Origin of the sequence: Pseudomonas sp., from assembly GCF_035554175.1 — a bacterium.
Classification (GTDB): domain Bacteria; phylum Pseudomonadota; class Gammaproteobacteria; order Pseudomonadales; family Pseudomonadaceae; genus Aquipseudomonas.
Window position 1 is genome coordinate 57,672 of sequence record NZ_DATMIV010000022.1, and the last position, 113,384, is coordinate 171,055.

A 113,384-nucleotide genomic window follows, 5' to 3' on the forward strand; every position below is an offset into this window, starting at 1 on the left:
GCGAATCGCTTCCAGTTCGAAACCGTTGACGTCGAAGGATTTGCCTACGTGGTTGAAGCTGACAATCGGTGCGTTCATGCGTGTCTCCAGCGGGTCGCGCGAATTTCCAGGCGTTGGCCGATCAGGTTGAGCAGGGCGCCGGTGAGGCCGACCAGCAGCATGCCGGCCATGATCAGATCCATGCGCAGCAACTGTTGTGCGCCGATCATCTGGCTGCCGATGCCGCCATTGGACGGCATGAAGTATTCGGCACCGATGGTGCCCAGCCAGGCGTAAATCAGGCTCAGTCTGAGCCCGGCGAAAATCCCCGGCGCAGCGCCGGGCAGCACCAGTCGGCGCAGTCGTTGGCCGAGGCTCAGGCGTAGCACTTGCGCCGCTTCGCTCAGTTGCGGCGACAGGTTGGCAACGCTGCGCTGGGTGGCGATGAACAGCGGAAAGAAAGCGGCGAGGGCGACGAACACCCACTTGGCCAGTTCGCCGAGGCCAAACCACGCGGTGAGCAGCGGCACCCAGGCGAAAATCGCAATCTGGCGCAGTGCGGACAGTGTCGGGCCGAGCAAGCGTTCGCTGAAGCGCGAAAGTCCGAGCAGCAAGCCCAATGCGAAACCTGATCCGCCGCCGAGCATCAAACCGCCGAGGGTGCGGCTCAGGCTCAGCGCCATGCCGTTAACCAGCGTGCCGTCCAGCATTCCATCCGCTGCCGTGGTCAGCACGGTAACCGGGCTGACCAGGATATTGGCGTCGACCCACTGTTGATCAGTGGCCAGTTGCCAAAGCGCCAACAATCCCAACGGCAGCAGCCATGGCTGCAACCGTTGCCAGCCTTGATAGCGCGGGCCGCGAGTGATTTGCGCGGTGGCCGGGTGCGGCCAGTGCACCAGTTTGCGATCGAGCAGACCGATGCCACGATCCATCGCAACGCCGATCAAACCGATGACCACGATGCACACGAAGACGATATCGAGCATGAACAACTGACGCGCCCAGACCATCAGGTAACCGATGCCTTCGCTGGAGGCGAGCAGCTCGACCGCCAGCAGCGATGTCCAGCCGGCAGCCAATGCCAGACGTACACCGGCCATGAACGCCGGCAGCGCCGCTGGCAGCACCAGGCGCCGAATCAACAGGCGCGGCGGCAGGCGCAACACGGCGGCAGCTTCGCGCAGTTTCGGTTGCGCATCACGCACGCCAACCAGTGTGTGCAGGGTCACCGGCACCACGATGGCTTTGATCAGCACCACCAGTTTCAGCACTTCGCCGATGCCGAAAAACACCATGAACAATGGAATCCACGCCAGCGTCGGCACCTGCGCCAGGGCGGCGAAGGTGGGGAAAATCAAACGCTCCAGACGTCGACTGAAACCCAGCGTCGCCCCAACAATCGCACCCGCCGAAATCCCCGCGAGCAAGCCCCAGAACAGCCGTTGCAGGCTGATCCACAGATGGCTCCATAACTCACCTTGCGCCAGTTCCACCGCGCTGTTCCATACCAGCGCGGGCGTCGGCAGGATCTGCTCGCTCATCCACTGATTGCGCGCGGCCAGCCACCAAAGGGCGAACAGGCTCACAGGCAGCAGCCAAGGCAACAGACGTTGATTCGGGCCGGTCCAGGCGCGGCGGCTATGCAGCGGCGGCGCGGCCAGCGGCAGGCTGAGCAGGGATTGTCGGGCCATGGGTGACCTCCGTTGTCGGGTTGGATCGAGATCGAGTCAAGACCAAAAGATCGCAGCCTTCGGCAGCTCTTACATGGATCGCAATCCCCCTGTAGGAGCTGCTGAAGGCTGCGATTCTTAGCGGTATCAGTGACAAGAAAACAGTTATAAGCGGGAAGTAGAAGTATCAATTTGGAGATAAGAGAGGCCATTTAAGGCCGATGGCCCACACGCATCCAATGCATTCGAAGAATATTTTCGATGCTTCCCGTGCATACACCGCTACAAACCCCGTGTTTTGCCGCTTAGTTCTCAAAGCTATAAAAATGTGCATTTATAGTATTTAAGTGCAGGTTGGCATTCGGCCTACTTTCACCTCCTCAGTGATCAAGGAGCCGCACCCATGAACCTTCCTTTCAAACGTCTCATCAGTCTGTTGGCCGCGCCGGCGCTTGCGGGCTTTCTTGCGCTCAGTGCTCAAGCCGATGAGCTGAAGGAAATCCGCATCGCCGTGCCCGATCTCAGCGCCGGCACGCAGCACAGTGGTGGCGGCATTGTCGACGTATTGCGCGATCAGCAGATCTTCGAAAAGGCTTTTGCCGAGCAAGGCATCAAGATCCAGTGGAGTTTCTTCAAGGGTGCCGGGCCGGTGATCAATGAGGCGTTTGCCAATGGCCAGGTGGATCTGGCCTATCTCGGTGACCTCGCCGCGATCATCGGTAAATCCAACGGGCTGGACACGCGCCTGCTCAGCGCCACCGCGCGCGGGGTCAAGCAATACCTCGGCGTGGTGCCGGGCTCGGGAATCAAGACCCTGCAGGATCTCAAGGGCAAACGCGTGGCGATCTTCCGCGGCACGGCGACGCAGCTGTCGTTCGACGCGGCGTTGGCCAGTCAGGGGCTAAGCGAGAAAGATGTGAAAGTCATCAATCTGGATTTCAACGCCGCGGTCTCGGCACTCGCGGCCAAGCAGATCGATGCGTCCTGGGGCAGCTCCGGCCTGAGTGCCTTGCAAGCCAAAGGCCTGGCGCAACTGCCGCTCAACACCAAGAACCTTGGCGGCGCCGGCAGCGTGCAGGCGGTGTTGCTGGGTAACGGCAAGTTTGTCGATGCGCATCCTGAAGTCATTGCGAAACTGCTCAAAGCGCAGCAACAGGCGGTCGAGTGGCTGACTCAGGACAGTAACAAGCAAGCCTATGTGCAGCTGGTATCAGAGCTGGCCAGTTACCCGCCAGTGATCCTCACTCAGGATCTGCAAGACCAGAATCTGAGCGAGATTTTCCCGTCGACACTCGATCCGGTGTTCCTCAGCGACCTGCAGGACAAGGTCGATCTGGCGGCGCAGCAGAAGCTGATTCGCAAGCCGTTCAAGGTGAGTGACTGGGTGGCGCCTGGGCTTTCTGCAGCCAAGCTCTGAAAGCACAAGATCGCAGCCTTCGGCAGCTCCTACAGGAGAGCGCATTCCCCTGTAGGAGCTGTCGAAGGCTGCGATCTTTCAGACGGCGACGCTGACGTCCTGCCGATCCACCGCCACCAGCGTTTCGATCATCGCCCTGGCCGCCGGTGACAAGCGAAAACCGGTGCGGCTGACGATGCCGCAACGGGCGTTCATGCTCTCGAGGTTTTGTGGCAGGTTGCGCCAGTGCAACAACACCAGCGAACCCTTGGTGACATCCTCGACAAACGCCTCTTCGGTGCCGACACCGACGGCATTGGATTGCAGCACCACTTTGATCAGCGCCGGAAAGTGTTCGGTCTCGATGGTCGGCGAGAAATCGATGCGCCCGCTCAGATTCGCCAGCAGCTTGCGAATGCCCGGCGGGATCAGGGTGGCCGCCAGCGGATAATCGAACATGTCGTTGGTCGACAGACTCTCCTTGGCTAGCAGCGGATGCCCTGGCCGGCAGAAAAATACCCCGCGCTTGGGCGTCAGCTGTTGGGTCTGGAAGTTCGGGTCGGACTCGAAATGGCGGATGTCGGCGATGAAGAATTCGATTTCTTCGCGGCTGAGTGCACGGCTGAGTTTTTCCCAGTTATCCACCTGAAAACAGGTACGCACTTTCGGGTGTGCATTGATGAACTGCGCCACCGCATCCGGCACCAGTTTTACCGCCGGTGCCGGGCCGCAACCGAAGTGCACCTCGCCGGCGTCCAGCTTGGTCATCTGCGTCACTTCAGCGCTGAGTAGCGCCGCGCCTTGCACCAGGGTCAGGGCGTGTTGCAGCACCACCTGCCCCTCGGGCGTCGGGCGCAAGTCCTTGTTGCCGCGATCCACCAGCACGCAGCCGAACTCTTGCTCCAGCCCCTGAATACTGCGGCTGAACGCCGGTTGAGTGATGCCCATGGCGTCAGCCGCACGGACAAAACTGCGGTGTTCATTGAGGGCGATGAAGTAGCGCAACTGGCGAAGATCCATATGCTTTTCCGGCATCCTAAAAATAGCTCGAAGGCATTTGCGACGAGGGTCGCTTGAGGTTTTAAATGCAAGCTCTTATTCCGTCAATGAAGCATGTGAATATCTATTAGATGTAAATGGAATATAGATAGAGCATTGTTTCGCTGCCGTGAAAACCGCAAGCCGTCGATGAGGGTCTTCCCATGAGCAATGCCGCACTTGCTGTAAAACCTGTTTCTAATGCGTTGCAGATTCACCCCGTGGCCGGGCGTATCGGTGCCGAAATCCGCGGCGTGCACCTGTCCGGTGAGCTGGACGCCGCCACCGTTGACGCGATTCAACAGGCGCTGGTCGAATACAAAGTGCTGTTCTTCCGCGAGCAGACTCAGCTCGACGATCAGCGCCAGGAAGCCTTTGCCCATCTGCTCGGCGAACCCGTGGCGCACCCGACCGTGCCATCGCGCGAAGGCACCCGTTATCTGCTCGAGCTGGATGGCGCCGAAGGGCAGCGCGCCAACTCCTGGCACACCGACGTGACCTTCGTCGATGCCTATCCGAAAGCCTCGATTCTGCGCTCGGTGGTCGCGCCGGCATTCGGCGGCGATACCCTCTGGGCCAACACCGCGACGGCCTACAGCGGCTTGCCGATCGAGCTGCGTGAACTGGCCGACAAACTCACCGCCGTGCACAGCAACGAGTACGACTATGCGGGTGCGAAACCGGACGTCTCGGCGGAGAAACTGGAGCGCTATCGCAAAGTCTTCACCTCGACCGTTTACGAAACCGAACATCCGGTGGTGCGTGTGCACCCCATCAGCGGCGAGAAGAGCCTGCTGCTGGGGCATTTCGTCAAACGCATCAAAGGTTATTCGCAGGCGGATTCGGCGCACCTGTTCGGCTTGCTGCAAAGCCATGTGATCCGTCAGGAAAACACCGTGCGCTGGCGCTGGCAGGCCGGTGATGTGGCGATCTGGGACAACCGCTCGACGCAGCACTATGCGATTGATGATTACGGCACCCAGGATCGGGTGGTGCGCAGGGTGACGCTCAAGGGCGAGGTACCGGTGGGGGTGAATGGGCAGCGCAGTCAGACCATCAAGGGTCCGGATATCGTCGGCGTCTGATCGGGGCTCATCGCGAGCAGGCTCGCTCCCACAATGGATCTGTGCCGAACACAACGGATGTGTTCGACGCCAAACCCTGTGAGAGCGTGCCTGCTCGCGAAGGGCTGTCACCACACACCGATCTGAACGACCTTCTCGATTTCAGGCTCACCATAACGAAACCGCTGCCCGCGCAAGTCGATCTCCTGATGGCTGATCGTCGTACGCCGCTTCAGTCCGCGCACCCACTCAAACAGATACCCCGCATGCTCCTCGCGCACCGCTGCGTACGCCGGATCATCACCCAGATCACGCAACTCCTGCGGGTCATTCAGCAGATCAAAAAGCTGCGGTCGAAATCCGTCGTACGCCAGGTATTTCCAGCGCTCGCTGCGCACCATGGTCATGCGGCAACGGTCAATCGGCTGGCCCAGACGCTCGCGTGCCGGCGCCTGAAAGGCGTAGTCGTATTCGCTGATCGCGTAGTGGCGCCAATCAGGATGTTCGCCGTGCAGCAGCGGGATCAAGGAGCGCCCTTCCAGCCGGTGTTCCGCGCCCGGTAACCCCAGCGCGTGGAGAAACGTCGGCAACGCATCGATAGTTTCCGCCAAGCGATCATCGACAGTGCCACGGGTGACATCCGCTAGCGGCCGAGGGTCGCGCACGATCAGCGGCACGCCCACCGCCTGCTCCAGCAAAAATTCCTTCTCGCCCAGCCAATGATCGCCGAGGAAATCGCCGTGATCGCTGGTGAAGACGATCAAGGTGTCATCCCAGCGTCCGTTGCTCTGCAGAAAATCGAACAGCCGCCCCAACTGATCATCCACTTGCTTGATCAGGCCCATGTAGGTGGGGATTACATTTGAACGTACTGAATCGCGGGAGAAGTTGAGGCTTTCCTCATGCTGGCGAAAGGCAGTGTAGACAGGGTGTTTGCTGGCTTCAGAGGGCGTCGCACGGACCGGTTGGAGAATCGATTTCGTACTGTACAAGGTGTGGTATGGAGCCGGTACGATGTAGGGCCAGTGCGGTTTGATGTACGAGAGGTGTAAACACCAGGATTTCTCGCCTTGCTCAGCGATGAACTCGATGGCGCGATTTGTAGTGTAGACAGTCTCGGAGTGTTGCTCGGGAATGCGTGCTGGCAAATTCGCATGACGCATTTTCCAGCCGCTGAGGATTTCGCCGTTTTCGCCTTCGGCGGCGTTGGCCCAGTCGTGCCAGGGATTGCGGCCGTCGAAACCGTGTTCGCGCAGATAGTGGGTGTAGGGCGCGGATTCGCGCTTGTCGTCGAATAAAGGGTCGTCGGGATAGATGCCGTCGTGGCGCAGGTAGGGTTCGAACCCCACTTCGTTGAGCAACTCGGCTTGCGCGCTTTCCGGATTGATCGCCAAGCGCTGCAGGGCATCTATGTTGGCTGTCGCATGGGTCTTGCCGACCAGTGCGGTGCGGATGCCGCGAGGGCGCAGGTAATCGCCGATGGTCAGTTCTTCCAGCGGCAACGGCACAGCGTTCCATGCCACTTGATGGCTGCTGACATAGCGCCCGGTATAGGCCGACATGCGCGACGGGCCGCAGATCGTGCCCTGGGTGTAGGCACGGCTGAAACGCACGCCTTCGGCAGCGAGTCGATCGATATTCGGCGTGTGCAGATGCGGGTGGCCGTAGCAGGACAGGTAATCGCGGCGCAGCTGGTCGCACATGATGTACAGCACATTGCGCACGGGGTTGGGCGGGGTGGGCATGGGGTTCACCGGTCAATGGGACAGGTGAGGGTTTTCGCTGTCGGTGGGGGTGTTCGGCAAGTGCATTCGGGGAATGCAAATTATGCAGGGATTGCATCAGCGCTTCGCTAGCGGGCTCGCTCCCACATCTGAAATGCATTCCCCTGTAGGAGCGAGCCTGCTCGCGAAGGGGCCAGCTCAGACAGCAAAATTCTCCAGCGAACACACCTCATCATCCACCGCATCAATCGCCTTGATCTGCTCGATCATCGCCTCGGCCAACGGTGACAATCGATACCCGGCACGGCTGACGATGCCATAGCGGGTGTACAGCTCCTCCAGATCATCGGACAGGCCTTCGATCTTCAGACACACCAGCTCGCCTTTGGCCAGACGCAGCGCGTCGGAATAGGCGCCGACAATCCCGATCGCTTCCGAGCGCAGCACCACGCTCAACAGACTCGAACTGTTTTCGCATTCCACATTCGGCGTGAAATCCGGACGGCCGCTGAGGTCGACGATGACCTTGCGCAGATTCGGCGGACGAATGCTCACCGCCAGTGGATAACTCAGCAACTGCTCGGCGCTGACTCGTTCAAATGCCGCCAGAGGATGCCCGGCGCGGCAGCAGAAATGCCATTTTCGCGCGCGCAAGCGGTGGGTCTGGTAATCCGGATCGGCCTCGAATTGGCGGGTGTCGGCCACGAAGAATTCGAACTCTTCGCTGAGCAGGCGTTTGCTCAGGCTCTGCCAGTCATCGACCTGAAACTGCACCCGTGCTTTCGGGTAGCGGCCGATGAAGGCGCCGATCGCCCGCGGGATCAATCCGGCTGCCGGCGCCGGGCCACAACCGAAGCGCAATTCCCCCGCTTCGAGTCCATTGAACTGGCTGATCTCGTTGGCCATTTGTTGCGCGCCGCTGACCAGCCGCCGCGCATGTTCGAGCAGCACCTGGCCCTGTTTGGTCGGCGGTAACTCCTTACGCCCACGGTCGACCAACTGGCAGCCGACGCTGTGTTCCAGCGCCTGAATGCTGCGGCTGAACGCTGACTGCGACAGGTTCACCGCTTGCGCGCCGGCGACGAAGCTGCGTTGTTCAGCCAGAGCAATGAAGTGACGAAGTTGGCGCAAGTCGATATGCATTTTTCACATAAAAAATATCCGGGAAATGCATTGGATATGCATTAGGTCGACTCCTTATAAAGGCAATCTCTTATGCAGTAAATATTTGTAAATCCATAAATAAATAACTTAAAAGAATATGCAGCGCTGATGATGTCTGTGTGTTTTTTGACCAGGAGCCGCGCCATGAGTCCGTTGAACCTCGCGTCACCCCCACCCCCACGACGGCTCAAGCGCCTGCCTTTGGCCCTGTTGCTGGCGGGGAGCGCCAGTTGGACTCACGGCTATGCTGCCGAAGGCGAAACTCCGACTCCGGTTCAGGCGGGCAAAGCGGTCGCCAACAGTTCGCAACTGGAAACCGTGACCGTCACCACCCGCCGCCGCGAGGAAAGCTCGCAAGACGTGCCGACGCCGATGAGCGTGGTCAGCGGGCAGAATCTGGAGACGCAACGGGTCTACCGGATTCAGGATCTGCAGCAACTGGTACCAAGCGTCAACGTCGCCTACATGCATGCGCGCCAGTCCAGCGTGTCGATCCGTGGCCTGGGTAACAACCCGGCCAGCGATGGTCTGGAAGGCAGCGTCGGGTTGTACATCGACAACGTCTATCTGGGCCGTCCGGGGATGGCGGTGTTCGATTTGATGGACATCGAACAGCTCGAAGTCCTGCGTGGGCCGCAGGGCACATTGTTCGGCAAGAACACCACCGCAGGGGTAATCAACATCAGCACCCGCGCGCCGACATTCACGCCTGAGCGCAGTATCGAAACCTCGGTCGGCGAGGACGGTTATTTCCAGACCAAGGGCACTATTTCCGGGCCGCTCAATGATCAATTGGCCGGACGCTTTTCTGCTTATCGCACGCGCAGTGATGGCGACATAAAAAACCAATACGACGGCCATGATCTCAACGGTGGCTCCCGCGAGGGCTTCCGTGCGCAGCTGTTGTTCAAGCCGAACGAAGATTTCAATCTGCGCTGGATCGGCGATTACAACGAAGAAGATTCCAGCGCCGGCACCCGCGTTTTGTACAACACCGGGCCGACCATCAACGGCGTCAATCTTTATCAATCGCGAGCCAGTGCGGCCGGGGCGACGCTGGTCAACGGCCGGCATCGCAAGGTCAATCTCGACAACGACCAGCACGTCACCGTGCATCAGGGCGGCACGTCGGTAGAAGCCAACTGGACGCTGCCCAGTGACTTCACCCTGACCTCGGTCAGCTCCTGGCGCTTCTGGAATTTCACCCCGCGCAACGACGACGGCCTCAATGTGCCGGCCAGTTACAACGCCGGCGTGTCGGTGGAAGACAAACAGTACTCACAGGAATTTCGCCTGGCCTCGCCCAAGGGCGAGTTCTTCGATTACGTGGTCGGTGCCTACTACTTCGGCTCGGATCTGGACAACAAATCCTTCGCTTATTACGGCCCGCAGGCCGACATCTGGAATGGCACGCCGGCAGGCGCGCTGGCCAATGTCACCAGCGTCGGCAACGGCCACATCAAGACCGACAGTTTCGCCCTGTTTGCCCAAGGCACCTGGCACCTGAGCGAGCGTCTGGACTTCACCGCCGGGGTGCGTGGCACCTATGAAGAGAAGAACGCCTCGGTCGGCCGCAACGCGCCGGTCGGCGGTGTCGCTGTGGCGGGCGCGGCAGCCAATGCGCGCCGGGGTCGTGCCGGCGCCTACGATTCCGGAGACTTGAATCAGTACAGTTCCAGCCCTTCGGGATTGCTCAACTTGAGCTATCGCATCACCGACGACGTGCTCGGTTACGCCACCGTGTCCCACGGCGAAAAATCCGGTGGGGTCAACCTTGCGGTCGGCTCCGCCCCCACTGCTGGGGCCGACTCGCTGCTGATCGGCACCGAACGCGCGAACAACGCGGAACTCGGTTTCAAAAGCACTCTGTGGGATCACCGCCTACAACTCAACGCCAACGTGTTCTGGACCCAGGTCAATTCTTATCAGACCAACGCCTATGACGCCGCCAATCGCGTGCAATACCTGACCAACGCCGGCTCAGTGCGCTCGCGCGGCATCGAGTTCGAAAGCACCCTGGTGCCGCTGCGCGGCCTGACCCTGAATTTCAACGGCTCGTACAACGACGTCAGCTACCTCTCCTACAAAGATGCGCCGTGCCCGCCGGAAGTCAGCCAGGCTCCGGGCGCTCCAGCCTCCTGCGACCTCAGCGGTCATCAAGTGGTCGGCGCCTCGAAGTGGATCGGCAACGCCAACGGCGAATACAAATGGAATCTGGCTAACGGCTTCGAACCCTACGTCACCGGCAGCTACGCGTTCCGCTCCAAAGCGGTGGGCACGGTGGAGGATTCCGACTACGGGCAGATCCCCAGCTACGCGGTAGTCAATTTCTCCACCGGCCTGCGCGGCGATTTCAATCAGGGCCAGTGGGACGTCTCGCTATGGCTGAAAAACGCCTTCGACAAAACCTATTACACGACCCTGTGGACGGGCGGCAACGGCGGCTATGAAGGCCTGCTCGGCACGCCGCGAACCCTCGGGGTGACTGGTCGCTATGACTTCTGATGCGACCTTCGTTGCGGTTCTGGCGAATGCCGTCAACGAATACTTTTCATGCCGTGAAGGCATGAGATTACGAGCTGATCGCCGCAGGCCTTGGGATACGTGGCTCCAGTGGAAATGATCATTTTTGATATTCCTTATGGATCTATACATAACATTAAAGATTACTTTCAGTGATAAGCATCCAAGCCCAATGATTGCTCCGTCGACTACGCCGTGGGGGATTCAAGAATGGCGGGTCGATCGCTTTGGCTTGCACAACGAAAGAGACCGCAGGGAGTTGAACAATGGGCAATGTCCAGACCGCCGCCAGCGCAGGGGAATTGCTGTGGCGGCAGACGCCGAGTGGCGAACTGGTCGATCTTGGCCGGCCGCACCGTGTGCCGTTGGCGCAGCTGCGTTTGCAGCGTGCGCCCAAGGGCATTCTGAGTCGGCGCGAAACACTACTGCTCGGCGTGCTCGCGCTGCTGGTGCATGGCGCGGTGATCTATTGGCTCAGCCAGAAACCGACGCCAGTGCTGCCGGTGGTGCCACCGGAAATTCCGCCAATGACCATCGAGTTTTCGCGTCCGGCTCCGCCAGCGCCGCCGGTTGTCGTACCGGCGCCGCCGACGCCCGTGGTCGAGCCGCCACCGCCGGTGGAGGACGAGTTGGCAGTCAAACCGCCGCCGCCCAAGCCGATTCCCAAACCCAAACCGGTGGTCAAGGCGCCGCCCAAACCGGTGCCGAAGACGGTAGAGCAACCGCCAGCACCAGCCCCGGTCGCCGCGCCAGCGCCTCCTGCGCCACCGGCACCTGCGCCCGTTACCCCGGCGTCCGCCAACGCGGCGTACCTGAAAAACCCGGCGCCGGAATACCCGTCGCTGGCTCAACGTCGCGGTTGGGAAGGCACGGTGTTGTTACGGGTGCAGGTGTTGGCCAGCGGTAAACCGGGCGAGATCCAGATCGCCAAAAGCAGTGGCCGGCAGCAGCTCGACGACGCCGCGCTGAACGCTGTGAAGCGCTGGAGTTTCGTCCCCGCCAAACAGGGTGATGTCGCCCAGGACGGCTGGGTCAGCGTGCCCATCGATTTCAAGATTCATTAAACCGCAACCAAATTCGCGCGAAATGTTTACACGAGGGAACACATCATGACGTTACTGGCATCTCCACTGGAATCCATCGAAAGCGCGGTGATCTGGCTGCTGGTGGTTTTTTCCGTCGCCACTTGGGGCCTGGCGTTGCTCAAGGCAGTGCAGTTCGGTCGTCTGAAGGCCCAGGATCGGCGCTTTCATAAACGTTTCTGGGCGGCGTCGAGTCTGGACTCCGCTGCCGAGTTGAGCGAAACCCAGCCCGGCGCGGCAGCGCGGGTGGCACAGGCCGGTTATGCGGCGATTCAGGTGGGCGAGGCGCCCCCGACGAATGATCTGAGCCAGGCGATCAACCATCAGGATCGCCTCGAGCGCGCCTTGCGCCAGCAGATCGTCCGTGAACGGCGCTCGCTGGAAACCGGTCTGGCGGTGGTCGCGAGTATCGGCAGCACCTCGCCGTTCATTGGTCTGTTCGGCACGGTGTGGGGAATCATGGAAGCGCTGAAAGGCATCAGCGCGGCGGGCTCGGCGAGCCTGGAAACGGTCGCAGGACCGATCGGTGCAGCGCTGGTTGCCACCGGTGTGGGGATCGCGGTCGCGGTGCCGGCGGTGCTGGTTTACAACTACTTTCTGCGCCGTCTGAAACTGACTGCGGCGGATCTCGACGACTTCGCCCACGACTTTTACAGCCTGGCGCAGAAGAGTGCGTTCCGCATACTGATCCACCCCACCGTGCACAAGGTGGCAACGCCGGGCAACGCGGCAAAAGTGAAGGAGGCGTCCTGAGATGGCCTTCTCCACGCAAGACACGGATGAGGTGCTCAGCGAGATCAACGTGACGCCGCTGGTGGACGTGATGCTGGTGCTGCTGGTGGTGTTCATCGTCACCGCGCCGCTGCTGACCAACGCGATACCGATCAACCTGCCGAAGACCGAAGCGGTGGCCCCGGTCGAGCAGAAAGACCCGTTGGTGGTGAGCATCGACGGTGCGGGAAAACTGTTTATCAACAAGGACGAAATCCAGCCGGATCTGCTGGAGTTCAACCTCAAATCGGCCAAGGCCAAGGACCCGGAAGTGCGCGTGCAATTGCAGGCTGACGACGGGGTGAATTACGGCGAAGTGGCGCGAGCCATGGCTTCGATCGAGAGGGCGGGGATTACCAAATTGTCGGTGATCACTGCGCGGTGACAGATTTGTGCGTTTGCGGGGCCGTCTCCTTGGCAGGGTGCGGCCCTTTTTTTATCCCACGACTTTTGTCCCGCCAAACACCGACCCTATAGGAGCTGCCGAAGGCTGCGATCTTTTGATCTTGTTTTTTAAAAACAAACCCAAAAGATCGCAGCCTTCGGCAGCTCCTACACAGACGCCTTATATTCAATTCGGGTCTTAATAAATAGCTTCTTATTCCTTAACGAATATAACTCCGCTCCCTATACTCGACCCGGAACAGACACGACGCAGGAGAGCTCCCCATGCGCAACGAATCAATCCGCTATCTGATTGTGCCGGGCTGGCAAGGATCGCCAGAAGATCATTGGCAAACCCACTGGCAGAACAGCCTGCCGAACAGCGCTCGAGTTGAACAGGCCGACTGGCTGACCCCGCGCCGTGAAGACTGGGTCGCCGCCCTGGCCGAGGCGATTGCCGCCGACAGCGCGCCGGTGATCCTCATTGCCCACAGCCTCGGCTGCATTACCGTTGCCCACTGGGCGGCCACCGCGCCGCTGCAATACCTGCGTCAAGTGCGCGGCGCGCTGCTGGTGGCGCCGGCCGATGTGGAGCGCCCTGCGTGCGCGCCGGCACTGCGCAATTTCGCACCGATACCCACTGATCTGCTGCCGTTCCCCAGCCAGGTCGTCAGCTCCGACAATGACGCCGCCGTCAGTGCGCCGCGTGCTCTGGAACTGGCGCGCAACTGGGGCGCAGAGGCGGGAATTCTCGCCGGGGCCGGGCACATCAACGTCAAATCCGGGCATCAGCGCTGGGAGCAGGGATTTGCCTATCTCTATCGCCTGCAAAATCGCCTGGAACACCACGCCCGTCGTCGCGCCTGACTTCATTTTCTTCAACGCCCCTGTCGGCTGGCGGTTTGGGGCGGGAGCCTGCCATGAGTTTCGAAACCTTCGGTCAGCCCCTGCTGACCTTTCCCGATGCGGAAAAAAGCCCTCTGAGTATCCGCGCCAAGGCGCTGGTATTTGTCGATCCGCGCTCGCGGCAATTGCGTGAAGAGCTCGAGCAACTGGCGCCGCGATCAATTTCCGTGCTGATCCGTGGCGAAACCGGTACCGGTAAGGAATTACTCGCGCGCCACATTCACCGCGCCAGCGATCGCAGCGGCTTGTTTGTTTCGGTGAACTGCGGCGCGATCAGTCCGACCTACGCCGATGCCGAGTTGTTCGGCTACGCCGCCGGCAGTTACAGCGGCTCGGCCAGCAGCCGTGCCGGCTGGTTCGGTTCGGCGAACGGCGGCACGTTGTATCTGGATGAAATCGGTGACTTGCCGCTGCCGATTCAGATCAAGTTGCTCGCTGCCCTGGAAAACCACGAAGTCACCCGGGTCGGCGCGCATCAACCCAGCCCGGTGGATGTGCGTCTGGTTGCCGCGACCAGCATCGATCTGGCCCAAGCGGTGGACGCCGGAAAATTCCATGAGCGGCTTTATCACTACCTCAGCGAGGGGCATCTGGAGTTGCCGGCCCTGCGCGCACGCACCGGCGACATCCTCTCGCTGGCCGAATACTTCCTCGGCATCTACAGCCAGCGTCTCGACCTGCCCGTGCCGCTGATCAGCGAAGCGGCGCAGCACGTGCTCGAGCAACACAGTTGGCCCGGCAATACCCGCGAGCTGGAAAACGTCATTCACTTTGCGCTGTTGGTCAGCAATGGCGACGAGATTCTGCCGGAGCACCTGAACCTGCCGCCGGTGCTGACGCAGATCGAAAGCCAGATCAAACAGATCCTGACCACCGGCTCCACCGCTGAGCAAGCCGCGCTCAAGCAACTTCTGGCGAACGCCAAACTTCTGTAGGAGCTGCGGCACGCTGCGATCTTTTGATCTTCACCTGTTTCAAAGCCTTGAAAATCAAAAGATCGCAGCCTTCGGCAGCTCCTACAGTTGAGGTGGAGCTGGATGAACAAAATGGAATATGAAGCTGAATAAACGTTATTGTCCGGGAATAAAAAATCCGGGTATTGTCCGCTTCACGCCAGCGATATCACTTCACTGGCACACGTATTAATGCCGTCGTCGATGACGACCGTGATTTTCGATAAGGACACTGCATGAAAAAGGTTCTGTTGTTTACCGCATTGGCGGCTGCCCTGACGGCTTCTTTCGCAAACGCCGGTGAGAAACTGGTGGTTGCCGCGACGCCAGTGCCACACGCTGAGATTCTCGAACTGATCAAACCGACTCTGGCCAAAGAAGGCGTGGACCTGGAAATCAAGGTCTTCACCGACTACGTGCAGCCCAACGTACAGGTCGGCGAGAAGCGTCTGGACGCCAACTACTTCCAGACCCTGCCTTACCTGAACAGCTTCAACCAGGGTAAATACAAGGACGACAAGGCCAAGTACCTGGTGACCGTGCAGGGTGTGCACGTTGAACCGTTCGGTGGCTATTCGAGCAAGTACAAGACCCTGGCTGAACTGCCGGACGGCGCGACCATCGCCATCCCCAACGAAGGCAGCAACAGCGGCCGTGCCCTGATTCTGCTGCAGAAGGCCGGTCTGATCGAACTCAAGGATCCGAAAAACGCACTGGCGACGCCGAAAGACATCGCCAAGAACCCGCACAACTTCAAGTTCAAGGAACTGGAGTCGGCCTTGCTGCCACGGGTGCTGAAGGAAGTTGATCTGGACATGATCAACACCAACTACGCGCTGGAAGCCAAGCTGAACCCGCAGAAAGATGCGCTGGTCATCGAAGGTGCTGACTCGCCTTACGTGAACTTCCTGGTGGCCCGTGAGGACAACAAGAACAGCGACGCGATCCAGAAACTGGCCAAGGCCCTGACCAGCCCGGAAGTCAAAGCGTTCATCGAGAAGAAGTACAGCGGCGCGGTGTTGCCGGCGTTCTGATCTGACGCTTGAGTGAACCCGCTTCAGACGCGAAAACGCCGATGGCCAGTGATGGTCATCGGCGTTTTTGTTTGTGCTGAAAAAGCAAAAAGATCGCAGCCTTCGGCAGCTTCCTACAGCAGACCGCATTCCCCTGTAGGAGCTGCCGAAGGCTGCGATCTTTTGATCTGGCCGTTGCTTCAGGCCACCTGCGCCTTCAACGCCCGTCTCAACGCCACCAGCAATTTCACGATGTCCTGCGGATCCAGCCGCTGCGGCAGTTTTACGTCCATGTTTTTCTTCCTTGTAATGGGTAGGCCGGAGAGTCTGGCCAAAAGCTGTGCGTCCTTGGAGGTCTTTCCTGAAAAAAAGATCCGTCCTACAGCGCAAAGAAAAATAGCCTTCTTATTCCTTCCCGGCAAACCCACAGGATAGTTTTTTGGGTGATATCAATATGCTTTAACGGTATTTAAATTCTGATTTTTATACCTATAAAGTCAGTGCCTGCCGGACAGCCATCCGCTGTCCATGGATTGCATCAACGCCACTTACCGCGTGGCGTCAGGACGTTTCATGACTCTCGACTACGCCTTTATCCTCAGTACCCTGCCGACCTTTCTCAAGGCCGTGGGTGTGACGCTGCAGGTCGGTTTCATCGCAATTGGCACGTCGTTGCTGGTGGCGCTGCTCAACGCGACGATCCTGGTATTGCGCGCACCCTTTCTAGGAAGACTGGTCGGTCTGTATGTGGAACTGGCGCGCAACACGCCGCTGCTGATCCAGCTGTTCTTCGTGTATTTCGCCTTGCCGGCACTGGGCATCAAAGTGTCCGGATTCACCGCCGCGATCATCACCATGACATTCCTCGGCGGTGCCTACCTGACCGAAGTGTTGCGTGCCGGCGTCGAGGCGGTGCCGCAGGCGCAGCTGGAATCCGGCCGCTCCATCGGCCTGTCCCACGGTCAGTTGCTGCGCTACGTGATCCTGCCGCAAGCGGGAATTCTCAGCCTGCCGTCGCTGTTCGCCAATTTCATTTTCCTGCTCAAGGAAACCACTGTGGTCTCGGCCGTGGCGGTGCCGGAAATCCTCTACACCACCAAGAGTTACATTGCGCTGTATTACAAAACCTACGAAATGCTCGCCGTGCTGACGCTGATTTGCGTGCTGTTGTTTTTGCCCCTGTCGCTGCTGCTCAGTCGTCTGGAAAGGAGGCTCCAGCATGGCCAGTTCGGGTCTTGAATTGCTCTGGGTGTCGTTGCCGCAACTGGCCAAAGGTGCCGGGCAAACCTTGTCGATCTCGTTTCTGAGCATCGCCATCAGCACGGTCGGCGGCGTGCTGTATGGCGTGTTGCGCACGCTGAACGTCACGTGGCTGAACGCAATTTTGCGTGTTTATCTGGAGCTGTTCCGGGCAATTCCGGTGCTGGTGTGGTTGTACCTGCTGTTTTTCGGGCTACCGATTTTCTTTGGCTTGAGCCTGCCGAGTTTCTGCTGCGCGGTGCTGGTGCTGTCGTTGTGGGGCGCCAGCGAAGTCGGCGAAGTGGCGCGCGGCGCGCTGCATTCGTTACCCCGTGGGCAGCGTGAAGCGGGGCTGTCGATTGGCCTGAATGCAGCGCAACTTTATGGCTACGTGCTGCTGCCGCAAGCGCTTAAGCGTATGACGCCGCCGACCATCAATGTCTACACGCGGATCATCAAGACCAGCTCGCTGGCGGTGCTGATAGGCGTCGTCGATGTGATCAAGGTCGGCCAGCAGATCATCGAGCGCACCTACGAATCGGTGTTGATCTACGGCGCGCTGTTCCTGTTTTTCTTTTTCATATGCTATCCGCTGTCGGCCGCTTCGCGTGTGCTGGAGCGCCGTTGGACGCAAGCATGAGTGCATTGATCGAGTTTCACGGCTTCAACAAATTCTATGGCGAGCAACAGGTGCTCGACGGCATCGACCTGCAAGTGCAGAGCGGCGAAGTGATCGTCATTCTTGGCCCCAGTGGCTGTGGCAAAAGCACTCTGCTGCGCTGCCTCAATGGTCTGGAAGAGGCTCACAGTGGCAGCCTGAAATTCGCCGGCCGTGAGCTGCTGGACAAGGCCACCGACTGGCGCGAAATCCGTCAGCAGATCGGCATGGTGTTCCAGAGTTATCACCTGTTCCCGCACATGAGTGTGCTCGACAATCTGCTGCTCGGCCCGCTCAAGGTGCAAAAGCGTCAGCGCCGCGAAGCGCAACAGCAGGCCGAGGCTTTGCTGGAGCGCGTAGGTTTGCTGGACAAGCGCGATGCCTTCCCGCGCCAGCTGTCCGGCGGCCAGCAGCAACGCATCGCCATCGTCCGGTCGCTGTGCATGAATCCGCGCGTAATGCTCTTCGATGAAGTCACCGCCGCCCTCGACCCGGAAATGGTCAAGGAAGTGCTGCAGGTCATTCAGGGGCTGGCCCGCGAAGGCATGACTCTGTTGATCGTCACCCACGAAATGGCCTTCGCTCGCGCGGTGGCCGATCGCATCGTGTTCATGGATGCCGGGCGCATCCTTGAACAGTCTCCACCCGAGATTTTCTTTACGAACCCGCAAACCGCACGCGCGCAGCAGTTTCTGGAGAAGTTCTCCTTCGTTGCCACATTGCCAAAAACGAATCCGATAAAGGAACTGGAACCGCTATGAAAACTGCCGCTTTTTTATTGCCTCTGCTCAGCCTCGCCCTGCTCGCCGGTTGCGGTAAGTCCGAAGAACCGCCGAAGCCCAAAGTCGCCAGCGAAAGCGCTGCGCCGGCGGGTTATCTGGACAAGATCAAGGCCCGCGACAAATTGATCGTCGGTGTCTTCACTGACAAGCCGCCCTTCGGTTTTGTCGATGAGGGCGGACGCTACGTCGGCTTCGACACCGACATCGGTCGACGTTTTGCCAAGGATCTGCTCGGCGATGAAAACAAGATCGAGTTCGTTGCGGTCGAACCGGCCAGCCGCATTCCATTCCTGCAAAGCGACAAGGTTGACCTGATCCTCGCCAACATGACCGTCACCCCGGAGCGCAAGCAAGCAGTGGACTTCACCAACCCGAACCTCAAGGTCGCGGTGCAGGCGCTGGTGCCGCAGGCCAGTTCGGTGAAAAAACTCGATGACCTGGCGACCCGCACCACGATTGTCACCACCGGCACGACGGCTGATATCTGGCTGACCAAGAACCATCCGGACTGGAAACTGCTCAAGTTCGAAAAGAACTCCGAGTCGCTGCAAGCCCTGGCCAATGGCCGTGGCGATGCATACGCGCAGGACAATCTGGTGTTGTTCAGCTGGGCCAAGCAGAACCCGGGCTATCGCGTGCTCGAGGAAAAACTGGGCGCCGAGGCGCCGATTGCCCCGGCCGTGAAGAAGGGCAACGTCGAGTTGCGTGACTGGGTCAACAGCGAGCTGGCCAAGCTCGGTGAAGAGAAATATCTGCTCAAGCTCTATGACCAATATGTGCGCAAAGAACTGAGTGATGACACCCGGCCTGAGAGTGTGATTGTTGAAGGGGGCAAGTGGCAGGGCTAGTTCCTTGATTAAGCGGTGACGCTTGAATCGCTTTCGCGAGCAGGCTCGCTCCCACATCGGTCCGCGTACGACTGTGGGAGCGAGCCTGCTCGCGAATTCTTCAGTCACCGCTCAATCCGGCCAATGCCACGCTGGTTCATCCAGCACCCGCTGGCCGACAATCCCGGTCTGCCCCAGTGTTTTCTCCAGCACGATGCAGTTGCACTCGGGATCTTCCTGCAACGCCGAGATCAAGCGCCGCGCGTGTGACACGACCCACACCTGGCACTGCTCGGAGGCGCGAATGATCAGGCGTGCCAGCGCCGGCAGCAGGTCAGGGTGCAGGCTGGTTTCCGGTTCGTTCAGTACCATCAGGGTTGGTGGCCTCGGTGTCAGCAGCGCGGCGACCAGCAGCAGATAACGCAAGGTGCCGTCCGACAGCTCCGCCGCCGACAACGGTCGCAATAACCCTTCCTGATAAAACTCGATGGCAAAGCGTCCACCCGCCAGCGGTGCAATGTTCAGCCGCGCACCGGGGAACGCATCGCTGATCGCCGCACGCAATGCCTCCGGGTCACCGATTTCTATGATCGTCTGCAAGGCTGCCGCCAGATCGCGGCCATCGTGGTGCAGCACCGGCGTGCGCGTGCCCAGTTGCGGCTGGCGCACGGGGGCGTCGGCATCGCTGCGAAAGTGATCGTAGAAGCGCCAGCGACGAATGAACTCGCGCATCTGGATCACTTCAGGCGAGCTGCGCAAGCTGCCGATTTGATCGAACAGGCTGTCGAAATTAGGCGTGTGTTGCGCCAGCACATCCCAGGCGCGGCCTTCGCGGGCGCGGATCATCGGGCCGTTGCGCTCGACCAGCAGGCTTGCCGGGCGAAACACCGGGCCCGCCCAGATACATTCACGTTTGATTTCCGGATCGAGGGAAAAACACGAGCGGCTCGGTTCCGGCAGACCCAGGCCGATGGCGTAACTGAAATCCTCGCCGGCAAATCCCAGGCGCAGCCGCTTCACGCCGTGGCGCACCGTCGGTTCGATCGCCACTTCACCGTTGCGCATGCGTCGGCTGATGGTTTCCGGCCCGGCCCAGAACGTCGAATCCAGCCCGCCTTCACGTGCCAGTGCATTGACCACGCCGCCCTGCGCGGTTTCCGCCAGCAGGCGCAATGCGCGGTAGAGGTTGGACTTGCCACTGCCATTGGGTCCCGTAATGAGGTTCAGGCGCCCTAGCGGAATCACCAGTTTGTTGATCGAGCGGTAATTGGCCACCGCCAGTGTGTTGAGCATGAAATCCTTCTCCGCATACGCCGAATCCGTCACACGATACCCGTGTAGGAGCTGCCGAAGGCTGCGATCTTTTGCTGTTGTTTTCAATAACATCATAAGGAACGCAGCCTTCGGCAGCTCCTGCAGATATAAATCTGGTGTTCGGACGGTCAAGCGTGGAACCCTGTTCTAAGCTCTGAAGTCGTATCGTCTCGACAGCAGCATTAAAGGCCAAGGAGTGTGCATGGCGGGTCCCGGATTGAAAGTGCTGATGGCCGTGAGCGCCATGGCGTTGCTCACCGCTTGCGGCGACAAGAAACCCGCTGAGGAATACTTGCCACGGGTCTTTGTGCAAGAGGTCAAACCCGAGAATTACGCCGCAGCGGTGACCCTCACCGGCGACGTGCAGGCGCGGGTGCAGACGCAACTGTCGTTCCGCGTCGGCGGCAAGATCATCCAGCGTATGGTCGACGTTGGCGACCGGGTCACGGCCAAACAAGTGCTGGCCAGACTCGATCCCAAGGATCTGCAGACCAATGTCGACTCCGCCCAGGCCCAAGTCGTCGCTGAACAGGCCCGTGTAAAGCAGGCAGCGGCGGCGTTCGTGCGCCAGGAGAAACTGCTGCCCAAGGGCTACACCAGCCGCAGCGAATACGATTCGGCGCAAGCGGCGCTGCGCAGCAGCCAGAGCGCTTTGACTGCGGCGCAGGCGCAATTGGCCAACGCCCGAGACCAGCTCGGCTACACCGCACTGATCGCCGATGCAGCGGGCGTCATCACCGAGCGTCAGGCCGAAGTCGGTCAGGTCGTGCAGGCCACGGCACCGATTTTCAGCCTGGCTCGCGATGGCGACCGCGACGCAGTGTTCAATGTCTACGAATCGCTGCTGGCCGAGCGTCCGTCCGATCGCTCGATCGTGGTCAGCCTGCTCGACAACCCCGAGATCAAAACCACCGGCACCGTGCGCGAAATAACCCCCTCGGTATCGGCGCAATCGGGCACCGTGCAGGTCAAGGTCAGCCTCGACAAACTGCCGCCGGGCATGCAGCTCGGGTCGGTGGTCAGTGCCACCGCCAAAGGCACCGGCAAATCGGCTGTGGAACTGCCGTGGTCGGCACTGACGAAAAACATCAGCGACCCGGCGGTGTGGCTGGTCGATGACAAAGGTGAAGCGCAGTTGCACACGGTCACGGTCGGCCGCTACCTGACCGGCAAGGTGATCATCAGCGAAGGCCTCAAGGGTGGTGAAAAAGTCATCGTCGCCGGCGGCCAGTTGCTGCACCCAGGCATGAAAGTCGAGATTGCCGAAAACACCTACAAGGATCTGCAACCGGGAGCGCAACCATGAAGCGTCTCGGACTGTTGTGCATGGCGCTGCTGCTCGGCGCCTGTTCGGAAAAGCAAGCGCCGCCGGAACCGGTGCGCCCGGTATTGTCGGTCACGGTCAAAGCGCTGGACCAGGAAAGCCTCGGGCGCTTTGCCGGGAGCATTCAGGCGCGCTACGAAAGCAACACCGGTTTCCGCGTCGGTGGACGCATCGCCCGGCGTAATGTCGATGTCGGCGCCGAGGTGCAGAAGGGCACTTTGCTCGCCACCCTCGACCCTTCCGACCAGCAGAATCAGCTGCGTTCGGCGCAAGGCGATCTGGCGCGGATCCAGGCACAACTGATCAACGCCCAGGCCAACGCGCGCCGCCAGCAGGCGCTGTTCGACCGTGGCGTCGGCGCGCAGGCGCAACTGGACGTCGCCAACACCGATCTGAAAACCACCCAGGCCTCGCTCGACCAGGCCCGGGCGGCGGTCAGCCAGAGCAAGGATCAACTGAGCTACACCGAGCTGCGTTCCGATCACAAAGCCGTGGTCACTGCGTGGAACGCCGAGGCCGGGCAAGTGGTAACGGCAGGGCAGCAAGTGGTGACGCTGGCGCAACCGGACATCAAGGAAGCGGTGATCGATCTGCCCGACACGCTGGTTGATCAACTGCCCAGCGACGTGGTGTTTTCGGTGGCCGCGCAGCTCGACCCGAGCATCAACACCACAGCGATCATCCGCGAGATCGAACCTCAGGCACAAAGCGCCACGCGCACCCGCCGCGCCCGTCTGACGTTGTCGGACACGCCGGACGGGTTCCGCCTCGGCACCGCGATCAGCGTGACCCTCAGCTCGGCGATCAAACCGCGTATTGAATTGCCGCTGACCGCGTTGCAGGAAGTCGACGGCAAATCGCGGATCTGGGTGATCGATACGCAAAACAAAACCGTCAACCCGCGCGATGTCAGTGTCCTCAGTCGCACCGACAACAGCGTGGTGCTGGCCGGCGGCGTGCAGAATGGCGAGCATGTGGTCAGCGCCGGCGTCAACAGCCTCAAACCCGGACAATCGGTAAAACTTGACGAGGACAGTCAATGAAAGGCTCTTTCAACCTCTCCGAATGGGCCCTCAAGCACCAGTCTTTCGTGTGGTACCTGATGTTCGTCGGGCTGCTGATGGGAGTGTTCTCATACTTCAATCTGGGCCGCGAGGAAGACCCGTCGTTCACCATCAAGACCATGGTGATCCAGACCAAATGGCCGGGAGCGACCCAGGAGGAAACCCTCAAGCAGGTCACTGACCGCATCGAGAAAAAACTCGAAGAACTCGATTCCCTCGATTACGTGAAAAGCTACACGCGCCCGGGCGAATCGACGGTGTACGTGTACCTGCGCGACACCACCAGCGCCAAGGACATTCCGCAAATCTGGTACCAGGTGCGCAAGAAAATCGACGATATTCGCGGCCAGTTCCCCCAGGGCATCCAGGGGCCGGGATTCAACGATGAGTTCGGTGACGTGTACGGCTCGGTCTATGCCTTTACCGCCGACGGCCTGACCATGCGCCAGTTGCGCGATTACGTGGAGCAGGCGCGGGCCGAGATCCGTAATGTGCCGGGGCTGGGCAAGATCGAAATGGTCGGCCAGCAGGACGAAACGATTTACCTGAACTTCTCCACGCGCAAACTCGCAGCGTTAGGTATCGACCAGCGCCAGGTGGTACAGAGCCTGCAATCGCAGAACGCCGTGACCCCGGCCGGGGTGATCGAGGCGGGGCCGGAGCGGATTTCCGTGCGTACTTCGGGCCAGTTCGCTTCGGAAAAAGACCTCGCCGAGGTCAATCTCAAGCTCAACGATCGCTTCTATCGTCTGGCCGACATCGCCGACATCAGCCGTGGCTACGTCGACCCGGCGACTCCGCAATTCCGCTTCGACGGCAAACCGGCGATCGGCCTGGCGATTGCCATGCAGAAGGGCGGCAACGTTCAGGAATTTGGCAAGGCGCTGCACGAGCGCATTGACCAGCTCACCGCTGACTTGCCGGTCGGCGTGGGCGTGCACACGGTGTCGGATCAAGCCGTTGTGGTGGAGGAGGCCGTGGGTGGCTTTACCAGCGCCCTGTTCGAAGCGGTGATCATCGTGCTGGTGGTGAGTTTCATCAGCCTCGGCGTGCGCGCCGGTCTGGTGGTGGCCTGCTCGATTCCGCTGGTACTGGCGATGGTCTTCGTGTTCATGGAATACAGCGGCATCACCATGCAGCGGATTTCCCTCGGCGCGCTGATCATTGCTCTCGGTCTGTTGGTGGACGACGCGATGATCACCGTGGAAATGATGGTCACGCGCCTGGAAATGGGCGAGAGCAAAGAGCAGGCCGCGACATTCGCCTACACCTCCACTGCATTTCCGATGCTCACCGGTACGCTGGTGACCGTCGCCGGTTTCGTGCCCATTGGTCTCAATGCCAGCTCCGCCGGTGAGTACACGTTCACGCTGTTCGCGGTAATTGCCGTGGCGATGATTGTCTCGTGGGTGGTGGCGGTGTTTTTTGCGCCGGTGATCGGCGTGCATATTCTCAGTGACAAGGTGAAGGCGCACGACGCCGAGCCGGGTCGCATCGGCCGGGCCTTCAATGGTGGTCTGTTGTGGGCCATGCGCAACCGCTGGTGGGCGATCGGCATCACCGTGCTGCTGTTCGTCCTGGCGGTGTTCTGCATGCGTTTTGTGCAGAACCAGTTTTTCCCTGCCTCCGATCGCCCGGAAATTCTCGTCGACCTCAACCTGCCGCAAAACGCCTCGATCGATGAAACCCGCAAAGCGGTGGACAAGCTGGAGGAGACGCTCAAAGGCGATCCGGACATCGTGCGCTGGAGCACCTACATCGGTCAGGGCGCGATCCGTTTCTACCTGCCCCTCGACCAGCAATTACAGAACCCGTACTACGCGCAACTGGTGATCGTCAGCAAGGACTTCGAGGCCCGCGAGGCGTTGAGTCAGCGTCTGCGCGAGCGTCTGCACAAAGACTTCGTCGGCATCGGCAGCTACGTTCAGGCACTGGAAATGGGCCCGCCGGTGGGCCGTCCGATTCAGTATCGGGTCAGCGGCAAGGACGTTGACCAGGTACGCAAACACGCTATCGATCTGGCCACCGAACTGGACAAGAACCCGCATATCGGCGAGATCATTTACGACTGGAACGAGCCGGGCAAAGTCCTGCGCATCGACATCGCCCAGGACAAGGCGCGGCAACTCGGGCTGTCGTCCGAAGACGTGGCGAATCTGATGAACAGCATCGTCAGCGGCTCGCCGTTGACTCAGGTCGATGACGATATCTACCTGATCAACGTGGTCGGTCGCGCGGTAGATTCCGAACGAGGCACCCCGGAAACCCTGCAGAACCTGCAGATCGTCACGCCGAGCGGCACTTCGATTCCGCTGCTGGCGTTCGCCACCGTGCGCTATGAGCTGGAACAGCCGCTGGTGTGGCGTCGTGATCGCTTGCCTACCATCACCATCAAGGCCTCGGTGCGCGACGAGATTCAGCCGACCGATCTGGTGAAACTGCTCAAGCCATCGATCGATGCCTTTGCGGCCAAACTGCCGGTCGGCTACAAGGTTGCCACCGGCGGTACGGTCGAGGAAAGCGGCAAGGCCCAAGGGCCGATTGCCAAGGTTCTGCCGCTGATGCTGTTCCTCATGGCGACGTTCCTGATGATCCAGTTGCACAGCGTGCAGAAGATGTTTCTGGTGGCCAGCGTTGCGCCGCTCGGACTGATCGGCGTAGTGCTGGCGCTGGTACCGACCGGCACGCCGATGGGCTTCGTGGCGATTCTGGGGATTCTGGCGCTGATCGGCATCATCATCCGCAACTCGGTGATTCTGGTCACGCAGATCGATGAATTCGAGCGCAAAGGCTATGCGCCGTGGGACGCAGTGGTCGAAGCCACCGAGCACCGGCGCCGGCCAATCCTGCTGACCGCGGCGGCGGCGAGCATGGGCATGATCCCGATCGCCCGCGAGGTGTTCTGGGGGCCGATGGCTTACGCGATGATCGGCGGCATCGTCGTGGCGACGCTGCTGACGCTACTGTTCCTGCCGGCGCTGTATGTGGCTTGGTACAAGATTCGCGAGCCTGAAAAAGAATCTTCCTGAAGCAAAAGCAAAAGATCGCAGCCTTCGGCAGCTCCTACAGGGAAACGCATCCCAACGTGAGCTGCCGAAGGCTCGGGCCGCGATCGGACGAGCTTTTGATCGTCAGGCAACCCTTCGCCACACGCTCGCCAGCCACGGCTGCTGTTCGCGCGGCAACCCGGCGGGTCGGTAATAATGCTCAAGCTCGACAAAACCCGCCGCCGTCAGCAACCGGCGCCAGGCCTCGAGATCGTGATATGAGCCGTAGCGCGGCCCGTTCCAGCCCTCACGGTTGTCCCCACGCGGATTGGAGCAGAACAACACGCCATCTGGCTTCAACGTGCCGTGCAGTTGCTTTAGCACCTGTGGCAATACCTGCAACGGCACATGAAACAGCACGGCATTGGCAAAGATTCCGTCGAAGCGTTCGGCCGGCAGATCAAGCTTGAGGAAATCCTGCTGCCAGACTTCGCAGCCGCTGTCCTCGCGGGCCATGCGCGCAAATTCCTGCGAGCCATCGAGGCCGATCGCAACGTGGCCCATGCGTGTGAAAGTCTGCAGGTCCCGGCCCGGGCCGCAGCCGAAATCCAGAATCGTCAACGGCGGCTGACCCTGTATGTGGCGCAGCAAGGCTTCGATGTTCTGGCTGACATCGTGGTCGCGAGTGCCTTCACGAAAATCCTCGGCCACCGAGTTGTAATGACCCAGGGTCGTGGCAGTGATCTGTTCGAGGTCGGTGGGCGTCTGCTTCATGTTCAATGCTGTGTTGGCGAAGGAAGACCGGACTATAAGCCTTTTCCCCGGCAAAAAAACGCCGCCTCCGCTGGCGCCAGCGGAGGCGGCGTCGGGGCGTGGCGTCAGTTCTGTTTCATCCCCAGGCAATCGATCGAGCGGTCCATCATCGCCTTGGCCATTTCCAGCAAATGCCAGACCGAGAACACCATGGCACGATCCGCTCCCCCGAGCTGGTCGCCGCATTGATGGACGGTCACCGAGGCGCAGCGCAGCAGATCGGCGACATACAACTGGGCATCCTCCAGCGTCACGTCTTCGCTGATGCTGTAGACGCGTTTCTGTCCGGGCAGCGTGACCTGATTGCCGGCCAGATGCGAGTCGACGGCGCGGCACAGTGCGGAGCGATCCTTGAGCAAATCCTCGGTGAACCGCTTGCTGGAAGTAAGGCTGAGTGGCGGATCGGTAAGATTTTTTTCCATGGGTAAACTCCTGACATCAAGTGGGGAGCCAACCATTTCGCGACTAAACGAGCAGGACGGCGGCTGCACTCGGATCAGTCGTCGGCCGCCGGTTGTCGGCGCACCTGTAAGTGCCCTGCGCACAGCAACATCGGACAGCTGAAAGCCTCTGCCGAGGTCAGGCCTGACTGCACGCCCAGCGAATCCGGGCAACTGAATCCGGTCACCACAAACAGTGACGAGCGGAGATTAGCTACCGGATATTTCGGGTACAAGCGGGCAAAATATTCTAGGAATCGTCCTGCAAACCCCCGTGGTTCGGGCTGGCGAAACGATAAATAAGGTGTAGGAAGCGTCTGATTTTCGCTAAGGGCGTTGCCCAAATCGGTGCGATCACCTGCTCGGCAGGTGGTGGCCACCTGCCGCTATCGACCTTAGCGCTTATTCAGCCCGCGCGCCAGTCTGTCCCCACCCAATTGAATCACTGCGACCAACGCCACCAGCAGGACAATTACGGTCAACATGATCTGGCTGTCAAAGCGCTGATAGCCATATCGATAGGCAATGTCGCCCAATCCTCCGGCGCCGATCGCCCCGGCCATGGCCGAAGAATTGATCATCGTCACCAGTGTGATGGTGAAGCCGCCGACAATCCCCGGCAGGGCCTCGGGCAGCAGCACATGCCAGACGATGTGCCAGCGCCGGCAGCCCATGGCCTGTGCGGCTTCGATCAAGCCATGATCGACCTCACGCAGACTGACCTCGGCAATTCGCGCAAAGAACGGTGTGGCCGCAATGGTCAGCGGCACCACCGCTGCCCATACGCCGTAGGTGGTGCCGACGATCAAGCGGGTGAACGGAATCAGCGCGACCATCAGGATCAGGAACGGAATCGAGCGGAACAGATTTACGAACGCGCCGAGCGCACGGTTCAACACCGGCGCTTCATAGATCCCGCCCTTGTCGCTGGTCACCAGAATCACCGCCATGGGAATGCCGGCCAGCAGCGCGATCAGCGATGACACGCCGACCATCAGGAAGGTATCGATAAAACCCTGCAGCAAGCGCTCAAACCACATAACCCAATACCTCCACCCGCTGCGCCCATTGTCCGGCGCGTTCGCGCAATTGTTCGGCGCTGAAAGTCGAGCCGCTGACGGCGAGCAACAATTGTCCCAACGCATGACCCTGAATCCTTTCCACACCGCCCTGGAGCAATTTCACCCGACCTCCGAGCGCCGTGAACAACGCAGCGAGATCCGGCTCATCAGCGGCACTCCCAGTGAACTGCAAGCGCAGGACCACAGCGGCGTCGGCGGATGTGGATTGCGCCAGCAATCGACTCTGCAATTCATCTGGCAATGCGTGTTGCAGCGGTGCGAGCAAAGTCTGGCTGACCTCGTGTTGCGGATTGCCGAACACGTTCCACACTGGGCCTTGCTCGACCACATGGCCATGTTCCAGCACAACCACGCGGTCGCAGATTTCGCGAATTACCGCCATCTCATGGGTAATCAATACGATGGTCAGGCCCAGGCGTTTGTTGATCTCGCGCAGCAGGCCGAGGATCGATTGCGTGGTCTCCGGATCCAGCGCCGACGTCGCCTCATCGCAGAGCAGAATGTCCGGGTCATGCACCAGCGCGCGGGCGATGCCGACCCGCTGTTTCTGCCCGCCGGACAGCTGCGCCGGGTACGCCGTGTGCTTGCTTTGCAGGCCGACCAGTTCGAGCAATTCGCGGACTTTTCTCTCACGCTGCTCCTTCGGTACGCCGGCCACCTTCAGCGGCAGTTCGACGTTCTGCCAGACGGTCTTGGCCGACATCAGATTGAAGTGCTGGAAGATCATGCCGATGCGTCGGCGCAATGCCACCAGACGGTCTTCATCGAACTCGCCAATGTCGACCTGATCGATCAGCACGCGGCCCGATGTCGGTTGCTCAAGACGATTGATCGTGCGGATCAACGACGACTTGCCAGCGCCGCTGCGGCCGATGATGCCGAACACTTCACCGCGCTGAATGGCCAGGTCGATGCCCTGCAAAGCCGCGACCGGGCCATGCCGGCCATTGTAGGTTTTGCCCACGCCGACGAAGCGCACATGAGCGCGGTTGAGTTCGGGATGCAGCTCGGTGCGCTCGGCGCGCGATGGCTCTGGAAGCTCCAGTCGCCGTTGGATCGCGGCAGTCATGTTCAGCTTTCCCATCCGGCCTGATAGAGCTTGCCGTGGGCCTTGTCCAGCGCCGCGCGAACGGCCGGCGAATGCTGGTAGATGTCGACGAATTTGATCAGGCGCGGATCGGTTTTGCTTTTCGGCTGGATGACGAACTGGATCACGTATTCCTTGTGATCAAGACCGTCGAACAGCAGCGCCGAGCCGGCATCGAAGGTTTTCGCCAGACGAATGTAGGCCGGATAGCCCTGAACCAGATCGGCGTCGTCGTAAGCGCGCACCAGTTGTACGGCTTCGACCTGAAGAATCCTGATCTTCTTCGGATTGGCGACGATATCGTCCTCGGTGGCCTTGTAGCCTACGCCCGGTTTCAAGGTGATCAGTCCAGCCTTGGCCAGCAACTGCAGACCGCGTCCGCTGTTGATCGGGTCGTTGGCGATGGCGACGCTGGCGCCTTCGGGCAGCTCATCAAAGCTTTTGTATTTCTTCGAATACAGGCCGACGTTGTTGATGATCCCCGGCGCGAACGGCACCAGATCAAAACCTGAGGCGGCTTTGGCGTTTTCCAGGAACGGGATGTGCTGGAAGTAATTCACATCGATGTCGCCAGCGGCGAGGCTGACGTTGGGCGCGATCCAATCGGTGAATTCCACCAGTTCGACTTTCAGGCCCTGTTTGGAGGCCTCTTCGACGGCGGCTTCCAGCGGAATGGCGAAGGCGGCGGTGGTGCCGATTTTCAGCGGCGCATCGCCAGCAAAAACTGCCGAGCTGAACAGGCCGAAGGCCAGGGCCAGTGCTTTGACCGGGTGGGACAGGAGTTTCTTGGTCATGGTGGGTTTTCCAGTCAGTGCATGAATTTGTGGTGTCGGGGAGGGCCTCTTCGCGAGCAGGCTCGCTCCCACATTTGGAATGCTTACTCCTGTGGGAGCGAGCCTGCTCGCGATGCTCTAGCGGCGAAACGCGGAGCCGGTGTGTTGCTCAGGCAACTGCGCCTCACCGTGAAACAGCTTCTCGCGTAAGGTGCCGCTGTCATACGTGGTCTTGTACGACCCGCGCCGCTGCAACTCGGGAATCACCAGTTCAATGAAATCGACATAGCTTTGCGGGGTGACGATGCGGGTCAGGTTGAAGCCATCGAGCCCGGTTTCGGCGATCCACGATTCCAGCTCATCCGCCACTTGCTCGGGCGAGCCGACCACGGTGATGTAACGCCCGCCGAGGGCGTGCTGGTCGAGTAACTTGCGTCGGGTCCAGTCGTTGTTCTGCAGATTTTTCGTTGCTGATTGAATGGCGTTGCTCTTCACGTACTGGATCGGTTCGTCGATCTCGTACTGTGAAAAGTCGATGCCGGTGGACGCGGAAAAATGCGCCACACCGGCCTCGGCACTGGCGTAGCTGAGGTACTCGGCATGCTTGGCCCACGCCGCTTCTTCGGTAGCGCCGACGATCACATTCAGGCCCATGAACACCTTGATGTCCGCAGGGTTGCGCCCGGCTTCGACCGCGCTGGCGCGGACCTTGTCCACCTGCACTTTGGTCGACGGTTTGTTCTGGCCGCTGATGAACACGCACTCGGCATGGCGCCCGGCGAACAGCAGTCCGCGATCGGAACTGCCGGCCTGGAACAACACTGGCGTACGCTGCGGCGAAGGTTCGCAGAGGTGATAACCCTCGACCTGATAGAACTCGCCTTTGTGCTCGACCTTGTGCACTTTGTCCGGTTGCGCATAGATGCGCCGCTCGCGGTCGTTGAGCACCGCGTCGTTTTCCCAACTGCCTTCCCAGAGTTTGTACAGCACCTGCAGATATTCTTCGGCCTGATCGTAGCGGCGGTCATGTTCGACTTGTTCGCTCAGGCCCATGGCTTTGGCGGCGCTGTCCAGATAACCGGTGACGATGTTCCAGCCCACGCGACCGCGACTCAAATGGTCGAGCGTCGACATGCGCCGGGCGAACAGATACGGCGGTTCGTAAGTGAGATTGGCGGTCAGGCCAAAACCGAGATTTTTCGTCACCGCCGCCATCGCCGAGACCAGCAGCAGGGGATCGTTGACCGGCAACTGGATCGACTCTTTCAGCGTCACGTCGACCGAGTTCTGGTAGACGTCGTACACGCCGACGATATCGGCGATGAACAAGCCGTCGAACAGTCCGCGCTCAAGCAACTGCGCCAGTTCGGTCCAGTACTCGATGGTGTTATAGCGGGTCGAGGTGTCGCGCGGGTGCGTCCACAGGCCATGGTTGATATGGCCGATGCAATTCATGTTGAACGCGTTGAGCAGGATCTTCTTTTTCGCGGCGCTCATCAGATGGTTCCCCGCAACGGCGGTTTTTCATCGTTGAGGTAGTAATTGCCCACCGCGTGATACTTCCAGCGCACCGGGTCATGCAGGGTGTGCACGCGGGCGTTGCGCCAGTGCCGGTCGAGGCCATGCTCGCTGAGCGTGGCCTGGCTGCCGGCCAGTTCAAACAGCGTGCTGCCGGCGGCGAGGGAAATTTCCGTGCTGAGCGCCCGAGCTTCGGCGACGGCAATCGATGCGGCGGCGACGGTTTCGGCAGTGGTTTGGGCCTGCGCGGCATCAAGAAATTCGCCGGCGCGTTCAAGCAAGGCTTCGGTGGCATGCAAGCGAATGCTCAAGTGGCCGAAACTCTTCAGCGTCAGCGGATCTTCAGTCGCTTTATCGTTGCCGGAATCGATCCAGGGGCGGGTCTTGCTGCGCACAAAGTGCAAGGCATCTTCGTAAGCGGCGCGGGCAATACCGGTGTCGATGGCGGCGTGAAGAATCTGCGCCAGCGGGCCGACGGTGGTCGGGCGTTCGAATGCGCTCTGGAACGGCAGCACATCTTCAGCCGCCACATACACATCTTCGAACACCACCGAACCGCTGCCGGTGGTGCGCTGGCCGAAGCCGCTCCAGTCGTCAATCACCGTCAGGCCTTTGCTGTCACGCGGGACGAAGGCCAGTTGCTGTACGCCGTTTTCATCGACCACGGAGGTCGGAATGCGCTGCGCGTAAATTGCTCCGGTCGCGTAAAACTTGCGACCATTGATGCGATAGCCAGCACCGTCACGTTTGAGGCTGGTGACGCGGTCGTGAGCGGTTTTCGTGCCCAGTTCCGCCAGGGCGTTACCGAAGCGCTGGCCGGCGAGGACTTCGGCGTACAGCCGTTGTTTCTGTTCGTTGCTGCCGTTTACGCGCAGCACTTCCAGCGCGTAGAAATGATTCTGCGGAATCTGCCCCAGCGAGCCGTCAGCCTGAGCGATCAGCGCGATGACTTTGGCCAGGGTGACGCTGGATACGCCAGCGCCGCCGTATTCTTTCGGCACGCTGATGCCCCACAGGCCCGAACGGGAAAACACCTCGAGTTCCGCCAATGGCAGGCGGCGCTCGCGGTCGCGCAGGGCGCTGTCGCGCTTGAAATCTTCGGCCAGGTCGCTGGCGACGATCAGGGCTTGCTCATCGCTGGTGATGACCGCGACGTGTTGGGAAAAAGTCATAGGTTTCTCCACGGCTCTTGAGAAAGTGTGCGGTCAGATCCAGGAATGGCGAGCCGGTAAAGTGCCGTTGAGGCGATAGGCGCCGACGGCGTGATACTTCCAGCGCACCGGGTCGTGCAGGGTGTGCACGCGGGCGTTGCGCCAGTGGCGATCAAGATTGAATTCGGCGAGGGTCGCGCGACTGCCGGCCAGTTCGAAAAGCTTTTCGCTGGCGAGCAGTGAGATCTCGGTGGTCAACACTTTCGCCTCGGCCACGGCAATTGATGCGCGGGCGGCAGATTCGGCGGTGAGCGGCGCAGCGTGGACTTGGTCGAGCACTTTGCCGGCCTTGCGCAGCAGTGCTTCGGCGGCGTGCAGTTCGATTTTCAGTTTGCCGATGTCGGCGATCACGTAGAGGTCATCGCTGGCGCGCTCGACCTTGGCGTCGATCCAGGGTCGCGCGCGGGTTTTGACGAATTCGATGGCGTCGTCGATGGCGCCACGGGCGATACCTGCATCAATCGCAGCTTGAATCAGTTGCGACACGGCGCCTTGGGTATTCGGGGTTTCGTTGATCTTCCAGTTGTCGACCACCAACCCCGCTTCGACCCGCACGTTGTTGAGCAAGATCGTGCCGCTGGCGGTGGTGCGCTGGCCGAAGCCCGACCAGTCATCGACGATGCGCAACCCCGGTGTGCCGCGACGCACGAACGCCAGCACTTGTTTGCCTTCATCGTTGAGCGCTTTGACCGCGACCCAGTGCGCAAACAATGCACCGGTCGAGTAGAACTTCTGGCCATTGATCAGGTAATCGTCACCATCGGCGGTGATTCGCGCTTTCAGTTCCAAGGTGTTTTTGGTGCCGCGTTCCGGGCCGGCGTTACCGATGCGCCAGCCTTCCAGAACACTCTGAAACAGCTGTTTTTTCTGCGCTTGGGTAGCGCTGCCGAGTACCAGATTGATGATGCCGAACTGATTCTGCGGAATCTGTCCCAACGCCGGGTCGGCGGCGGAAATGATCGCGAATACCTCGGCCAGGGTCACGAACGAAACCTGCGGGCCACCGTATTCACGCGGGATAGCGATGCTGCCCAGGCCGCTGCGAGTGAACTGTTCGATTTCCGACCATGGCAACTTGCGCTGACGGTCGCGTTTTGCCGCTTGAACACGGGCGACCTGCGCCAGTTCATGGGCGGCCTTGATGGCTTGAGCGTCGTTGCGCAGCACTTGCGCGGGCAACAACAGCGGGGCGATGTCCAGATCGGACTGGACGTTTGCATCGGCCAGACTGGACATCATTGCCACTCCCTGGCTACACGCAATGCCCTGGCGATCTGCACTGGGGTGATCGTGTTCCGGACCATACGTACCTCACATCTCATGAAAACGCCGCGAAAATGCGGCGATTGAAAGAATGTCCGGTGGTCCGGTGCATATACCCTAAGCGCGTATAAAAATTAAATAAACTAACTTTTAGGAATATGCATAGAAGGGACGATGGTCGGGTTGGGAACAACCTTTTTTCGATATCGGTATGACCCCTGTGGCGAGGGAGCCTGATCCCACGCCACAAGAAACCGGATCAAGGCTTGCGGGATTCGGCGGCTTTGAGTTCGGCCTTAAGTGGCACTTTCAGGTAAGGGCTGACGCAACCGATCTTCAGCGTGCGAGGCGGCGCCCAGCGTGAGTTGTTGCCGACCCGATCGAGGATGCAGTACGTCACGTCCAGCCGCAGGTCTTCGCCTGCTTCCACGATTACAGCCGGTGGCACCCAGACCTGAATCGGCAGCCCGACATCGGCGGCCGTGACCGGTGCCAGATCCATGCGCACATCGCCCCAGCGCAGAGTAATGGCGTCGTCTTCTGCCATGTTCAGGTAGGGTTCGATGGTCAACGGTACGCCGCGCTTGATCTGATTCGGGTTTACGCCCTGACGGCGAATAGCCTGCGGGATGGTCACCGGCGCCAGGCGCTGATTTTCGTCATCGCACTGGGGTGTGGGCTGCCCACCGGGGCAATCGAGTTTGACCAGCACACGGGTCGCCGCCGACAGCGCCGGCGCCTGGCCGACCTGCATCACTCGGTAGTGAATGCGTGCAGTGCCGTTGGCAATGAAGCTCTCCGGCACGCGCAGGCTGACCGGCATGCCCACATCCGCAGCGCTGAGCACTTTCGAGGCGACATAGCATTTGTTCCAGAACAACTCGATCAGGTCGCCATCGTCCATGGCGGGATAAGGCGGCACATCGACGAACAAGTGAGCTGCCGTCGCCAGGTTGATGCCGGTTCTTTGTGCGCACGCCAGCGTTGGCGCTGCAAGTTCGGGGGTGTGCGAAGTGCGGGTCATCGGGTTCTCTCCTTGAAGCCTTGCAGCGAAATCCGTTTCTGGAAATAAATAGGCGCGAATCAACTGGCAATAAAGCGACGAACTTCCGCTTGGTGTAATTGCGGGTTGAGTCAACTAAGAAGCGCCGGTTGTCGACTAGATAAAAGTTTGCGGAGAGGGGTGTCAATAGAAGGTGTTAGTTAATCTGTAAATTACAAGTTAATCAGAAAGCTCCTACGTCATCGAGGCAATACGCCTAAGCAGAGGCGCGAAAGCAGCTACAGAAAATCGTCAGTTCTGCGCATTTTTGTGCAGGTGTGTTCGCGGGGGAATGTATAGAAGTATGGCGGTTCAAAGATAGATAAATGCATTGCGCAATGTATATCTGTGCGTCCCGGAATAATTGACCAAGGTTTTAAATGAAGGGGAGAGGCGTAACTTCCATCCATGGAAGTTGACGGATACTGCCTGGAAAGTTCTCAGGCGTGGTTCAGAAACTTGCTGAGAAACTGTTGGGTGCGTTGTTCTTTCGGATTGGCAAACAACGCTTTGGCTTCACCCTGTTCAACGATCACGCCTTTATCGAAAAACACCACGCGGTTGGCCACGTCACGGGCGAAACCCATTTCATGAGTGACGATCACCATGGTGCGTTTTTCTTCGGCAAGGCCACGAATGGTCGCCAACACTTCGCCGACCAGTTCCGGGTCGAGGGCCGAAGTCGGCTCGTCGAACAGGATCACTTCCGGCTCCATCGCCAACGCGCGGGCGATGGCCACGCGCTGTTGCTGACCGCCGGAGAGGCGACGCGGATAAGCGTCCTCCTTGCCGGCCAGCCCCACTTTGGTCAGCAGCTTTTTGCCCAGTGCAATCGCTTGGTCGTGAGGCATCTTCTTGACCACGATCGGGCCTTCGATGACGTTTTCCAGAGCGGTGCGATGGGGGAACAGGTTGAAGTTCTGGAACACGAAGCCGACGTGTTGGCGCAGGTTGCGCACCAGGCTCTGCTGCTGATTCAGCGGACGACTGGTATCGATTTCGATAGTGCCGACCTTGATCCGGCCACTGCTGGGTTCTTCAAGGAAATTCAGGCAGCGCAGGAACGTGGTTTTCCCCGAACCGCTGGGGCCGATGATTGCCACCACCTCGCCTTCCTTCACCTCGAGGTCGATGCCGTTGAGCACCACTTGCCCCTTGAATTGTTTGGTCAGTTTTTCCACGACAATCATCGGGTCAGGACTCCTGGTCATGCCGATTGACCCGCTCTTCCAGCTTGTTCTGCAAGTGCGAAAGCACCGTGGCCAGAATCCAGTAGATCAGCGCGGCGGCAAGATACATGGTGAAGACTTCGAAAGTCCGGGCGGTAATCAGCTGCGCCTGGCGGAACAGCTCGGGCACCTGAATGGTGGCGGCCAGCGCCGTGTCCTTGACCAGCGAAATGAAGCTGTTGCCCAGCGGCGGTAATGCCGTGCGCATCGCTTGCGGCAGGATAGCCCGGCGCAGGGTCTGCGCACGGGTCATGCCAATGCTCGCAGCAGCTTCCCACTGCCCGCGCTCAATCGAACCGATCGCGGCGCGCAGGATTTCACAGGCGTAGGCGGCCATGTTCAGCGAGAAGCCGATCAGCGCTGCTGGCAGCGGATCAAGCTCCATGCCCAGTTGCGGCAAGCCGTAATAAATCACGAACAGTTGCACCAACAACGGCGTGCCGCGGAAGAACGACACATAGATGCGTGCCAGCCAACTGACCGACTTGAATCGCGACAGGCGCATCAGTGCCAGGCCGAAGCCCAGCAGCAGACCGAAGAACATCCCGCCAAGGCTGAGGACTACCGTGTAGTACGCGCCCTTGAGCAGAAAGGGCGCTGAATCCAGCGCGAGTTGGAAAGCCTCTTCCATTATTTAGTGACGTCTGCGTTGAAGTATTTCTTCGACAGCTTCTCAAGGGTGCCATCGGCGCGCAGTTCGTCGAGCGCCTTGTTCACCGCAGCCAGCAACTCAGGCTCGCCTTTGCGCAAGGCGATACCGGATTCCTGACGGGAAAACGCCTCACCGGCAGCGACGGTTTTCGGCGCTTTTTTGGCGTATTCAAGTGCGGCCAGACGATCGATCAGGATGGCATCGGTGCGGCCGTTGTTGAGGTCGGCAAATTTGGTCGGGTCATCGTCGTAGGTGCGCACGTCAGCGCCTGGCACGTTGGCGCGGACCCACTGCTCGTAGTTGGTACCCAAGCCTACACCGACCTTTTTGCCGGACAGGTCCGCGGCGGTCCTGATATTCAGCGAAGATTCCTTGCTCTTGAGCACCAGTGCCTGGATCCCGGAGACGGTGTACGGCTCGGAGAAGTCATACTTCTTCTTGCGTTCGTCGGAGATGGTCACCTGGTTGACCACCAGGTCCAGACGCTTGGATTCCAGCGCGGCGAGGATGCCGTCCCATTTGGTCGGCTGGATCTTGGCCTTGACGCCGAGTTTTTGCGCCAGTGCTTCGGAGAGCTCGACTTCGAAACCGGACAGCTTGCCGTTCTCGTCGACGAAGCTGAACGGTGGATAGGTGCCTTCCAGGCCGACGTTGAGAACGCCTTTGTCCTTGATCTGTTGCAGCTGCTCACCGGCCACTGCCTGACCGATCAGGCCGGCGCTCAGCGCCAGGCCCAGCGAACCGACCAGCAGAGTGCGACGTAGTGCGGAAAAATTCATGACAAGCCCCTGTGTTTTCTTATGGAAGACGCTTAAGGAATGTAGGCAACTTAGTGATTTGGACGACAGCGCTATCCTGCCTCAAAGCAGCTTATGCGTCTCGCCCGAAATTCGCCTGCGGCGAGACTATAAGGTGTCTACCTTAGACTTGAAAATACTCAATATGGAAACTGTTATTCGTTTCAGGAATATGTGTGGCTTCTTCAAAGATCGCAGCCTTCGGCGGCTCCTGCAGGTGATCCCATGCAGGAGCTGCCGAAGGCTGCGATCTCTTGATCCGCTCTTACAAAAAATCCTTGTAGGCAAACAACGCCGGCGCGCCACCGGTATGCAGGAAGATGATCGGGCCGTCATCGAAGCGCTGCCGGCCGATCCCGTCGAGCAGACCGGCCATGGCCTTGCCGGTGTAGACCGGGTCAAGCAACAGACCTTCCTGACTGGCCAACAGTTTCACCGCCGCCAGGGTGCCCGCGTTCGGCTCGCCATAACGCGGGCCGAAATATTCGTCCCATAGCTCGACGGTGAAGCTGGCCGGCACCTCGACGCCAAGCAGCTCTGCCGTGCGTTCGGCCAAACCCTGCACCTTCGGCCGCTGATCTTCCTCACTGCGCGAAACCGTTACGCCGATCACCGGCAGTTGCGACAGCACCGCACTCAGGGCCAGACCCAGGCCGCTGTGAGTGCCGGCACTGCCCGAGGCCAATACCACGGCGGCAAAGTCGAGGCCGCTGTCCTTGATCTGCTGAGCCAATTCCAGCCCGGCGCGCACATAACCCAAGGCTCCGAGCGCGTTGGATCCGCCAATCGGCACCAGATACGGTTTCTTGCCATTGCTGCGCAGGCGCACGGCGAGGGCGGCCAGTTGTTCGTCGGCGTTGTCGAGGTTGTCGACCAGCTCCACTTTGGTGTCGAACAGATCAAGCAGCAGACGGTTACCGTTGCCGGTGTAGTTGCTGTCGTCAGTGCCCAGCGGATTTTCCAGCAGCGCGACACAGCCAAGGCCCAGTCTGGCGGCCAGCGCGGCGGTCTGGCGAACGTGGTTTGATTGCAGCGCACCGGCGGTAATCAGGGTATCGGCACCTTGGGCGAGGGCATCGGCGGCAAGGTATTCGAGTTTGCGCAACTTGTTGCCACCCATGGCCAGCGGCGTCAGGTCATCACGCTTGATGTAAACATCGCGGCCCAGCCAGGTGGACAGGCGTTCGAGTTTTTCCAGCGGCGTGGGATGGCTCAGCAGGTCGAGACGTTGAAAGCGTTCCAGCTGTTGTTTGATCATGAGTCCGCACTGAGGGAAAAGGATGAAGGGACTATAGGCACGCGCTTTGGCGCGGGCAACCGCGAATCGCTTATAGCCGAATGGACTGAGGCCAGCACTATCGGTTCTTAATTCGTCTGCCAGGCCATGCCGTAAAGTAGTCGCCGTTGACGCGGCCAGACCGTCCGGCCGCCCGTGAGGAGTCTTTACCGTGAGCGAGCGTTCCAGCCATTGGCAATTGCAGACCATCGTCAGTCAGCTGCGCAGCGCGCGGGATCAGTGGCGGGCACGCAATGGCCGGGCCTCAGGGGAGCAGGGTGGGCGTGAGTTGCCGTCGCGGGCGGCGATGGCCGAGATTCTCGAAGCGCTGTGCGGCGCACTGTTCCCGATGCGTCTGGGCCCGGTGGATCTGCGCGAGGAAAGTGAAGACTTCTACGTCGGCCATACCCTCGATGTAGCGCTCAATGCGTTACTGGCGCAGACGCGTCTGGAGCTGCGTTACGTCGCTCGCCACAGTGCGCAGGACGACAGCGAAGTCGAAGCTCGCGCTATCCGCATCGTGCAGGATTTCGCCCTGGCGTTGCCGGGTTTGCGCACCTTGCTCGACACCGATGTGCTGGCGGCCTATCACGGCGACCCAGCGGCGCGCAGCGTTGATGAAGTGTTGTTGTGCTACCCGGGAATTCTCGCCGTGATTCACCACCGGCTGGCGCACCATTTGTACCGCGCCGGGTTGCCCTTGCTCGCGCGCATCAGCGCGGAAATTGCCCACTCGGCAACGGGCATCGACATCCACCCGGGGGCGCAGATCGGCCGCAGTTTCTTTATCGATCACGGCACCGGTGTGGTGATTGGCGAGACCGCAATCATCGGCGAGCGTGTGCGGATCTATCAGGCAGTGACCCTGGGCGCCAAACGCTTTCCCGCGGACGAAGACGGCCAGTTGCAGAAGGGCCATCCGCGCCACCCGATCGTTGAGGACGATGTAGTGATTTACGCCGGGGCGACGATTCTCGGGCGGATTACCATCGGCAAGGGGTCGACCATTGGCGGCAACGTGTGGCTGACGCGCAGCGTGCCGGCGGGGAGCAATCTGACCCAGGCCAATCTGCAGCATGATGACGGGACGCAAAAATAGCCTGCAAACATGCGACCTGTAGGAGCTGACGAGTGAAACGAGGCTGCGATCTTTTGATCTTTGCTTTTAAACATCAAGATCAAAAGATCGTCCGAACGCGGCCCGAGCCTTCGGCAGCTCCTGCAGATTCGGTCATCAGGCATTTTGCTGTTGAACGAATCCCCTGAGACCCGCGTCATACACCTCCTTGGGCTCTGTAGGAAACCTACCGCCCAGCCCTGCGATTAGTCCTTGCTACCCTATCCATGTTTAACTTGAACGTTCATTCAAGTTAAACCGGTGGTTCGCTGCCCGCTCACAACAGGAGGCTTGCCTTTGCTGAGTCCGATTCTTTCAGCCATGTTTCAAATCCTCGAGGTGCACGTTTCATGAGTGCATCGTCTACCCCCGCCAGCGGTCTGGTGCGCATGAATCCGCCGGTGTTCTATTTCGCCGCAACGGTCATTCTGCTGTTTGGTCTGGTCGTCATCGCCATACCTGCACAGGCCGGTGCCTGGCTGCTGGAAGCGCAAAACTGGGCGGCCAATACGGTCGGCTGGTATTACATGCTCGCGATGACCCTGTATCTGGTCTTCGTGGTGGTCACCGCGTTATCCGGCTACGGCAAGATAAAACTCGGTGCCGACCACGACGAGCCCGAGTTCAGTTACTTGTCCTGGGCCGGCATGCTGTTCGCCGCAGGGATCAGCATCACGCTGTTCTTCTTCTGCGTATCCGAACCGCTGACCCACATGCTGCAACCGCCGCAAGGCGAGGCCGGTACGGCGGACGCCGCGCGCCAGGCCATGCAGATTCTGTTTTTACACTGGGGTCTGCATGGCTGGGGCGTGTTTGCTTTTGTCGGCATGGCGCTGGCCTATTTCGCCTACCGGCACAATCTGCCGCTGGCCCTGCGTTCGGCGCTGTATCCGCTGATCGGCAAACGCATCAACGGCCCCATCGGTTATGCGGTCGACGGCTTCGGCATCATCGCTACGGTGTTCGGCCTCGGTGCCGACATGGGCTTCGGCGTGCTGCACCTCAATTCCGGTCTGGATTACCTGTTCGGCATCGCTCACACCCAGTGGATTCAGGTCGGCCTGATCACACTGATGATGGGCGCAGCGATCATCGTGGCGGTCTCCGGCGTCGACAAAGGCGTGCGAGTGATGTCGGACATCAACATGCTGCTCGCCTGCGGGCTGCTGCTGTTCGTGTTGTTTGCCGGCCCTACGCAGCACTTGCTCAATACGCTGATCCAGAACGTCGGCGATTATCTCGGCGCCTTGCCGATGAAGAGTTTCGACCTCTACGCCTATGACAAACCGAGCGACTGGCTGGGTGGTTGGACAGTGTTCTACTGGGCCTGGTGGATTGCATGGTCGCCGTTCGTAGGCCTGTTCATCGCACGGATTTCCCGTGGTCGCACCATCCGTGAGTTCGTCTTCGGCGTGCTGCTGATTCCGCTCGGTTTCACCCTGGCGTGGATGTCGATCTTCGGCAACAGCGCCCTTGATCAAGTGCTGAATCACGGCATGAGCGCGCTCGGCATGTCGGCCATCGACAACCCATCGATGAGCATTTATCTGTTGCTGGAAACCTACCCGTGGAGCAAAACCGTTATTGCCGTGACGGTGTTCATCAGCTTCGTGTTCTTCGTCACCTCGGCGGATTCCGGCACCGTGGTGCTCTCGACGCTGTCCGCGAAGGGCGGTAACCCCGATGAAGACGGGCCGAAATGGCTGCGGGTGTTCTGGGGCGCCATGACGGCGCTGATCACCAGTGCGCTGCTGTTTTCCGGCAGCATCGATGCGCTGAAGTCGGCGGTGGTGCTGACCTCATTGCCGTTCTCGTTGATTCTGCTGCTGATGATGTGGGGCCTGCACAAGGCGTTCTATCTGGAATCGCAGAAGCAGATCGCGCAGCTGCATTCGCTGGCGCCGGTGTCCGGTTCGCGGCGCGGCACCGGCGGCTGGCGACAGCGCCTGAGTCAGGCGGTGCACTTCCCTTCTCGCGACGAGGTGTATCGCTTCATGGAGAGCACGGTGCGCCCGGCAATCGAAGAAGTGACCGCCGTGTTTGTGGAAAAAGGTCTGCACGTGGTGACCCAGCCCGATCCGGCGCATGACAACGTCAGCCTGGAAATCGGCCATGGCGAGCAGCACCCGTTCATCTATCAAGTGCAAATGCGCGGCTACTTCACGCCGTCTTTCGCGCGTGGCGGCATGGGTTCCAAGCAACTCAACAATCGCCGTTACTACCGCGCCGAAGTGCACTTGAGCGAGGGCAGTCAGGACTACGATCTGGTCGGCTACACCAAAGAGCAGATCATCAACGACATCCTCGACCAGTACGAACGGCACATGCAATTCCTGCATCTGGTGCGTTGATCCAGCGGCTGAGCGCCGGGACGTTTCACGCCTCGGCGCTCAGTACCATGGACAACACCGTCGTCGCCACGGGCACAACGAATACCGCACTGCCAATGGCTATTTCCGATCCTACGGAATGGCCAGCATGCACTACCCCCACCGCACCATTGATCACCGTCAAAGCCAGCCACAGGGCGGCGAAGTTGTAGGCCATGGTCTGGCGACTGAAGCCGATGTGCTCGCCGATGTAAAGCATCAGCGCGAGCAGCACCAGGCCGAAGAAGATGATGATGGGGGTGTGCATGGCAGGTTTGGCCTGGTGGATGGGTGTTGCCTGATCGGCCGCCTTCGCGAGCGGCTCACTCCTACAGTGGGTCGCGGCTGCCCACAAATCCTGTGGTCAACCCCATTCCCTGTAGGAGTGAGCCTGCTCGCGATAGGGCCCCCGAGTTCTCCTCTAGAGCATAGCCAATCCCGCCGCCGCGATATTCATCAGGTGCTTTCGCGCTCGATCACTCGGCATCGCAGCAGGTTCAGCCGTTGCACTGCGTCGTTTGGCAAGACGCCAAGGCTTTCCAGGACCCGTGTTGCCGCCAGCACGCCAATCTCCAGCGCTGGCGGTTTGATCGTGCTCAGGCTCGGCAGCAGCATCTCGGCAAACGGGTAATCACCGAAACCGAGCACGGCGCAGTCTGCGGGGATTCTGATGCCTGCGCGTTGCCCGGCGAGGAGGCCGCCGGCGGCGAGGTTGTCATTGGCGAAGATGATCGCGTCGGGGCGCGGTGAGGCGGTCATCAGGGCGTCCATCGCTTGCTTGCCGGCCTCGAACGGTGCGCGGTCGGCGTCCGGGGCGAAGACCCATGGCTCACGTCCTGCGCCTCGCAAAGTGGCGGCATAACCATCGCGGCGCTCCAGTGCACTGAAGTCGCCCGGCGCGCTGTTCTGCACGAAAGCGATGCGTTGATAGCCGTTCTCAAGCAAGTGTCTTGCAGCTGTTACGCCCACTTCGAAGTGCGAAAAGCCAATCTGCATCGGCTCGCGCTCCGGCTGGTAATCCCAGGTTTCGATGACCGGAATATCGACCTCGGCGAGCATCTTCTCGGTCCCTGCGCTGTGGAAGTGGCTGGTCAGCACCAATGCCGCCGGCGACCAGCCAAGAAACGCGCGCACGGCATTTTCTTCCTGCCCGATATCGAAATAACTCGACGCCAGCAACAGCTGATAACCGTGACGGTTAAGGGTGTCGCTGAAGCCCTGGATGGTGTTGGCGAAAATCGGCCCGGAGATGTTCGGAATGACCATGCCGACGATTTTCCCGCGCGCCGAGGCCAAGCCGCCAGCGACCAGATTGGGCACATAACCGAGCTCGGCGACCACCGCCGCAATGCGCTCGCGCCGCTCTGGCGACACCTGTTCGGGCTGATTGAAATACCGCGACACGGTAATCGCCGACACCCCGGCTGATCGTGCAACGGCGTTCAACGTTACACGGCCGGCGCCCCGGCGTTTACGCGGTTTTTCGTCGTTCAAGACTCGATCCTTCCTAAAAACCAAATTGCATATAAAAGTAATTTTTCAGTATTGGACGCTCTATGCCATGGTCGCCAGTATTGCCAATGTTAGCGCTAACAAGGCGCGGTGTCTGCTACTCGCTCGAGCGAATGCCCAAGACAGATTCGGGCGCTGTCGTCGCAGAACGGCAGCGGTTCAGGGCTATTTTCGAGCGACCACCTATGCGCAATTTTCCTGGGGCAACACACACACTCACGCAGTCGATTCGTGCGGCGGGCTGGATTTTCACCGGACTGGCGGCGCTGCCGCTGCCCACCGCGTTTGCCGCTGACAGCAGCGATCAGGAACCGACGCTGAAATCCGTCACGGTGACCGCGACTCGCCGGGAAGAGTCGCTGCAGAAAGTACCGGTGGCAGTTTCGGTGCTCGACGGCGAACAGCTTGAACGCGACAACCGCAACGGCGTGGCGAGCATCGTTCAGCAAGTGCCTTCGTTGAACTTCCGCACCGGCGCCTCGAACAAGGACACCTCATTATTCGTGCGCGGCGTCGGCACGATTTCCACCTCGCCCGGCGTCGAGCCGACCGTGGCAACGGTGATCGACGGTGTGGTGTATGCGCGGCCCGGCCAGGCCACGCTGGATCTGCTCGATCTTGAGCGCGTCGAGGTTTTACGCGGCCCGCAGGGCACACTGTTTGGCAAGAATGCCTCGGCCGGCGTGCTGAATATCACCAGCAAGGCGCCAACCACTGAGACCCACGGCTACATCGATCAGGCGTACTACAGCGGCAACGAAAGCCGCACCCGTTTCGGCCTCGGCGGCAGCCTCATTCCGGATACGCTGAAGGGCTCGATCAGCACCTTGTTCGGCACGTACGACGGCAACGTCGACAATCAGCACAACGGCCATGAAGTGAACGGCTATAACCATCGCGGCGTGCGCGGCAAACTCGAATTCACCCCGAACGACGACATCACCTTTACCCTGATCGCCGATTACATGCAGTCCCATGACGACGCGCCCAATGGCGTCGTCAGCCAAGCCCTGACGCCGGCCTTCGCCGGTGCGCTGAACCCGGTGAATGCGACCAGCCACAATCGCGACATCAATACCGACACCCGTTCCCACGTCGAGGACATCAACAAAGGTTTGTCCGGCCAGCTCGACTGGCAATTGGGTGATTACACGCTGACATCGATCACTGCGTGGCGCGGCTGGGACAACACTCAATATCAGGATGGCGATCGCCTCGGCACGGTGACGGCGGCATTTCCCGGCACGGCAGACAGGGGCGATCTGGCCTTCGACCAATATTCCCAGGAGCTGCGTCTGGCCTCGCCGAAAGGTGAATTCCTCGAGTACGTCGGTGGCCTGTTCTACATGCACGGCAAGGACGAGGAGACTTATCAGCGCACGCTGACGACGACCACCCGCACCGAGCGTGGCGTGGCTGATTACCGCACCACCAACGACAGCTCTGCGGTGTTTGGCGAGAGCACGCTGAACTTCACCTCGGACTTTCGCGGCATCGCCGGCCTGCGCTACACCCACGATGAGCTGGATTACGATCATCGTCGCGTCTCCACCTCAGTCACCACCGTCAGCGGCATTCAACCGGCGACTCGCAGCTCAGGCTCTGTCGACGAGGATGGCTGGTCCGGTCGCCTCGGCTTGCAGTACGACCTGAGTGATACGGTCACCACTTACCTGACCTACTCACGCGGTTACAAAGGTCCGGCCTATAACGTGTTCTTCAACATGCAGCCGCGCGACACCGAGGCGCTGAAACCGGAGACTTCCAACACCTGGGAGGCGGGCATCAAAGCCACGACCTGGAATAACCGCCTGACCACCAATCTGGCGGTGTTCCACAGTGAGTACGACAACTATCAGGCGAACTTTTTCGACACGGTCGCCGGGCAAGTGGTGACGCGGCTGATCAACGCCGGCAGCGTCAGCAGCGAAGGCGTCGAACTCGATTACGCCTTGCAAGCCACCCAGCAACTGAAGCTGTCCGGCGCGCTGGCGTACACACGCGCACGTATCGACGAATTCGCCTGCCCGGCGGGCGCGGCGGCGTCGTGCAACGTTGACGGCAAGCCTCTGCCGTTCAGCCCGGACTGGAAAAGCTACGTACGCGCCGACTACACCATTGCCCTGGACAACGGTCTGGATATCGAACTGGGCACCGACTACAGCTGGCAAAGCGAAGTGCAGTACGACATCAGCCAGAACCCCGATACCAGGCAGGGCGCCTACGGGCTGTGGAATGCCAGCGTCGCCCTGGCCGATTACACCGATGGCTGGCGCGTCGCGCTGCTGGGCAAGAACCTCGCCGACAAGTCTTACTCACCGTTGCTGGCCAGCGGCGGCAGCTACATCTACCGCGCGGTGCCACGGGATGACGAGCGCTACTTCGGCGTGCAGCTGCGCAAGGATTTCTGAGATGAGCAGACAGATGAAACTCGGTGCGTTTCTCATGCCCACCGGGCACCACGTTGCGGCATGGCGCCATCCTGATGTGCCGGCTGATGCGGGGCTGGACTTCGCCCATTACAAGCGCCTGGCGCAGATTGCCGAGGCGGCGAAGTTCGATGCGTTGTTTGTCGCCGACAGCGTCGCCGCACCGACTCAGGACGTCGCCAGCCGTATGGCCCGCTCCGATCACTTCGAACCGCTGACGCTGCTTTCGGCCTTAAGCGCGGTCACCGAGCACATCGGCCTGATCGCCACGGCGACCACCAGCTACAACGAGCCGTATCACGTGGCGCGCAAGTTCGCCTCGCTCGATCATTTGTCCGGGGGGCGGGCTGGATGGAATCTGGTGACTTCGGACAATGCCGCCGAGGCACTGAATTTCGGCCGCGACGAGCACATTGGCCATGCCGAACGCTACGGCCGTGCCCGCGAATTTCATCAAGTGGTCACCGGGCTCTGGGACAGTTGGGAGGACGATGCCTTCCACCGTGACAAGGCCAGCGGCGCCTATTACGACCCGCACAAGCTGCACGTGCTCGATCATGTCGGTGAACATTTTCGGGTCAAAGGCCCATTGAACGTGGCGCGCTCGCCGCAGGGGCAACCGGTGATTGTCCAGGCAGGATCCTCCGAGGCGGGTCGCGAACTGGCTGCGCAAACGGCTGAAGTGGTGTTCACCGCGCAGGCTTCACTGGCCGCCGCTCAGGCTTTCTATGCCGACATCAAAGGGCGCTTGCCTCAGCACGGACGCAGTGCCGACGCGCTGAAAATCATGCCCGGTGTGTTCGTCGTGGTCGGTGCCAGCGAGGCACAGGCGCAGGAAAAATTTGAAACGTTTCAGCAATTGGTCGAACCTGAGGTGGGCGTCGCGCTGCTTGGGCGTATGCTGGGCAACTTCGACTTATCGAAGTACCCGCTGGACGAGCCGCTGCCGGAGCTGCCGCTGACTGACAGCGGTCAGCAGAGTCGGCAGAAGTTGCTGACAGAGCTTGCAGCAAGAGAGAACCTGACCCTTGCCGGACTCGGTCGCAGGATCGCCGGCGGGCGCGGGCATTACAGCCTGATCGGTACGCCCGCGCAGATCGCCGATCGCCTGCAGCAATGGTTCGAACACGGCGCGGCAGACGGCTTCAATGTGCTGGTGCCGCACCTGCCGGGCGGGCTCGAGGATTTCGCCAATGGCGTGGTGCCGGAACTGCAGCGGCGTGGCTTGTTCAGAACTGAATATGAAGGCTGTACGTTGCGGCAGAACCTGGGTCTGACTCGACCCGGCAATAGATTTGCGTAACAGCCTTCGCGAGCAGGCTCGCTCCCACACGAGCAATCGACACCCATTTCAAGACAGACAAGAGAGGATTCGATGACCTACACCGCTGCCGAAAACCGCTACGACTCCATTCCTTACCGCCGCGTCGGCCGTAGCGGGCTGGTGCTGCCGGCGTTGTCGCTGGGCCTGTGGCACAACTTTGGCGACAGCACGCCGATCGACACCCAGCGCGCCTTGCTGCGTACTGCGTTCGATCTGGGCATCAACCACTTCGATCTGGCCAACAATTACGGCCCGCCGTACGGCAGCGCCGAAATCAATTTCGGTCGTCTGCTGCGTGAGGACTTCAAGCAGTACCGCGATGAGCTGATCATCTCCAGCAAGGCCGGTTGGGACATGTGGCCCGGCCCGTATGGCCAGGGCGGCGGCTCGCGTAAATACGTGCTCGCCAGCCTCGACCAGAGCCTGCAACGCCTCGGTCTGGACTATGTGGATATCTTCTATTCGCATCGCTTCGACCCGGACACCCCGCTGGAAGAAACCGCCAGCGCCCTCGCCACTGCCGTGCAGCAAGGTAAGGCGTTGTACATCGGTATCTCGTCTTACTCAGGCGTGAAAACCCGCGAAATGGCTGAGCTGCTGAAAGAGTGGAAGGTGCCGCTGTTGATTCATCAACCGGCGTACAACCTGCTCAATCGCTGGGTGGAAAAGGATCTGCTCGACACCACCGACGAGCTGGGTACGGGCGTGATCGCTTTCACGCCCCTGGCGCAGGGTTTGCTCACCGACAAATATCTCAACGGCGTGCCGGCGGACGCGCGAGTCAATCGTCCGGGCGGTGGCTCGTTGCAAGCCTCGCACTTGTCCGAGGCCAACATTGCCCACGTGCGGGCGCTGAACGAAATTGCCCAGCGTCGCGGGCAAAGCCTGGCGCAACTGGCGCTGGCGTGGACGCTGCGCGACCCACGGGTCACCTCGGCGCTGATTGGCGCGAGCCGACCGGAGCAGATTGTCGAGAACGTGGGGGCGTTGAAGAACCTGCATTTCAGCGCTGAAGAGCTGGCGGAGATTGATCGTTTTGCTCAGGAGGGCGGGATCAATTTGTGGGAGAAGCCTTCGACGGCGGAATAAGTTTCAAGCTCAAAAAGCTTTCGCGAGCAGGCTCCCACACAGGGAAATGCGTTCCAATGTGGGAGCGAGCCTGCTCGCGAAGGAGCCGGTTCAGGTAATGAAGATGTCGGTAATTACCGAAAAAACGGCACATCCCCCAACACCGTAGCCCGCTGCATCACCCGCCGCGCCGGGCGGTAATCGTCTACAGCGTAATGCTGGGTCACGCGGTTATCCCAGAAGGCAATGTCGTCCTTCTGCCAGCGCCAGCGAATGGTGAATTCCGGCCGGGTCGCGTGGGCGAACAGAAACTTCAGAACCGCCTCACTCTCTGTTTCCGACAGCTCATTGATTTTCGACGTAAAGCCTTCGTTAACGAACAGCGACCGCCGCCCGCTCACCGGGTGCGTGCGAATTACCGGATGCGACAGCGGTGGATTCTTGCGCCGCGCTTCTTCCCATTGAGCGAGCGCTTGCGGGGTGTTGCCGTAGCGCTCCAGCGGAAACGAACGGGTGAAATCGTGGGTCGCGGTCAGACCCTCGAGCAGGGTTTTCATCGGCGCCGACAACGCTTCATACGCGGCGATGCCGCTGGCCCACAACGTATCGCCACCGAACTCGGGCAGCAACTTGGCGCTGAGCACCGCGCCCATCGCCGGTGTCGGCAGGAAAGTCACGTCGGTGTGCCAGATCGCGTTGTCGCGCACGTCGGTGACGGCGGTGTCGAGGATCAGCACTTCCGGTTGCTCCGGCACGTTCGGGTAGATCGGGTGAATGTGCAGGTCGCCGAAATAGTGCGCGAAGCGGGCCTGTTGCGACGGTTCGATCGGCTGGTTGCGGAAGAACAGCACCTGATACTTGAGCAGCGCCTGCTCGATGGCGTCGCGGTGTTCCAGGCTCAGCGGCTGGCTGATGTCGACGCCGCTGATCTGCGCGCCGAGGGCCGGGCTTAACGGAGTGATGTCGAGGGTGCTCATGGTCTTTCTCTTCAATTGCGGTAATCACCGCCGTGTAGGAGCTGCCGAAGGCTGCGATCTTTTGATCTTGATCTTCAAAAGCAAGATCAAAAGATCGCAGCCTTCGGCAGCTCCTACACAAGGGATACAAAAGTTTCAGTGCGCCTGGCCGTGCCACGGCACCAGTTTGCGTTGCAGGGCGCGCAGGCCCATTTCCATGGCGAAGGCAATCAGGGCGATGACCAGAATCCCCAGCACCACCACATCAGTGACCAGGAACTGCGCCGCCGACTGCACCATAAAGCCCAGGCCACTGGTGGCCGCGATCAGTTCGGCGGCAACCAGCGTCGACCAGCCAACACCCAGGCCAATGCGCACGCCGGTGAGAATGTCCGGCAGGGCGCTGGGCAAAATCACATGGCGAATCAACTGCGCGCGCGTCGCGCCCAGCGACTGCGCCGCGCGCAGTTTTGCCGGGTCAACCGTGCGCACGCCGGTCGCGGTAGCGATGGCAATCGGCGCAAAAATCGCCAGGTAGATCAGCAGCACTTTCGACAACTCGCCGATGCCGCACCAGATCACGATCAATGGCAAATAGGCCAGCGGCGGGATAGGGCGATAGAACTCGATCAGCGGATCGAGCACGCCACGGGCGATGCGGTTGGCGCCGATGGCGATGCCCACCGGCACCGCGGTCAGAATGGCAAAACCCAGGCCCAGGCCGATGCGACTGAGGCTGGCGCCGAGGTGCTGCCACAACGTTGAATCCATGTATCCGGAAGTCGCCAGCAGCCAGCCCTTTTGCAGCACGGCGGAGGGTGGCGGCAGAAACAGCGGCTCGATCAACCCGCTGGCGGTCACCGCCCACCAGATCGCCAGCAGGCCGAACAGGGTCAGCAGGCTGATCCAGCGTGTACTCAGACTGCGACGCACCGGGATGCTCACCGAAGGGGTTTTCACCGCCGCAGCGGAAACGTCGTAACTGCTCATGCGCGCTCCTGCCGTTGCACGGCGCTGCGTTGCGAGAAGACTTTGCTCAGCACATGCTCTCGGGTTTCGATGAAACGCGGATCGGATTTGATTGCCCGGGCGGACTCGCCAGCGGCGTAGCGCTGACCGAAATCCAACTGCAGACGCTCAACGATCTGCCCCGGATTCGGCGCCAGCAGAATCAGGTCGGTGGCGAGGAACACCGCTTCTTCAATGTCGTGGGTAATCAGGAAAACCGGCTTGGCGGTGCGCTGCCAGACTTGCAGCAACAGCTCCTGCATCTGCTCGCGAGTGAATGCGTCGAGTGCGCCGAACGGCTCGTCCATCAGCAGCACGCGCGGGTCGGCGGCAAGGGCGCGGGCCAGACCGACGCGTTGTTTCTGGCCTCCGGACAATTGCCAGATGCGCCGGTCTTCGAACCCGGCGAGATCGACCAGCGCGAGCATGTCCCGGGCGCGCTGTTCGCGTTTGTCCTTGCCGACACCGGCCAGCTCCAGGCCGAAGGCAACGTTGGCCAGCACGTCCTGCCAAGGCAGCAGGGCATCGTCCTGGAACACCACGCCTCGTTCGGCGCTCGGGCCTTTGACCGGCACGCCGTCAAGAGTGATGCGCCCTGCACTCGGTTCGACGAAACCGGCAATCAGGTTCAACAGCGAAGTCTTGCCACTGCCGGACGGGCCGAGGGCGACCAGCAGTTGCTGCGGCCCCAGGGTCAGAGAAATATCCGCCAGCACCGGCTCCGGGCTGCCCGGGTACTGTGCGCTGATGCGCTCCAGCTGTAGCAATGCCATCGCTGTGAACTCCCGATCAGTTGGTGATGAATTTGGCGCTGACGTACGGCGCGTAGTCCGGCAGCACCGCTTCGACCTTGCCTTGCTCCTTGAGGAACACCGCGGTGTCGGTAATGGCTTTGGTGGTCGGCGCGCCGAGGTCACTGACCTGATCCGCCGCCAGCGGGTAGACGTTGCCCTGCAGCAGTAACGGAATGTCGCTGGCCTTGGCACCCGAGAGTTTCACCAGTTTGTCGATGTTGCCCTGGTTGGCCAGCCACGCTTGCGGATCCTTGCGGTAGTCGGCGTAGGCGTCGAGGGTGACTTTGGCGAACGCTCTGACGATTTCCGGGTGCTTCTCGGCGAAGTCTTTGCGCACGATCCACGCATCGAACGTCGGTGCGCCGAACTTGGCCAGTTCGCCGGAGGTCATCAGCACTTTGCCGTTTTCCTTGGCCACGCCCAGTGCCGGATCCCAAACGTACGTAGCGTCGATATCGCCGCGTTTCCACGCCGCGATGATCGCCGGCGGGGCGAGATTGAGCACGGTGACTTTCGAAGGATCGATGTTCCAGTGCTTGAGTGCCGCGAGCAGGCTGTAGTGCCCGGTGGACACGAACGGCACGGCGATCTTCTTGCCGATCAGATCCTGCGGAGTGTTGATGCCGGAACCATCACGCGCGACCAATGCTTCCGCGGCGCCGATCTGCGTGGCAATCAGGAACGTTTCGACCGGGACTTTGCGGGTGATCGCGGCGGTCAACGGGCTCGAGCCGAGATAGCCGATCTGCACGTCACCGGAAGCGATGGCGGCGATGATGTCGGCGCCGTTATCGAATTTGCGCCAACTGATATCGGCCTTGGTGGCTTTCTCGTAGGCACCATCGGCCTGAGCGACTTTCGCCGGGTCGACGGTGGTCTGGTAGGCAACGGTGAGGTCGGCCGCTTGGGCCAGGAAGCTTGCAGCAGCCAGCGAGGCGGCGGCGAGCAGGCGAAGCGGGAAATTCAGTTTCAATTTAGAACTCCAGATCAGGCGACCGAATGTCAGCGTGAAAGGAGACTAAATGATCTAAGAATCGATAAATAAATAACTTTTTCGAATGAGCTTATGAGCGGAAAACGTAGGCGTAGCGGGGCGGTTGGCACCTGTGGCGAGGGAGCTTGCTCCCGCTGGAGGCCGAAGGACTCCCAAATCCATCAACGCATTTCGTCTGATGCTCCGCGTTGAATAATTTACGACTGCTGCGCAGCCGAGCGGGAGCAAGCTCCCTCGCCACAGGGAACGGTGGTTAGTTACTGATGGCGAGGATGCTCGCCTGGTACGCGCCGACAAACACATCGAAATCGCCGACCTCGTTCTGTTCAAGCTCGGTCTGCTGCACCAGTGATGCGCTCGCCAGTTCTTCAAACTTCGCCTGCTCATCGGCCGCCAGCGGCTCGCTGCGGAAGAATTCGGCATGCGCCTGGCTCTGGCGTAACGAGAACCGGGCAAAGCTTTCCTTGTGCTCAGCCATCGCTGCCAGCACCTGTGCCGACGGCGTCAACGACGGGTCGCTGACCTTGGCCAATTGTGCATCCAAAGCCTTGCTGTGAGCGTCGCCGCCAACGCTCTGATCGAGCAGCGCCGCCAGCGGGGCAATCTGTTCCAGCAACTCGGCTGCCCAGGCCTTCATCTCGATCGGCTGGCCGTCACGCTGCAATTGCAGACCAGGACGGCGACCTTCCTTGACCACGCTGAGGAAATTCGAGGTGGCGTTGCCGCACGACGTATTGGTCAGCAGCGGGCTGTCGTTCAGCGCGCAGTACAACAGGAACGCGTCGATGAAGCGCGACTCGGTGAGGTCGATGCCCATCGGCAGGAACGGGTTGATGTCCAGGCAACGCACTTCGACGTACTGGATACCGCGCGCCATCAGTGCCTGAATCGGTCGCTCGCCGGTGTAGGTCACGCGTTTCGGGCGGATGTTGGAGTAGTACTCGTTTTCGATCTGCAGGATGTTGGTGTTGAGCTGCACCCACTCGCCATCCTTGTGCGTACCGACTTCCACGTAAGGCGCGTACGGCGTGGCCACGGCCTTGCGCAGGCTGTCGGTGTAACTGGCCAGATCGTTGTAGCACGGCGTCAGACCGGCCTGGGCGTTGCTCTGATAACCCAGATCGCTCATGCGCAGGCTGGTCGCGTAAGGCAGGTACAGCGTGTCCGGATCGAGCTGTTCGAGCTGATGCGAACGCCCGCGCAAGAAGCCGGCGTCCAGCGCTGGCGACGCACCGAACAGGTACATCAACAGCCAGCTGTAGCGACGGAAGTTACGGATCAGGGCGATGTAGGACACCGACTGAAAATCGCGATCGGTGCCGACGAAACCTTCAGCCTCGCGCAGCAACGGCCAGAGCTGTTCCGGCAGGGAAAAGTTGTAATGAATCCCGGCGATGCACTGCATGGTCTTGCCGTAACGCAGGGCCAGGCCCTTGCGGTAGACGTACTTGAGCTGGCCGATATTGGAGGTGCCGTAATAGGCGATCGGGATGTCTTCCTCGGCCGGCAACGGGCACGGCATCGATGGACTCCACAGGTACTCGTTGCCGAGCTTGCTGTAGGCAAAGCGGTGAATCCTGTCCAGGCTCGCCAGCGTGTCGGCAGGATCCGGCAGGGCAGGCGTGATGAATTCCAGCAGCGACTCGGAGTAGTCGGTGGTGATCTGTTCGTTGGTCAGCGCGGAACCCAGGGCTTCGGGGTGCGGTGTTTGCGCCAGGCGACCTTCACTGGTCACGCGCAGGCATTCACGTTCGATACCGTGCAGACACTGCTTGAGCAGAGAGAGGTTAGCGCGCTCGCCGAGCAGAGCCAGGCGGCGGTTGAGAAGTTCGCTCAATTTGGATTCCTTCACGCGTCAGTCGCCCCAATATGGGGGTGGGCAGGACGGTCTACAAGGGTGAAGTTGAAACTGGCGTTATCGCCTGGTTTTCTAGCCTGTCAGCCGCACACATAACCCGTAGGAGCTGCCGCAGGCTGCGATCTTTTGATCTCGCTGTTGAAAAACAAAATCAAAAGATCGCAGCCTGCGGCAGCTCCTACAGGATTCATTGCGCCGAAATTAACTCAAAATGATGAGCGACATCTACAGGACAGCGAAGGTGCCTTGCGCTTTTGCGACCAGTTTGTCGCCCTGCATCACCTCGGCTTCGACCACCAGCGTGCGCCGGCCCGGGTGGATGACCCGCGCCGTGCACAGCACCTCGCCGTCGGAAACGGCGCGGATGTAGTTGATCTTGCACTCGATAGTTGCGCTCTGCTGATCGAAGCCATGGCTGCTGGAACAGGCCAGGCCCATGGCAATATCGACCAGGCTGAACAGCGCGCCGCCGTGCAATTTGCCGCCGCGGTTGCGCAGCTCCGGTTGCAGCGCCAGGGCGACTTGCGCCACCCCGGTTTCGAGGCTGTGCAGGCGGCAGCCCAACAGCTTGAAAAATGCGCTCTCGACGAGTCCGGCGGGCATCTCCATCAGCGCTTCTTCAACTGCTTGGCGTTGGCGAACAGCGAGGCCATTGCGTTGTTGACCGGCGCGGCGGTGGCGGTCTCCTTGCGCGGCGCGCTGCCCGACGACTGGCGCGGTGCCGAGCCCGGACGCGAACCACGGGCGCCGTCGACCTTCTCGCCCGGGGTGTCGCTCATGCGCATCGACAAACCGACGCGTTTGCGCGGGATGTCGACTTCCATGACCTTCACTTTGACCACGTCACCGGCCTTCACCGCTTCGCGCGGATCCTTGATGAACTTCTCCGACAGCGCCGAGATGTGCACCAGACCGTCCTGGTGCACGCCGATGTCGACGAACGCGCCGAATGCCGTCACGTTGGTCACCACGCCTTCGAGAATCATCCCCGGTTGCAGGTCCTTGAGGTCTTCGACGCCTTCCTGGAACTCGGCGGTCTTGAACTCCGGACGCGGATCGCGACCCGGTTTCTCCAGCTCTTGCAGGATGTCGGTGACGGTCGGCAGACCGAAGGTTTCGTCGGTGAACTTCTTCGGATCCAGACGCTTGAGGAACGCGGCGTCGCCGATCAGCGAGCGGATGTCGCGGTCGGTTTCAGCGGCAATACGCTGCACCAATGGGTAGGCTTCAGGGTGCACCGCCGACGAATCCAGCGGATTGTCGCCATTCATCACGCGCAAGAAACCGGCGGCCTGTTCAAAGGTTTTCTCGCCCAGGCGCGCGACTTTCTTCAACGCTGCACGAGTTTTGAACGCACCGTTTTCGTCGCGGTGCGCAACGATGTTCTGTGCCAGCGTTGCATTGAGGCCGGAGATCCGCGCCAGCAACGCCACCGAAGCGGTATTCACGTCCACGCCCACGGCGTTCACACAGTCCTCGACCACGGCATCCAGACTGCGCGCCAGTTTCAGCTGCGACACGTCGTGCTGGTATTGGCCGACGCCGATGGATTTCGGATCGATTTTCACCAGCTCGGCCAGTGGATCCTGCAGGCGGCGGGCGATGGACACGGCGCCACGGATCGATACGTCGAGGTCGGGGAATTCCTTGGCTGCCAGTTCCGACGCTGAGTAGACCGAGGCGCCGGCCTCGGAGACCATGACCTTGGTCATTTTCATCGCTGGGTATTTTTTGATCAGCTCGATGGCCAGTTTGTCGGTCTCGCGACTGGCTGTGCCGTTGCCGATGGCGATCAGGTCTACCGAATGCTTGGCGCACAGGGCCGCCAGAATTGCGATGGTCTGATCCCATTTGTTGTGCGGCACGTGCGGGTAAACCGTGGCGTGATCGAGCAGCTTGCCAGTCGAATCGACCACCGCAACCTTGCAGCCCGTGCGCAGGCCCGGGTCGAGGCCCAGGGTAGCGCGCGGGCCGGCCGGAGCAGCCAGCAGCAGGTCGTGCAGGTTGTGCGCGAAGACGTTGATCGCTTCGGTTTCCGCGCCGTCGCGCAGCTCGCCCAGCAGGTCGGTTTCCAGGTGGGTGTAAAGCTTGACCTTCCAGGTCCAGCGCACCACTTCACTGAGCCATTTGTCCGCCGGGCGATTCTGGTTCTGGATGCCGAACTGCTGGCCGATCATGCCTTCGCACGGGTGCATGGTGCCGGGCAGCTCATCGCCGACCTTCAGCGCAGAGCTGAGAATGCCTTCGTTGCGGCCCCGGAAAATCGCCAGGGCGCGGTGCGACGGCATGCTTTTCAGCGGCTCGTCGTGTTCAAAGTAATCGCGGAACTTGGCGCCTTCCTCTTCCTTGCCGGCGATGACGCGGGCGCTGAGGATTGCTTCCTGTTTGAGGAAGTTGCGCAGTTTTTCCAGCAGGCTGGCGTCTTCGGCGAAGCGCTCCATGAGGATGTACTTGGCGCCTTCCAGCGCAGCCTTGACATCTGCCACGCCTTTTTCGGCGTTGACGAAGCGCGCGGCCTCGACTTCTGGCGTCAGGTTCGGGTCGTTGAACAAGCCGTCGGCCAAGTCTCCGAGGCCGGCTTCGAGGGCGATCTGGCCTTTGGTGCGGCGCTTCTGCTTGTACGGCAGGTACAAGTCTTCGAGACGGGTCTTGGTGTCGGCGAGCTTGATGTCGCGCTCGAGGGCAGGAGTGAGTTTGCCTTGCTCTTCGATGCTGGCGAGGATGCTGATACGCCGCTCGTCGAGTTCTCGCAGATAGCGCAGGCGCTCTTCCAGATGACGCAACTGGGTGTCATCGAGGCTGCCGGTGACTTCTTTCCGGTAACGGGCGATGAAGGGTACGGTAGAACCCTCATCGAGTAGCGCGACGGCCGCTTCGACCTGTTGTGGGCGTACACCGAGTTCCTCGGCGATGCGGCTGTTGATGCTGTCCATAAAACCACCTGACATATGTGAAAAGCAGGCTCACAGGCACGCGGATAAAGGCCTGGAGGCTGATTGAGCGGCTGGAAAACTGCCGCTGCCTGGATCAAGAGGCAGCCCATTGACCCGTGAAATCCAACGGTTACTGCACAGGGCCGGAAAAAATACCGGCCACTTACGGTAACGATTCAGACGTTGCCTGGCGCAAAACGCCGCGCATTATAACCAGCGTTCTGTCATTCGGGGGCGTTGCAGCCTGTAGGCATAAACCCCGGTTTTCTGGCAGTGAAGGAAAAATCTGCTAACAATGCACACGGTGCGTATAACGGCAGCTACGCCATAATGCGCGCCGAGCTAAAAGGAGCATCCAATGAGCAGCACTGCACAAACGGCTGAAGGCGAAAAAATTCTTATCGTTGATGACGATCCGGGGCTGAGCAGCCTGCTGGAGCGTTTCTTCGTCAGCAAGGGCTACCGCGCCCGTACCGTTCCGAACACCGAGCAGATGGATCGTCTGCTGTCGCGTGAAGTGTTCAATCTGGTCGTCCTCGACCTGATGCTTCCGGGGGAAGACGGCCTGACCGCTTGCCGCCGTCTGCGTGGCGCGAACAATCAGATTCCGATCATCATGCTCACCGCCAAGGGCGACGAGCTGAGCCGTATCAAGGGCCTCGAACTGGGCGCCGACGATTACCTGGCCAAGCCGTTCAACCCGGACGAGCTGATGGCGCGTGTCAAAGCGGTACTGCGCCGTCAGGCTGCACCGGTACCGGGCGCGCCGGGCAGCGAAGACGAAAATGTCACCTTCGGTGATTACGTGTTGTCGCTGGCCACCCGCGAACTCAAGCGTGGCGATGAGGTGCACATGCTCACCACCGGTGAGTTCGCTGTCCTCAAGGCGCTGGTGATGAACGCGCGTCAGCCGCTGACCCGCGACAAGCTGATGAACCTGGCCCGTGGCCGCGAGTGGGATGCGCTGGAGCGTTCCATCGACGTGCAGATCTCGCGTCTGCGCCGGATGATCGAGCCCGATCCGTCGAAACCGCGCTACATCCAGACTGTATGGGGCGTGGGTTATGTGTTCGTACCGGATGGCACCGCCACCAAGTGATCGGTGATTTGTAGGAGCGGGTCTGCAAGGCGTTGGTCGCCTGACCATTGCCACAGACTCGCAATCCGCAATATGCGAGCATTGCTCGCTCCTGCAAGTGTGTAGCGGTTAAAGATGAAAACCCCCGTCTGGTTCCCCCAAAGCTTTTTCTCCCGCACCCTCTGGCTGGTGCTCATCGTCGTGCTGTTTTCCAAGGCGCTGACCCTGGTTTATCTGTTGATGAACGAGGACGTGCTGGTGGATCGCCAATACAGCCACGGCGTCGCCCTGACGCTGCGCGCCTATTGGGCGGCCGATGAGGAAAACCGCGCGAAAATTGCCGATGCCGCGACCCTGATTCGTGTGGTCGGCGCCGGCGTACCGGAAGGCGAACAGCACTGGCCGTACAGCGAAATCTATCAGCGCCAGATGCAGGCGGAGCTGGGTGCCGACACCGAAGTGCGTTTGCGCATGCACTCGCCACCGGCGCTGTGGGTCAGGGCCCCGAGTCTGGGCGATGGCTGGCTGAAAGTACCGTTGTATCCACATCCGCTGCGCGGCCAGAAAATCTGGAACGTGCTCGGCTGGTTCCTCGCCATCGGCCTGTTGTCGACGGCGTCGGCATGGATATTCGTCAGCCAGCTCAACCAGCCGTTGAAGCGTCTGGTCTACGCCGCGCGGCAGCTCGGTCAGGGCCGCAGCGTGCGCCTGCCGATCAGCGACACGCCGAGTGAAATGACCGAGGTTTACCGTGCCTTCAACCAGATGGCCGAAGACGTCGAGCAGGCCGGGCGCGAGCGCGAGCTGATGCTGGCGGGGGTGTCACACGACCTGCGCACGCCGCTGACGCGCTTGCGCCTGTCGCTGGAGTTGATGGGCGATCACACCGACCTCACCGACGACATGGTTCGCGATATCGAAGACATGGACGCAATTCTCGACCAGTTCCTCGCGTTCATTCGCGACGGTCGTGACGAGTCGGTGGAAGAAGTCGACCTTAGTGATCTGGTGCGCGAAGTAGCCGCGCCGTACAACCAGAGCGAAGAGAAAGTCCGCCTGCGCCTGGAACCGATCCAGCCGTTCCCGCTGCGTCGAGTGTCGATGAAGCGCCTGCTCAACAACCTGATCGGTAACGCCTTGAACCACGCCGGCACGGGTGTTGAAGTGGCCGCTTATGTGTCAGGTGATACCAGCGCGCCGTATGTGGTGCTGAGCGTGATGGACCGTGGCGCGGGGATCGATCCTTCCGAGCTCGAGGCGATTTTCAACCCGTTTACCCGAGGCGATCGGGCGCGTGGCGGCAAGGGCACCGGGTTGGGGCTGGCGATCGTCAAGCGGATTGCGGCGATGCATGGCGGTAACGTCGAATTGCGCAATCGCTCTGGTGGAGGGCTTGAGGCGCGGGTGAGGTTGCCGCTTGGATTGATGTTGCCCCGAGATGCGGTTTAGAAGCAGCTACAAGCTACAAGCTGCAAGCTGCAAGCTGCAAGCTACAAGCTACAAGCTACAAGCTACAAGCTACAAGCAAAGCGCTTTCCACTTGCAGCTTGGAGCTTGAAGCTGCTCCTCTAGCCCTTGCCCTTGGTGCGGGTCATATTCGGTCCGCCGTTCTTTTCAAGATGCTCGATGATGATCCCTGCCACGTTCTTCCCGGTGGTTGTCTCGATCCCTTCCAGTCCCGGTGACGAATTCACCTCCATCACCAACGGCCCATGATTGGAGCGCAGGATATCCACACCCGCCACCGCCAGGCCCATGACTTTCGCGGCGCGCAAGGCGGTCATGCGTTCTTCCGGCGTGATCTTGATCAGGCTGGCGCTGCCGCCACGGTGCAGGTTGGAGCGGAACTCACCCGGTTTGGCCTGACGCTTCATCGCCGCGATCACCTTGTCGCCGACCACGAAGCAGCGGATGTCCGCGCCGCCGGCTTCCTTGATGTATTCCTGAACCATGATGTTCTGCTTCAGGCCCATGAACGCTTCGATCACCGACTCTGCCGCCGTGGCAGTTTCGCACAGCACCACGCCGATGCCTTGAGTGCCCTCGAGAACCTTGATCACCAGCGGTGCGCCGTTGACCATGGCGATCAGGTCGGGAATATCGTCCGGCGAGTGGGCAAACCCGGTGACCGGCAAGCCGATTCCGCGCCGCGACAACAACTGCAGCGATCGCAATTTGTCTCGCGAGCGAGCAATGGCCACCGACTCGTTGAGCGGGAACACACCCATCATTTCGAACTGACGCAACACCGCGCAGCCGTAGAACGTCACCGACGCGCCAATGCGCGGAATCACCGCGTCGAAACCTTCCAGCGGTTTACCGCGGTAGTGGATCTGCGGTTTGTGGCTGGCAATGTTCATGTAGGCGCGCAAGGTGTCGATCACCACCATTTCATGCCCGCGCTCGGTTCCGGCTTCGACCAGACGGCGGGTGGAATACAGACGCGGATTACGCGACAGCACAGCGATCTTCATGCAACACCTGTGGAGGAGGTAGATACCGGGAACACCGGCTTGTCTTGTACATATTTGATGCCCGGATTGACCACCAGCTGGCCATCGATCAGGGCTTTGGAACCGAGCAACAGGCGATAACGCATGGACTTGCGGCAGGCTAGGGTGAACTCCACTGGCCAGACCCGATCTCCCAGGGCCAGCGTGGTGCTGATCACGTAGCGCACCTGCGCATGGCCGTTGGAGCTTTTGATGGTTTTGCGCGTGACCAGCGGTGCTTCGCAGCGCCGGTGACGCAACTGCACCACCGTGCCCAGATGCGCGGTGAAGCGCACCCACTTTTCGCCGTCGCGTTCGAACGGTTCGATGTCGGTGGCGTGCAGGCTGGAGGTGCTGGCGCCGGTGTCGATTTTCGCGCGCAGGCCCGCGACTCCCAGACCCGGGAGCGCCACCCACTCGCGCAGACCGACAACGGTCAAATGATCAAATGTCTTCAATGAAAAAAACCAAGAATTAACGTTGCCAGGCCTCGGCTGGCACCTGGGCCAATGCTTTGAATGCAGGTTTGGCAAACCAGTAGCCCTGCATCAGAAAAATTCCACTGTCGGCCAGAAAGTCGCGTTCTCCGGCGCTCTCGATGCCTTCGGCAATGACTGTAACGCCCAACTCCGCACACATTGTGACAATCCCCCGCACGATCACCTGGCGGACACGGTCTTGATCGACATCGCGGATCAGCGCCATATCGAGTTTGATCAGGTCCGGTTGGAAATCAGCCAGCAGATTGAGCCCCGAATAACCGGCACCGAAATCGTCGATGGCGGTCTTGAAGCCGAATTCGCGGTATTCACGCAGAATATTGGTCAAATGGCGATAGTTATCTACGTGCTCGCTTTCCAGGGTTTCAAAAATCAGTCGGTCGATCGGAAAGTCGTGTTTTCGCGCGGCCTCCAGTGTGCTGCGAATGCATAGCTCTGGACGGTAGACGGCGTTGGGCAGAAAGTTGATAGACAAGTGTGTCTGCATATTAAGTCTGGCCGCGCCTTCGATGGCGCGAGTCCGGCAGAGCTGGTCGAAACGGTAGCGGTTGTCTTCTGTTACCTGATTTAACACGGACAGCGCACCCTCACCGGCCACGCCTCGAATCAGCGCTTCGTGGGCAAATACCGACTGGTCGCGCAGGTCGACAATCGGTTGATAGGCGAAAGCAAAGTCGAAATCCAGCGGTTCACTTTGCTGGCAGCCTTTGCAACCGCCATTGGGCGAGGTCAATGAAGTCGGAAACTTTGTCACTCGATCACTCCAGGCCGTTCATGCGGCGAAGATCACAGTCTATCTGGGGGGCCGAGTTCTTGCGCCCGACAGAAACGGTAGTACAGTTCCGACTACTGGCTGAGCGAGGAATTCATATGGCGCAGAAACAGGAGGAGGACGACAAGGTCCGTCTCGATAAATGGCTTTGGGCGGCGCGTTTTTACAAGACCCGTGCCCTGGCCAAAGCGGCGATCGAAAGTGGCAAGGTGCATTGGCGTGGCGAGCGCTGCAAACCGGGCAAGGAACCGCGCATTGGCGACGAGTTCGAAATTCGCACCGGCTTCGAAGTGCGCACTGTGAGGGTCGAGGCCCTGTCGATCGTGCGGCGTGGCGCACCCGAGGCGCAGACCTTGTATGCCGAAACCGAAGCGAGTATCGCCAAGCGTGAAGCGGCTGCGGCGATGCGCAAGGCAGGGTCGCTGGGCGTGAGCACCGATGGCAAGCCGAGCAAGAAGCAGCGGCGGGATCTGTTCAAATTCCGCGGAAACAACGACGAATAAAAAGATCGACCACAACACGGCAGCTCCTACAGTTGGAATGCGATCCTCTGTAGGAGCTGCCGAAGGCTGCGATCTTTTCGAGGCTCCACCATTTACCGGGCGGAAATTACACTCATCCGCGACACCAGCGGCAGCTTGCCCAGCAAACTGAAGATCGGCGCGGTCAGCTTCAACCAGAAGTTTGCCGCATGGCAGGCAAACGGCGTGTAGTAACCCCAACCCAACGCCCACACCGCCAGCAGTACGCCCCCGATGTAATCGTCCTGGCCCCAATGCGCGCCGGCCACCAGGCGCGGCAGCATGAACAGAACGGCCAGGCCCCAGACCGTCAGGAACTGACCGATCGTGCGGCTGAAAACGCCCATGAACAACGCCCAGATCAACAGCACCGACGCGTGATCACCAGGGAAACTCTGGCCGGAGCGGTCCTTCAGCTCCCAGGTTTTTTCCAGATGCGGAAAGTAGTCGCTGATGTGCACAGCGCCTTCGAGCACCATCGATGGGCTGCTGTGCTGCCAGCCCATGTGATCGGAAAATTTGGAAAACAGCGCGCGAATCACCACCATCAACAGCAGGATCGAGAAAAAACCGAAGAACGCGCGGCGCACGTCAATCGCCCGAAACACCCAGTCGCCCTTGATCAGCAGCGTCAGCAGAATCAGTCCGACGACGATGTCGAACGGGCGCAGACTTGCAATTGCCCAGATGTGGAGCCATATCGGGTTGCTGGCCAGTGGTGCATTCAGCGAGCGGAACAGCCACTCGTCGAAAATCACACACAGCATCTGGCCGGTAGGCCATAACCAGAAAGCCAGTAGCGCCAACGGCACTACGTTACACAGAACCAGCCGGCCGAGGTTCCACCTTGATTGGAACAAACCCGGATTGTTCATAAAATGCCTCCCATGGCGAAAAAGCGCCGGCACCAAAAAAAGTGCCAGCAAGCGCAAATTTTCACGTTTTGTAACCATTTTGTCATCACATTCAGATACCCAGACCTATGACCGACCTAGCGGATACCGATTTCACTCAACGCTTCATCTTTGATGACAGCGACACTCGCGGCGAACTGGTAGCGCTGGAGCGCAGCTACGCTGAAGTCCTCGCCAAACACCCGTACCCGGAGCCGGTCGCGCAGTTGCTCGGCGAGTTGATGGCGGCCGCCTCGTTACTGGTCGGCACACTCAAGTTCGATGGCCTGCTGATTTTGCAGGCGCGCTCGGAAGGTCCGATTCCGCTGCTGATGATCGAGTGTTCCAGCGAGCGCGAAATCCGTGGCCTGGCGCGCTATGACGCCGAGCAGATTGCGGCGGACGCCAGCCTCGGCGATCTGATGCCCAACGGTGTTCTGGCCTTGACCGTCGACCCGACTGTGGGTCAGCGCTATCAGGGCATTGTCGATCTCGACGGTGAAACCCTCTCGGATTGCTTCACCAACTACTTCGTCATGTCGCAACAGGTCGGCACCCGTTTCAAGCTGTTCGCCGACGGTCGTCGCGCCCGTGGTCTGCTGCTGCAACAATTGCCCGCCGATCGCCTGAAAGACGAAGAAGAGCGCGCCGCCAGCTGGCAGCACCTCACCGCGTTGGCCAGCACTCTGAGCGCCGATGAACTGCTCAGCCTGGACAACGAAACCGTGCTGCATCGTCTCTACCACGAAGAGCAAGTGCGCCTGTTCGATGTGCAGCATTTGCGTTTCAGTTGCAGCTGCTCGCGGGAACGCTCCGGCAATGCGCTGGTCAGTCTTGGGCTGGAAGATGCGCTGGCGCTGGCAGCCGAGCAGGGCGGCAAAGTCGAGATCGATTGCCAGTTCTGCAATCAGCAGTACCTGTTCGATGCAGCCGATATTGCTCAATTGTTCGCTGGCGCGGGCGTCGATACGCCGTCAGATACCCGTCACTAAAACGGTTCAGCGCAGGTAAATTCACTGCGTAATGACGGAATATCGCCGTTACGACGGGAGGACCCTACTCTTTTTGGGCTTTTCTGGCATAATCCGGCCCACTTTTTTCGCGGTAGTAGTGCACGACTTTCTACTACAAAACGTTTGGAGCACACTCGGCCACTGGCCGACGGGGAACCTCATGACGCAAGCCAATAACGCCGTGTACACCGATCTGAGTGTTGATGATCTGGTAAAAGAAGCCCTGAATCGCGGTGAAGGCGAGCTTGCCGATACCGGCGCTCTGGTTGTTCGCACCGGTCACCGCACCGGCCGTTCGCCAGTCGACCGTTTCATCGTTGAAGAACCTTCCACCCAGGCCGCCATCGCCTGGGGCCCGATCAACCGCAAGTTCCCGGCCGACAAGTTCGATGCCCTGTGGGCTCGCGTCGAGGCCTTCAACAACGCGCAAGAGCACTTCGTTTCCCACGTGCATGTAGGCGCGGCGGAAGATCACTACCTGGCCGTGAAAATGACCACGCAGACTGCCTGGCAGAACCTGTTCGGTCGTTGCCTGTTCATCAACCCGGCCCAGTACAACCCGGCAGGCCGTGAAGAATGGCAAGTGCTCAACGTCGCCAACTTCGAATGCGTGCCTGAGCGTGACGGCACCAATTCGGACGGTTGCGTGATCATCAACTTCGCGCAGAAGAAAGTGCTGATCGCCGGTATGCGTTACGCCGGTGAGATGAAGAAAGCCATGTTCTCCGTGCAGAACTTCCTGCTGCCGGCCGCTGACGTGTTGCCAATGCACTGCGCTGCCAACATCGGCGAAGACGGCGACGTGACGTTGTTCTTTGGTCTGTCGGGCACCGGTAAAACCACCCTGTCGGCCGACGAAAGCCGTTACCTGATCGGTGACGATGAACACGGCTGGGGCGAAGGCGTGGTCTTCAATATCGAAGGTGGTTGCTATGCCAAGTGCATCGATCTCTCCGAGAAGAACGAGCCAGTCATCTGGAAAGCCATCAAGCACGGCGCCGTGCTGGAAAACGTCGTCATCGACGACGCCAAGCATGCTGATTACGCCGATGTCAGCCTGACCCAGAACAGCCGCGCAGCCTACCCGCTGGAGCATGTTGCCAAGCGTTCCGAGAAGAACCTGGGTGGCGAGCCAAACGCGGTGATCTTCCTGACCTGCGACCTGACCGGCGTATTGCCGCCAGTGTCGATCCTCAACGAAGAACAAGCGGCCTACCACTTCCTGTCCGGCTACACCGCGCTGGTGGGCTCGACTGAAATGGGCTCGGGCAGCGGCATCAAGTCGACCTTCTCCACCTGCTTCGGCGCACCGTTCTTCCCGCGTCCGGCTGGTGAGTACGCCGAGCTGCTGATCAAACGTATCCGTGGCTTCGGCTCCAAGGTCTATCTGGTCAACACCGGCTGGACCGGCGGCGGCTACGGCGTCGGCCAACGCTTCAACATCCCGACCACCCGCGCAGTGATCGCCGCGATCCAGAGCGGCGCGCTGATCGGTGCTGCCACCGAGCACCTCGACACCATCAACCTCGACGTGCCACTGGCTGTTCCGGGTGTTGAGACGAACCTGCTCAACCCACGCAATACCTGGGCTGACAAGGCGGCGTACGATGAGGCAGCGAAAGCACTGGCCGGTCTGTTCATCGAGAACTTCAAGAAGTTCGAAGTGAGCGACGCGATCAAGGCGGCTGGGCCGAAGTTGTAAGTAGTGGTTTGCAGTGAATGAAAAAACCGCCCTTTGGGGCGGTTTTTTTATGAGCGAAGACAGCTTGATCCTCTTAACTATGGCCATTGCCGCCGTGCATGCAGGACTCGCAGCACTTCAACACAGTCTTTTTTGATTGCGTAGACGATGACGTAGTTGGAGGCTGCAACGATTTCACGTGTGCCGTCGACCTTGCCCTTTTTGTACAAGGTTGGGCGCTGTCTTGCGATTTCCCCTTTTGATTCGAACATTTCATCGAGGTCCGCAGCCGCGTCGGGGTTGTCCTGGCTGATGCGGTTCATTATCCGGTCTCGGTCAGCAAGCGCTTCCGGGCGCCAGACCAACCTCATCAGCGTCCTCGTTGACGCAGGGCATCACGTTTGGCGGCGAATATTCGGCGAGCGTCTGCATCGCTGACACTAGGTCTTGGATCATCGATGCTGATCTGAACCTGACGCTTGAACCATTCTTCATAAGCGGCAGCTTCATGCGCTTGCTTCAACGCTTCGGAGCGATCGGGGCGGGCGTAAGTTTTCAGTTGCAGCGGGTCATAACCGGAGGCATCCACATTGAATTGGCTAATGCCCAAGCCTTGCAAGTAGGTCACCAGCGTCTCCATTTTTTTGAACAGCCGCACTTGACCACTGCGCTGAGCGGTCAGCTTATAAATGTTCCTGCCTTGATGAATTTCGATCGACCAGCCACCCGGTTTGGCTACGATATTCGTGCCGCTGACAGAACCGTTTTCAACCAGGTGAACAAGGGTGCTGTGATCGATGGTTTCAGTGCTGGTCATAAAAGCGAGTCCTTCGCTGAGTAATGGCTCCCATCGTACGCAATCAATAGTAGTTTGCAAAATTCGACTCCTTGCGCTGCACAGGACGTGGACAGCGATGATGATGTTGTTCGTTACCGGGCCGGCGCTTTCCAGTTGAGCATTTGTGTCTGCGCGACTTGCAGCAGGTCGCAGCCGTCCTGGGTCAGCAGGTACAGGGCGTGGGTGATGTGGGGGATGTCTTCAACGTCGGCTTGTTTGAAGCTCAGGCAATACAGGGTTTGCAGAAGGTCGCTGGAGGCGCGCAGGCGCTGGACGGCGCACTCGAGGATGTCATGCGGGCTAGGCTTGTGTGTCGATGATCAGCGGTTTGCTGTCGGTGAGGTTTGATTCGAGTGGGCGGTAGCGATCGGTGGTGTATTGACTGCGTGCTTTCATTTTTCGACCCTCAGATGCTGCAAATGAAGCCGCCACATCGTGACCAAGCGACAGGAGGCGACTGTGTTCGGGTTGGTCAACCGGTGAGGATCGTGCACATACCCGGCACACCCGAGGGTGTCCCAAACACAGTCACCATAAACTGCAGGCAAATGAGTGCCCGCAGCATACAGTGCATGCGTATACACGAATCAATCGGGTGACCAAGCCCGAGTCGCTGAACAGACAGCAACAGCCACGACTATAGGTTCGTACTCCCACCTCGCGATAGCCGACAAAGCATCGCGTGAAGTAGGAACGGGACGAACTCTATGCCGGACGTTGCTATCGATTCTTCAACGTTTTTCAACGTAAATGCTGGTAACCGGAAATATCCAGCAGGCTCGTGGTCAGCCCGGTTGCCGGCCGGTAGATCGGGCCTTTCACTGCCGAGAACGGCACGCCTTTGCTGCCCAGCGAGACATAGCGCTCGCCTTTGTCCAGTTCGGTGAAATAGGTGTAGGACTGGCTGTGCATCTTCTTGTAGCGAGCTTCGTCGGTGACGATGGCGCCAGTGAGGCGCAGCAGGTCGGCATCGCTCAGGTCGAGGGTTTTGCTCAGTGGCACGCCCCAGCGTTTAAGGCAGATTTCGGCGAGATGGCGAACGATACGCCCCGGCTCGATCAGCGCGTTGAGGTCGCTGCTGCTGGTGGGGTCGCCGCCAAGCGCCGTGGCGTTGCCAGCCAGGGTGGCGTGGCGACCGGCCATTGGATAGATCGAGGTTCTGGTGCCAGTAGCGGTTTGCGGTATCACGCAGCTGAAGCCTTTCGAGCGCTCGTCGCGGGCATAGAATGCGATGTATTCCTTGACGTTGGATTGAAGTTTTACCCGGTGCTCTTGAAAGTTGCCGATTCCCGGAACTGGATCGATCGCGAAGATGTTCACTGGAATATGTTTGAGTGCAGCGTCCTTGAACATTGCATTGGCGAGCATATGGCAACTGACACCACCACGGCTCCAGCCCACCAGATTGACTCGCGTGGGAATGATGCCGTCCTTGCGGAAAGTCTTGATGATTTGTTCCTGTAACTTTTGTTGCGTGATACTGCGGTCGCCATAGTTGTATTTGCGCCAGAGCCAGGAGCCTTCAACTTTTACATCTTCGATAGGGATGCCTGCGGCTTTGAGACGGTTATATTCTGCTTCGGTCAGTTGTTTACGCTGCCAGTCGCATTTGCCTTTGATAATGTTCACGGCGTGTTGCACGTTTTCCTCCCAGCCTTTACCGAACAGGGTGCCGGACAGGCCGTATTCAGAAGTCTTGGTGAACAGGTCATCAGCTTGCAGATTGCCGCTGCCAGGGCCATCAACGACGATCCACTCGGCAAATTCGCGCCCACTGTGGTGGGCAGCAAGCGTGGAAACGACTTCGCCGTCCCAGTAGCTTTTATGTTTGTCGTCAAACTTGTTGGAGCCGGTGCCGCAAAAAAATATGGTTAACGTTGTCATGGTATTGCCCTTATTTGTATTTAAGAGCAATCAACTTAGTTGAGATAATCAGGGTCGATAAAGTGATTCGTTGTTTCTGGTTTTGTAGGTGTGGTAGAGCTCGTTTGTTTGTTGTTCTTTTATTGATGTTGGCTGGGTTGTAATTAACAGATTTTTATCGCTGCAGTTTTATCGGGCTGGCGACCCATTGTGAGTGCCCTATACCCTGTATCATTCCGTATCGATTTAGCCCCGACCTTTTCTCGACTCGCTGCGATTGCCCGCTAGGCTTTCGACATGGCAGCGGTCAAAGGAGTGACAGCGAATGCACAACACCCTGAAACAGGTTTTTGGTTATCCACAGTTCCGGCCCGGCCAGGAGGCCGCGATCAGCGCGGTGCTGGCGGGGCGCTCGGCGGCGGCGATCTTTCCCACTGGCTCCGGCAAATCCCTTTGCTATCAACTGCCGGCGCTGTTATTGCCGCACCTGACCCTGGTGGTCTCGCCCCTGCTGGCGTTGATGCAGGATCAGTTGGCCTTCCTCAAGCGCCACGGCATCTCGGCGGGCAGCATCGATTCGGCACAAAGCCGCGAGGATGCCAACGACGTCATGGCCCGTGCGCGCTCAGGTGATTTGAAGATTCTGATGATTTCCGTCGAGCGTCTGAAAAACGAGCGCTTCCGCAATTTTCTGCAGCAGGTGCCGATCTCGTTATTGGTGGTCGACGAGGCGCACTGCATTTCCGAATGGGGTCACAATTTTCGCCCCGATTATTTGAAACTGCCGGACTACCAGCGCCAGTTCAACATCCCGCAGGCTCTGCTACTAACCGCAACGGCCACACCTGAAGTCATCGCTGACATGCAGGCAAAATTCGCTATCGTCCCAGCGGATGTAGTAACCACCGGTTTCTATCGGCCCAACCTCAACCTGCTGGTCGAGCCTGCGCGCGGACAGGACAAGCGCCGACGTCTGGTCGAATGGATGACTGAGCATCCTGGGCAACCGAGCATTGTTTACGTCACGTTGCAGAAGACCGCCGAACAGATCGCCGCGCATCTGCAACGCAACGGAATCCAGGCCGAGGCGTATCACGCAGGCTTGCCCCACGATCAGCGTGAAGGCATCCAGCACCGTTTCATGGCCGGGCAGTCCAATTGCATCGTCGCCACCATTGCCTTCGGTATGGGCATCGACAAGAGCGACATCCGCAACGTCGTGCATTTCGATCTACCCAAATCCATCGAAAACTACAGCCAGGAAATCGGCCGCGCCGGGCGCGACGGGCAGCCCTCCGATTGCCTGGTACTGGCCAACCGCGACAGCCTCAATGTGCTGGAGAATTTCGTTTACGGCGATACGCCCGAGCGTGATGGCATTCGTTATGTACTCGATGAACTGAAAGCTTCGGTGTCTGAGGGGCAGTGGGAGTTTCTGCTCGGGCCTTTGGCGGATCAGAGCAATATTCGCTCGTTGCCATTGAAGACGTTGCTGGTGCAGCTGGAGCTGCGCAGTCTGATCGCTCCGCGTTACGCCTATTACGCCGAATATCGCTTCAAATACTTACTGGAACCTGAGGCACTGCTCCAGCGCTTCGAAGGCGAGCGCAGGGACTTCGTCGCGGCGATCATCCAGACGTCGGCTTGCGCACGTACCTGGGCCACGGTGAATTTCGAGGCGATGTATACGCAGTATTCCGCCGAGCGCAACCGCGTGGTGACGGCGCTGGATTACTTCCAGGAGAAGGGCTGGATCGAGCTTGAGAGCAAGCAGATGACCGAGGTTTACAGCTTGTTGCACAGCGATTTTGATAGTGATGCTCTAAGCGCTGAGCTGCATGCGTACTTCACTCTGCACGAACAGGCCGAAGTGGCGCGGATTCACGCCATGCTTGAGGTGTTTTCCACCGAACGCTGCCTGGGTTATCGCCTGGCCGAGTATTTCGGTGATCACAATGCCCCTGAGCAGTGCGGCCATTGTTCGGTGTGTCACGGGCAAATCGCGCGGTTGCCCGAGCCGCCGCCATTACCGCCGCTTGTGGATAAGAACTTCGCGCAACTGTGTGGTGAATTTATCCACAGGCATGAGCAGCACACGGGCGGTGTTCCAACCGCCGAGCGGCTGACGCGGTTCCTGTGCGGCATCAGCGTGCCATTGTTCACCAAGCTCAAGGCGCGCGCGATTCCAGGATTCGCAGCGCTGGAAGAGTACCGCTACGCCGAGGTCCGCGAGTGGGCGCAAGAGCACCTCTGATCTGTAGGAGCTGCCGAAGGCTGCGATCTTTTGATGTTGATTTCTTCAAGATCAAAGGATCGCAGCCTTCGGCAGCTCCTACGTTAAGAGTCATCCAGTCAGGTCCTCTATCCATCCGCTGAATGTCAATCATCACGCTAATAAACTTCAAAAAGCGTCGTTGCCTGACTAAGGTTGGGATCTGTCTTTGGATCGCCAACAAGAGAACAACATGAGCCAGACATCCTTCGATATTCAGCAGGCTGCCGTGATCGGCGCGGGTACCATGGGCCGCGGCATTGTCATGTGCCTGGCCAATGCCGGCGTGAGCGTGCAATGGGTGGACAACAACCCACAGATGCTTGAACAGGCGCTGGCGACGGTCGCCGAGACTTATGCACACAACGTGCGTCAGGGTCGGGTCGATCAGAGCGAGGCGGATGCGCGCATGGCTCGCGTCTCGGCGGCGGCGGATTACGCAGCGATTCGCAATGTCGATCTGGTGATTGAAGCGGTGTACGAGAACCTCGAGTTGAAGCAGAAGATCTTTCGCGAACTCGATGGCCTGCTCAAGCCCCAGGCGCTGCTGGCGAGCAACACCTCGGCGCTGGATATCGACGCCATAGCCGCCGCGACGCGGCGCCCGGCGCAGGTGCTGGGCCTGCATTTTTTCAGTCCGGCGCACATCATGAAACTGCTGGAAATCGTGCGTGGTGCGCAAACTTCGCAGGCCGCCCTGGACGCAGCGTTGGTGCTCGGCAAGCGCATGGGCAAGGTCAGCGTGGTGTCGGGCAACTGCCACGGTTTCATCGGCAACCGCATGCTCCATCCGTACGTGCTCGAAGCGCGCAAGATGCTTCTCGAAGGCGCTTATCCACAGCAGGTTGATGCTGCGCTGCAAGGCTTCGGGTTCGCCATGGGGCCATTTCGCATGTACGACGTGGTCGGGATTGATCTGGAGTGGCGTGCTCGAGAACTCGCCGGCGAAGGGCAGGATGCGCCGCAGGTCCAGATAGATAACCGTCTTTGCGAAATGGGCCGGTTCGGGCAGAAGTCCGGTAACGGTTATTACCATTACGAGCCGGGCAGTCGCCAGGCCGAGCATGATCCTGAAGTCGATGCATTGGTGCTGCGGGTCAGCGAACAGTTGGGGTTCCAACGCCGCGAGATCGGCCCTGAAGAAATCCTTGAACGCTGCCTGCTGGCGCTGGTCAACGAAGGCGCGAAGATCCTGCAGGAAGGCATTGCCAGCTCGGCCCATGATATCGATCTGGTGTACCTGAACGGCTATGGCTTTCCAGCGCAGAAGGGCGGTCCGATGGCCTGGGCAGATCAACAAGGGCTGGCGGATATTCATCAGCGCTTGCTGGCGCTGGAAACGCGCCAGGGCGATCAGTGGAAGCCGGCGCGGTTGATCGGCGAGTTGGCGGCGCAGGGGAAGGGGTTTGCGGATAGTTGATACTTGCCGGCCATGCTGACGTCTTCGCGAGCAGGCTCGCTCCCACAGGTTGGCGCGTTCCATTGTGGGAGCGAGCCTGCTCGCGAAGGCCTTGCCACGGTTTTTAAATAAGACTCGCCGAAATATTTCAAGGAATCGCTCATCAATGTCCAGCCCGGCACCACAGCGCACCGACTACCCCCACTTCCAGCCAATCACCACGCGCTGGCACGACAACGACGTCTACGGTCACGTCAACAACGTGACCTACTACAGCTTCTTCGACACCGCGGTGAACACCTACCTGATTCAGGTTGGAGGCCTGGATATTCATCACGGCGAAGTGGTCGGCGTTGTAGTCAGTTCGGCCTGCGACTACTTTGCATCGATTGCTTTCCCGGATCTTATCGAGATCGGTTTGCGGGTCGGCAAGCTGGGCAACAGTTCGGTGCAGTATGAGCTGGCCATCTTCAAGGTCGGCGAGAGCGAGGCGTGTGCGGCGGGGCGGTTTGTGCATGTATTTGTGGATCGGGCAAGTAATCAGCCTGTGCCGATCCCTGCCGGGTTGCGCGAGGCGCTGCAACGGCTGGTCATCTAGAGGCGTAAAAAAAATCGCAGCCCGGGGGCTGCGATTGTCGTTCAAGCCTTCGCCTTAACGGTGGCGATAGTACTTGTGATGCTTGCGGTGGCCGTAAGCATGACCGCGACCTGGGTGACCACGGTCGCGATAGTAGCGACGGTCATCGTAGCGGCGATCGTAATGACGATCATCGTCGTCGCTCTTGTTGCCCATGTAGTTACCCAGCGCGCCACCCGCGCCGCCACCTGCGGCGGAGCCGATCAGGCTGCCGGTAGTGCCGCCCAGGCTGCGGCCAACCACGTTGCCGCCGGCTGCACCCAGTGCACCGCCGATGGCCGCTTCGCCACGGCTGCGTTTGTCTGCGCCGACTGCGCTACCACCCGCGCCGCCCAGGGCTGCGCCGATGGTGGAACCTGTATTGCCGCCTAACGATTGACCGACGACCGAGCCAAGAACCCCGCCCAATGCGCCGCCCACACCTGCTTCGGTGGTGCCTCCGGCAGAAGCAAAGCCGCTGACCAGGCCAAGGGACAACAAGAGAATCGAGGAGAACTTCATAGAGGATGAGCCTCAAAGGGATGACGGCGCCGATCCTGAGGCTCTGCAATAGGCGTGACAATCAAAATCCGACGAATAGCACGACTTGTATACAATATTGCAAGTTACTGTTTTTTCACCGGAACTTAACCGATTTTCGCCGGTCTTTAGCTACTTCGGACAGGCCGTTTTCATGCAGAAACGGCCTTTTTTGTGGGCGTTTGAAAATTGCTTGAGCTCAGACATGTATTGCTTGAACCGACGCCTTCGCGAGCAAGCTCGCTCCCACATTTGAAATGCATTCCAATGTGGGAGCGAGCTTGCTCGCGAATAGGCCGGTACTGACACCGCTTTAGGCGGATTCAGCAATGATCAGCCCGGTCTCGCTCGCCGCCTCCAGCCGGATCGCAATGAACTTTGACGTCGGCGTATGGCTGCCATCGCCGGTGCTCTCCAGCGGCACCAGCGGATTGACCTCCGGATAGTACGCCGCCGCCTGCCCGGCAGGAATGTCGAAAGCCAACAATGTAAAACCTTTCACCCGACGCTCGCGCCCGTCATCCCACAGCGACACGATGTCGGCCTTCTGCCCTGGACGGAAGCCCAGACGAATGATGTCGGCCTCGTTGGCAAACAGCACGTCGCGCTGCCCCTTGACGCCGCGATAACGGTCATCGAGACCATAGATCGTCGTGTTGTACTGGTCGTGGGAACGCATCGATTGCAGGATCAGATCCGGCACCTGCCCGGTGGCGCGGGTGCGCTCGTGAACCAGATCTTTCGGCAATTGGTTGGCGCGGAAATTGGCGCGGCCTGATGGTGTGTTCCACTTGCGCGCGCCAGCAGAGTTGCCCAGATAGAAGCCGCCCGGGTTCTTGATCTTCTCGTTGAAGTCTTTGAAGCTCGGGATCGTGTCGGCGATCAGTTCGCGGATGCGCCCGTAATCGGCCACCAGCCAGTTCCAGTCCACCGGTTGGCTGCCCAGTGTCGCGGCAGCAATGCCGGCAATGATCGACGGTTCCGAACGCATCTGGTTCGACAGCGGCTGCAATTGGCCATTGGAGGCGTGGACCATACTGAACGAGTCTTCCACGGTGACTGCCTGCGGGCCTTCAGTCTGGATGTCGATATCGGTACGCCCCAGGCACGGCAGGATCAACGCGTCCTTACCATGGGCGAGGTGGCTGCGGTTGAGCTTGGTGCTGATCTGCACGGTCAGGTCGCACTTGCGCAGCGCTTCGAAGGTGCGCGAGCTGTCCGGCGTAGCCTGGGCAAAGTTGCCGCCCAGACCGATGAACACCTTGGCGCGGCCTTCGGCCATCGCATGAATCGCCTCGACCACGTTGTGGCCATTGTGGCGTGGCACCTTGAACTGGAAACGCCGCTCCAGCGAATCGAGGAACGCCACCGGCGGACGCTCGTTGATACCCATCGTGCGGTCACCCTGCACGTTGCTGTGACCACGCACCGGGCACAGACCGGCACCGGGCTTGCCGATGTTGCCTCGCAGCAGCATCAGGTTGGCGATTTCCTGAATGGTCGGCACCGAATGACGGTGCTGAGTGATGCCCATGGCCCAGCACATGATCACGTTCTTGCCTTTGGCGTACATACGTGCGGCTTGCTCGATCTCGACCAGCGTCAGACCGGACTGCTCGACGATCTGCTCCCACGAGGTGTCGTCGACAACGCCGAGATACTCCAGCACGTTGGCGCTGTGGGCATTGAGGAAATCATGGTCGAACACGGCCGGCTCGCCTGCCTTCTGTGCATCACGTTCCCATTGCAGAAGGAACTTGGCCATGCCGCGCAGCACTGCCATGTCACCGCCAAGTGCCGGGCGGAAATACGCGGTGTTGGTTGGCTTGTCGCCGTTGGTGAGCATCTCGATCGGGTGCTGCGGATGCTGGAAGCGTTCCAGGCCACGTTCTTTCAGCGGGTTGATGCACACCACCTGAGCGCCACGTTTTACCGCTTCACGCAACGGTTCGAGCATGCGCGGATGGTTGGTGCCGGGGTTCTGGCCCCAGACGAAAATCGCGTCGGCGTGTTCGAAGTCGTCGAAGGTCACCGTGCCTTTGCCGACACCGACGCTCTGCGCCAACGCCACACCGCTGGCCTCGTGGCACATGTTCGAGCAGTCAGGAAAATTGTTGGTGCCGTAAGCACGCACGAACAACTGATACAGATACGCCGCTTCGTTGCTGGCGCGGCCCGAGGTGTAGAACTCGGCCTGATCCGGGCTGGGCAGATTGCGCAGATGCTTGCCGATCATGGCGAAGGCATCTTCCCAACTGATCGGCTTGTAGCGATCGGACTCGGCGTCGTAAACCATTGGCTCGGTCAGACGCCCCTGATATTCAAGCCAGTAATCGCTCTGCTCGAGCAGCGCTGTCACGCTGTGCTTGGCAAAGAACCTGGCATCCACCCGGCGCTTGGTGGCTTCCCAGTTCACCGCTTTGGCACCGTTCTCGCAGAACTTGACCATGCCGCTTTCCGGCGAGTCGCCCCAGGCGCAACCCGGGCAGTCGAAGCCGCCGTTCTGGTTGGTCTTGAGCATCATGCGCAGGTTTTTCAGGGCGTTGTCGCTGGTCAGCCAGGCCTGGGCCACACTGATCAAAGCGCCCCAGCCGCCGGCGGGACCTTTGTAGGGCTTATAGCGCGGGACAGGTTTCTGGTCGGCTTGATGATGTTGGCTCACGCTTGATTCTCCATCGCGGGGCTGAACACCCGCGGCGCACTTTTCTGCGGCAGGTGGATGAGATTGAGGTTGTGGCGCCGGGCCCAATGCACGGCGAGGCCGGTGGGTGCCGACAGGCTGACCAGAGTCTGGATGCCGGCACGCAGAACTTTCTGGATCAATTCAAGACTGCAACGGCTGGTGACGATCGCCAGCCCGCCTTCTGTGGATATCTTCTGGCGGATCAGCCCGCCGATCAGCTTGTCGAGGGCGTTGTGGCGGCCGATGTCTTCGCGGCCGAGCAGCAATTCGCCGCGGGCGTTCATGAACACCGCCGCATGCACTGCACCGCAGTGCTGGCCCAGCGGCTGGAACGCGCCGATGCGCTGACGCAAACCGTCGAGCCATTCGATCGGTGGCAAGGCTGCGCCCGATAAAACCTTGAGATCGGGCAGCGCTTGTTCGACGGCTTCGACGCCGCACAGTCCGCAACCACTGGTGCCGGCCAACTGACGACGTTGCTGTTTGAGGTTCCAGAACGCGCGGTTGGCGATGGTCACTTGTGCGTATTGCGCTGAGCCGGCGCCGCTCAGTTGCAGATCGTAGATATCGCTGGCGTCTTCGATGATGCCGCTGCCCAGGCTGAAGCCGACGATGAAGTCTTCCAGGTCGGTCGGGGTCACCAGCATCACCGCCTGGCTGATGCCGTTGTAGGCGATCGCCAGCGCGACTTCCTCGGCCAGGGCAGTGCTGGCCGATGCATCGCAGGGCAGATCGCTGTAGCTGTAGGTCTGGCTGGCGGCGGGCGCGGGCGTTTCGATTGCTGGCGCCGCGCAGGCTGGGCGCTGGGCGTTCATGGCATCACCGACGGATTGATCAGGGTTAAGACTAGGCGCGGCAAGTTGTCGCGTCTAATCGCTATTACCGATCTACCGATAGATACCGTCGATCAAGCCTCTTTTGGCGATTTTTGATACAGCGCGAAACAGGCTTCAGCCAGCGCGGAACGCGGAGCACCGCGACGCATGATCAAGCCCAGTGGCGCGAGCGTGTGGGCGTTTTCGATCGGTTGCAGACGCAAGTGATCGGCGAGGGTTTCGGCGCCGCCGTCGAGTGGCATGATCGCGCAGCAAAAACCGCCGTGTACCGCTTGCAGCAGTTGGTGCACGGCGTCGGTTTGCAGCAGCGGCTGTGGGGTCAGGCCCCGGCTGTGGAAGTTGTGATCGATGGACTGGCGAAAATGCATGCCGCTGGTGAGCATGCACAGCGGCAGTTCGATCAGCGACTGCCAGCTCAGGGGTTCTTCACCGAAGTTGAATGAGCGTTCGTCGTACAGCAGGCCCATGCGCGTCTCATTGAAGGCCAGGGAGTCGAACCGCTCGCTGTCCAGACGCTCCAGATACGACACGCCGATGTCGATGCGGTTGTTGGCCAGATGTTCAAGCACCTGCTCGGAACTCAGCGATGACAATTCGAAGCGCAGCTCCGGGTGCGCCGCATGCAAACGTTGCATCAGCGGCAACGGATCGAAACTCGACAGCGGCACCACGCCCAGGCGCAGCGTACCGATGAGGTTGCCGCGACACGCCGCCGCCTCGGCTTGCAAGCCATCGTAGGCCGCCAGCACCGTGCGCGCCCACGCCAGCACGCGCTCGCCCGGCGCGGTAAAGCCTTCGAAGCGCTGACCACGGTTGACCAGTGGCAGATCGAGTTCTTCTTCGAGGCTGCGCAAACGCATCGACAGGGTCGGCTGGGTGATGTGGCAACGCGTAGCGGCCTGGCCAAAATGGCGGGTCTCGTCCAGAGCGATGAGGAATTTCAGCTGCTTGATGTCCATCTTTGCTCCGGGCGGTTGGCGGGGTGCGGCGATTCTACCGCCTGCGGCGCGGCAGCGTCATTGGTCGGACTGGAACCGGGATTGGCTGGGGTGGTCTAGGCTTGAGCGACTGACCCTTTATTACATGGAGTGAAAGCAATGAGCCTGTTCAGTTTTTTGAAAGAAGCCGGTGAAAAGATCATCGATGCCTTTACCCCGGACAAGGCGGAGGCCAACAGCGCAACACTGACCAAGCATGTGCAGGAAGCGCTGACCGGTATTGATACGTCGAAGATCCAGGTCAAGGTTGAGGGCGAGAAGGTCATCGCAACGGGTGAAGCAGCGAGCCAGGAAGAAAAAGAGAAGATCCTGTTGGCACTGGGTAACGTGGCCGGTGTTTCTGACGTGGATGATCAGATCACCGTGACTGGTGGCGTTGCCGCCGCTGCAAAATTTGTCACGGTCGAGAAGGGCGACACACTGAGCGCCATTTCCAAGCGCGTTTATGGCGACGCCAACAAGTACAACAAGATTTTCGAGGCCAACAAACCTCAGCTCAAGCACCCGGACAAGATCTATCCGGGACAAGTACTGCGTATTCCTGAATAACTTGCGAAACCACTTTCGCGAGCAGGCTCGCTCCCACACTTGAAATGCGTTTCACTGTGGGAGCGAGCCTGCTCGCGAAGGCCGCAACGCAACTTCAGAGTCCGGCAATCAAGTCGCAGTAATCCTCGACCGCGGCAAACTCTGCCGTGTCCTTCGGCCCTATGCGGCTGTCCGGCTCTTTTACCGCCAGCAGATGCGCCACGCCAAAATCCCGCGCACTGCGCAGGATCGGCAAAGTGTCGTCGATGAACAGGCTACGCGCCGGATCAAAACCGATGTCCGCCTGCAAGGCATCCCAGAACTGCGGGTTCTCCTTGGGATAACCATAGTCATGCGAGCTGATCAGCCGCTCGAAGTACGGTGCCAACTCTATCCGCTCAAGCTTCAGCGACAGCGAATCGCGGTGCGCATTGGTGATCATGATCACCCGTTTGCCGGCGCGCTTGATCGCTTCGAGAAAGGTGTCTGCATCCGGGCGCAGGGCTATCAAGTGCGCGGTTTCCCGTTTGAGTTCGCGTACTGACAGCTTCAGTTCGGTACTCCAGAAATCCAGGCAGTACCACTGCAGCTGGCCGGCGTGGCGTTCGAACAACGGCTGCAATTCCAGCTCGGCCATGGCCCGGCTGATGCCGTGCAGGTCGGCATAGCGCTGGGGCAGGTGTTCCAGCCAGAAGTGATTGTCGAAGTGCAGATCCAGCAGCGTGCCGTCCATGTCGAGCAGGACGGTATCGATGTCGGACCACGGTAAAGAAGGCATGGCAACGTCTCGAACGGTGAAAGGATATCCGACGCAAACAATCGGGAAAGCCGCGTTATAGTAACGCGTTCACGCCAAGGAGCTTTGCATGCGCCAGAAACCCACCGTACTCGCCCGCGAGATTGTCGCCACCAGTCGCCTGTTTCGCGTCGAAGAGCTCAAACTGCGATTTTCAAATGGCGTGGAGCGCACCTACGAGCGTCTGGTCGGCAAAGGCGCGGGCTACGGCGCGGTGATGATAGTGGCGATGCTCGACGCCGAACATGCGGTGTTGATCGAAGAGTACTGCGGCGGAACCGACGAATACGAACTCTCTCTGCCCAAAGGCCTGATCGAGCCGGGCGAAGACGTGCTGGCGGCGGCGGAGCGGGAGCTCAAGGAAGAGGCCGGTTACGGCGCGCGTCAATTGGAGCATCTGACCGAGCTGTCGCTCTCGCCCGGTTACATGAGCCAGAAGATTCAGGTTGTCCTGGCTACCGATCTCTACGAAGAGCGGCTGGAGGGCGATGAGCCGGAGCCGATGCGGGTCGACAAGGTCAATCTGCGCGAACTGTCGGCGCTGGCTCTAAATCCGCAATTTTCCGAAGGTCGCGCGTTAGCGGCGCTGTATTTGACCCGTGACCTGCTGAGCCAGCGCGGGGTATTCAGTCATGAGTGAGACGTCGATGAATTTCCCCCACCCTTTGATGGCGCCAGTGATTGAGCTGGCCCTGCAGGCAGGCGAGGCGATCTTGCCGTTCTGGCGCGCCGGTGTCGAAGTCACGGCCAAAGCCGATGATTCGCCAGTAACTGCCGCCGACATGGCTGCGCATCACCTCATCGCCGCGGGGCTGACGGCGCTGGATCCAGGCATTCCCGTATTGTCAGAAGAAGACGCCAATATCCCGCAGAGCGTGCGTGCCGGTTGGCAGCGCTGGTGGCTTGTCGATCCGCTGGACGGTACCAAGGAGTTCATCAGCGGCAGCGAGGAGTTCACGGTGAACATCGCGCTGATCGAAAGCGGTCGGGTGGTGTTTGGTGTGGTGACGATGCCGACCAACGGTCGCTTCTACGTCGGTGGTGCCGGACTCGGTGCCTGGCGTGGCGACAAGGGCGGGACACCGGTGGCGATTAGGGTACGCGATGTGCCTGCGCCGGGTGAGGCGATCACTGTGGTTGCCAGCCGTCGGCATTCCAGTCCCGAGCAAGAACGCCTGCTGGCCGGCTTGAGTGCGAGTCTCGGTGAGCTGCAACTGGCCAATATCGGCAGTTCGTTGAAGTTCTGTCTGCTGGCCGAAGGTGCTGCCGATTGCTATCCACGACTGGCGCCAACTTCGCAGTGGGACACAGCCGCAGCGCAGGGCGTGCTGGAAGGGGCGGGGGGTGAGGTGCTGGATCTGAACGGCCAGGCATTCTGTTATCCGGCGCGGGAATCGCTGTTGAACGAGTTCTTTCTGGCGTTGCCGGCGAAGGCGTCCTGGCGTGCGCGGTTGTTGGAGTTGGCGCGCTCCTGAGATCAAAAGATCGCAGCCTTCGGCAGCTCCTACAGGACGGTGTTCGATCACCGATATGTAGGCGACGACTATCGTAAGAGCTGCCGAAGGCTGCGATCGTTTTGCTTCACCGGTGCAAAACGTACTGCCCGGTAAATCTCACCGCATCATCTTCACTTCCCGCATTCAGGATCCGCGTTTCGAGCGTCAACCGTGCCCGCCCATAACGCTGGTACATCGCCAGAAACCGCTTCCACACCGGCGCATCCGGCGCCGGACAAATCGCCACCGCGTCCCCCGTCACGGGCAGCGGATAGCTGATCTGCCCTTCCTGAATCACGATGTGCCCGTCGGTAATCCCCTCTTCCCTCAAGCGCAGATGCAACCAGCCCCAACCGGCCAGCACCGCGCCGCAATAGAGACTGCCGCCGAACATGGTGCTTTTATGATTGACGTTGGGCGCGAGCGGCAGGTGCAGGCTCAATTGCCGGGCCCGCCATTCCAGCACCTTGAGGCCCATCTCCGCGGTCAGCGGAATGTCGTGATGCAGCACCGTTTGCAGATATTCCCGTTCACCACTCATTCGTTCTCTTCCCCCGGGCTGCTGTCGCCGAAATTCAGACCGTGCTTGCGCAGCTTGTCGTGCAGGGTCTTGCGCGGAATGCCCAAGGCTTCGGCGAGGCTGCGCACCGAGCTGTGGGAGCGCGCCAGTTCGGCGGCGATGAGCGATTTCTCGAAGTTTTCCACCTGCTCGCTGAGCCCTCCGCTGACGACTTCGACCGCCGCGCCGCCGCTGCCTTCGGGACCGTTGTCCAGCGCCAGTTCCAGACCCAGCGCAAAACGCTCGGCGGCGTTCTGCAGTTCGCGCACGTTGCCCGGCCAGGTGTGGCGCAGCAACAAGGCGCGTTGCGCCGGTTGCAGTTCGTGGGGCGGCAGGCCGTGGCGGGCGCTGGCTTCGTCGGCGTAATGCTGGAACAGCACCAGCGCATCTTCACCACGTTCACGTAGCGGCGGGATACGCAGCGGCGCGACGTTGAGGCGGTAATACAAGTCGGCGCGGAAGCGGCCCTGATCCGCAGCCTGACGCAGGTCTTCCTTGGTCGCGGCAATGACGCGGATGTCCAGCGGAATCAACTGATTGCCGCCCAGTCGCTCAACGACTCGCTCCTGCAACATGCGCAGCAATTTCACTTGCACGTCCATGCTCATGCTTTCGATTTCGTCGAGGAACAGCGTGCCGCCGTTGGCGAATTCGAACTTGCCGATACGGCGCTTCTGCGCACCCGTGAAGGCGCCGGGTTCGTGACCGAACAGCTCGCTTTCCACCACCGACTCGGCCAGTGCTCCGGCGTTGATTGCCACGAACGGGCCGTTGCGCCGACTCGACAAGTCGTGCAGCGCACGGGCGACTACCTCTTTGCCGGCGCCGGTTTCGCCGAGGATCAGCACATCGGCCTTGGTCGCCGCCAGCGCGCCGATCTGCTCGCGCAGGCGCAGCATTGGCGTCGAGTGACCGACCAGCCGCGCGCTCAGTTCGTTGCGGTCGCTCAAGGCCAGCCGCAGGCTGCGGTTGTCCAGTACCAGGCGCCGCAGCGAAAGGGCGCGACGCACGCTGTCGAGCAGCGCGTCGCTGGCAAAGGGTTTTTCCAGAAAGTCGTAGGCCCCGGCGCGCATCGCTTGCACCGCCAGCGGTACGTCGCCATGGCCGGTGATCAGCAACACCGGCAACTCGGGATCGTGAGCATGCAATTCACTGAGCAGTTCAAGGCCGTCCATGCCCGGCATGCGGATGTCGCTGACCACCACGCCCGGCCAGTCACGCTCAAGTTGCGCGGCCAGGCCTTTGGCTTCTGACAGCGGCAGAATTTTCAGACCGGCCAGGTCCAGCGTCTGGCCGAGGGCCTGGCGCAGGTGCGGATCGTCGTCGATCAACACTACCTGGATGCGATTGTCGATGGTCATGCACTTCGATCCTCGGACGGTTGCAGGCTGACCCCGGGCGCGCCGGCGCGCAGGCGCAGGGTGATCAAGGCGCCGCCTTGCTTGTGGTTGGCAAACGACAGTTCACCACCGAAGGCGCGCATCAGCGTTTCACAAATGGCCAGCCCCAGCCCCAGACCCTGCGTACGGGTCTTGGTGGTGTAGAAGGGCTCGCTGGCGCGGCCGAGGGCTTCCATGCAGAATCCAGGGCCGTTGTCGCGAATGTACAGATTGACCCCGTCGGCGGTGGCTTCGGCACTCAGCCACAATTTGCGCGGCGGGCCTTTTTCGGTCAGGGCATCGAGCGCATTGGCCAGCAGATTGCCGAGCACCTGGCGCAACCGGGTTTCGCCGGCCTCGACCCACAGCGTGGCAGCGGGCAGATCGCGGATCAGTTCGACTTCCATGCTGCGCCGACGTTTGGCCAGCAACGCCAGCGCATCGTCCAGCGCCGGTTGCAGGGCAACGCTTTCCGGCGCGTGGCGGTCGCGGCGGGCGAACGCGCGCAGGTGGGCGATAATCGAGGCCATGCGCCCGGTCAATTCGCTGATCAGCTTGAGATTACCGCGCGCGTCGTCGGTGCGCTGATGGTCGAGCAGCACTTCGGCGTTTTCTGCATAACTGCGAATCGCCGCCAACGGCTGATTGAGTTCATGGCTGATACTTGCTGACATGGTGCCCAACGCCGACAATTTCCCCGCCTGAACCAGATCGTCCTGGGCACGCACCAGTTCCTGCTGCGCGTGTTCGCGCTCGAGCACTTCCTGCTTCAAGCGCCGGTTGAGGCCTTCCAGATCGCTGGTGCGTTCGGCGACCCGGCCTTCCAGTTCGCGGCGGGCCTTGGCTTCAAAAGCGATGCGCTCCAGATAATGCCGCCGGCGCTGCATCATCAAGCCGACCAGCAGCATGACCACCAACAGCGTGGCGCCGCCGATCGCGACCACCGTGCGCACCGGACGGTCGATCAACGTGCGCGGGGCGAGGATGCTCACGCTCCAACCGGTTTCGGCGATGTCGTGGGTCTGCGTCAGCCAGGCGTCGGGACTGAGGTTCAGCGGCCGAGGGTCGCGAGTCGGGTAAGGCTGAATCGCAGTGATCGCGGCGCGTTCGACATCGCTGAGCGCGCGAGTGGAACGGAAGCGCCACTCCGGTCGCGAGGTGAGGATGACCACGCCGTTGTGGTCGGTCACCAGCAATTGTTCCGGAGTTTTGCCCCACAGGCTTTCGGTGTGGTCGAGGTCGACTTTGATCACCAGCACACCGATGATTTTTTCGCCGTTGCGCACGGCGGCGGCGAAGAAGTAACCGCGTTTGGCCGATGTCGTACCCAGGCCGAAGAAGCGCCCGAGGCGCCCGGCCATGGCTTCGCTGAAATACGGACGGAAGGCGAAATTGCGGCCGACGAAGCTGTCGCGTTTGTCCCAGTTCGACGCCGCCAGGGTCTGGCCGGACGTGTCCATCAGGTACATGACTTCAGCGCCGGTCTGCACGGCGATATTTTTCAGCAAGCGGTTGGCATTGCCTTGGGTTACGCCGTCGTCCGGCGCGCCGAGCACTGCGCGCAGGGCCGGCAGATCGCCAAGGATCTGCGGCAACACTTCATAGCGATGCAGAGTGCCGAGCAGGTTGGCGACGTAGAGATCAAGGGTCTGGCGGTTCTGCCCGGCGAGCTCGCTGCGGTAATAGCGTTCGGCGAGGTGTTCCAGCGGCCACAGCAACGGCGCCAGGCACAGGGCCAACAGGGCGAGGCTGCGCCAGCGGGGTCTGCGGGGGAGAGTGGGTTTCATAAGCCGGTTGCGCCTGAGGTGTCAGGCGCATTATGCCCGGCCTCAGTCGAAGACGTCAGCGTCCTTGAGCAGCGCAGCCGTCTGATCCTTGGCCGACAGCTTCGGTGCTTCGTCCAGTTGCCAGTCGATGCCCAGCGCAGGGTCATCCCAGCGAATGCTGCGCTCGGAAGACGGGTCGTAATAGTTGGTGGTCTTGTAGAGGAATTCAGCGAAGTCGCTCAGTACCACGAAACCGTGGGCGAAACCCTCCGGCACCCACAGTTGACGATGATTTTCCGCCGACAGGCGCACCGCCACCGATTTGCCGAAGTGCGGCGAGCTGCGGCGGATGTCCACCGCTACGTCGAGCACTTCACCGACGGTCACCCGCACCAGTTTGCCCTGGGTATTCTGCAACTGGTAATGCAGGCCGCGCAGTACGCCTTTTTGCGAGCGCGAATGATTGTCCTGCACGAATTGCGTGTCCAGACCGGTCGCGTCCTGAAACGCCTTGGCGTTAAAACTCTCGTAGAAAAAACCGCGCTCGTCGCCGAAAACCTTGGGTTCGATGATCAGAACACCGGGCAGGTCGGTGGTGATGACATTCATGGGGATTTCCATAGGTTGGTGTGAATGGGCGACATTCTTGCGCAAAGTGCTGCGAGGCGCGAGTGTTCGCTTGGAATTGGGGCATTCGGCGAAGCAGGGGGTTGCGTAACCGCTGAGGCAGTGGCGATATAAGCGCCTAATAAAATTTCAGGGGTCGTTTCATGCCGCTCGCCACGTTGATTCATCGCGCCAGTTTGCCCGGTCCGCAGGTTTCCCAGGCGCAGGCGCTGCAATGGCTGGCCGAGCATTACGGGCTCAGCGGTACGTTGCAGGCGCTGGGCAGTCAGCAGGATCTGAATTATCGCGTCGACAGCGCAAACGGGCGTTTCGTGTTGAAGGTCTGTCGTGGCGATTACGCCCTTGTAGAGCTGCAAGCCCAGCACGCGGGCCTCAAGTATCTGGCCGAGCACTCGGCGATCAAGGTGCCGCGGGTGATCGCCGCCAATAACGGTGAAGATCTGTTGTCGCTGCAAGCCAATGGCGAAATGGTGCAAGTGCGCCTGCTGGAATACATCGATGGTCAGCCGCTGACCGATTTCGCCCATCTGAGCCAGGATGTGGTTGCCGGGTTTGGTCGGCTCTGCGGCGAGATGGATCTGGCGTTGGCGGGTTTCGATCACCCAGGACTTGAGCGCACCTTGCAATGGGATGCGCGTCACGCCAATGCGTTGATCAATCACCTGTTGCCGGTAATTGATGACGAGCAATCGCGCACGTCGATCAGCGCTGCTGCCGCACAGGCCGAGCAGCGTTTGCAGCCGTTACTGGACAAGCTGCCGGTGCAGGCGATTCACATGGACATCACCGACGACAACGTCGTCTGGGCGCGCGATGTGCAGCGTCATTGGCAGCTGCAAGGCGTGATCGATTTCGGCGATCTGGTGCGCACCTGGCGCATCACTGATCTGTCGGTGACCTGCGCGGCTTTGCTGCATCACGCCGCCGGTGATCCGTTGGTCATCCTGCCGGCGGTCAAGGCTTATCACGCGGTCAATCCTTTGCAGCATGAAGAACTGCAAGCGCTGTGGCCACTGATCGTGGCACGGGCGGCGGTGCTGGTGCTCAGTGGCGAGCAACAGGTGAGCATCGATCCCACCAATACTTACAGCCGCGACAATCTCAGTCACGAGTGGGAAATCTTCCGGGTCGCGACATCGGTGCCGCTGGCGCTGATGGAGGCGGCGATTCTGACGGCCGTGGGCCAGACTTTGCCGAGCGTGGAAAATACAGAATTTTCCCCGTTGTTGCCCGGGCTGCTCGGACGCGAATTTGCGCTGATCGATCTGGGCGTGTTGAGTCCGCATTTCGAGGCCGGCAACTGGGAGCAGGAGGGCATTGATCAACGCTTGCTGACTGAGGCCGCGGCGGTGCATGGTCTGGCGGCGACGCGTTATGGGCAGTACCGCTTGTCCCGCACCCGGCCCGATAGTGCAACCGAACCGGATACGTTCCCGTTGCATGTCGAACTGGGCGTGCCCAACGGGACCACTGTGCATGCCCCATTTGCCGGTGTTCTGCGGCACATGGGGGACGGTGCGCTGCGGCTCGATGGTCCGCAGTTGAGTGTTCGCCTGTGGGGCGTGACGTCCATTGCGGGCCATGGCGCAACGCTGGACAAAGGCCAGGGCATCGGTGTTGCCAATGGACCTCTGCTTGTGCAGTTGTGCCGAGACGCGGAGCTCGACGCGCCGCTGTTCTGCACGCCGTCCCGTGCACCGGCCTGGCAGGCGTTGTGCCCGTCGCCAGCGACGTTGCTCGGGCTGGCCTGCGATGCCGAGCCGGAGCTGGATGCGAAAACCCTGCTCGAGCGCCGCGATGCCAGTTTCGCCCGTACGCAAAAACACTATTACGTCGATCCGCCACGCATCGAGCGCGGCTGGCGCAATCACCTGATCGACATGCAGGGCCGCTCCTATCTGGACATGCTCAACAACGTCGCGGTGCTCGGCCATGGTCACCCGCGCATGGCGGCGGTCGCGGCGCGTCAGTGGTCGTTACTCAACACCAACTCGCGGTTCAACTACGCGGCGGTCGCCGAATTCTCCGAACGTTTGCTGAAACTGGCGCCGGAGGGCATGGATCGGGTGTTTCTGGTCAACAGCGGCAGTGAGGCCAACGACCTGGCGATTCGTCTGGCGTGGGCCTACAGCGGCGGGCGCGACATGATCAGCGTGCTTGAGGCGTATCACGGCTGGACGGTGGGCGCCGATGCGGTATCGACATCGATTGCCGACAACCCCAAAGCCCTGGAAAGCCGTCCTGACTGGGTACACCCGGTGACTGCGCCGAATACCTATCGCGGCGAGTTCCGTGGCCCCGACTCGGCTGCGCAATACGTGCGCAGTGTTGAACATCATTTGCGCACACTCGCCGGGCAAAAGCGCCAACTCGCCGGGTTCATCTGCGAGCCGGTGTACGGCAATGCGGGCGGTATCTCGCTGCCGCCGGGTTATCTGCAGCAGGTGTACGCCATGGTGCGCGCCCAAGGCGGGGTGTGTATCGCCGACGAGGTGCAGGTCGGTTACGGACGCATGGGCAAATTCTTCTGGGGCTTCGAAGACCAGGGCGTGGTGCCCGACATCATCACCATGGCCAAAGGCATGGGCAACGGCCAGCCCCTCGGCGCGGTGATCACCCGCCGGGAAATCGCCGAGGCGCTGGAGGCTGAAGGCTATTTCTTTTCGTCGGCGGGCGGCAGTCCGGTCAGTTGCCGGATCGGCATGGCAGTGCTGGATGTCATGGAAGAGGAAAAACTCTGGGAGAACGCACAAGTGGTTGGCGATCACTTCAAGACGCGACTTGAAGCGTTGATCGATAAACATCCGCTGGTCGGCGCGGTGCACGGCTCCGGTTTTTATCTGGGTCTGGAGCTGATTCGCGATCGGCGGACGCTCGAACCTGCCACCGCAGAGACTGCGCTGCTCTGTGACCGTCTGCGCGAGCTGGGAATCTTCATGCAGCCGACGGGCGATGACTTGAACATCCTCAAGATCAAGCCACCGATGGTGACGTCGCGCGCGAGCGTGGATTTCTTCGTCGACATGCTCGATCAGGTCCTCAACGAAGGTCTGTAAGCTACGCACACCCTCCTGTGGGAGCGAGCCTGCTCGCGAATGCTGTATGCCAGTCACCACATGCGGTGACTGACATACCGCCTTCGCGAGCAGGCTCGCTCCCACATTTGTTTTCGGTTTTAAGTTCGATTTGTATCGGCTTTTGACGCGGTTATTCAGGCTCTGGCCTGTTTATTAACTTTTAAAATCGATATTTATCGGTTATAAAGTCGCCATTGCTCCGGCATGACGATCTGTTGTCCGGTGCGCGCGTTTTTGATTCCGGTCGAATTCCCGACCTTCAAAGCACTAGCCCGGAGATGATTCATGAGTCGTATGGTTACCGTCGCCGCCACGCAAATGGCCTGTTCATGGGATCTGCACGCCAACCTCGAAACCGCTGAAAGGCTGGTACGCGAAGCCGCCGCCAAAGGCGCACAGATCATTCTGATTCAGGAGCTGTTCGAGGCGCCGTACTTCTGCCAGAAGCCGAATCCGGATTATCTGCAGCTGGCGACCACGGTCGCGGACAACCCGGCGATCAGGCATTTCCAGGCGATCGCCAAAGAGTTGCAGGTGGTGCTGCCGATCAGCTTCTACGAACTGGCCGGCCGTGCGCGCTTCAACAGCATTGCGATCATCGACGCCGACGGCAGCAACCTCGGGATTTATCGTAAAAGCCACATCCCGGACGGCCCCGGTTATCACGAGAAGTATTACTTCAACCCGGGGGACACCGGTTTCAAAGTATGGAACACCCGCTACGCGAAAATCGGCGTGGGTATCTGCTGGGATCAGTGGTTCCCGGAAGCGGCGCGCAGCATGGCACTGCAAGGCGCGGAAATTCTTTTCTATCCGACCGCCATCGGCAGCGAACCCCACGACAAGACCATCTCTTCGCGTGATCACTGGCAGCGGGTGCAGCAGGGCCATGCCGGTGCCAACCTGATGCCGCTGATTGCCAGCAACCGCATCGGCAACGAAGCGCAGGACGGCTACGACATCACCTTTTACGGCTCTTCGTTCATCGCCAACCAGTTCGGTGAAAAAGTGCAGGAGCTGAATAAAACCGAAGAAGGTATTCTTGTGCACACGTTCAACCTCGACGAGCTGGAACATATTCGCAGCGCGTGGGGTTCATTCCGCGACCGCCGGCCGAATCTGTACGGTGCGTTGAAAACCCTCGACGGTTCCCTGGAGTCCTGATGACCACATTGAAAAGCACCCCACGCGCCGATGGCTTCTACATGCCGGCCGAGTGGGCGCCGCAAACCCAGACCTGGATGATCTGGCCGGAGCGCCCGGACAACTGGCGTCTGGGCGGCAAACCGGCGCAAGCCGCTCACGCAGCGGTGGCCAAAGCCATCGCGCGTTTCGAGCCAGTGACTGTCGCGGTTTCCGCCGACCAATACGAAAACGCCCGGGCCCGTCTCGACGTGCCGAATATCCGCGTGGTCGAGATGTCCAGCGATGATGCCTGGGTTCGCGACAGCGGCCCGACGTTCGTCATCAACAACCGTGGCGAAGTGCGCGGCGTGAACTGGGACTTCAACGCCTGGGGCGGTTTCGATGGCGGTCTGTATGCGCCGTGGAACCGTGATTCGCAGGTCGGCGGCAAGATCCTCGAAATCGAGCGCAGCCCGCGCTACCGCACCGAAGGTTTCGTGCTCGAAGGCGGCTCGATTCACGTCGATGGCGAAGGCACGTTGATCACCACCAAAGAGTGCCTGCTCAACCGCAATCGCAACCCACACCTGAGTCGCGAAGAAATCGAAACGGTGCTCAGTGACAACCTGTCTGTGGACAAGATCATCTGGCTGCCGGATGGCTTGTTCAACGACGAGACCGACGGCCATGTGGATAACTTCTGCTGCTACGTGCGCCCGGGCGAAGTGCTGCTGGCGTGGACCGATGATCCACAGGATCCGAATTACCCACGCTGCCAGGCCGCAATGAACGTGCTGCAAAGCAGCACCGACGCCAGGGGCCGCCCGTTCACGGTGCACAAAATGCCGATTCCGGGGCCGCTCTACGCGACCGAAGAGGAGTGCGCCGGGGTCGATGCGGTGCACGGTTCGCAGGAGCGCAATCCGTCCGTGCGCCTGGCCGGTTCCTATGTGAACTTCCTCATCGTCAACGGCGGCATCATCGCGCCGAGCTTCGACGATCCGATGGACGCGCCGGCCAAGGAAATCCTGCAGAAGCTGTTCCCGCAGCACGAAGTGGTGATGGTGCCGGGCCGTGAACTGTTACTGGGTGGCGGCAACATCCACTGCCTTACCCAACAACAGCCAGCGCCGCACAAAGAGTGAGTTGAGTCGTAACAGCCTGAGCTGACTGATAAATCAGTCAGGCAATGATTAGCTCGCTATCCATGAGACCAAGCCCGCAGCCCGTCAGGACCGCGGGCTTGTTGCTATCCACCGGTCGAAAATCGGCGCGCCTTGGCATAGCTCTTGTATTGCTTCTGATGCACTAGGGAGGGAGGAGAACTTCAACAGTTCTGTCACAAACCTTGGATAACTTAGCCGCTCATGAACGGGGAGAGAGCGCTGAAATGAACGCCGAAATGAACGTAGTCAGCGAGCGGACTGTGCATCCCATGGCCGTCAACGGCGAATCGCTCCAGCTTGTCGCGCACTGGTTGAAGTCCAATGGAACGCGTCAGATCAGGGAACCTGATCCGCGCCGGATGATGATCGAGCGCTACCCCGCTGGCCTGTTCAGCGAGGCCGAACTGGAAGCCTTGTGGGATGTGATGGAAGGATAAAACCAACAGGGATTGGTAAAAGCGCTGCCGGGATGGCGGCGCTTTTTTATGTCAGGAGATCTGTACACCCTGAACCCATGTGGGAGCGAGCCTGCTCGCGAAGGCGTCGGCACAGCCAGCGACTTCGTGGACTGATCCATCGCTTTCGCGAGCAGGCTCGCTCCTACAGTTTAAAACTCCCTGCATATCCCGATTTTCCTGCAATCGCCCAGCTGAAAATTTACGATTCTTAGACGTTTTTCGCCTATTTAAAGACGATTCTTGAAATTGACACACTGTTCGGGGCGCGGCTACGATTCGGCCCAACGCCTGTGGCTAACCGCCATGATTCAAAACAAGGAGCAGGCCCGCCATGACACCGGTGTCGGCGGGCCTTTTTGTTTCGGGGTGAACAGAAGAGTGCAAAAGCGCCGTTTCAGCCGTTCGACACAGCGCGTTTCAACCCGTAATAAGGAAAACAAAATGTTGAACAAGCGAATCAGTCTGATCGCACTGGGGATGTTGAGTGCTTCACAGGCCATGGCTAACGACCAGGCCGAATCCAAGGGTTTCGTTGAAGACAGCAGCCTGAAAGTGCTGTTGCGCAACGCTTACATCAACCGTGATTACAAAGACGGTCGTCCGGACAGGGCCGAGTGGGGCCAGGCGGCTATCGGCACGTTCTCGTCGGGCTTCACTCAGGGCACCGTGGGTGTCGGTGTTGACGCCTTTGGTCTGTACGCGTTGCGTCTGGACGGCGGCAAGGGGCGAACCGGCGCGCAAGGCATCGACTTCTTCAAGCAGGAAAATGACGGTCGTGCGAACCACGACATCGCCAAGGGCGGTGCAGCGGTCAAATTCCGCGTTTCCAACACCGTGCTGACCTACGGCGACCAGATGCCGGCCCTGCCGGTGCTGAGCTACGACAACGTGCGTCTGCTGCCGGAAAGCTACACCGGTACTTTGATTACATCCCGTGAGATCAAAGGTCTGGAACTGAACGCCGGTCGCTTCACCGCCGAGTCGCGCAAGAGCGATGAAGGCCGTGACAGCGGTGGTCTGAAGTCGATCAACGTCTTGGGCGGCAGCTACCAGTTCACCGAACACTTCAAAGGCGCGCTGTACGCGTCCGACGTTGAAGACGTCTTGAAGAAACAGTACGTGAACGCCAACTACGTGATCCCGTTCAACAAGGATCAGTCGCTGACCCTCGACTTCAATGGCTACCGCACCAAGCTGGACAACTCCTATGTCCGCGAAAACGGTGTAACCGGCGACGACAACAAGATCTGGAGCCTGGCGGCCACTTTCGCCACCGGCCCGCACTCGTTCACCGTTGCGCATCAGCGTTCCACCGGCGACAGCAACCTCGGTTATGCCTACGGCGGTTATCAGAAAGATCAGGGGCGTGTCGGTGACGGTGGTAACACCATTTACCTGGCCAACTCCTACTGGTCTGACTTCAACGCAGAAGACGAGCGCAGCTGGCAGCTGGGCTACGGTCTGGACTTCGGCGCATTCGGCGTTCCGGGTCTGAGCTATAACTTCGCTTATGTGCGTGGCGACAACATCACCACCTCCACCAGCGAAGGCGGCACCGAGCGCGAGATCTTCAACCAGTTCAAATACGTGGTGCAAAGCGGCCCGGCCAAAGACCTCAGCGTGAAACTGCGCAGCTCGATTCTGCGTGTGTCGCAGAAATCCAGCGAATACAACGTCAGCGGTAACGAGCTGCGCGTGTTTGTGGATTACCCGATCAACATCTTCTGACGATCGAGCTGCTGTAACAAATATGAGAAAACCCCGACTCGCTCGGGGTTTTTTTTCGACGGTTTTTCAGCGGAAACCGGAAAAAACAGGTGTTTTTGTCATGTAAAAGTTGTTTTTGACCCGTTGCAGATTCCGTTTCAAACGATGCTTCAAATGCCTGAAATTCTTTCTCATGGACGCAAATTCTCTACCCAATAGATTAGGGCGTTCAACGCAGCGGAGAATTTGGTAATGATCGTTTTGAACAGAGAAGTGGGCGAATCGCTACGGCGCGACAAGTTTGTCAACGTCCAGGGTGGTGACTTCAATCTCTACGGTCATTTTGCCGACTTCGTCAGACTGACCAAGAGTTGGGAAAACATGGAGCCTGACAGTTATTACGGTCAGGCCGAAGCCGGCATGCGTTACCGTCGTTACAGCGACTTTGAATACAACCCGAAAACCCGCGAGCTCACACAACTTGAGCACCGCGCCTATGTGCAATCGAAAGAGAACAACGCCTATGTCGGCGGGGTCGTTCGGCACTTTCAGGACTTTTCCGAGGAAGTGATTACTTCGCCGGTGATGCGCAGCCTGATCGATACCGACTTCGAAGTGTATAAAAGCGTGCTGCCGGAAGAGCTGCACGATGAAATCTGGCAGTGCCAGATCCATCAGATCCGCATCGAGATCAAGCCCGGTAAACAGCTGGAAATCACTCCTGAAGGTATTCACTGCGACGGCTATCCATTCAGCGGCGTGCATTTCTGGGGGCGCAATAACGTCGAGGGCGCGGAGAGTCGACTTTACGACATCCACAAGAATCAACTGGCGGCGACCACCTACGAAGAAATTCTCGACACTACGTACTTTCTCGATCGGGACATGCGCCACTACGTGACGCCGGCGCGCAATACCCACACCCATGCCATGGCGTATCGGCAGATTCTGGCGATTTCCTTCTCGCGGCCCGGGACCGCTTTCGACATTGTTCGCTAATCAGATCACCCCAATCGACGGCGTCGAGTGCTCGACGCCGGTGGTGCTGCGCCGTGCCACGGCCAAGGATGCGCAGCGTATGGAACGCTTCTTCCGCCAGTTCGACGAAGTGTCGTTCTGCGAATGGCAGGACGCCAAATGTCTGCGCGGTGTGTTGATCCAGAAAACCACTACGGCTTATCTCGCCTTCGATGTCGCTGGCGAGATCGTCGGGGCGGTGCTCGGCGGCATGCTTGGCAGTCGCGGCACGATCAATCATCTGGCCGTCAGCCCGCGTTATCGCAGCCAGGGCGTGGGCCAGCGTCTGGTCGAAGCGGCGTCGTCCGACATGAAGCGGGTCGGGGTGCTGCGAATGTTTCTGTTCGTCGACGATGCTAACCTTGCGGGCAAGCGATTCTGGACCGCCCAGGGTTTTTGCGAGCCTCACGGCGAACGGACATTTGAGAGGGATCTATGAATGAAAGGTCCGGCAGTGCGCCGCTGATGGTCAACCAGCAGCCGTCGCGCACGTTTGCCGAAGCCAGCCCGGTGGTCGCCGGGTATTTCACCGTGTCGTTCGTCTTCGGGCTGATGGCGGTCAACGCCGGTTTGCCGATGTGGCTGCCGGTGGCGATGTGTCTGTTCGTCTATGCCGGCGCGTCGCAGTTCGCCGCGCTGGCGCTGATCTCCAGCGGCGCCTCGCTGACCACCATCGTGCTGACCACGTTCCTGATCAACGCCCGGCACATGCTGATGTCCGTCTACATGGCCAAGGCTTTGCGTGCGCTGGGTCTGAGTCGTATGGAGCGCTGGTGCTACGCCGGTGGCCTGACCGACGAATCCTTCGCTTTTCACAGCGTCAAGCTCGGCACAGGCGCACCGGTCAACGTGCGCTATCTGATCGGTTTCAACCTGTTCTGCCACACCTCCTGGGTGCTCGGCGGGTTGCTTGGCGCGGTCTGCGCGCAATACGCCGCGCATCTGATCAAATATCAGCTCGACTACGCGCTGACGGCGATGATGCTCTACGTGCTGGTCTCTCTGTGCAATACGCGTAACAAACTGATCGCCGCCGCTGCCGCTGTGGTCTGCATGGGCGCGCTGAGCCTTATTGGCAGCTCGCCCTTCAACGTATTTATCGCCACGTTTGTGGGCTGCGGAGTAGGTGTATGCCTGACCAGACGTTCCTGATTCTGGTGGTCGTGCTGATGATGGCCGTGACCTTTTTGCCACGCGCCTTGCCGCTGCAGATCAACACCGAGCACTGGCCACCGTTCGTGGCGCGAGCGCTGGAATATCTGCCGGTGGCGATCGTCGCTGCGATCAGCCTGACGCCCTTGCTGATCAAGGATCGGCAGATCCAGCTCGATCGCCCGGAATTCTATGCCGCGATTCCGACGTTGCTATGTGCGTATTTCAGCAAAAACCTCTTTCTCAGTGTGGCGGTGGGGACGGCTGCGTACATTGCGCTCGGCTCGTTCATGTAGCGGCAGATCGACGACATCGTTCAACGCCTGGTGCGACAACTCCGGATTGTTCACCGCCAGGCGCACTTCGAGGAAGTCTTCGAAGTCGGGGAAAATCGTCAGGCCGTTTTTCTGCGCCGCTTCGCGCGAGACCATGCCGACCGCGTCCATCTGCGTGATCAGTGACAGCGTCAGCGTTTCACTGCACGAATAGACCATGCGCTGGCCGTTCTCGTGATTGCCCAGCCCGGCGTCGAGAAAACGCAAGAAGCTGTGGGAATACGGACAGTCTTCCGCAGGACGTACCTGAAACTTGTTACCCAGCAAGGTCAATGGATCGTTCTCCTGACCACAGTGCGCACCGACCACTTGCACCTGTACATCCGGCAGCACGATGCTCGGCAAGCCCGGGCGTTGCGGGCCGATCAGCACCGCCAGATCGAAATCTTCATTCTTCAGCTTGCTGAGATTCTCCATCGACTCGGCGTAGCTGAATTCCATCTGGTAATCGGGGAACACCTCGATCAGGCGTCCGATCATGCGCCGATTGAAGTCAGCCGACAGCGTGTTGTTTAACGCCACTTTCAAGGTGCGCTGTCCAGGCACTTTCAGCGCCTCGACCTTTTCCTCCATCTGTCGCGTGGCGATCAACACTTTATCGATGTAGGGCGTGAGCTCCGTGCCTTGCGGTGTCAGTGTCAGTCCCTTGTTGGAACGTCGAAACAAGCGGAAACCGAACTGCTCTTCGACCTTGTTCAACTGTGCGGCCAACGCCTGCACGGTCAGGCACGAATGCTCGGCTGCAGCCGACAACGAGCCGGTCTGCACGATGCGCATGAGGTTGCGTAAGGTTCTGCTATCCATGGGTAATGCCCTCTGAAGTGGGCTGGGTATTGTTGTTGACGAGACGCCCGAACCAGCGCCATTTGCCGGCTATATTCCTGCACCTGAGCATAGTTGTCGCGGATTTAGTAGCGAATTGATTTCCCTGCCGATGGCTGGAGGCTGGCACAGGATCGGGGTTTTTGTTGGGGGCAGGGGTGATGGGGGTCAAAAAAGTGCCCGACATGAGTGAGTCGGGCGCTTATTCATGCGCGGGATTACAGCATTTCGAATCTTTTCTCACAGCTAAACGTCACTCTCTTGCACAGGTGTCGGAAGCTTTCCTGTCGAAAACAGCGAATGGGCTGATTTACTGTAGTTTCTCGAGGCGGTGTACATATACGAAGCTGATTAATAGATAGTATTCACATCTGTACTACACTTGCCTGCGTACCGATCAGGAGGGAAAAACATGCCAACCTCATCAACTGCCCTGACGCCACGCGAACAGCTGGACATGCCGGAAGCCGGCCGCGTCGCGCTGAAGTTCTTCTTCCACCTTATGGAGCATTGGGGCTGCAATGCCGAGCAGCAACGCACCTTGCTCGGTGGCGTCGGCAATACCACGTTCTACAAGTACAAGCACCTGCCAAACATTCGCCTGCCCCACGATACCCTTGAGCGCATCTCCTACCTGATGGGCATTCACAAGGCGTTGAGCATTATTTTCAGCAACAGCCGCGAGCGTGCCTACGCCTGGGTCAGCAGCCCGAACACGGCGGCGCCGTTCAATGGCAAAACGGCGCTGGATTACATGCTGGCGGGGAGGGTGGTCGATATCGCCGATGTGCGCCGCTACCTCGATGGAGTCCGCGGTTGAATGCCCCGGCACTGGTCGACGTGCCTTGGCCGCGTGCCTATCGCATCGTCAACAGCAGCTTCCCGCCGATTGCGCTGTTCGAAGACGTCCTCGATCCTGAAGACCTCGAAGTCGCCTACGCCATAGAAGCGCTGACCAATGATCGCCTGATCGAACAGGCGGGCGTACTCGCCCGGGTAAGTCCGGAGGATCGCCTGTCGGGCCCCGGATCCAGTCCAGTGATGGCGGCCTTCACCCACATCGGCAAACGCAGCCGCTTCAGCGACGGCACCTTTGGCGTCTACTACGCCGCCAGTAGCCAGGCAGCGGCCATCGCCGAAACCTGTTTTCATCAGGAACGCTTTCTGGCTGCGACCCAGGAAGCCGACCTCGAATTGACCATGCGCACTTACATCAATCAGGTGGTCAAGCCGTTGCATGACCTTCGTAATGGTTTCGAAAGCCTGCATCAGCCCGACCCGCAAGCCTACGGCCCATCGCAGGTGTTCGCACGGCAACTGCGCGATGCCCAGTCGTGGGGCGTGCTCTACAACAGCGTGCGCCTTCCCGGACATGAGTGCGTAGCGGCATTCCGACCTCCGGCAGTCTCTATTCCGAAGCAGGGCAAACACCTGCGCTACGTATGGAGCTCGGTGCAACGACGGATCACGACGGTTTTCGAAATCAGCCAGCTCTGAGAGGGCCGCCCGAACCGGAGCCTGGATATTCATTACACCGCATCACAAATGATGTACCTCACCCCTGCTTTTTCCCCTCCGCGCACACGCCTACATTGAGCTCCAACACCTGACCATCATCCCGAGGGCAGGTCACTGGAGTAGTCGTCATGCCATTTGTCAGCGTACGCATCACCCGCGACGGCGTTACCCGTGAGCAGAAAGCTCAGGTGATCGCCGAGATCACCGAAACCCTGGAACGCGTCCTCAACAAACGTCCGGATCTGACCCATATCGTGATCGAAGAAGTCGACACCGATAACTGGGGTTACGCCGGCATCACCACCACCGAATACCGCCGACAGCTGGCGGAACGGGGCCAGTCATGACCGCGACCGTGACCATCGATTTTGTCTCCGACGTAGTGTGCCCCTAGTGCGCACTCGGCGCGACGGCCCTGGAACAGGCCATCGGCAATCTGGCCGGGGAGGTTTCGGTTGAGCTGACTTACAAGCCCTTCGAACTGAACCCGGACATGCCCGCCGAGGGCGAACCGGCAGTGCAGCACCTGATGCGCAAATACGGCCGCACCGCCGAAGACGTCGCCGCCGGCAAGAAGATGCAGATCGAACGCGGCAAGGCCATCGGTTTTAAGTTCGACCTGGACAAGCGCACGCATTTTCATAACACCTTCGACGCCCATCGACTGCTGATGTGGGCGGCGCAGGAAGGGCGGCAGATCGAGCTGAAGAAAATCCTGCTGCGCGCTTACTTCCGCGACGGCGAGAACCCCAACGACCACCCGACGCTGATACGTCTGGCAACCAAGGCGGGACTGGATGCAGCGCGGGCTCGCAAGGTGCTGGCCAGCGACGAATTCGCCAGCGAAGTGCGGCAACTGCAGGCGTTCTATCGGCAGCACGGAATCAACTCGGTGCCAGCGCTGATTCTCAACGGCAAGCATCTGGTCTCCGGTTCGCAGTCGGTCGAGTACTACGAACAAATGCTGAAACAACTGGCTACAGCCTGATTCAACACCAACTTATAGATTGAGGATTTCATCATGAGCAATTCGAAAAAAACCGTCGTCATCACTGGCGCCTCCCAGGGTCTCGGCGAAGGCATGGTCAAGGCCTTCCGTGAGCTGGGCTACAACATTGTCGCCACCTCACGCTCGATCAAACCGTCGAACGACCCGCAAATCCTGACCATCGCCGGTGACATCGGCGATCCGGCCACCGCTCAGCGCGTGATCAGCGAAGGCGTGGCGCGTTTTGGTCGCATCGACACCCTGGTCAACAACGCCGGCATCTTCGTCGCCAAACCGTTCACTGCCTACACCCCGGAAGACTACGCCGCCGTGCTGTCGGTCAACCTCAACGGCTTCTTCTACATCACCCAACTGGCCATCGCCGAGATGGAAAAACACGGCAAGGGCCACGTGGTCAACATCACCACCAGCCTGGTCGACCACGCCATCGACGGCGTGCCCTCGGTCCTCGCTTCGCTGACCAAGGGCGGCCTCAACGCCGCAACCAAATCCCTGGCCATCGAATACGCCAAACGCGGAATCCGGGTGAACGCGGTATCACCTGGCATCATCAAGACGCCGATGCACGGCGAAGAAACCCACGCCGCACTGAGCGCGCTGCACCCGGTCGGGCATATGGGCGACATCGACGACATTGCGCAGGCGGTGGTGTATCTGGATAACGCGAAGTTTGTGACTGGCGAGATTCTGCATGTGGATGGTGGGCAGAGCGCTGGGCACTGATTGATCCGGTGGGACGAAGCCCTTGCAGAGATGTGAGGGCTTTTTTTGTGGGGGGTGATTTTTGGCCTGAAGGCGGGGGAGATTTCCGAGGATTGAGGTGAGGTGCAACAGATATGTTGCATGTGCAGCAGATATGTTGCACATTCGCTCTACCGAAACAGCGAGTGATGCACATGAAGTACAGCGAGTTTCGGCGATGGTTGAAAGCCCAGGGCGTCGAGTTCCAAACCGGCAAGGGCAGTCATTTCAAGGTTTCCTTGAATGGCAAATCAACTGTCTTTCCCGACCACGGAGCCAAGGAAATGGGCGAAGGGTTGAGAAAATCGATAATCAAACAGCTGGGCCTCAAGGATTGAGGTCCAGCTGTACCCATCAGAGGAAACGTGATGTTCGAATATGCGTTGGAAGTCCACGAGGAGCCGAGCAGTGTCTGGTTGTCCTGCGCAGAAATTCCAGAGATGCACGCCGCAGGAGACACCCTTGAGGAAGCACTCGATGGCGCGATTGATGCGATGGAAACGGCATTGTCGATCTACGTTGATGATCGCCGGTTGATTCCAACAGGTGATGCGGGAAAGCAGGAAAGTGACGTGGTGCTGCGTCTGCCTGCACTGACTGCCGCGAAGGTTGGGCTCTGGAATACGCTTCTGGAGTCTGGGGTCAGCAAAGCTGAACTGGCACGACGCTTGGGTGTGCAACGGCCCCAGGTAGATCGGTTAGTCGATTTCCTGCACCACTCCAAGATTGAGAATGTTGAGCGTGCTTTGCAGCAGCTTGGGCGGCGTATTTTGCTTTCGGTTGAGGCTGCGTAGGTTCGCCCAACTCAGCGTTAGAGACCAAGTCGCAGATATCAATAGCTGGTGCAGCCGTCTTTAAGCAACTGAAGGAGGAATTGCGATGGACAATGAGCTGGAGCGATATCAGCAGGACTTGCTGGATTCTGTCCGCCAAATGAAGGAGGGAAAAGCTGCTCGTGTGACAGAGGTGCCACTTCGGCGGCGGCTGAAGCAAGGGCCAAGGCGGGCGATTCGCAGAGTGCATTCGCCAAGTTGATCGGTGTGAGTCTGCGGACGTTGCAGGATTGTGAGCAGGGTCGGCAGCCGACAGGTGCGGCGCAGACACTGTTACGTGTTGCTAGTCAGCATCCTGAAGCGCTGCGGGATTTGCAGCCAGCCTAATGGGACTGTTCCGATTAGAGACTGGCGACGCGGTTGCTTATGATCGGAGATGTGGACGAAATGTGGACATCCCAGAAACAACAAAGCCCCTGCATTTCTGCAGGGGCTTTGTTTTATATGGTGCCGGCACCAGGAATCGAACCCGGGACCTACTGATTACAAGTCAGTTGCTCTACCATCTGAGCTATACCGGCGTGTGGGCGACGATTATAGCGACTCGGTCGCTTCTGTAAACCCCTGAATTCAGACTATTTTTGTACAGTGTCGAATCAGGCCCGGCGCAGGACTTTGCGCAGTTTTTGCAGGGTGCGCCAGGCGCGGCTGTTTTGCATGGCACGCAGTTCGGCTTCGGCGTGTTGGGCGCGTTGCAGGGCGGTTTCCAGTTCGGGGTTGAGCGGGTGGGCGAGGGCGTGGCCTTTGCAGAGTTGGAAGTTGTCGAGGTTGCAGGGCGGCAGGTCGAAGGCGGGTTTGAGGCTGGCGTGTTCGTTGGCGAGGAAGTAAGTGTTGAGGCCGTCGAAGAGTACGTTCTCGTATCCCCCCCGTCACCAGATGTTCCCAGGTGTGATCCCGTGCCCATGGGGTTTCGAGCAGGATGATCCATGGGCGGAACCGGTTGAAGTCCATGCCGCGCAGCACCGTTTCTTCGTGACCTTCGACGTCGATTTTCAAGTAGTGGATAGGCCGGTCGGCGGCGTATTCCTCGCAGATCGAGGTCAGGGTGAGGGCGGGTGACGGTCAGGCTGCGCACATCCATGCCGAGGTTTTTGCGTTCTTGCGCGACGACGGGGTCGACGGTTGAAAGTCCCGAGTCGGGAATGCCGTAAAAGATCAGTTCGCCAGTCTGGTCGCTGGCCACGCATTGCAAGGTAATGGTCGCGCGGGCGCTGCTGGCGAAGGGCGTCGTAGTAGTTCTGCATCGGCTCGACGTTGATGCCGCTCCAGCCATGATCGTAGAAGGCCTTGGTCACTGAGTCGTGGGCCGGGTCAGTGGCCCCGACGTCGATGTAGAAACCACATTCAAAGGAATTGAGGGCACGCCACAAGCGGACGTCTTCAAAATTCTGCGCATAAGAAATGAACGTCATTGTCGCTACCTTCCGACTTGTTGTTCTTGTTCGGAGACTGGTTGCCTTGTATAGCAGGGCTTTACGGAGGCCGCAATCATCCGCTCGGCGGGTACTCCATTCGCCAGTCATTTCGTTTTGCCTGGCAGCTTATGCACAACGCAAAGGCTCGAAGTCGGGCGTACCGAGACTTTGTGCATCTATTCGTATTTTCTTCGCAAACCCCTGTTTTACAGGTTTTTTATTTATATGAACAAAAAATGACCAGCACTGTTAATGCCGTGAAACAGGCGTCGATATTGGATCCTTTACAAATCCATCAACAGAGTTATCCACAGGCTGGGTGAATGATGGATGCTCAGCCAGCAACATCAAGTTGCGTGGAGTCAGCGATGATTCGCAGAACGTGCCGAGGCGTACGACGTATCCCTGCTCGGCGAGGAAAAGTGCCCGATCCAGGTTCAGCCAAAGCTCCAGCGGCCGCCGGAACAATCCTCGCAGTAATTCCAGGTTGCGAACCTTAGCCAATCGCTGCCAACCGACAGCTTCCAGCACCACCCAATCTGGTGAGCCGACTGTGGATAACTCTTTGAGGGCTGCCAGGTCGCGACAGTAATCGGCGAATGACTTGTCCAGCCATGAAGCGGGTAATGAGGGCGTTGGCAGATATTCGTCGACTCCGCGCAGCGCTCGTTGCAGCACATCGAACGCCAGGCGGCGGGCCATGGATATGTCGCGCTGGCGTCGGACGCGTGCACCGGCGGTGACAGTCTCACTCATCGGCAGCGCCAGATCTTCGAGCGAGAGTTGTAGGAGCGATCCCGAGCCGGCCGAGGACAATGCCTGATATTCGTTGCGGTCGATGCGGTTGTAGCAGCAGGGCGCGATTGCCATTTGTTCGCAGCCGGCCGCGCTGGCCAGTTGCATCAAACGAACATGCAGGTCGCCGCAGGCGTGCAGAGCCACGGGGGTGTGGGCTGCGTTCAATACGCCTGGGGCATCCGCCGCCAGGACATCCTGTTCAACATGCAGTGCATGCAGATGATGGCGCTGACTCAACGCCTGTCCGCTGGCGACCAGCGCCGGATCGTATTCGACACAGGTCAGTTGCTGGCCATCACCCAACAATCGCCGGCCCAGGTGCCCTTTTCCGGAACACCAATCCAGCCAGTGCCTCGGTTGGGAAGCGAAGGCCAAACGACTGGCAAACGCTTCAATCTGTTGCCACTTGCGCCCCGGCACCTCGACATTCAAACGATGGCCTGCGGTTTCCAGCGCATGCCCCGGCAACTCACCGACCGCGCTCAACTCAGCTGACAACGTCGCCAATGAAGCGAATGGCTCCGGTGCATCGATGAGATCGGCGGGGCAATTGTGCGCCAGCTCCGCATTTTCCAGCGATCGCCCGCGTAGCCACAAAGACAACTCGGGGTAGGCGGTTTCCCATGGGAGTGAAAGATGCGTGAACGGTCGAGGCTTCCACAACGCCTGATGCGTTGTAAGAAAACTATCCAGCGCGGTGAAGCGGGCGAGCAGATCCTCGCCCGTCAGCACGCAGGAATCAGCGCCCTTGGCAGGCATCGACGCGCAGCCATCGCTCCAGCAGCTTGAAGCCGCGTACCAGCACGTAAGCCATGACCAGATAGAACACGCCGGCAGCGAAGAAGATTTCCACCGGGAGGTAGGTGCGGGCAATGATCGTACGGGCCATGCCAGTCAGTTCCAGCAGGGTCACGGTGCTCGCCAGGGCGCTGGCCTTGAGCATCAGGATCACTTCGTTGCTGTAGGCCGGCAGGCCGATCCGCGCTGCACGCGGGAGGATGATGTAAAACATCGCTTTCGGCCTGGACATGCCCAGCGCCCGCGCGGCTTCAATTTCGCCAGGCGGAATTGCCTGTATCGCACCGCGCAGAATCTCGGCGATGTACGCCGCTGTGTGCAAGGTCATGGTCACGGTTGCACACCAGAACGGATCGCGCAGATACGGCCACAGCGAGCTTTGACGCACGGTGTCGAACTGCGCCAGACCGTAATAGACCAGAAACAACTGCACCAGCAACGGCGTGCCGCGGAAAAAGAAGATGTAGGCGTAAGGCAGCGAGCGCACGTACCACAGCTTCGAAGAACGGGCGATGCCCAGCGGAATCGCCAGCAGCAGGCCGGCAATGACTGCGATGGCAACCAATTCGAGTGTCAGGGTCGCACCCTGCGCCAGTTTCGGCAGCCACTTGATAATGACTTCCCAATTCATTGTGCGCTCCTCGCAAAGCCGCGGGCGGCGCGTTTTTCCAGGAAGTGCATGCCGGTCATCGCCAGCACCGTCAGGCCGAGATACATGACTGCCGCGACCATATAAAAGGTGAACGGCTGTTTCGACACGGTCACGCCGATCTGCGCGTGGCGCATGATTTCTTCTAGGCCGATGACCGATACCAGTGCGGTGTCTTTCATCAGGATCATGAACAGGTTGCCCAGGCCCGGCAGGGCAATGCGCCACATCTGCGGCATGATCAAGCGGGTGAAAATCCGCCATCTCGACAGGCCCAGGGCCTGGCCGGCTTCACGATGGCCTTTGGGAATGGCGAGCAGGGCGCCACGAAATACTTCCGTGGCGTAGGCGCCAAAGCACAGGCCCAGTGCGATAACACCAGCGGTGAAGGCGTTGAGTTGCAGGTCGGGGTTGCCGAAATACTCACCGAGCGCGCGCATCAGGTTGACCGTGCCGAAGTAGATCAACAGCACCCAGAGCAGTTCCGGCACACCACGTACGATGGTCGAATAGATGCCGCCAAGCCATTGCAGCGGCTTGTACGGGGAAGTCTTGGCCAAGGCGCCGAGCAGGCCGAGCACCAGGCCAAGGCACAGGGCGGTGAGGGCCAGTTGGACGGTCATCAGCGCACCGGCTGCGAGCGCCGGGCCGAATCCGTAGAGGTCGATAATCATGGGTTTCTGTTCAACTTGCGGCAGGCAAAGTCGGGAGCCGGCGCCGCCTCGATCACGGCGCCGATCCCGCAGGTCAGATCAATAGATGCTGAACGGGAAGTACTTGTCGTTGATTTTCTTGTAGGTACCGTCAGCGACGATTTCCTTCAGGGCGGCGTTCAGCTTGTTGCGCAGTTCGTTATCACCCTTGCGCACGGCAATGCCGATCTTGTCGCTTTCTACAACCGGGTCGCCCTTGAACTCGTAGTTCTTGCCGGCATCGCTTTTCAGCCAGTCGTAGTTGGCGTACTTGTCGGCGAGGATGGCGTCGACGCGACCGGAGGTCAGGTCGAGATAGGCGTTTTCCTGGGTGTCGTAGAGGCTGACTTTGATGTCATCACCGTAGGTGTCTTCCAGCCAGGTGCCGGCCAGCGTGGCGCGCTGGGTACCGATGACCTTGCCTTTGAGCGAGTCCTTGTCGGTTTTGAAGTCGACGTTTTTCGGCGCGATGAACTGCAGCTTGTTCGAGTAGTACGGGTCGGTGAAGTCCACCGCGCCTTTGCGCTCTTCGGTGATCGACAGCGAGGAGATCAGGAAGTCGAATTTCTTCGCGTTCAGGGCCGGGATGATGCCGTCCCAGTCGGAGGTGACCACGGTGCATTCGACTTTCATCTTCGCGCACAGGGCGTCGCCGATTTCCTTGTCGAAGCCGACAACCTGGCCGCTGGCGTCTTTGTTGTTGAACGGCGGGTAGGCGGCCTCGATACCCATTTTCAGGGTTTCAGCCATGGCACCGGCGCTGAACGCGAGAGTGACGGCTGCGGCCAGGAAAACCTTCTTGAAATTCTGCATGCATGTTGCTCCGTTAGCGGTTGCTGGACATGAATTGTTTGCAGCGCGCCGAAAGCGGGTTGTCGAACACCTGCTGTGGCGATCCTTGCTCTTCTACCAGGCCCTGGTGAAGGAACACCACTTCGCTGGAGACCTGACGGGCGAAGCCCATTTCGTGGGTCACGAGCAGCATGGTGCGGCCTTCTTCGGCCAATGCGCGGATGACACTAAGTACTTCCTGAACCATTTCCGGGTCAAGGGCGGAGGTAGGTTCGTCGAACAGAATCACCTTCGGCTGCATCGCCAATGTGCGGGCGATCGCTGCGCGTTGCTGCTGGCCACCGGACAGTTGCGCCGGGTAGGCATGGCGCTTGTCGGCGATGCCGACCTTGGCCAGCAGGGCTTCGGCGACTTCAATGGCTTCGGCTTTGCTCTGGCCGAGCACGCGGCGCGGGGCTTCGATGATGTTGTCGAGCACGCTCATGTGCGGCCATAGATTAAAGTTTTGAAATACAAAGCCAATCTCCGAGCGCAGGCGATTGATCTGCTTGCCGTCGGCGGCGACCAGTTCGCCATTCTTGGCGGCTTTGAGTTTGAGTTCTTCACCGGCCACCAGAATCTGCCCCTGGTGCGGGTTTTCCAACAGGTTGATGCAACGCAGGAACGTGGACTTGCCGGAACCGGAAGAGCCGAGGATCGAGATCACGTCGCCGTCGCGGGCGGTCAGCGAAATGCCTTTGAGCACCTCAAGCTGTCCGTAGCGTTTGTGCAAGTTGCGGATTTCAAGCGCGGGCGTGGCCTCAGCCATGTGCGTTCCTCATATATGTTGCGCTCCTGCTGTTGGCGGGCCTTCCTGGCGAGGCGGCCAAGCTAGCATAGCGTTTCAATGGCAGCCAACAGCGCTACGAACGGTAAACGGGTGGCATGTGGCGGGTTGTCGCATCGGCGCAGCAGACTGTCGCCCCATCAACAACCGAACGGGTGTTTGATCGTGCTGGCCTGTGGGTGTCGCGTAAAAAAAGGCGCGATGTTGCCAGCTTTGGCGGGGTGTTGGAAGCGCTATCCGGCCGAACGTTCCTTATTCGCCCTTTTTCTGTGCGTCGCGCACTTTTTCTGTGTGTTTCTGGTGCGCGGATTCGTCTTCAAAGTGAGTCGCAGGGTAACGTTCTGGCGAATAGCCATTGAACTCAAGGACTTGCATCGAATGCCGGAAACCCCGGCCTCTAAGGACTTGAAACATTTTGGCGCAAATCTTGCGTGCAGAATAAGGAACAGGCCGTTGGATTCTTTTTACGAGAAAGAATTTTCAGACGTGCCGGATGCACTCGCTTTCCTTGCAAAGGTAGTCTCTATGAGCAGTACCCCAAGCTCCAATGGCCTCGAACAGGGGCTCAAACCGCGTCATGTGACCATGTTGTCGATCGCCGGTGTGATCGGCGCCGGTCTGTTCGTCGGCTCCGGCCACGCCATTGCGGCCGCCGGTCCGGCAGTGCTGCTGGCCTATGCCGCCGCCGGCACTTTGGTGGTGTTGGTAATGCGCATGCTCGGCGAAATGGCCGTGGCCTCGCCGGACACCGGTTCGTTCTCGACTTACGCCGACCGCGCGATCGGCCACTGGGCCGGTTTCACCATCGGCTGGTTGTACTGGTGGTTCTGGGTGCTGGTGATTCCGCTGGAAGCCAACGCTGCCGCGACCATTCTGCATGCGTGGTTCCCGGGCGTGGACATCTGGGCCTTCGCCCTGGTCATCACCATGCTGCTGACCGTGACCAACCTGTTCAGCGTGAAGAACTACGGCGAGTTCGAGTTCTGGTTCGCGTTGATAAAGGTGTTGGCGATCATCGGTTTTATCGGTCTCGGCCTTGCGGCGATTTTCGGCTTCCTGCCGACCAGTCAGGTCAGCGGCGTATCGCATCTGTTCGACAGCGGCGGCTTCCTGCCCAACGGCATGGGCGCTGTGCTGGGCGCGATCCTGACCACCATGTTTTCGTTCATGGGCACCGAGATCGTCACCATCGCGGCGGCGGAATCGAAGGAGCCCGGCAAGCAGATTTCCAAGGCGACCAACTCGGTGATCTGGCGGATCGGCCTGTTCTACCTGGTTTCGATCTTCATCGTCGTGGCGCTGGTGCCATGGAACGATCCTACCCTTGCAAATCTGGGTTCCTACCAGACCGTGCTTGAACGCATGGGCATTCCGAACGCCAAGATGATCGTCGACATCGTCGTACTGGTCGCAGTGACCAGTTGCCTGAACTCGGCGCTGTACACCTCTTCGCGCATGCTGTTCTCCCTCGGCAAACGCGGCGATGCTCCAGCCATGTCGACCCGTACCAACAAAAGCGGCACCCCTTACTGGGCGGTAATGTTGTCGACCGGCGCAGCGTTCCTCTGCACCTTTGCCAACTATGTGGCTCCGGCCGCGGTGTTTGAATTCCTCCTGGCCAGCTCAGGCGCCATCGCCCTGCTGGTGTATCTGGTGATCGCCTTCTCGCAACTACGCATGCGTAAACAGCGCATGGCGCGGGGCGAGAGGATCGTGTTCAGCATGTGGCTGTTCCCCGGCCTGACCTGGGCGGTGATCATCTTCATCGTCGCGGCGCTGACCATCATGTTGTTCCAGGAAGCCCATCGCGTGGAAATCCTCGCCACGGGCCTGCTGAGCCTGATGGTGGTAGCCGCTGGTCTGCTGGTGTCGCGCCGGCGCAAGCTGGAGAAGCGTGGTGCGGTGGTGTTGAACTGATCCGCAACGCGTAATGCAAAACGGCCGCTGTCAGGGATGACTAGCGGCCGTTTTTTGTTTCTGAGAAGGGCTTATTCGCTCTTGTCTTCCTGGGTCTCTACCGACTTCCCATAAGCATCCAGCGCCACCCCGAAATCCGTAATGAACTGCGGCTCGCTCAGCCAGGCCTGGGCTTGTTCGATGGTCATGCCATCGGCCCACATGCGGTAGTCGATGAGCATGTCGGCAGCCAGGTGGGTGGCGGCCATGCCTTCGTTGTCGGCGTTTTCCAGGTCGAGCAGTTCAGGATGGTCGACGATGATGAACGCCAGCTCGCGCAGCAGGGTCAGCAGCATTTCGTTGCGGCTGATGGCTTCGGCGTCGCGCATTTTGCTGAACATCGCCAAGGTGTATTCCGGTATCGGCTCGGCGAGGTGGCCGAGGTCTTCGTCCTGATCCAGCGGTTTGCGCCCGACCATGCGGATTTGCTTGGCTTTGGCCTTGGCGCGTTTGGCGCGTTTCTGTTGCTTGTTCAGGGATGCCATGGGAGCTCAGTTCTTCTGTTGGGTTTGTGCAGCAATCGCCTCGGATGCCGCCACGTAGTCAGCCTGGAAGGCCGGGGATTCGATCCATGCCAGCGCGCCGGCCTCGTCGGTTTCCTGCGACCACTGGCGATACTCGATCAGCGCGGCAAGGATGAAATCCATCGCGCCTTCCTCGCCTTCCTGCTCATAGACCAGTTCCAGCAGCGGGTCTTCGAGGAACGCCGTGCACATGGCCTGTTGGCTGATCTTCTCGGCGTCGATCATTTTCTTGAACAGCTCGGTCAGGTCCACCGATTCGAAATCGATGCGGTCGTCGTTCGGATCCAGCTCGACCGGCGCTTCGGCGCGCTTGGTGCGGTTCTGCTTGGCCTTGGCTTTGGCCCGGGTGGCGCGTTTTTGCTGCTTGTTGGCGGAGGCCATGATGTGTTCCATCGTGCGTTGAGAAGGGCTCAGCTGCGTGGCACTTGCCGCCCGGGTGTGGCGGGGGCCAGCTCGCCGGTTTGCAGCCAGGTCAGAGCGATGGGCCATAGTGTGGCTTGGTATGCGCTGCGAAAAAAGGCGAAATGTCCGACTTGTTGTTCGCCGATGTCCTGCGGCTCAATGCGCAGGTGGGTTTTTGCTGCGTTGCTGAAACAGTCGAGCAGGCGTTCGATCGCCGGGATTGTGCCGTAAGGGTCGTCGCTGAGGCTGATGGCGAGGATCGGCGCGCGTACGTTGGCGAAGGGCAGGTGTCCGGTTTTCACCAGCAGCGCCCGACCGCTGGGGCGCTCTTCATAGCGCGGGGAGGGCGTACTCCAGTCGCGCACGACACCTGCGGGCGTGTCTTCCAGCCAGCCAAATCGCTTGCCGGGAAAGTAGCCGCAGATCATCGCCATCAAAGGCATCACGACATGCCATTTGGCAAACATTCTCCAGCGCTGTTCGGGGGCGTAGTCACGCCAGTAAGCGAACTGTGCGCCGACGGTGACCAGCCGTCGGATCACCGTGCCCGACTCGCCCAGGCCCGCCGCGCAGCCGCCGAAACTGTGACCGACCACATCGATCGGCTGGCCGGGAAATTCCCGTTGCGCGCGTTTGAGCATCGCTTCGAAATCCAGCGCGCCCCAGTCGGTCCAAGAGGCGCGCAGCCCTTTGATCGATTCGCCACGCGATTCACCGATGCCCCGGTAGTCGTAGGTCATTACGTCGAAGCCATGACTGAACAGATAGGCCGCGAACCGTGAGTAGTGGCGGCAGCGCACGGACGTGGCGGCGTTGATGATGACTACCGCGCGCCGGGGATCGGGCGAACTATGGCGCCAGGTGAAGCCGCCGAGTGCGTAGCCGTCGGCTGCGTTCTCTATGAACGATTCGCCAATGGTTACCGGGTCGGTCGAAAGGCATTTGTTCATAAGGGTTCTGCCTTTGCGAAGGTGGATCGAGAATGAGCCTGGAACTGGCGCCGAGCAATATACGGAACGCAGTGCGTGGCGAATTCAATGTGATTGAATTCGTGACGCGCTGCGTCACGATTTACATAAGTCCGAGAGACAGTTCATTTCACATCCGCTCCAGTTCATGCAACGCGCAGCGGCGTAATCCCAACATGACAGCGTTCGAATACGCCGCCGCGCAACAAGCAATCTGGTTTAACCGATATGCCGAGTCAGCAGGTAAAGCAGTCACGAGCGGAAGGCGCGAATACAATCCCGCGCCCAGTATTTTGTGACGTAAGGGACGCTGTTTTGAAAGGGATTCTGCGAATTGGCTGTGTCATAGGCCTGGCACTGCTGTTGGTTGGCTGCGGAACGTTTATCGGGCGCTTGAATGATGGTCTGTCCGACGCCGAGTATTACCGGGGAGTCGATGGCGGCCTACACCTGCTCGGTGTTCGGGGAGGAGGCAGCGATGGCATGCCGGCGGCGATCATCTGTTACATGATGATTGTCTGCCCGGTCATCACTGTTGTATCCCTGCCAGTGGATGCCGCCGTGGATACAATCTTGTTGCCCGTCGATTACATCAACACCCTGTGAAGGCGGCATGCGCTATCGACCTGTGCGCTTACCCTTCGGCCTCTGCTCACGCACCCGTCCTTTGCGATAAACCCACAACGCAAACACACCAATGGCCAGCATGAACGCCGTCCAGAAGCTCTGCCAAACGAACTCGAACCAGTATCGCCGAGGTTGCAGTGCCAAGGTGTAGGTGCTGCGCGGCCCGCGATTGTTGGTGGTGATGGAACCGCTGATCCAGCTTTCGATCAGCATGTAGATTGAGAGGCAGATGGCAATCGCAATCAGCACGCCGGCGAGGACGGTCAGCCAATAACTTACCCGGCTTTGCCGATACGGCGGCGGATAGGGCAGGGGGACTCGGGTTCGTTTCTGATTCATCGAGTGATGACCCTCTTCCGTAAGGGGAGTAAACAATGCCCGACAAACTCCGGGCATAAAAAAACCCTGAATCTTGCGATTCAGGGTTTTCGGTATTTGGTGCCCAGAGACGGAATCGAACCGCCGACACGGGGATTTTCAATCCCCTGCTCTACCGACTGAGCTATCTGGGCAACGGGGCGCATTAAAAGGGTTTTTCGAATTTACGTCAACGACTTTTTGAAAATTTCTTAAATTAATTCCGTCGCTTACGAAATTCGCAGGTTATTCGGCTGGCGGCACGTAGCCTTCGGCCTTGGCGTATTCCTCACCGGAGAAGTACTTGTCCATTTCGCCCTGAAGGTATTTGCGATCTTCGGCGTTCATCATGTTCAGGCGCTTTTCGTTGATCAGCAGGGTCTGGTGTTTCTGCCAGTCGGCCCAGGCTTTGGCGGACACGTGGTCGAAAATATCCTGACCCTTGGCACCCGGGAAAGGGGCGCGTTCCAGAGCGGGCAGTTCTTCTTTGTACTTGCGGCACATTACGGTGCGGGTCATGGCGACTCTCCTGCATTCAAGACGGCGGCCGCGCGTTCGAGCAAGGTCTTGACCGGGGCGGCGAGGCCCAGGCGCGGCGGGGTGGCGAGGTTATACCAGAGCCAGTCGGCCTCGGCCACGTGGTGGCTGGCTTCCTGGACCTGGACCAGCCAGGGTTCGATGGCCAACTGGAAGTGGCTGAAGGTGTGCACCAGGCTCGGCAGCGCCTGCTGCTGGCCCATGGTCAGCGAGTGCTGATCGGCCAGATGCTGCAGATCGCCGAGGTCATCGAGCTCCGGCAGACTCCACAAACCACCCCACAGGCCCGTCGAAGGGCGGCGGTAAAGCAGAATCGCGCCTTCGCCATTGGCCAGCATTGGCATCAGCGTGCGTTTCTGCGGGATGGCCTTGCGTGGCTTGGGAATCGGGTAGCGGGTTTCCAGACCGAGCATGTGCGCTTCACAGCCGCGCTTCAGCGGACACAACAGGCAGCTCGGCTTGCTGCGTGTGCACAGCGTCGCACCGAGATCCATCATCGCCTGGGTGTAGGCATTGACCCGATCATGCGGGGTGAAACGCTCGGCGTTGGCCCACAGCTGTTTGGCTACTTTCGGCTCGCCGGGGTAACCCTCTTGTGCGGTGAAGCGCGCCAGCACACGTTTGACGTTACCGTCGAGAATCGGTGCACGCAGGCCCATGCTGATGCTGGCGATCGCGCCGGCGGTGGACAGGCCGATCCCCGGCAGCTCGGTGAGCTTTTCCACATCACGGGGAAATTCGCCGCCGTACTGGCTGACAACGATTTTCGCGGTCTTCTGCAGATTGCGCGCACGGGTGTAATAACCCAGCCCGGTCCACAAATGCAGCACCTCGTCTTCCGGCGCTGCGGCCAGCGCCTGGACCGTAGGCAACGCTTGCATGAAACGGTCGAAGTAGTTGAGCACTGTACTGACCTGAGTCTGCTGCAACATGATCTCCGACACCCACACCCGATACGGATTGATGTCCTGCTGCCACGGCAAGTCGTGGCGACCGTGGCGGTCGAACCACTCCAGCACCGCCGTGGAAAACTGCTCCGCTGTCATCGCTTGAACAGCCCCTTCAATGCGTTTTTCAGTTCCGGGCTGACTTTGTCACCCAGTTTCTCGTCGATTTTCTCGCTGAGCTTGTTGCCAGCCATTTTGCTCGCGACCTGACCGAGACGGTCGTTATCAACGCGGCAGGCCTTGGCCCCCAGTTCCAGCGGGCCACGGCAGCGCAGCGGCCACTCGATGCCAACGAATTTTTCGCCGACCTGACAGGCCGGATCAGGCATGGCACTGGTGTCGCCTTCGACGATGATGCCGACGCGGTAATCCATGCCCAGTACACGCAGGTCGATATCGCCGTCGCCGTTGACGGTCATGCCGGGGATGCGCACTTTCAGGTCCGGGTTACTGGCGACGCCGTTACGCACGGTCAGGTTGCCCTTGAGCTCTTCGAACGGCGTGTCCTTGCCACGCGGCTCGCCGCTCAGGGTTTTGCGATTGAGGGTGGCGATACCTTTGCACAATTGCTGTTCAAGGT

General features: G+C 59.9%; 106 protein-coding genes, 2 tRNA genes and 5 pseudogenes (2 of these 113 cut by a window edge). 52 read left to right on the plus strand and 61 right to left on the minus strand.

Annotation, left to right across the window (positions count from 1 at the left end; genetic code table 11):
• On the minus strand, positions 1–78 hold the beginning of the coding sequence (locus VNV36_RS11650) for an ABC transporter ATP-binding protein (RefSeq protein WP_325717884.1). 738 nt of this gene lie to the left of the window's left edge; the window shows 78 of its 816 coding nt (coding positions 1–78); its start codon is at positions 76–78; its stop codon lies off the left edge, out of view.
• On the minus strand, positions 75–1,673 hold the full coding sequence (locus VNV36_RS11655; protein WP_325717885.1) for an ABC transporter permease: 1,599 nt from the start codon (positions 1,671–1,673) through the stop codon (positions 75–77). Before VNV36_RS11655 ends, VNV36_RS11650 begins: the two co-directional genes overlap by 4 nt.
• 382 nt (positions 1,674–2,055) lie before the next feature.
• Between VNV36_RS11655 and VNV36_RS11660 the strand changes: the two genes are divergently transcribed.
• A complete protein-coding gene (locus tag VNV36_RS11660) occupies positions 2,056–3,069 on the plus strand; it encodes an ABC transporter substrate-binding protein (RefSeq protein ID WP_325717886.1) in 1,014 nt (337 codons plus the stop codon).
• A gap of 78 nt (positions 3,070–3,147) precedes the next feature.
• Here the strand turns inward: VNV36_RS11660 and VNV36_RS11665 are convergent, their stop codons facing one another.
• A complete protein-coding gene (locus VNV36_RS11665) occupies positions 3,148–4,068 on the minus strand; it encodes a LysR family transcriptional regulator (protein WP_325717887.1) in 921 nt (306 codons plus the stop codon).
• A gap of 182 nt (positions 4,069–4,250) precedes the next feature.
• On the opposite strand from VNV36_RS11665, the gene VNV36_RS11670 reads away from it, so the two are divergent.
• On the plus strand, positions 4,251–5,171 hold the full coding sequence (locus VNV36_RS11670) for a TauD/TfdA dioxygenase family protein (RefSeq protein WP_325717888.1): 921 nt from the start codon (positions 4,251–4,253) through the stop codon (positions 5,169–5,171).
• A gap of 107 nt (positions 5,172–5,278) precedes the next feature.
• On the opposite strand, the gene VNV36_RS11675 is transcribed toward VNV36_RS11670, so the two are convergent.
• Together VNV36_RS11675 and VNV36_RS11680 are read right to left on the minus strand one after the other, a co-directional pair.
• The gene (locus tag VNV36_RS11675; protein WP_325717889.1) at positions 5,279–6,895 is read right to left on the minus strand and encodes an alkaline phosphatase family protein; all 1,617 of its coding nucleotides are present in this window, start codon (positions 6,893–6,895) and stop codon (positions 5,279–5,281) included.
• A gap of 177 nt (positions 6,896–7,072) precedes the next feature.
• Positions 7,073–8,017 carry a LysR family transcriptional regulator gene (locus VNV36_RS11680; RefSeq protein ID WP_325717890.1) on the minus strand — a complete coding sequence of 315 codons (945 nt, stop codon included), beginning with the start codon at positions 8,015–8,017 and terminating at the stop codon, positions 7,073–7,075.
• A 165-nt stretch (positions 8,018–8,182) separates the two neighbouring features.
• On the opposite strand from VNV36_RS11680, the gene VNV36_RS11685 reads away from it, so the two are divergent.
• The 11 genes from VNV36_RS11685 to VNV36_RS11735 all read left to right on the plus strand — a co-directional run bounded on the left by VNV36_RS11685 (position 8,183) and on the right by VNV36_RS11735 (position 19,197).
• Positions 8,183–10,543 carry a TonB-dependent receptor gene (locus VNV36_RS11685; RefSeq protein ID WP_325717891.1) on the plus strand — a complete coding sequence of 787 codons (2,361 nt, stop codon included), beginning with the start codon at positions 8,183–8,185 and terminating at the stop codon, positions 10,541–10,543.
• Between the two features lie 284 nt (positions 10,544–10,827).
• The gene (locus tag VNV36_RS11690) at positions 10,828–11,625 is read left to right on the plus strand and encodes an energy transducer TonB (RefSeq protein WP_325717892.1); all 798 of its coding nucleotides are present in this window, start codon (positions 10,828–10,830) and stop codon (positions 11,623–11,625) included.
• A gap of 45 nt (positions 11,626–11,670) precedes the next feature.
• A complete protein-coding gene (locus tag VNV36_RS11695; RefSeq protein WP_325717893.1) occupies positions 11,671–12,396 on the plus strand; it encodes a MotA/TolQ/ExbB proton channel family protein in 726 nt (241 codons plus the stop codon).
• Position 12,397: 1 nt separating this feature from the next.
• On the plus strand, positions 12,398–12,799 hold the full coding sequence (locus VNV36_RS11700; protein ID WP_007972930.1) for an ExbD/TolR family protein: 402 nt from the start codon (positions 12,398–12,400) through the stop codon (positions 12,797–12,799).
• 284 nt (positions 12,800–13,083) lie between these two features.
• Positions 13,084–13,665, plus strand: a complete 582-nt coding sequence (locus VNV36_RS11705; protein ID WP_325717894.1) for an alpha/beta hydrolase — start codon at positions 13,084–13,086, stop codon at positions 13,663–13,665.
• Between the two features lie 53 nt (positions 13,666–13,718).
• Entirely contained in the window at positions 13,719–14,639 is a 921-nt protein-coding gene (locus VNV36_RS11710; protein ID WP_325717895.1) for a sigma 54-interacting transcriptional regulator, read from the plus strand.
• A 254-nt stretch (positions 14,640–14,893) separates the two neighbouring features.
• Positions 14,894–15,691, plus strand: coding sequence for a MetQ/NlpA family ABC transporter substrate-binding protein (locus VNV36_RS11715; RefSeq protein WP_325717896.1), 798 nt, complete (start codon positions 14,894–14,896; stop codon positions 15,689–15,691).
• A 552-nt stretch (positions 15,692–16,243) separates the two neighbouring features.
• Positions 16,244–16,909, plus strand: a complete 666-nt coding sequence (locus VNV36_RS11720) for an amino acid ABC transporter permease (protein ID WP_325717897.1) — start codon at positions 16,244–16,246, stop codon at positions 16,907–16,909.
• Entirely contained in the window at positions 16,890–17,549 is a 660-nt protein-coding gene (locus VNV36_RS11725; RefSeq protein ID WP_325717898.1) for an amino acid ABC transporter permease, read from the plus strand. Before VNV36_RS11720 ends, VNV36_RS11725 begins: the two co-directional genes overlap by 20 nt.
• Positions 17,546–18,328: an amino acid ABC transporter ATP-binding protein gene (locus tag VNV36_RS11730; protein WP_325717899.1), complete on the plus strand. Its 783-nt coding sequence runs from the start codon at positions 17,546–17,548 to the stop codon at positions 18,326–18,328. The genes VNV36_RS11725 and VNV36_RS11730 overlap by 4 nt, the downstream gene beginning before the upstream one ends.
• Positions 18,325–19,197, plus strand: coding sequence for a transporter substrate-binding domain-containing protein (locus VNV36_RS11735; RefSeq protein ID WP_325717900.1), 873 nt, complete (start codon positions 18,325–18,327; stop codon positions 19,195–19,197). Before VNV36_RS11730 ends, VNV36_RS11735 begins: the two co-directional genes overlap by 4 nt.
• Positions 19,198–19,308: 111 nt before the next feature.
• Here VNV36_RS11735 and VNV36_RS11740 read toward each other — a convergent pair whose 3' ends face one another.
• Complete coding sequence (locus VNV36_RS11740; RefSeq protein WP_325717901.1) at positions 19,309–20,469, minus strand: AAA family ATPase; 1,161 nt, start codon at positions 20,467–20,469, stop codon at positions 19,309–19,311.
• Positions 20,470–20,692: 223 nt separating this feature from the next.
• Between VNV36_RS11740 and VNV36_RS11745 the strand changes: the two genes are divergently transcribed.
• The 3 genes from VNV36_RS11745 to VNV36_RS11755 are packed head-to-tail and all read left to right on the plus strand — an operon-like array spanning position 20,693 to position 25,907.
• Positions 20,693–21,796 carry an efflux RND transporter periplasmic adaptor subunit gene (locus VNV36_RS11745; protein ID WP_325717902.1) on the plus strand — a complete coding sequence of 368 codons (1,104 nt, stop codon included), beginning with the start codon at positions 20,693–20,695 and terminating at the stop codon, positions 21,794–21,796.
• Entirely contained in the window at positions 21,793–22,857 is a 1,065-nt protein-coding gene (locus tag VNV36_RS11750) for an efflux RND transporter periplasmic adaptor subunit (RefSeq protein WP_325717903.1), read from the plus strand. Before VNV36_RS11745 ends, VNV36_RS11750 begins: the two co-directional genes overlap by 4 nt.
• Positions 22,854–25,907 carry an efflux RND transporter permease subunit gene (locus VNV36_RS11755; RefSeq protein WP_325717904.1) on the plus strand — a complete coding sequence of 1,018 codons (3,054 nt, stop codon included), beginning with the start codon at positions 22,854–22,856 and terminating at the stop codon, positions 25,905–25,907. Before VNV36_RS11750 ends, VNV36_RS11755 begins: the two co-directional genes overlap by 4 nt.
• A 102-nt stretch (positions 25,908–26,009) precedes the next feature.
• On the opposite strand, the gene VNV36_RS11760 is transcribed toward VNV36_RS11755, so the two are convergent.
• The 13 genes from VNV36_RS11760 to VNV36_RS11820 all read right to left on the minus strand — a co-directional run bounded on the left by VNV36_RS11760 (position 26,010) and on the right by VNV36_RS11820 (position 39,030).
• Positions 26,010–26,639 (minus strand): class I SAM-dependent methyltransferase, encoded by a 630-nt coding sequence (locus VNV36_RS11760; protein WP_325717905.1) that lies wholly within the window; start codon positions 26,637–26,639, stop codon positions 26,010–26,012.
• 104 nt (positions 26,640–26,743) lie between these two features.
• A complete protein-coding gene (locus VNV36_RS11765; RefSeq protein WP_325717906.1) occupies positions 26,744–27,100 on the minus strand; it encodes a DUF6124 family protein in 357 nt (118 codons plus the stop codon).
• Between the two features lie 413 nt (positions 27,101–27,513).
• Complete coding sequence (locus VNV36_RS11770) at positions 27,514–28,158, minus strand: methionine ABC transporter permease (protein ID WP_325717907.1); 645 nt, start codon at positions 28,156–28,158, stop codon at positions 27,514–27,516.
• Positions 28,148–29,269 carry a methionine ABC transporter ATP-binding protein gene (locus VNV36_RS11775; protein ID WP_325717908.1) on the minus strand — a complete coding sequence of 374 codons (1,122 nt, stop codon included), beginning with the start codon at positions 29,267–29,269 and terminating at the stop codon, positions 28,148–28,150. Before VNV36_RS11775 ends, VNV36_RS11770 begins: the two co-directional genes overlap by 11 nt.
• 2 nt (positions 29,270–29,271) lie before the next feature.
• Complete coding sequence (locus tag VNV36_RS11780; protein ID WP_325717909.1) at positions 29,272–30,081, minus strand: MetQ/NlpA family ABC transporter substrate-binding protein; 810 nt, start codon at positions 30,079–30,081, stop codon at positions 29,272–29,274.
• 117 nt (positions 30,082–30,198) lie between these two features.
• The gene (locus VNV36_RS11785; protein ID WP_325717910.1) at positions 30,199–31,557 is read right to left on the minus strand and encodes an LLM class flavin-dependent oxidoreductase; all 1,359 of its coding nucleotides are present in this window, start codon (positions 31,555–31,557) and stop codon (positions 30,199–30,201) included.
• Positions 31,557–32,750, minus strand: coding sequence for an SfnB family sulfur acquisition oxidoreductase (locus VNV36_RS11790; protein WP_325717911.1), 1,194 nt, complete (start codon positions 32,748–32,750; stop codon positions 31,557–31,559). Before VNV36_RS11790 ends, VNV36_RS11785 begins: the two co-directional genes overlap by 1 nt.
• Positions 32,751–32,783: 33 nt before the next feature.
• A complete protein-coding gene (locus VNV36_RS11795) occupies positions 32,784–34,025 on the minus strand; it encodes an SfnB family sulfur acquisition oxidoreductase (RefSeq protein WP_325717912.1) in 1,242 nt (413 codons plus the stop codon).
• A gap of 286 nt (positions 34,026–34,311) precedes the next feature.
• Positions 34,312–35,076, minus strand: a complete 765-nt coding sequence (locus VNV36_RS11800) for a hypothetical protein (RefSeq protein WP_325717913.1) — start codon at positions 35,074–35,076, stop codon at positions 34,312–34,314.
• A gap of 458 nt (positions 35,077–35,534) precedes the next feature.
• Complete coding sequence (gene tcyN, locus VNV36_RS11805; RefSeq protein ID WP_325718008.1) at positions 35,535–36,284, minus strand: L-cystine ABC transporter ATP-binding protein TcyN; 750 nt, start codon at positions 36,282–36,284, stop codon at positions 35,535–35,537.
• Positions 36,285–36,288: 4 nt separating this feature from the next.
• Positions 36,289–36,954: a cystine ABC transporter permease gene (tcyL, locus tag VNV36_RS11810; RefSeq protein WP_016772200.1), complete on the minus strand. Its 666-nt coding sequence runs from the start codon at positions 36,952–36,954 to the stop codon at positions 36,289–36,291.
• Positions 36,954–37,754, minus strand: a complete 801-nt coding sequence (gene tcyJ / locus VNV36_RS11815) for a cystine ABC transporter substrate-binding protein (protein WP_325717914.1) — start codon at positions 37,752–37,754, stop codon at positions 36,954–36,956. Before tcyJ ends, tcyL begins: the two co-directional genes overlap by 1 nt.
• A gap of 283 nt (positions 37,755–38,037) precedes the next feature.
• Positions 38,038–39,030: a D-cysteine desulfhydrase gene (locus VNV36_RS11820; RefSeq protein ID WP_325717915.1), complete on the minus strand. Its 993-nt coding sequence runs from the start codon at positions 39,028–39,030 to the stop codon at positions 38,038–38,040.
• A 190-nt stretch (positions 39,031–39,220) separates the two neighbouring features.
• Between VNV36_RS11820 and epsC the strand changes: the two genes are divergently transcribed.
• A complete protein-coding gene (gene epsC, locus VNV36_RS11825; RefSeq protein ID WP_325717916.1) occupies positions 39,221–40,147 on the plus strand; it encodes a serine O-acetyltransferase EpsC in 927 nt (308 codons plus the stop codon).
• Between the two features lie 407 nt (positions 40,148–40,554).
• Entirely contained in the window at positions 40,555–42,516 is a 1,962-nt protein-coding gene (betT, locus tag VNV36_RS11830; RefSeq protein ID WP_325718009.1) for a choline transporter BetT, read from the plus strand.
• A 25-nt stretch (positions 42,517–42,541) separates the two neighbouring features.
• Here betT and VNV36_RS11835 read toward each other — a convergent pair whose 3' ends face one another.
• Both VNV36_RS11835 and VNV36_RS11840 read right to left on the minus strand, forming a co-directional pair.
• On the minus strand, positions 42,542–42,802 hold the full coding sequence (locus VNV36_RS11835; RefSeq protein WP_325717917.1) for a hypothetical protein: 261 nt from the start codon (positions 42,800–42,802) through the stop codon (positions 42,542–42,544).
• Positions 42,803–42,990: 188 nt separating this feature from the next.
• Positions 42,991–44,028, minus strand: a complete 1,038-nt coding sequence (locus tag VNV36_RS11840; RefSeq protein ID WP_325717918.1) for a LacI family DNA-binding transcriptional regulator — start codon at positions 44,026–44,028, stop codon at positions 42,991–42,993.
• Between the two features lie 203 nt (positions 44,029–44,231).
• On the opposite strand from VNV36_RS11840, the gene VNV36_RS11845 reads away from it, so the two are divergent.
• The 3 genes from VNV36_RS11845 to mgrA all read left to right on the plus strand — a co-directional run bounded on the left by VNV36_RS11845 (position 44,232) and on the right by mgrA (position 48,888).
• Positions 44,232–46,457: a TonB-dependent receptor gene (locus VNV36_RS11845; protein WP_325717919.1), complete on the plus strand. Its 2,226-nt coding sequence runs from the start codon at positions 44,232–44,234 to the stop codon at positions 46,455–46,457.
• A gap of 1 nt (position 46,458) precedes the next feature.
• Entirely contained in the window at positions 46,459–47,778 is a 1,320-nt protein-coding gene (locus VNV36_RS11850) for an LLM class flavin-dependent oxidoreductase (protein WP_325717920.1), read from the plus strand.
• A 72-nt stretch (positions 47,779–47,850) separates the two neighbouring features.
• Entirely contained in the window at positions 47,851–48,888 is a 1,038-nt protein-coding gene (mgrA, locus tag VNV36_RS11855; RefSeq protein WP_325717921.1) for an L-glyceraldehyde 3-phosphate reductase, read from the plus strand.
• 113 nt (positions 48,889–49,001) lie between these two features.
• On the opposite strand, the gene tauD is transcribed toward mgrA, so the two are convergent.
• The 7 genes from tauD to VNV36_RS11890 all read right to left on the minus strand — a co-directional run bounded on the left by tauD (position 49,002) and on the right by VNV36_RS11890 (position 57,410).
• Positions 49,002–49,844, minus strand: a complete 843-nt coding sequence (gene tauD / locus VNV36_RS11860; RefSeq protein WP_325717922.1) for a taurine dioxygenase — start codon at positions 49,842–49,844, stop codon at positions 49,002–49,004.
• 135 nt (positions 49,845–49,979) lie between these two features.
• Complete coding sequence (tauC, locus tag VNV36_RS11865) at positions 49,980–50,813, minus strand: taurine ABC transporter permease TauC (protein WP_064361595.1); 834 nt, start codon at positions 50,811–50,813, stop codon at positions 49,980–49,982.
• Positions 50,810–51,604 carry a taurine ABC transporter ATP-binding subunit gene (gene tauB, locus VNV36_RS11870; protein ID WP_325717923.1) on the minus strand — a complete coding sequence of 265 codons (795 nt, stop codon included), beginning with the start codon at positions 51,602–51,604 and terminating at the stop codon, positions 50,810–50,812. The genes tauC and tauB overlap by 4 nt, the downstream gene beginning before the upstream one ends.
• A gap of 16 nt (positions 51,605–51,620) precedes the next feature.
• Positions 51,621–52,598 carry a taurine ABC transporter substrate-binding protein gene (tauA, locus tag VNV36_RS11875; protein ID WP_325717924.1) on the minus strand — a complete coding sequence of 326 codons (978 nt, stop codon included), beginning with the start codon at positions 52,596–52,598 and terminating at the stop codon, positions 51,621–51,623.
• A gap of 274 nt (positions 52,599–52,872) precedes the next feature.
• On the minus strand, positions 52,873–54,456 hold the full coding sequence (gene gshA, locus VNV36_RS11880) for a glutamate--cysteine ligase (RefSeq protein WP_325717925.1): 1,584 nt from the start codon (positions 54,454–54,456) through the stop codon (positions 52,873–52,875).
• Between the two features lie 246 nt (positions 54,457–54,702).
• A complete protein-coding gene (locus VNV36_RS11885; protein WP_325717926.1) occupies positions 54,703–55,086 on the minus strand; it encodes a PaaI family thioesterase in 384 nt (127 codons plus the stop codon).
• Positions 55,086–57,410, minus strand: coding sequence for a Tex family protein (locus tag VNV36_RS11890; protein ID WP_325717927.1), 2,325 nt, complete (start codon positions 57,408–57,410; stop codon positions 55,086–55,088). Before VNV36_RS11890 ends, VNV36_RS11885 begins: the two co-directional genes overlap by 1 nt.
• A 358-nt stretch (positions 57,411–57,768) precedes the next feature.
• Here VNV36_RS11890 and ompR point away from each other — a divergent pair, with 358 nt between their 5' ends.
• The gene (ompR, locus tag VNV36_RS11895) at positions 57,769–58,509 is read left to right on the plus strand and encodes an osmolarity response regulator transcription factor OmpR (protein WP_186551544.1); all 741 of its coding nucleotides are present in this window, start codon (positions 57,769–57,771) and stop codon (positions 58,507–58,509) included.
• Positions 58,510–58,623: 114 nt separating this feature from the next.
• Positions 58,624–59,937 (plus strand): ATP-binding protein, encoded by a 1,314-nt coding sequence (locus VNV36_RS11900; protein WP_325717928.1) that lies wholly within the window; start codon positions 58,624–58,626, stop codon positions 59,935–59,937.
• Positions 59,938–60,056: 119 nt separating this feature from the next.
• Here the strand turns inward: VNV36_RS11900 and rimK are convergent, their stop codons facing one another.
• The 3 genes from rimK to rimA are packed head-to-tail and all read right to left on the minus strand — an operon-like array spanning position 60,057 to position 62,234.
• A complete protein-coding gene (rimK, locus tag VNV36_RS11905; protein WP_121731683.1) occupies positions 60,057–60,962 on the minus strand; it encodes a 30S ribosomal protein S6--L-glutamate ligase in 906 nt (301 codons plus the stop codon).
• Positions 60,959–61,438 carry a retropepsin-like aspartic endopeptidase RimB gene (rimB, locus tag VNV36_RS11910; RefSeq protein ID WP_016772184.1) on the minus strand — a complete coding sequence of 160 codons (480 nt, stop codon included), beginning with the start codon at positions 61,436–61,438 and terminating at the stop codon, positions 60,959–60,961. Before rimB ends, rimK begins: the two co-directional genes overlap by 4 nt.
• A gap of 16 nt (positions 61,439–61,454) precedes the next feature.
• Entirely contained in the window at positions 61,455–62,234 is a 780-nt protein-coding gene (rimA, locus tag VNV36_RS11915) for a S6 modification regulatory phosphodiesterase RimA (RefSeq protein WP_325717929.1), read from the minus strand.
• Positions 62,235–62,350: 116 nt separating this feature from the next.
• On the opposite strand from rimA, the gene hslR reads away from it, so the two are divergent.
• Complete coding sequence (gene hslR / locus VNV36_RS11920; RefSeq protein WP_325717930.1) at positions 62,351–62,755, plus strand: Hsp15 family ribosome-associated heat shock protein; 405 nt, start codon at positions 62,351–62,353, stop codon at positions 62,753–62,755.
• Between the two features lie 92 nt (positions 62,756–62,847).
• On the opposite strand, the gene VNV36_RS11925 is transcribed toward hslR, so the two are convergent.
• The gene (locus tag VNV36_RS11925) at positions 62,848–63,648 is read right to left on the minus strand and encodes a phosphatase PAP2 family protein (protein ID WP_325717931.1); all 801 of its coding nucleotides are present in this window, start codon (positions 63,646–63,648) and stop codon (positions 62,848–62,850) included.
• Positions 63,649–63,755: 107 nt separating this feature from the next.
• On the opposite strand from VNV36_RS11925, the gene hslO reads away from it, so the two are divergent.
• Positions 63,756–64,658 carry an Hsp33 family molecular chaperone HslO gene (hslO, locus tag VNV36_RS11930; RefSeq protein ID WP_325717932.1) on the plus strand — a complete coding sequence of 301 codons (903 nt, stop codon included), beginning with the start codon at positions 63,756–63,758 and terminating at the stop codon, positions 64,656–64,658.
• Positions 64,659–64,839: 181 nt separating this feature from the next.
• Positions 64,840–66,381 (plus strand): phosphoenolpyruvate carboxykinase, encoded by a 1,542-nt coding sequence (locus VNV36_RS11935; protein ID WP_325717933.1) that lies wholly within the window; start codon positions 64,840–64,842, stop codon positions 66,379–66,381.
• 77 nt (positions 66,382–66,458) lie between these two features.
• Here VNV36_RS11935 and VNV36_RS11940 read toward each other — a convergent pair whose 3' ends face one another.
• The 4 genes and pseudogenes from VNV36_RS11940 to VNV36_RS11955 form a co-directional block, all read right to left on the minus strand.
• Entirely contained in the window at positions 66,459–66,731 is a 273-nt protein-coding gene (locus VNV36_RS11940; RefSeq protein WP_281922396.1) for a type II toxin-antitoxin system RelE/ParE family toxin, read from the minus strand.
• Positions 66,731–67,177, minus strand: coding sequence for a hypothetical protein (locus tag VNV36_RS11945; RefSeq protein WP_325717934.1), 447 nt, complete (start codon positions 67,175–67,177; stop codon positions 66,731–66,733). Before VNV36_RS11945 ends, VNV36_RS11940 begins: the two co-directional genes overlap by 1 nt.
• Positions 67,178–67,290: 113 nt before the next feature.
• Positions 67,291–67,594: pseudogene (locus VNV36_RS11950) on the minus strand (hypothetical protein).
• Between the two features lie 345 nt (positions 67,595–67,939).
• Positions 67,940–69,082: a hypothetical protein gene (locus VNV36_RS11955; protein WP_325718010.1), complete on the minus strand. Its 1,143-nt coding sequence runs from the start codon at positions 69,080–69,082 to the stop codon at positions 67,940–67,942.
• 304 nt (positions 69,083–69,386) lie between these two features.
• On the opposite strand from VNV36_RS11955, the gene VNV36_RS11960 reads away from it, so the two are divergent.
• The 3 genes from VNV36_RS11960 to VNV36_RS11970 all read left to right on the plus strand — a co-directional run bounded on the left by VNV36_RS11960 (position 69,387) and on the right by VNV36_RS11970 (position 73,330).
• On the plus strand, positions 69,387–71,315 hold the full coding sequence (locus VNV36_RS11960) for a RecQ family ATP-dependent DNA helicase (RefSeq protein WP_325717935.1): 1,929 nt from the start codon (positions 69,387–69,389) through the stop codon (positions 71,313–71,315).
• A gap of 211 nt (positions 71,316–71,526) precedes the next feature.
• Entirely contained in the window at positions 71,527–72,753 is a 1,227-nt protein-coding gene (locus VNV36_RS11965) for a 3-hydroxyacyl-CoA dehydrogenase (RefSeq protein ID WP_325717936.1), read from the plus strand.
• 145 nt (positions 72,754–72,898) lie between these two features.
• Positions 72,899–73,330: an acyl-CoA thioesterase gene (locus tag VNV36_RS11970; protein ID WP_325717937.1), complete on the plus strand. Its 432-nt coding sequence runs from the start codon at positions 72,899–72,901 to the stop codon at positions 73,328–73,330.
• 54 nt (positions 73,331–73,384) lie between these two features.
• Here VNV36_RS11970 and VNV36_RS11975 read toward each other — a convergent pair whose 3' ends face one another.
• The 4 genes from VNV36_RS11975 to VNV36_RS11990 form a co-directional block, all read right to left on the minus strand.
• Positions 73,385–73,870, minus strand: coding sequence for a glycine zipper domain-containing protein (locus VNV36_RS11975; RefSeq protein WP_325717938.1), 486 nt, complete (start codon positions 73,868–73,870; stop codon positions 73,385–73,387).
• 331 nt (positions 73,871–74,201) lie between these two features.
• Positions 74,202–76,550, minus strand: a complete 2,349-nt coding sequence (locus VNV36_RS11980; RefSeq protein WP_325717939.1) for an FdhF/YdeP family oxidoreductase — start codon at positions 76,548–76,550, stop codon at positions 74,202–74,204.
• The gene (gene fdhD / locus VNV36_RS11985; protein WP_325717940.1) at positions 76,547–77,386 is read right to left on the minus strand and encodes a formate dehydrogenase accessory sulfurtransferase FdhD; all 840 of its coding nucleotides are present in this window, start codon (positions 77,384–77,386) and stop codon (positions 76,547–76,549) included. The genes VNV36_RS11980 and fdhD overlap by 4 nt, the downstream gene beginning before the upstream one ends.
• A 92-nt stretch (positions 77,387–77,478) precedes the next feature.
• Positions 77,479–78,366, minus strand: a complete 888-nt coding sequence (locus VNV36_RS11990) for a LysR family transcriptional regulator (RefSeq protein ID WP_325717941.1) — start codon at positions 78,364–78,366, stop codon at positions 77,479–77,481.
• 138 nt (positions 78,367–78,504) lie between these two features.
• Between VNV36_RS11990 and lysM the strand changes: the two genes are divergently transcribed.
• A complete protein-coding gene (gene lysM / locus VNV36_RS11995; RefSeq protein ID WP_325717942.1) occupies positions 78,505–78,954 on the plus strand; it encodes a peptidoglycan-binding protein LysM in 450 nt (149 codons plus the stop codon).
• 94 nt (positions 78,955–79,048) lie between these two features.
• Here the strand turns inward: lysM and yrfG are convergent, their stop codons facing one another.
• Positions 79,049–79,711, minus strand: a complete 663-nt coding sequence (gene yrfG, locus VNV36_RS12000) for a GMP/IMP nucleotidase (protein ID WP_325717943.1) — start codon at positions 79,709–79,711, stop codon at positions 79,049–79,051.
• A gap of 88 nt (positions 79,712–79,799) precedes the next feature.
• Here yrfG and nudE point away from each other — a divergent pair, with 88 nt between their 5' ends.
• Positions 79,800–80,369: an ADP compounds hydrolase NudE gene (gene nudE, locus VNV36_RS12005; RefSeq protein WP_325717944.1), complete on the plus strand. Its 570-nt coding sequence runs from the start codon at positions 79,800–79,802 to the stop codon at positions 80,367–80,369.
• A gap of 7 nt (positions 80,370–80,376) precedes the next feature.
• Positions 80,377–81,204, plus strand: a complete 828-nt coding sequence (gene cysQ, locus VNV36_RS12010) for a 3'(2'),5'-bisphosphate nucleotidase CysQ (RefSeq protein ID WP_325718011.1) — start codon at positions 80,377–80,379, stop codon at positions 81,202–81,204.
• A 106-nt stretch (positions 81,205–81,310) separates the two neighbouring features.
• On the opposite strand, the gene VNV36_RS12015 is transcribed toward cysQ, so the two are convergent.
• From VNV36_RS12015 to rfbC, 4 genes are read right to left on the minus strand one after another with little or no spacing between them, the layout of a single operon-like run.
• Positions 81,311–81,766, minus strand: a complete 456-nt coding sequence (locus VNV36_RS12015; protein ID WP_325717945.1) for a YiiD C-terminal domain-containing protein — start codon at positions 81,764–81,766, stop codon at positions 81,311–81,313.
• Positions 81,763–83,145, minus strand: a complete 1,383-nt coding sequence (locus VNV36_RS12020) for a sigma-54-dependent transcriptional regulator (protein WP_325717946.1) — start codon at positions 83,143–83,145, stop codon at positions 81,763–81,765. The genes VNV36_RS12015 and VNV36_RS12020 overlap by 4 nt, the downstream gene beginning before the upstream one ends.
• Entirely contained in the window at positions 83,142–84,950 is a 1,809-nt protein-coding gene (locus VNV36_RS12025; RefSeq protein ID WP_325717947.1) for a sensor histidine kinase, read from the minus strand. The genes VNV36_RS12020 and VNV36_RS12025 overlap by 4 nt, the downstream gene beginning before the upstream one ends.
• A 42-nt stretch (positions 84,951–84,992) precedes the next feature.
• Positions 84,993–85,538 carry a dTDP-4-dehydrorhamnose 3,5-epimerase gene (gene rfbC, locus VNV36_RS12030; RefSeq protein ID WP_325717948.1) on the minus strand — a complete coding sequence of 182 codons (546 nt, stop codon included), beginning with the start codon at positions 85,536–85,538 and terminating at the stop codon, positions 84,993–84,995.
• A gap of 161 nt (positions 85,539–85,699) precedes the next feature.
• On the opposite strand from rfbC, the gene VNV36_RS12035 reads away from it, so the two are divergent.
• The 9 genes from VNV36_RS12035 to VNV36_RS12075 all read left to right on the plus strand — a co-directional run bounded on the left by VNV36_RS12035 (position 85,700) and on the right by VNV36_RS12075 (position 95,554).
• Complete coding sequence (locus VNV36_RS12035; RefSeq protein ID WP_325717949.1) at positions 85,700–88,612, plus strand: aminotransferase; 2,913 nt, start codon at positions 85,700–85,702, stop codon at positions 88,610–88,612.
• 306 nt (positions 88,613–88,918) lie between these two features.
• Positions 88,919–89,797, plus strand: coding sequence for an N-carbamoylputrescine amidase (gene aguB / locus VNV36_RS12040; protein WP_325717950.1), 879 nt, complete (start codon positions 88,919–88,921; stop codon positions 89,795–89,797).
• Positions 89,797–90,903 (plus strand): agmatine deiminase, encoded by a 1,107-nt coding sequence (aguA, locus tag VNV36_RS12045; protein ID WP_325717951.1) that lies wholly within the window; start codon positions 89,797–89,799, stop codon positions 90,901–90,903. Before aguB ends, aguA begins: the two co-directional genes overlap by 1 nt.
• A 245-nt stretch (positions 90,904–91,148) precedes the next feature.
• A complete protein-coding gene (locus VNV36_RS12050) occupies positions 91,149–91,361 on the plus strand; it encodes a hypothetical protein (protein WP_253498010.1) in 213 nt (70 codons plus the stop codon).
• Between the two features lie 462 nt (positions 91,362–91,823).
• The gene (locus VNV36_RS12055) at positions 91,824–93,110 is read left to right on the plus strand and encodes an OprD family porin (protein ID WP_325717952.1); all 1,287 of its coding nucleotides are present in this window, start codon (positions 91,824–91,826) and stop codon (positions 93,108–93,110) included.
• A 231-nt stretch (positions 93,111–93,341) separates the two neighbouring features.
• Positions 93,342–94,088, plus strand: a complete 747-nt coding sequence (locus tag VNV36_RS12060) for a 2OG-Fe dioxygenase family protein (RefSeq protein WP_325717953.1) — start codon at positions 93,342–93,344, stop codon at positions 94,086–94,088.
• A gap of 79 nt (positions 94,089–94,167) precedes the next feature.
• Positions 94,168–94,545 carry a GNAT family N-acetyltransferase gene (locus tag VNV36_RS12065; RefSeq protein WP_008080517.1) on the plus strand — a complete coding sequence of 126 codons (378 nt, stop codon included), beginning with the start codon at positions 94,168–94,170 and terminating at the stop codon, positions 94,543–94,545.
• Entirely contained in the window at positions 94,542–95,258 is a 717-nt protein-coding gene (locus tag VNV36_RS12070) for an AzlC family ABC transporter permease (RefSeq protein WP_325717954.1), read from the plus strand. The genes VNV36_RS12065 and VNV36_RS12070 overlap by 4 nt, the downstream gene beginning before the upstream one ends.
• Positions 95,237–95,554: a branched-chain amino acid transport AzlD family protein gene (locus VNV36_RS12075; RefSeq protein WP_024011198.1), complete on the plus strand. Its 318-nt coding sequence runs from the start codon at positions 95,237–95,239 to the stop codon at positions 95,552–95,554. Before VNV36_RS12070 ends, VNV36_RS12075 begins: the two co-directional genes overlap by 22 nt.
• Here the strand turns inward: VNV36_RS12075 and VNV36_RS12080 are convergent.
• Positions 95,471–96,397, minus strand: a complete 927-nt coding sequence (locus tag VNV36_RS12080; protein ID WP_325717955.1) for a LysR family transcriptional regulator — start codon at positions 96,395–96,397, stop codon at positions 95,471–95,473. The genes VNV36_RS12075 and VNV36_RS12080 overlap by 84 nt on opposite strands.
• Before the next feature lie 430 nt (positions 96,398–96,827).
• Here VNV36_RS12080 and VNV36_RS12085 point away from each other — a divergent pair, with 430 nt between their 5' ends.
• From VNV36_RS12085 to VNV36_RS12120, 8 genes and pseudogenes are all read left to right on the plus strand, one after another.
• On the plus strand, positions 96,828–97,235 hold the full coding sequence (locus tag VNV36_RS12085) for an MbcA/ParS/Xre antitoxin family protein (RefSeq protein ID WP_325717956.1): 408 nt from the start codon (positions 96,828–96,830) through the stop codon (positions 97,233–97,235).
• A gap of 11 nt (positions 97,236–97,246) precedes the next feature.
• Entirely contained in the window at positions 97,247–97,912 is a 666-nt protein-coding gene (locus VNV36_RS12090; RefSeq protein ID WP_414705507.1) for an RES family NAD+ phosphorylase, read from the plus strand.
• 149 nt (positions 97,913–98,061) lie between these two features.
• On the plus strand, positions 98,062–98,280 hold the full coding sequence (locus tag VNV36_RS12095; RefSeq protein WP_007952610.1) for a tautomerase family protein: 219 nt from the start codon (positions 98,062–98,064) through the stop codon (positions 98,278–98,280).
• Positions 98,277–98,921, plus strand: a pseudogene (locus VNV36_RS12100) (DsbA family oxidoreductase). The gene VNV36_RS12095 and the pseudogene VNV36_RS12100 overlap by 4 nt, the downstream one beginning before the upstream one ends.
• Before the next feature lie 33 nt (positions 98,922–98,954).
• A complete protein-coding gene (locus VNV36_RS12105) occupies positions 98,955–99,665 on the plus strand; it encodes an SDR family NAD(P)-dependent oxidoreductase (protein ID WP_325717958.1) in 711 nt (236 codons plus the stop codon).
• 173 nt (positions 99,666–99,838) lie between these two features.
• Positions 99,839–100,021: a type II toxin-antitoxin system HicA family toxin gene (locus VNV36_RS12110; RefSeq protein WP_041071532.1), complete on the plus strand. Its 183-nt coding sequence runs from the start codon at positions 99,839–99,841 to the stop codon at positions 100,019–100,021.
• Between the two features lie 30 nt (positions 100,022–100,051).
• On the plus strand, positions 100,052–100,477 hold the full coding sequence (locus VNV36_RS12115) for a type II toxin-antitoxin system HicB family antitoxin (protein ID WP_325717959.1): 426 nt from the start codon (positions 100,052–100,054) through the stop codon (positions 100,475–100,477).
• Between the two features lie 85 nt (positions 100,478–100,562).
• Positions 100,563–100,843 (plus strand): annotated as a pseudogene (locus VNV36_RS12120) (helix-turn-helix domain-containing protein).
• Between the two features lie 118 nt (positions 100,844–100,961).
• On the opposite strand, the gene VNV36_RS12125 reads toward VNV36_RS12120, so the two are convergent.
• From VNV36_RS12125 to VNV36_RS12155, 7 genes and pseudogenes are all read right to left on the minus strand, one after another.
• Positions 100,962–101,037: transfer RNA gene (locus tag VNV36_RS12125), tRNA-Thr, on the minus strand.
• A 75-nt stretch (positions 101,038–101,112) separates the two neighbouring features.
• Positions 101,113–101,928 (minus strand): annotated as a pseudogene (locus VNV36_RS12130) (FkbM family methyltransferase).
• Positions 101,929–102,258: 330 nt separating this feature from the next.
• Positions 102,259–103,488: pseudogene (locus VNV36_RS12135) on the minus strand (methyltransferase); the annotation flags it as partial.
• Positions 103,469–104,158: an ABC transporter permease gene (locus VNV36_RS12140; protein WP_325717961.1), complete on the minus strand. Its 690-nt coding sequence runs from the start codon at positions 104,156–104,158 to the stop codon at positions 103,469–103,471. The pseudogene VNV36_RS12135 and the gene VNV36_RS12140, both read right to left, overlap by 20 nt.
• Positions 104,155–104,850, minus strand: coding sequence for an ABC transporter permease (locus VNV36_RS12145; RefSeq protein WP_325717962.1), 696 nt, complete (start codon positions 104,848–104,850; stop codon positions 104,155–104,157). Before VNV36_RS12145 ends, VNV36_RS12140 begins: the two co-directional genes overlap by 4 nt.
• 78 nt (positions 104,851–104,928) lie before the next feature.
• Positions 104,929–105,681 carry an ABC transporter substrate-binding protein gene (locus VNV36_RS12150; protein WP_325717963.1) on the minus strand — a complete coding sequence of 251 codons (753 nt, stop codon included), beginning with the start codon at positions 105,679–105,681 and terminating at the stop codon, positions 104,929–104,931.
• A gap of 13 nt (positions 105,682–105,694) precedes the next feature.
• Positions 105,695–106,468 carry an ABC transporter ATP-binding protein gene (locus VNV36_RS12155; protein WP_186533794.1) on the minus strand — a complete coding sequence of 258 codons (774 nt, stop codon included), beginning with the start codon at positions 106,466–106,468 and terminating at the stop codon, positions 105,695–105,697.
• Between the two features lie 543 nt (positions 106,469–107,011).
• Here VNV36_RS12155 and gabP point away from each other — a divergent pair.
• On the plus strand, positions 107,012–108,403 hold the full coding sequence (gene gabP / locus VNV36_RS12160) for a GABA permease (protein ID WP_325717964.1): 1,392 nt from the start codon (positions 107,012–107,014) through the stop codon (positions 108,401–108,403).
• Positions 108,404–108,474: 71 nt separating this feature from the next.
• Here the strand turns inward: gabP and VNV36_RS12165 are convergent, their stop codons facing one another.
• The 3 genes from VNV36_RS12165 to VNV36_RS12175 are packed head-to-tail and all read right to left on the minus strand — an operon-like array spanning position 108,475 to position 110,318.
• Positions 108,475–108,927, minus strand: a complete 453-nt coding sequence (locus VNV36_RS12165; RefSeq protein ID WP_325717965.1) for a hypothetical protein — start codon at positions 108,925–108,927, stop codon at positions 108,475–108,477.
• A gap of 6 nt (positions 108,928–108,933) precedes the next feature.
• Complete coding sequence (locus VNV36_RS12170) at positions 108,934–109,347, minus strand: hypothetical protein (protein ID WP_325717966.1); 414 nt, start codon at positions 109,345–109,347, stop codon at positions 108,934–108,936.
• A 29-nt stretch (positions 109,348–109,376) separates the two neighbouring features.
• Positions 109,377–110,318: an alpha/beta hydrolase family protein gene (locus VNV36_RS12175; RefSeq protein WP_325717967.1), complete on the minus strand. Its 942-nt coding sequence runs from the start codon at positions 110,316–110,318 to the stop codon at positions 109,377–109,379.
• A gap of 32 nt (positions 110,319–110,350) precedes the next feature.
• On the opposite strand from VNV36_RS12175, the gene VNV36_RS12180 reads away from it, so the two are divergent.
• Both VNV36_RS12180 and VNV36_RS12185 read left to right on the plus strand, forming a co-directional pair.
• Entirely contained in the window at positions 110,351–110,635 is a 285-nt protein-coding gene (locus tag VNV36_RS12180) for a hypothetical protein (protein ID WP_325717968.1), read from the plus strand.
• 16 nt (positions 110,636–110,651) lie between these two features.
• Complete coding sequence (locus VNV36_RS12185) at positions 110,652–110,942, plus strand: YceK/YidQ family lipoprotein (RefSeq protein WP_325717969.1); 291 nt, start codon at positions 110,652–110,654, stop codon at positions 110,940–110,942.
• A 12-nt stretch (positions 110,943–110,954) separates the two neighbouring features.
• Here VNV36_RS12185 and VNV36_RS12190 read toward each other — a convergent pair whose 3' ends face one another.
• The 5 genes from VNV36_RS12190 to VNV36_RS12210 all read right to left on the minus strand — a co-directional run.
• Positions 110,955–111,302: a hypothetical protein gene (locus tag VNV36_RS12190; protein ID WP_325717970.1), complete on the minus strand. Its 348-nt coding sequence runs from the start codon at positions 111,300–111,302 to the stop codon at positions 110,955–110,957.
• Positions 111,303–111,399: 97 nt separating this feature from the next.
• A tRNA-Phe gene (locus VNV36_RS12195) sits at positions 111,400–111,475 on the minus strand.
• A 91-nt stretch (positions 111,476–111,566) separates the two neighbouring features.
• On the minus strand, positions 111,567–111,839 hold the full coding sequence (locus VNV36_RS12200; RefSeq protein ID WP_016772129.1) for an oxidative damage protection protein: 273 nt from the start codon (positions 111,837–111,839) through the stop codon (positions 111,567–111,569).
• The gene (gene mutY / locus VNV36_RS12205; RefSeq protein WP_325717971.1) at positions 111,836–112,903 is read right to left on the minus strand and encodes an A/G-specific adenine glycosylase; all 1,068 of its coding nucleotides are present in this window, start codon (positions 112,901–112,903) and stop codon (positions 111,836–111,838) included. Before mutY ends, VNV36_RS12200 begins: the two co-directional genes overlap by 4 nt.
• Positions 112,900–113,384, minus strand: the end of a protein-coding gene (locus VNV36_RS12210) for an AsmA family protein (RefSeq protein ID WP_325717972.1). Its footprint extends 1,732 nt past the window's final position; only the last 485 of its 2,217 coding nucleotides appear in the window; its start codon lies beyond the right edge, outside the window; its stop codon occupies positions 112,900–112,902. The genes mutY and VNV36_RS12210 overlap by 4 nt, the downstream gene beginning before the upstream one ends.

Bases quoted from the DNA above. Each gene is read 5' to 3' on its own strand.
- VNV36_RS11655 (WP_325717885.1), bottom strand. From the start codon at position 1,673: ATGGCCCGACAATCCCTGCTCAGCCTGCCGCTGGCCGCGCCGCCGCTG.
- VNV36_RS11660 (WP_325717886.1), top strand. From the start codon at position 2,056: ATGAACCTTCCTTTCAAACGTCTCATCAGTCTGTTGGCCGCGCCGGCG.
- VNV36_RS11665 (WP_325717887.1), bottom strand. From the start codon at position 4,068: ATGGATCTTCGCCAGTTGCGCTACTTCATCGCCCTCAATGAACACCGC.
- VNV36_RS11670 (WP_325717888.1), top strand. From the start codon at position 4,251: ATGAGCAATGCCGCACTTGCTGTAAAACCTGTTTCTAATGCGTTGCAG.
- VNV36_RS11675 (WP_325717889.1), bottom strand. From the start codon at position 6,895: ATGCCCACCCCGCCCAACCCCGTGCGCAATGTGCTGTACATCATGTGC.
- VNV36_RS11680 (WP_325717890.1), bottom strand. From the start codon at position 8,017: ATGCATATCGACTTGCGCCAACTTCGTCACTTCATTGCTCTGGCTGAA.
- VNV36_RS11685 (WP_325717891.1), top strand. From the start codon at position 8,183: ATGAGTCCGTTGAACCTCGCGTCACCCCCACCCCCACGACGGCTCAAG.
- VNV36_RS11690 (WP_325717892.1), top strand. From the start codon at position 10,828: ATGGGCAATGTCCAGACCGCCGCCAGCGCAGGGGAATTGCTGTGGCGG.
- VNV36_RS11695 (WP_325717893.1), top strand. From the start codon at position 11,671: ATGACGTTACTGGCATCTCCACTGGAATCCATCGAAAGCGCGGTGATC.
- VNV36_RS11700 (WP_007972930.1), top strand. From the start codon at position 12,398: ATGGCCTTCTCCACGCAAGACACGGATGAGGTGCTCAGCGAGATCAAC.
- VNV36_RS11705 (WP_325717894.1), top strand. From the start codon at position 13,084: ATGCGCAACGAATCAATCCGCTATCTGATTGTGCCGGGCTGGCAAGGA.
- VNV36_RS11710 (WP_325717895.1), top strand. From the start codon at position 13,719: ATGAGTTTCGAAACCTTCGGTCAGCCCCTGCTGACCTTTCCCGATGCG.
- VNV36_RS11715 (WP_325717896.1), top strand. From the start codon at position 14,894: ATGAAAAAGGTTCTGTTGTTTACCGCATTGGCGGCTGCCCTGACGGCT.
- VNV36_RS11720 (WP_325717897.1), top strand. From the start codon at position 16,244: ATGACTCTCGACTACGCCTTTATCCTCAGTACCCTGCCGACCTTTCTC.
- VNV36_RS11725 (WP_325717898.1), top strand. From the start codon at position 16,890: ATGGCCAGTTCGGGTCTTGAATTGCTCTGGGTGTCGTTGCCGCAACTG.
- VNV36_RS11730 (WP_325717899.1), top strand. From the start codon at position 17,546: ATGAGTGCATTGATCGAGTTTCACGGCTTCAACAAATTCTATGGCGAG.
- VNV36_RS11735 (WP_325717900.1), top strand. From the start codon at position 18,325: ATGAAAACTGCCGCTTTTTTATTGCCTCTGCTCAGCCTCGCCCTGCTC.
- VNV36_RS11740 (WP_325717901.1), bottom strand. From the start codon at position 20,469: ATGCTCAACACACTGGCGGTGGCCAATTACCGCTCGATCAACAAACTG.
- VNV36_RS11745 (WP_325717902.1), top strand. From the start codon at position 20,693: ATGGCGGGTCCCGGATTGAAAGTGCTGATGGCCGTGAGCGCCATGGCG.
- VNV36_RS11750 (WP_325717903.1), top strand. From the start codon at position 21,793: ATGAAGCGTCTCGGACTGTTGTGCATGGCGCTGCTGCTCGGCGCCTGT.
- VNV36_RS11755 (WP_325717904.1), top strand. From the start codon at position 22,854: ATGAAAGGCTCTTTCAACCTCTCCGAATGGGCCCTCAAGCACCAGTCT.
- VNV36_RS11760 (WP_325717905.1), bottom strand. From the start codon at position 26,639: ATGAAGCAGACGCCCACCGACCTCGAACAGATCACTGCCACGACCCTG.
- VNV36_RS11765 (WP_325717906.1), bottom strand. From the start codon at position 27,100: ATGGAAAAAAATCTTACCGATCCGCCACTCAGCCTTACTTCCAGCAAG.
- VNV36_RS11770 (WP_325717907.1), bottom strand. From the start codon at position 28,158: ATGTGGTTTGAGCGCTTGCTGCAGGGTTTTATCGATACCTTCCTGATG.
- VNV36_RS11775 (WP_325717908.1), bottom strand. From the start codon at position 29,269: ATGACTGCCGCGATCCAACGGCGACTGGAGCTTCCAGAGCCATCGCGC.
- VNV36_RS11780 (WP_325717909.1), bottom strand. From the start codon at position 30,081: ATGACCAAGAAACTCCTGTCCCACCCGGTCAAAGCACTGGCCCTGGCC.
- VNV36_RS11785 (WP_325717910.1), bottom strand. From the start codon at position 31,557: ATGAGCGCCGCGAAAAAGAAGATCCTGCTCAACGCGTTCAACATGAAT.
- VNV36_RS11790 (WP_325717911.1), bottom strand. From the start codon at position 32,750: ATGACTTTTTCCCAACACGTCGCGGTCATCACCAGCGATGAGCAAGCC.
- VNV36_RS11795 (WP_325717912.1), bottom strand. From the start codon at position 34,025: ATGTCCAGTCTGGCCGATGCAAACGTCCAGTCCGATCTGGACATCGCC.
- VNV36_RS11800 (WP_325717913.1), bottom strand. From the start codon at position 35,076: ATGACCCGCACTTCGCACACCCCCGAACTTGCAGCGCCAACGCTGGCG.
- tcyN (WP_325718008.1), bottom strand. From the start codon at position 36,284: ATGATTGTCGTGGAAAAACTGACCAAACAATTCAAGGGGCAAGTGGTG.
- tcyL (WP_016772200.1), bottom strand. From the start codon at position 36,954: ATGGAAGAGGCTTTCCAACTCGCGCTGGATTCAGCGCCCTTTCTGCTC.
- tcyJ (WP_325717914.1), bottom strand. From the start codon at position 37,754: ATGAATTTTTCCGCACTACGTCGCACTCTGCTGGTCGGTTCGCTGGGC.
- VNV36_RS11820 (WP_325717915.1), bottom strand. From the start codon at position 39,030: ATGATCAAACAACAGCTGGAACGCTTTCAACGTCTCGACCTGCTGAGC.
- betT (WP_325718009.1), top strand. From the start codon at position 40,555: ATGAATCCGCCGGTGTTCTATTTCGCCGCAACGGTCATTCTGCTGTTT.
- VNV36_RS11835 (WP_325717917.1), bottom strand. From the start codon at position 42,802: ATGCACACCCCCATCATCATCTTCTTCGGCCTGGTGCTGCTCGCGCTG.
- VNV36_RS11845 (WP_325717919.1), top strand. From the start codon at position 44,232: ATGCGCAATTTTCCTGGGGCAACACACACACTCACGCAGTCGATTCGT.
- VNV36_RS11850 (WP_325717920.1), top strand. From the start codon at position 46,459: ATGAGCAGACAGATGAAACTCGGTGCGTTTCTCATGCCCACCGGGCAC.
- mgrA (WP_325717921.1), top strand. From the start codon at position 47,851: ATGACCTACACCGCTGCCGAAAACCGCTACGACTCCATTCCTTACCGC.
- tauD (WP_325717922.1), bottom strand. From the start codon at position 49,844: ATGAGCACCCTCGACATCACTCCGTTAAGCCCGGCCCTCGGCGCGCAG.
- tauC (WP_064361595.1), bottom strand. From the start codon at position 50,813: ATGAGCAGTTACGACGTTTCCGCTGCGGCGGTGAAAACCCCTTCGGTG.
- tauB (WP_325717923.1), bottom strand. From the start codon at position 51,604: ATGGCATTGCTACAGCTGGAGCGCATCAGCGCACAGTACCCGGGCAGC.
- VNV36_RS11885 (WP_325717926.1), bottom strand. From the start codon at position 55,086: ATGGAGATGCCCGCCGGACTCGTCGAGAGCGCATTTTTCAAGCTGTTG.
- VNV36_RS11890 (WP_325717927.1), bottom strand. From the start codon at position 57,410: ATGGACAGCATCAACAGCCGCATCGCCGAGGAACTCGGTGTACGCCCA.
- ompR (WP_186551544.1), top strand. From the start codon at position 57,769: ATGAGCAGCACTGCACAAACGGCTGAAGGCGAAAAAATTCTTATCGTT.
- VNV36_RS11900 (WP_325717928.1), top strand. From the start codon at position 58,624: ATGAAAACCCCCGTCTGGTTCCCCCAAAGCTTTTTCTCCCGCACCCTC.
- rimK (WP_121731683.1), bottom strand. From the start codon at position 60,962: ATGAAGATCGCTGTGCTGTCGCGTAATCCGCGTCTGTATTCCACCCGC.
- hslR (WP_325717930.1), top strand. From the start codon at position 62,351: ATGGCGCAGAAACAGGAGGAGGACGACAAGGTCCGTCTCGATAAATGG.
- VNV36_RS11925 (WP_325717931.1), bottom strand. From the start codon at position 63,648: ATGAACAATCCGGGTTTGTTCCAATCAAGGTGGAACCTCGGCCGGCTG.
- hslO (WP_325717932.1), top strand. From the start codon at position 63,756: ATGACCGACCTAGCGGATACCGATTTCACTCAACGCTTCATCTTTGAT.
- VNV36_RS11935 (WP_325717933.1), top strand. From the start codon at position 64,840: ATGACGCAAGCCAATAACGCCGTGTACACCGATCTGAGTGTTGATGAT.
- VNV36_RS11940 (WP_281922396.1), bottom strand. From the start codon at position 66,731: ATGAGGTTGGTCTGGCGCCCGGAAGCGCTTGCTGACCGAGACCGGATA.
- VNV36_RS11945 (WP_325717934.1), bottom strand. From the start codon at position 67,177: ATGACCAGCACTGAAACCATCGATCACAGCACCCTTGTTCACCTGGTT.
- VNV36_RS11955 (WP_325718010.1), bottom strand. From the start codon at position 69,082: ATGACAACGTTAACCATATTTTTTTGCGGCACCGGCTCCAACAAGTTT.
- VNV36_RS11960 (WP_325717935.1), top strand. From the start codon at position 69,387: ATGCACAACACCCTGAAACAGGTTTTTGGTTATCCACAGTTCCGGCCC.
- VNV36_RS11965 (WP_325717936.1), top strand. From the start codon at position 71,527: ATGAGCCAGACATCCTTCGATATTCAGCAGGCTGCCGTGATCGGCGCG.
- VNV36_RS11970 (WP_325717937.1), top strand. From the start codon at position 72,899: ATGTCCAGCCCGGCACCACAGCGCACCGACTACCCCCACTTCCAGCCA.
- VNV36_RS11975 (WP_325717938.1), bottom strand. From the start codon at position 73,870: ATGAAGTTCTCCTCGATTCTCTTGTTGTCCCTTGGCCTGGTCAGCGGC.
- fdhD (WP_325717940.1), bottom strand. From the start codon at position 77,386: ATGAACGCCCAGCGCCCAGCCTGCGCGGCGCCAGCAATCGAAACGCCC.
- VNV36_RS11990 (WP_325717941.1), bottom strand. From the start codon at position 78,366: ATGGACATCAAGCAGCTGAAATTCCTCATCGCTCTGGACGAGACCCGC.
- lysM (WP_325717942.1), top strand. From the start codon at position 78,505: ATGAGCCTGTTCAGTTTTTTGAAAGAAGCCGGTGAAAAGATCATCGAT.
- yrfG (WP_325717943.1), bottom strand. From the start codon at position 79,711: ATGCCTTCTTTACCGTGGTCCGACATCGATACCGTCCTGCTCGACATG.
- nudE (WP_325717944.1), top strand. From the start codon at position 79,800: ATGCGCCAGAAACCCACCGTACTCGCCCGCGAGATTGTCGCCACCAGT.
- cysQ (WP_325718011.1), top strand. From the start codon at position 80,377: ATGAATTTCCCCCACCCTTTGATGGCGCCAGTGATTGAGCTGGCCCTG.
- VNV36_RS12015 (WP_325717945.1), bottom strand. From the start codon at position 81,766: ATGAGTGGTGAACGGGAATATCTGCAAACGGTGCTGCATCACGACATT.
- VNV36_RS12020 (WP_325717946.1), bottom strand. From the start codon at position 83,145: ATGACCATCGACAATCGCATCCAGGTAGTGTTGATCGACGACGATCCG.
- VNV36_RS12025 (WP_325717947.1), bottom strand. From the start codon at position 84,950: ATGAAACCCACTCTCCCCCGCAGACCCCGCTGGCGCAGCCTCGCCCTG.
- rfbC (WP_325717948.1), bottom strand. From the start codon at position 85,538: ATGAATGTCATCACCACCGACCTGCCCGGTGTTCTGATCATCGAACCC.
- VNV36_RS12035 (WP_325717949.1), top strand. From the start codon at position 85,700: ATGCCGCTCGCCACGTTGATTCATCGCGCCAGTTTGCCCGGTCCGCAG.
- aguB (WP_325717950.1), top strand. From the start codon at position 88,919: ATGAGTCGTATGGTTACCGTCGCCGCCACGCAAATGGCCTGTTCATGG.
- aguA (WP_325717951.1), top strand. From the start codon at position 89,797: ATGACCACATTGAAAAGCACCCCACGCGCCGATGGCTTCTACATGCCG.
- VNV36_RS12050 (WP_253498010.1), top strand. From the start codon at position 91,149: ATGAACGCCGAAATGAACGTAGTCAGCGAGCGGACTGTGCATCCCATG.
- VNV36_RS12055 (WP_325717952.1), top strand. From the start codon at position 91,824: ATGTTGAACAAGCGAATCAGTCTGATCGCACTGGGGATGTTGAGTGCT.
- VNV36_RS12060 (WP_325717953.1), top strand. From the start codon at position 93,342: ATGATCGTTTTGAACAGAGAAGTGGGCGAATCGCTACGGCGCGACAAG.
- VNV36_RS12065 (WP_008080517.1), top strand. From the start codon at position 94,168: ATGGAACGCTTCTTCCGCCAGTTCGACGAAGTGTCGTTCTGCGAATGG.
- VNV36_RS12070 (WP_325717954.1), top strand. From the start codon at position 94,542: ATGAATGAAAGGTCCGGCAGTGCGCCGCTGATGGTCAACCAGCAGCCG.
- VNV36_RS12075 (WP_024011198.1), top strand. From the start codon at position 95,237: ATGCCTGACCAGACGTTCCTGATTCTGGTGGTCGTGCTGATGATGGCC.
- VNV36_RS12080 (WP_325717955.1), bottom strand. From the start codon at position 96,397: ATGGATAGCAGAACCTTACGCAACCTCATGCGCATCGTGCAGACCGGC.
- VNV36_RS12085 (WP_325717956.1), top strand. From the start codon at position 96,828: ATGCCAACCTCATCAACTGCCCTGACGCCACGCGAACAGCTGGACATG.
- VNV36_RS12095 (WP_007952610.1), top strand. From the start codon at position 98,062: ATGCCATTTGTCAGCGTACGCATCACCCGCGACGGCGTTACCCGTGAG.
- VNV36_RS12105 (WP_325717958.1), top strand. From the start codon at position 98,955: ATGAGCAATTCGAAAAAAACCGTCGTCATCACTGGCGCCTCCCAGGGT.
- VNV36_RS12110 (WP_041071532.1), top strand. From the start codon at position 99,839: ATGAAGTACAGCGAGTTTCGGCGATGGTTGAAAGCCCAGGGCGTCGAG.
- VNV36_RS12115 (WP_325717959.1), top strand. From the start codon at position 100,052: ATGTTCGAATATGCGTTGGAAGTCCACGAGGAGCCGAGCAGTGTCTGG.
- VNV36_RS12140 (WP_325717961.1), bottom strand. From the start codon at position 104,158: ATGAATTGGGAAGTCATTATCAAGTGGCTGCCGAAACTGGCGCAGGGT.
- VNV36_RS12145 (WP_325717962.1), bottom strand. From the start codon at position 104,850: ATGATTATCGACCTCTACGGATTCGGCCCGGCGCTCGCAGCCGGTGCG.
- VNV36_RS12150 (WP_325717963.1), bottom strand. From the start codon at position 105,681: ATGCAGAATTTCAAGAAGGTTTTCCTGGCCGCAGCCGTCACTCTCGCG.
- VNV36_RS12155 (WP_186533794.1), bottom strand. From the start codon at position 106,468: ATGGCTGAGGCCACGCCCGCGCTTGAAATCCGCAACTTGCACAAACGC.
- gabP (WP_325717964.1), top strand. From the start codon at position 107,012: ATGAGCAGTACCCCAAGCTCCAATGGCCTCGAACAGGGGCTCAAACCG.
- VNV36_RS12165 (WP_325717965.1), bottom strand. From the start codon at position 108,927: ATGGCATCCCTGAACAAGCAACAGAAACGCGCCAAACGCGCCAAGGCC.
- VNV36_RS12170 (WP_325717966.1), bottom strand. From the start codon at position 109,347: ATGGCCTCCGCCAACAAGCAGCAAAAACGCGCCACCCGGGCCAAAGCC.
- VNV36_RS12175 (WP_325717967.1), bottom strand. From the start codon at position 110,318: ATGAACAAATGCCTTTCGACCGACCCGGTAACCATTGGCGAATCGTTC.
- VNV36_RS12180 (WP_325717968.1), top strand. From the start codon at position 110,351: ATGAGCCTGGAACTGGCGCCGAGCAATATACGGAACGCAGTGCGTGGC.
- VNV36_RS12190 (WP_325717970.1), bottom strand. From the start codon at position 111,302: ATGAATCAGAAACGAACCCGAGTCCCCCTGCCCTATCCGCCGCCGTAT.
- VNV36_RS12200 (WP_016772129.1), bottom strand. From the start codon at position 111,839: ATGACCCGCACCGTAATGTGCCGCAAGTACAAAGAAGAACTGCCCGCT.
- mutY (WP_325717971.1), bottom strand. From the start codon at position 112,903: ATGACAGCGGAGCAGTTTTCCACGGCGGTGCTGGAGTGGTTCGACCGC.